This window comes from Stenotrophomonas sp. C-A, assembly GCF_054030835.1.
This window is the reverse complement of the sequence record NZ_CM132916.1, coordinates 3,488,157-3,603,499: the sequence shown is the minus strand read 5'-3', so window position 1 is coordinate 3,603,499 and position 115,343 is coordinate 3,488,157. Positions and strand designations below refer to the sequence as shown.

The following is a 115,343-nucleotide window of genomic DNA, read 5'->3' as shown; positions in this document are numbered from 1 at the left end:
GGCGCGGTGCCGTTCATCAGGTAGGTGTAGGTGTGCGCGTTGATGTCGGAGATATCGGTCGGCGTCATCCGCATCCGGCCCCACATGCCGCGGTCGGACAGCGCGGCCGACCAGCCGTCGCGCTTCACGTCACGCAGGAAGTCGGGCAGCGTGCGCTTGTAGTAGTTGTCGTGCTCGGCAAGCTTCTTCATGCGCCGGAACAGCGCGCCCGGGTCCATGTCGGTCCAGTCGGACAGCATGATCACGTGCTCGCGGTCGTGGTGGTACGGCGCCGGTTCGGCCGGATCGATGATCAGCGCACCGTACAGGCCGGCCTGCTCCTGGAACATCGAGTGGCTGTGGTACCAGTAGGTGCCCGACTGCTTCAGCTGGAAGTGGTAGTGGTAGGTCTCGCCGGGGCCGATGCCGTTGAAGCTCAGGCCCGGCACGCCGTCCATGTTGGCCGGCAGCAGGATGCCGTGCCAGTGGATGGAGGTCGGGTGGCGTCCCAGCGTGTTGCGCACGAACAGGTCCACGGTCTGGCCTTCGCGCCAGCGCAGGATCGGCGCGGGCAGCGAGCCGTTGACGGTGATCGCCGGGCGGGTGCGGCCGGTGAAATTGGCCAGCGATTCGCCGATGGCCAATTCGATGCGGGTGTCGCTGAGCACGGCGGGGGCGCCGGCCAGGCGTGGGGCAGCCGTGGCGGCGGCGAGCGCGCGCTGCGGCACGCCGACAGCGGCGATGCCGGCAACCACGCCACCGGCGGCCAGGCCCTGCACGAACAGGCGGCGCGACGGCATGGGCACAGCGCCCGGACCGGGGGGAATGCGGGTATTCATGGTGGTGACTCCAGACACGTAAAGACGCCGGCAGGTGGCCGGCTACGGTGCGCAGGGCGCACGGTGTGTGTGGAATCAGCCGATGGGAGGGCGGGAGATCGGCGGCAGCGGCGGCGCCGGCCGGCCAGTGGCCGGCATCGGCTGCGGCGCCAGCGACAGTGCCGGGCCCGCCAGATACGGCAACGGCTGCACCACCAGCAGCGGGTGCTGGGCGCAACTGCGCACACAGTCCTTGATCTGGCAGTGGGCGTCGTGCGCGGGGGCCTTGGCCTGCGGGGCCTGGTCGGCCTGCATGGCGGCGTGGTGGTGGCAGTCGGCATCGCCGCCATCAAGGGCGGCTACCGCGTGGGCCATCCGGCCCATTTCCTCGTGACCACTGGCCATGGCCGCGTTCAGCCCGTTGAGCAACAGGCTGAGCATGAGCACGACACGGAGCAGGGTCGAGGCCAGGGACATGGCGTTAATCTAGCTGCAAGTGGGCGCGGATGCACTTCCGGCTGAATGGCCGGTTCAAGGTTGGACCAGCATCAATGTAGAGCCGAGCCTGCGCTCGGCTGCTGTTCGCGCAGAGGCAGCCGAGCGTGGGCTCGGCTCTACAGGGGCCCGCCGCTAGCCTTCTTCGCGAACGATTTCGACCAGGCGTGGGCCGTAGCGGCTCAGCTTGGTGCCGCCGATGCCGCCGACCCGCGCCAGTTCGTCGAGGCTGGTCGGGCGTTGCTCGGCGATGTTGCGCAGGGTGCTGTCGTGGAAGATCACGAAGGCCGGCACGTTCTGTTCGCGGGCCAGTTCGGCACGCAGGCCGCGCAGGGCGTTGAACAGGGCCAGATCCTGCGGCAGTACCGACAACCCGGTGCGCTGTGCGCTGCGCTCGCGTCCGCTGGTGCTGCTGGCCGGGTCGCGGCGCATGCTGATCTGGCGGCGGCCGGTCAGCACGTCGCGGCTGGCATCGGTCAGGCGCAGGCCGCCATGGCCCTCGCTGTCCACTTCCAGCAGGCTGGCGGCGACCAGCTGGCGGAACACGCTGCGCCAGGTGCGTGCATCCAGGTCGCGGCCGATCGCATAGGTGCTCAGCTTGTCGTGGCCCTGCTGCTTCACCTTCTCGTTCTCGCTGCCACGCAGGACGTCGATCAGGTGACCGACGCCGAAGCGCTGGCCGCTGCGGTAGACGCAGCTCAATGCCTTCTGCGCGGGAATGGTGGCATCCCACGAAGCGGGCGGGGTCAGGCAGTTGTCGCAGTTGCCGCAGGGCTGCGGATAGGTCTCGCCGAAACCGGCCAGCAGCACCTGGCGGCGGCACTGCATGGATTCGCAGTAGCCCAGCAGGTGATCGAGCTTGCCCCGCTCCAGCTGCTTGCGTTCTTCGCCGGCCTCGGACTGCTCGATCATCTGCTTGAGCAGCACCACGTCGCCCAGGCCGTAGCACAGCCAGGCTTCGGCGGCTTCGCCATCACGGCCGGCGCGCCCGGTTTCCTGGTAGTAGCCTTCCATCGACTTGGGCAGGTCGGTGTGCGCTACGAAGCGCACGTCCGGCTTGTCGATGCCCATGCCAAAGGCGATGGTTGCGCACATCACGATGCCGTCCTCGCGCAGGAAACGGCGCTGGTTGTTAGCGCGCACTTCCGGCGGCAGGCCGGCATGGTAGGGCAGGGCGTTGAAGCCTTGGCCGCAGAGGAATTCGGCAGTCTCCTCGACCTTGCGCCGTGACATGCAGTAGACGATGCCGGCCTCGCCACGGTGGCCGCGCAGGAAATCGGTCAGCTGCTTGCGGGCATTGTCCTTCTGCACCACGGTGTAGCGGATGTTGGGGCGGTCGAAGGAGCTGACGAAGTGGCGTGCTTCCTGAAGGTCCAGGCGCTCGGCGATCTCGCGCTGGGTCGGCGGGTCGGCGGTGGCGGTCAGCGCGATCCGGGGGATCTGCGGCCAGCGCTCGTGCAGCACGGTCAACTGGCGGTATTCGGGGCGGAAGTCATGGCCCCACTGCGACACGCAGTGTGCTTCGTCGATGGCGAACAGGGCGATGTGGCTGCGTGACAGCAGCGACAGGAAGCGGCCGGTCAGCAGCCGCTCGGGGGCGACATAGAGCATGTCCAGCTCGCCCGCGAGCAGTTCGCGCTCGACGCGGCTGGCGGTCTCGGCGTCAAGGGTCGAGTTCAGGTACTCGGCACGCACGCCGAGCTGGCGCAGGGCTTCGACCTGGTCCTGCATCAGCGCGATCAGCGGCGAGATGACGATGCCACATCCGTCACGCAGCAGGGCCGGCACCTGGTAGCAGAGCGACTTGCCACCGCCGGTGGGCATCAGCACCAGGGCATCGTGACCGGCAGCCACATGCTCCACGATGTCCTGCTGGGGACCACGGAAATAGTCGTAACCAAAGACGCGTTGGAGCAGGTCGTGCGCGGGACGGGAAGCCATCCGGTTAGTTTACCCCGGAGGGAGGGGTAGGGGTTCGGCAGGGCTGCGCCCTGCACCTGCTGCAAGCCAGTGCAACGTCAAAGGCAACAGCCGGCTCTGGGCTGTCTGCTTATTGGGCGGGGCGGTGTGGGCTTGCAGGACACGCCGTAAACCCGTCCATGGGGGCTCGATGGCGCCATCCATGGCGCCAACGGTCCTGCAAGCCCACACCGCCCCACCCCCGACAGTTTCCCGGTGACCGTTGGGCCATCCACGCCATGCGTGGATCAAAATCCATCGAAATCGAATATTTCGAGATCGAAACGAAAAGAGCCGAGCATGGCTCGGCTCTACAAGGGCAGGCAGATCGCGGAAATCTGTCGAAGGCGGGGTGGGTCCGGTTGCGGGGGCGTGAGCCGCATGGATGCGGCGACCGAGCCTACATGGACGTATTTACGGCGTCCCCCGCAACCGGACCCACCCCGCCAACCCACAGGAAACCAGCTTTTACTTCGGCCGTTGCCGTTGCAGTGGCCTCTGCGGGTGCAGGGCGCAGCCCTGCCGAACCACCCCCAACTCTTACTGGAGCAGCGAGCGCAGCATCCAGGCGTACTTCTCGTGCGTCTGCAGCCGCTGGGTCATCAGATCCTCGGTCGGGGCATCGTCACCCTTGGCTGCCACGTCCAGCACTTCACGTGCCGTACGGCAGACCGCTTCGTTGGCGACCACCAACTGGCGTACCATTTCACGCCAGTCCGCACTGTCGGTCAGGCCCGGTTCCTCGGCGATCGAGGTCAGCGCAGCGAATTCCCGGTAGGAGCCCGGGGCATTGAAGCCCAGCGCGCGGATGCGCTCGGCCACGTCGTCCAGTGCCGCCCACTGCTCGGTGTACTGCGTCTCGAACATGGTGTGCAGCGAGTTGAACATCGACCCGGTCACATTCCAGTGGAAGTTGTGCGTCTTCAGGTAGAGCGTGAACGCATCGGCCTGGAAGCGCGACAGACCGTCGGCGATCTTCTTGCGGTCGCCCTGGGTGATCCCGATATCGATGTTCGGCGCCGACGGTGCCGCCGCTGCAAGCTTCTGCTTGCCGGTCTTGGCCTTGGTCGTGCTCTTGGTCTTCGCCATGGGGTTCCTCCTTGTGGAATCGTTGGCCTTCACAATAAACCGGTCGTGATGACTGGTCGCTTTCAAAGTTTTGAACGAACCGATTGATGAACTCTATCGATAAAAATCCATCGCCCCGCCTGCGCCAACAGCGCGCCGCCATCGACGGCGCCATGAGCCGCGACCGGGGCCGTTTGCTGGGGATGCTCTCGCGGTGCCAGGCCAAGCCACAGGATGCGGCACTGGCCGCCACCTTCGAGCAGGCCTTGCAGGCGTCGGTGCAGCGCCGGCAGTTGCGGGCGCAGCAGCAGCCGTCCATTACTCTGGACCCGCAGCTGCCGATTGCGCGTGAAGCCGACGCCATCATCGGGCTGATCCGCGACCACCAGGTGGTGGTGATCGCCGGTGAAACCGGCTCGGGCAAGACCACCCAGCTGCCGAAACTGTGCCTGGCCGCAGGCCGTGGCCAGGCCGGCATGATCGGCTGCACCCAGCCGCGACGGATTGCCGCACGTGCGGTGGCCAGCCGCGTGGCGCAGGAACTGCAGAGCGAACTGGGCCAGCTGGTCGGCTACCAGGTGCGCTTCAACGACAAGGTCAGCGAAGACAGCCGCATCAAGTTCATGACCGACGGCATCCTGCTGGCGGAGATCGCCAGTGACCGCTGGCTGTCGAACTACGACACGATCATCGTCGACGAGGCGCACGAACGCAGCCTCAACATCGACTTCCTGCTGGGCTACCTGAAGCAGCTGCTGCGCAAGCGCCCGGACCTGAAGCTGATCGTGACCTCGGCCACCATCGACACCGAACGCTTCGCCCAGCATTTCGACAATGCGCCGGTGATCAGCGTCGAAGGCCGTACCTACCCGGTGGAAGTGCGCTACCGCGCGCTGGAAGGCGAAGGCGAAGACCAGGGCGAACGCACCGTCAACGACGCCATCGTGTCGGCCATCGACGAGATTACCCGCCTGGATGCGCGCGGCGACGTGCTGATCTTCCTGCCGGGCGAGCGCGAGATCCGCGATGCGCACCAGTCGCTGGAACGGCGCAAGTACCGCAATACCGAGGTGCTGCCGCTGTACGCGCGGCTGTCCAACCAGGACCAGGATCGGGTGTTCAACCCGGGGCCGAACCGGCGCATCGTGCTGGCCACCAACGTGGCGGAAACTTCGCTGACGGTGCCGCGCATCCGCTATGTGGTCGATCCGGGCTTCGCCCGCGTCAAGCGCTACAGCCCGCGCAACAAGCTGGACCGCCTGCACATCGAGCCGATCTCGCAGGCCAGCGCCAACCAGCGCAAGGGCCGCTGCGGTCGTATCGCCGAGGGCATCTGCTACCGCCTGTACGCCGAGGCCGATTTCCAGGCGCGGCCGGAGTTCACCGATCCGGAAATCCGCCGTTCCAGCCTGGCCGGGGTGATCCTGCGCATGCTGCAGTTGGGCCTGGGCCGCATCGAGGAATTCCCGTTCCTGGAAGCACCGGACGAGCGCGCGGTAGCCGATGGCTGGCAGCAACTGACCGAACTGGGCGCTATCGATGCCGAGCGGCGCATGACCACCATCGGCAAGCAGATGGCGCGCCTGCCGGTGGACGTGAAGCTGGCGCGCATGCTGGTCGCCGCGCAGGCCGCCGGCTGCCTGCGCCCGATGCTGGTGATCGCCTCGTTCCTGGGCATCCAGGACCCGCGCGAACGCCCGCCCGAAGCCCGCGGTGCAGCCGACAGCGCGCATGCGCAGTTCGCCGATGGACGTTCCGAGTTCGTCGGTGTGCTGCGCCTCTGGGATGCCTATCGGCAGGCCCATGAAGATCTGACCCAGTCCAAGCTGCGCGACTGGTGCGGCCGTCATTTCCTCGGCTTCCTGCGCATGCGCGAGTGGCGCGAGCTGCACCGCCAGCTGCGCCTGCTGTGCGAGGAACTGGGCTGGAAGGAAGAGGCCAACGAGGCGTCGATGGCGCCGTTGCTGGCCGGCAGCAGCGCGCCGGCGCCAGCGCGTGACGATGCCGCCGCAGTGAAGGCCACCCGTGGCCAGCTGCACCGCGCCGCGCGCCTGGCCCGCGAAGGCAAGACCGAGGCCGCACCGGCGCCGGTGGCCGTGCGCGCGCAGAAGGAGCAGGCGCCGGTTGGCGGCGGTTTCAGCGAACGCGTGCGCGCCGCCGCCTACCAGACCCTGCACCGCGCGCTGGTGGCGGGCCTGCCGACGCAGATCGGCCACCGTACCGAGAAGGGTGATTTCCAGGCACCACGCCAGCGCCGCTTCCTGCCGTTCCCGGGTTCGGCGCTGTCCAAGCGGCCGCCGCCGTGGCTGCTGGTGGCCAACCTGCTGGATACGCAGAAGGTGTGGGGCATGACCCTGGCCGCGATCGAGCCGGACTGGGTGATCGCCGAACTGCCGCACCTGCTGCTGCGCAAGCACTTCGATCCGCACTGGTCGCGCGCGCAGGGACAGGTGCTGGCGTCCGAGCAGATCAGCCTGTTCGGCCTGGTGCTGGCGCCGAAGAAGCCGGTGCACTACGGCCGCATCGCACCGGGCGAGGCACATGACATCTTCGTGCGCCAGGCATTGGTGACCGGCGAGATCAACACCCGCGCCAGCTTCGTGGCCGACAACCAGAAAGTGCTGGAGACCGCTCGCGAGGAAGAAGCCAAGCTGCGCCGCGCCGGCATCGTCGCCGACGAGGACTGGCAGGCGCGCTGGTACCTGGACCGGGTGCCGCCGCAGATCCATTCGGCCGCGGGCCTGGATTCCTGGTGGAAGGGGCTGGCGCCGGAACAGCGCAAGACCCTGCACTGGTCGCTGGCCGACCTGCTGCCCGGCGAAGGCAGCGAGCAGGAGCGCTACCCGAAGTACCTGGCGCTGGGCCAGGCGCGGTTGCCGTTGCACTACCGCTTCGAGCCGGGTGCAGACGATGACGGCGTGACCCTGGATGTGCCGCTGCACCTGCTCAACGCGTTGGACCCGGTGCAGCTGGGCTGGTTGGCGCCGGGCTTCGTCGCCGACAAGGCCTCGGCATTGATCCGCAGCCTGCCCAAGGCGATGCGTCGCAACTACGTGCCGGCACCGGATTTCGGCCGCGCGTTCTACGAGGCGTTCCCGCAGCCCAGCGCCGATGCCATCACCGGCGAACTGGCGCGCTTCCTGTCACGCGCAACCGGCGCCACGGTGACCGCGCTCGATTTCGAGCCCGGTTCGATCGAACCGCACCTGCACATGAACCTGCGGCTGCGCGACGAGCAGGGCAAGGTGCTGGCGACCTCGCGCGATCTGGATGCACTGCGCGCCAAGTTCGGCGGTCGTGCCGGCGATGCGTTCGCTGCACGCGCCGGCCGCGAGATGGCGGCCGATGGCCTGCGTACGTTCCCGGCCACGCCGATTCCGCTGCAGGTGCCCGGTGAAGCGGGCGTGCCGGCCTATCCGGCATTGCTGGACGAGGGCGACAGCGTGGCGCTGCGCATCTTCGCCGACCGCCAGCAGGCGCTGGAGGCCCATCCGCTCGGCGTGCGCCGCCTGCTGGAAATCGCCTTGGCCGAGAAGGTGAAGCAGGCGCGCAAGCAGCTGCCGGTCGGTGCCAAGACCGGCCTGCTGTATGCCGCGATCGAATCGCAGGAGCGCCTGCGCGGCGACCTGGTCGATGCAGCGATGAACGCAGTGCTGGCCGAGGGCCTGGAAGACATCCGCGATGCGGCGACCTTCGAGCAGCGACGCGAGCATGCGGCCAAGGCCCTGTTCGGTGAGGCGATGTCGCGGCTGAAACTGGCCGAAACCATCCTGGCCCTGGTGGCGGAACTGAAGCCGATGCTGGAAGCGCCGTTGATGGGCTGGGCGCGCGGCAACCTGGACGACATGGAAGCGCAGCTGGCCGGCCTGATCCATCCCGGCTTCCTGCGCGACACGCCGGCTGACGCGCTGGCGCAGTACCCGCGCTATCTGAAAGCGATGATCCTGCGAACCGAGCGTGCCAAGCGTGATCCGCCACGTGACCAGGCGCGCATGCTGGAACTGCACCCGTTCCTGGAAGCGCTGGAAGTGGGAGAGCGGCAGGGACTGCGCGAGCGCCCGCAATGGCAGGCGCTGCGCTGGGATCTGGAAGAGCTGCGGGTGTCACTGTTCGCGCAGGAGCTGGGGGCACGCACCGGCATCTCGGCGAAGAAGCTGGCACAGCGGGTGACCGCATTGCGCCAGGCGTGACGTCGTTGCTGTGGAGCCGAGCCCACGCTCGGCTCCACAGCCAGGTCACGGCGTTACTTGGTACGGCGGACCTTCGGCTGGGTGTTCACGCCGTCGACCTTCAGGTACCACACGCCCATCACGCCGGGCTTGATGCTGACGGCGGGGGACTGCTTGCGCACACCGGCCAGGGTGCTTGCATCGGTCTGTTCCCATTCCTGGCCGTTGTCCAGCACGTAGACGCGGCCTTTGCCGAAGCCGCGGAATTCGCCCTGCAGCACACCGACAATCGGCTCGCTGCTGCCGAAATCGAAGAAGCCGCGATTCTTCACGATCACTTCCTGACGGCCTTCCTCGCGCGCCGATTCCCGTACGGCGGCAACCGCCTGGGTGGTGGCCGCTTCGACCTTGCCCTGCAGCCAGCGGTTCAGCGTGGCCAGTTCCTGCGCGCTGAGCTTGTCCAGGCCAGCAGCCTTGAACTCGGCCGGTGACATCTGCTGCTGCAGGTCCCCCTCCACCACGCGCTGGGCCAGCGCAGGCGCCGACAGGGACAGCAACAGTGCGGCACAGGCCAGCAGCCGTAGGCGGAAACGCGGGGCGATCGAGGACATGTCGGGACTCTCCTGGGTTTGCCCGCGAGTGTAGCGGCATGTCTTCATGCCGGGTGATGGTGGCCGCGGTGATTGTCCCTGAACGGCGCCGGCGCTAGTGTAGAGGCCTCTGTCTTGCCTGCTCGATGCTGTGAACCGCGCTTCCGTCCCCGGCCTGGATGCCTTGTTGAACCGTCCCTCGGCAGCCGTGCTGCCTGCTCCGCTGCGCCAGGCCCTGCGCGGGCACTGGGAAGCGCCGGAATGCGACCACCAGATGCGCGCCAGCTGGTCGGTGCTGGGTGACACCCTCGACGCACTGGCGATGCTCTCCGCCGACGAAGGCGCGGTGGTCGCGGCCCTGCTGTTCGACCTGCCGGGCCTGCGCGCCAGCCTGGAGCAACTGCCGCTGGGCAACCACAAGGCCGCGGTGATCGGCCTGCTGGATGGCCAGGACGCCGCCGACCCGGTGTGGGCGCTGCATGCCGGCCGCGAGGCCGGGCGCAACAGCGAAGGCCTGCGCCGCCTGCTGCTGGCGATCATCCGCGACCTGCGCGTGGTGCCCATCCTGCTGGCCCGGCAGCTGGCGCGGATGCGCGCGGCCGACAAGCTGGATGACGAGCAACGTCGCGCCCTGGCACAGCTGACACGCGACATCCACGCGCCATTGGCCAACCGCCTGGGCATCTGGCAGCTGAAGTGGGAGCTGGAGGACCTGGCGTTCCGCCACCTGGAACCGGAGACCTACCGGCGTATTGCGCGGGAGGTGGACGAAACCCGCATCGCCCGCGAGCGTTACGTCGAGAACGTCAAGAAGGTGCTGTCGCGCGAGTTGGTCGCGCAGGGCATCAAGGCCGAGGTCAGCGGCCGCCCAAAGCACATCTACAGCATCTGGCGGAAGATGCAGAAGAAGCGGTTGGCGTTCGACCAGCTGTACGACATCCGCGCGGTGCGCGTCATGGTCGATGACGTCGCCGCCTGCTACGCCGCGCTGGGCGTGGTGCATGCACTGTGGGCACCGGTGCCGAGCGAGTTCGACGATTACATCGCCCGGCCCAAGGCGAACGACTACCGCTCGCTGCACACCGCCGTGGTCGGCCCGGAAGGCCGCACCATCGAAGTGCAGATCCGTACCCACGAAATGCATTCGCAGGCCGAGCTGGGCGTGGCCGCGCACTGGAAGTACAAGGAAGGTGGCAAGGGCGCGGAGAAGTCCTTCGACCGCAAGATCACCTGGATGCGCCAGCTGCTGGAGCAGGCGCAGGACGGGCAGGGCAATGAGCTGGCCGGGGCGCTCGACGCCGAGCTGACCGAAGACCGGGTCTATGCACTGAGCCCGAAGGATGAGGTGCTGGATCTGCCGCAGGGCGCCACGCCGCTCGATTTCGCCTACCAGGTGCACACCATGGTGGGCCACCGCTGCAGGGGCGCCAAGGTCAACGGTCGCATCGTGCCGCTGACCTATCGCCTGCGCAGCGGCGACCGCGTCGAGATCCTGACCGGCAAGGAGGCCGACCCCCGCCGCGACTGGCTGATGCCGGCCAACGGCTTCCTGGCCAGCAACCGCTCGCGCGAAAAGGTACGCAGCTGGTTCCACAAGCTGGACCGCGCGCGCAACGTGCAGGCCGGGCGCGAACTGCTTGAGCGCGAGTTGAAGCGTCTGGGCCTGCAGCACTCGGATCTGGCGGTGGCGGCGAAGAAGTTCCATGCCGACAGCGTTGACGACCTCTACATCCAGGTGGCGCTGGGCGATACCGGCCCGAACCAGGTCAGCCGTACCCTGCTGGAAGCCGAACGTGCAGCGAGCCAGCCGGCGCCCGCGCCGACCCTGCCGCGGCCGACCGCGCGCCGCGAGAACCTGGGCAAGTCCAAGTTCACCGTGCAGGGCGTAGGCAACCTGCTGGTGCAGCTGGCACGCTGCTGCCAGCCGGTGGCTGGCGAGCCGATCGTCGGCTACCTGACCCGTAGCCGTGGTGTCACCGTGCATCGTGCAGACTGTGCCGCGCTGGCCCGGCTGGCAGCCACCAGCCCGCAGCGCATCCTGCCGGTGGAGTGGGGCCAGGCCGGCGGCGGCTACGAAGTGGACGTGGTGGTCACTGCGGTCGACCGCCGCTGGCTGCTGAAGGACATCACCAACCTGATCGCCCAGGAAGACGCCTACGTGCTCGACATCCACAGTGACAACGTGCGCAACAGTGGCCGTGCCCATCTGCGCCTGCGCCTGAAAGTCAGTGACTACGGCCAGCTGTCGACCCTGCTGGGCAAGCTGGACGCGCTGCCCGGCGTGAGCGAGGCGCGTCGCCTCGGCTGAGCTTCACGCTGCCCCGGCTACCCTGCACGCATGGAACGCGAGCCCCCGCATCGCCCGCATGGCGCTGAACATCCTGCGCTGGACCGCGTCCGCCGCGAAGGCCGTTGGTGGTGGCTGCAGGCACGCCACGCGCGCCGGGTGTGGCGCTGGGCGCTGGTCGCGGCGCTGGCGGTGTTCGTGCTGCTGGTGCTGCTGCGCAAGCCATTGGCCGACTGGTTCTGGGATGAGCCGCAGATCGAACAGTTGCTGGCCGAAGGTGACCGCGCGCTTGCCACCGGCCGGTTGAGCGCGGCCGACGGCAGTGGCGCGCGCGAGCGCTACCAGGCCGTGCTGGCGCTGGATGGCGATCGTCCGCAGGCCCGCGAAGGCCTGGCCCGTACCGGCGCCGCGGCCCTGCAGCAGGCCAGCGAAAAACTGCAGGCCAACGACCTCGAGGGCAGCGCGCAGGCGCTGGCACTGGCCCGGGAACTGCAGGTGCCGCAGGGCGAAGCGGACGCCGTGGCTCGCCAGCTGCAGGCCCGGCGCAGTGCAGGCGCCGGCATCGGTGCACTGCTGGCGCAGGCGCGCAACGCCTTTGCAGCGGGCCGGCTGGACGAAGGTGACAGCAGCGCGCTGCCCCTGTTCCAGCGCATCCTGGCATTGCAGCCGGACAATCTGCCGGCGCTGGAAGGTCGCGAGGACGCACTGAGCGATCTGCTGCAGCAGGCCCGTATCCTGGCCGGGCGCGGCGAGCTGGCCGAGGCAGCGACGATACTGCAGCGTGCGCGCCAGTTCGATGCCGGCCACGCCGATCTGCCCGCAAGCCAGGAAGCATTGGCACAGGCTGTCGACCAGCGCCTGCGCCAGGCCCAGCGCGCCTTGCAGCGGCGGCAGCTGGAATCGGCAGCGAAGGGATTCCTCGCCGTGCTGGCAGTGGCGGTTGATGATTCCAGTGCCCAGCGCGGCCGCGAACAGACCTTGCAGGCAGTGCTGGTACGCAGCCAGAAGCAGGCCGACGACTTCCAGTTCGAGGCGGCGCAGGCCGATGCCGCGCTGGCGGAAGCGCTGGGCGCTTCGCCGGCCGCGCAACAGCAGCTCGCGCAACGCCTGCAGCGTGCACAACAGGCGCAGAAGGCGCTGCAGCAGCCGGCGGTCAGCAACACGCAGCGCGAGCGCCACCTGCGCGACCACCTGCGCAGGATCGAGCGCGCCGAACGTGCCGGGCAATGGATCAGCCCCCCCGGCCACAGTGCGTTCGACGCGTTGCGCGAAGCACAGTCACTGGCGCCACGCGATGCACGGGTGAAGGCTGCCGCAGCGCGGCTGCTGCCCGCCAGTCGCCGCTGCTTCGACGACAACCTGCGGCAGAACCGCGTGCAGGCCGCAGGTGCCTGCCTGCAGGCCTGGCAGACCCTGTCGCCGACCGCGGCCGGACTTCCCTCGGCACGCCTGCGCCTGGCCCAGCGCTGGCTGGCGATCGGCAGCGAACGGCTCGGCAACGGCGACCTGGCTTTCGCGGCGCATGCCGCCGGACAGGCCCGTTTGCTGCAGCCGGACCTGGCCGAGCTGCCAGCGTTCGAAGACCGCCTGCGCCGCGCAGGCGGGCGCCCGGATTAGGTAAAGAACACCCGCTGCACGGTTGCCCGGGCAGCGTCCAGCGAGAAGTGCTCTGCGATGTTGGCCAGGCCGGCATCGGACAGCTGCTGCCACAGCTGCGGATCCTGGTACAGGCGGACCACCGCATCGGCGAAGCCCGCCGCATCATCGGCCACCAGCACGTCCTGGCCCGGGCGCAGGTGCATCCCTTCCACGGCGCAGGTGGTACCTACCACCGGCTGGCCATGGGCCATGCTCAGGTTGATCTTGCCTTTCACGCCGGCACCGAAGCGCAGCGGCGCGATGGAAATGCGTGCGCCGTCCATGTAGGGCGTGATGTCCTCGACGAAACCGTGCATCTGCACGCCGGGCTGGCGTGCGGCCAATGCCAGCAGCGAATCGGGTGTGGCGGCACCGATGCAGTGCAGGCGTACATCGGGCAGACGGGCGCGGATGCCGGCGAAGACTTCGCCGATGAACCACTCCATGGCATCCAGGTTCGGCGGATGGCGGAAGCCGCCGACAAACACCAGATCATGGCGCTGTTCGAACGGCCTGCCGGCGCCGGCGACGTCGTGCAGGTTGGAGATCAGTTCCACCTGCACGGACGGGGCGTCGGCCTGCAGCTGCTCGCGCTCGGCGGCACTGACCAGCACGGTGACGTCGCACTGCTCCATCACCGCCAGCTCGCTGGCGCGGGTACGCTCGGCGGCGCGCAGCAGCCCGGCATCACCGGCGACTTCGGCACCACGGCGTTCGCGCAGGTAGTGCAGGTCCACGGTGTCGAACACGGTGCGTGCCTGTGGCGCATAGCGCTCCAGCAGCGGCAGGCACTCGTGGGCGACATGGTGGCGGACCAGCAGCGCCACATGGAAGCGTGCACCGTGCGTTCGCAGCCAGCTGGCGACGCCATCGAGGAACGGTGCATACCAGACTTCCACGCCCATCCGCTGCAGTGCTTCGGTGGCGGCACCGCCATGTTCGCGGCGGGTGGGAACAAACACCACATGAGCGCCGCCCTGCAGCAGCAGGCGGATCAGGTTCACCTGGCGCAGTGACGCGGAATCGCGATCCGGTTGCGGTACTTCCTCGTCCAGGATCAGCACCTGGCGTCGGCCACGCAGCAGCAGCGCCGGTGACGGCACTTCGCCCACCGCCGGATGGCGGGCCAGCTCGGTGGCCCAGCGGGCGGCAAAGATGGCCTGGTTGCGCACCTGGTAGGCCTTCACCCCACTGCCGGTGTCGGTGCCGTTGCTGGTGCCCTCGTCGTGGATCACCCGGCTGGCCGGCTGAACCAGCACGCGCAGGCCCTGTGCACGCACGCGGAAGGCCAGGTCGGTGTCCTCGTAGTAGGCCGGCTTGTAGCGGGTATCGAAGCCGTCCAGCTGCTGCCAGAGGGCACGCGGCAGCATCAGCGCCGCACCGGAGCAGTAGTCGACGTCGCGCAGGCTGGCATAACGCGGGTCGTCCGCCGCCTCGAAACGGCCGTAGCTCCAGCCGCTGCCGTTGGCGAAGATCACCCCCCCTGATTCCTGCAGGCGGCCATCCGGGTACAGCAGCTGGCTGCCGACCAGGCCGGCGCCGGGCGTGCTGGCGAACGTGTCCAGCAGAGCGTCGAGCCAGCCCGGCTGCGGCACCGTATCATTGTTGAGCAGCACCACGTAGCGGCCGCGTGCGCGCGACACGCCATCGTTGCAGGCCTCGATGAAGCCGCCGTTTTGCTCGCGCACTTCGTAGCGCAGTCCGGCTACCTGCGGCATCCACTGCACGGTGGCGTCGCTGCTGCCGTCATCCACTACCAGGATCTCGCACGCGGCCAGCGGCGGATGTGCCGCCAGGGCGCGCAGGCAGGCCAGGGTGTGGCCGGCGTGGTTGTAGACCGGGATGACGATGCTCACTTCCGGCGTCTCGCTGAACGGCACCGTGAAGGGGGCGAAATCCTGTGCCGGCGGCAGGAACAGTGGCGTTCGCGGCGCGGGAACGGCGCGCTGGGTATGCACGCGGATACGCTGCCAGGTCGCCCGCCACCCACGGGTACGCAGGCTGGCCAGGCTCCGGCGGGCCAGGCCCGTGAGGCGGTTGATCAGGTATCGGATCTCGGCCAGGGACATCGCCATCCGGTTGCAACTCCAGCTTAAGCAGGGGAACCCGGGAGAATCCGCCAGCCGCAGCGGCTGGGGTAGACTCGCCAGACCCTACATTCTCGCATTCCCGTGCCCCGACGCTACGATTCCGACGACATCGACGATTTCGACGACGACGACCAGCAGGACAACGGCCCGCTGTGGCGGCGGCGCCTGATCACCTGGAGCATGGCTGCGGTCGCGTTGGGATTGGGTTTCCTCATTCCCTATACGCTGTACCTGAACCAGCAGGTGACCCAGCGTTTCGGCGAACTGCGCTGGCAGATCCCGACGCGTGTCTATGCGCGCCCGCTGGTGCTCACCCCCGGCAAGGCGATGGATGCGTCCACGCTGAAGACCGAGCTGGCCGCCTCCGCCTACCGCGATGACGGCCAGGGCAAGGAGCCGGCCACCTATGCGGTGAACGGCGGGCGCTTCGTCATCTCCAGCCGCGGCTACAACGACGTCGATGGCCGGGTTGCCCCGCGCCGGCTCGAGCTGTCGCTGGCCGATGGTGCGGTCGCCTCGCTGCGTGACGCCGACAACCGCAAGGCGTTGAAGGCCGCACGGTTGGACCCGGCCCGCATCGCCACCCTGTACGGCCAGAAACAGGAAGAACGCCGCCTGATCCGCATGAACGAGGCGCCGGACCTGCTGGTGACCGGCCTGCAGGCGGTGGAGGACAAGGACTTCAACCGCCATCACGGCATCGACCTGTCGGGCATCGCGCGCGCGGTGTGGGTGACCATCCGCTCCGGTGGCCAGAGCCGCCAGGGCGCTTCGACGCTGACCCAGCAGCTGGCCCGCAGCGGCCTGCTCGGCATCGGCAAGGAACAGACGGTTACCCGTAAGTTCAACGAAGTGCTGTACGCGCTGATCATGGAAGCGCGCTACGACAAGCGCACCATCTTCGAGGCCTATCTCAACCAGGTGTACCTGGGCCAGCGTGGCAGCCAGGCGATCCATGGCATGTCGTCCGGCGCCGAGTTCTGGTTCGGCCGCGACCTGCAGTCGCTGGAGACCGAGCAGATCGCGTTGCTGATCGGCCTGGTCAAAGGCCCGTCCTTCTACGACCCGCGGCGCAATCCGGAACGCGCGTTGGATCGCCGCAACTTCGTGCTGGGCAAACTGCACGAGGCCACGCTGATCGATGACGCCGAGTACCAACGTGCGTTGAAGGCCCCGCTGGGCGTGCCCAAGACGCCGGGCCTGGTTGCCGCCAACCGCTTCCCGGCCTATGTCGATCTGGTCCGCCGCCAGCTGGGCCATGACTATCCGGAATCGGCGCTGCAGGGCGCGGGCCTGAGCGTGATGACCGGCATGTCGCCGTCCGCGCAGGCCTATGCCGAAGGCGCGGTGACCCGCACCATCAAGTCGCTGGAAAGCAAGCGCCGCCCCGAACTGCAGGCCGGCATGGTGCTGACCGACGTGCACAACGGTGATGTGCTGGCGGTGATCGGCAGCCGTGAGGTGTCCGAGGTCGGCTTCAATCGGGCGATCGAAGCACAGCGTCCGGTCGGCTCGCTGCTGAAGCCGTTCGTCTACCTGCTGGCGCTTGCGCAGCCGGACCGCTACTCGCTGGCCAGCTGGGTCGATGATTCACCGGTGACCGTGCAGCTCGGCCGCGGCCGCAACTGGAATCCCGGCAACGCGGACAACCGCAGCCACGGTACGGTGCGCCTGATCGACGCGCTGGCGCATTCCTACAACCAGGCCACGGTGCGCGTTGGCATGCAGGTCGGCCCCGAGCGCGTGACCCAGCTGATCCACGTACTGGCCGGCATCAAGGCCGAGGCCAACCCGGCGGTGATCCTCGGCTCGACCGACCAGAGCCCGTACGCGATGGCACAGCTGTACCAGTTCCTCGCGTCCGGTGGCGAGATCCAGCCGCTGCATGCGGTGCGTGGCGTGCTTGATCCGCAGGGCAAGCTGCTCAAGCGTTACGACAAGACCCCGGCACCGGCCCAGGAAGGCGACTCGATTGCCGCCAACCTGATCAGTGTCGGCCTGCAGCAGGTGGTTGCCAGCGGCACCGCGCAGCGGCTCAACGCCGATGGCCTCGGCCGCCTGCAGCCGGCCGGCAAGACCGGTACCACCAACGATGGCCGCGACAGCTGGTACGCCGGTTACACCGGCGATCATCTGGCGGTGATCTGGATCGGCAACGACCAGAACGAGCAGGCCGGCCTGTACGGTGCCACCGGCGCGATGCGGGTCTGGTCGGGTATCTTCCAGCGTCTGCCGAGTGCTCCGCTGCGGGTCAGCAACAAGGGCCTGGACTGGCAGTCGGTGGCGCCCACCGGACTCAACAGCACGGATGAAGGCTGTCCGGGCGCGCGTCGTTTCCCGTTCGTGGTGGGCTATGCACCGGCCTATGCACCGTGCGCGCCGGCGGTGTCGCCGGACGGGCAGGGTGCCGAAGGCGAGGGCGGTGGCTGGCGCAGCTGGTTCGGCCTGGACCGCAAGCCGGAAGCGCCTGCTGAACCTGCCGCGGCGCCCGCCGCCGCCACTCCTCCCCCGAGCCGATGATGCCGATGAACATGCGATCCCTGCTGCAGCCCCTGGCCCTGACGGGCCTCAGCCTGGCCCTGGCCGCCTGCGTGACCAGCGCGCCGCCGGTGGTCAAGCCGGTCGATACCACTACGCCGGCACAGCGCCTGGCTGCGGTGGATGCGGCCGCAGGTCCGGACGACAAGGAGCTGTCGGTGCAGCCGCTGCGTGATTCGCAGGTGGAAGACCTGCGGGTGACCGCGCAGGCGCAACGCCAGGCGAACGACCTGGCCGGTGCCGCCAGCAGCCTGGATCACGCGCTGGAAATCGTCGCCGGCGACCCGGCGGTGCTGCAGGAACGTGCCGAACTGGCGCTGCTGCAGGGGCAGTGGGCGCAGGCGGAGACGTTCGCGCGCAAGGCGGTGGATCTGGGCTCGAAGACGGGGCCGTTGTGCCGGCGGCACTGGGCGACGATCGAGCAGTCGCGCCTGGCGCGGGGCGAGAAGGAAAATGCGGTGTCGGCGCATGCACAGCTGGAAGGCTGCACCGTGCCGGGGATCAAGCGGTACTGAATTTCCAGCCAACGGCGCAGCCCCTCGTGGCTGGCCGCAAAATGCGGGTCATGTGATTGGGCCGGGCGGGGGGGCTGCGCAGGGGACGCTGCAAGTACGTCCATGTAAGCTCGGTCGCCGCATCCATGCGGCTCACGCCCCTGCGCAGCCCACCCGCCCTGCCCCTGACAGTTTCCGTGTGCGTCCAGCCACGGAAAAGAAAAAAACAGATCAAAAGCGGGTCGCGCGCTGCGCGCACTCGCCGTGGGGTCGGAGCCGTTTTCCGCAGGAAAACGGCTCCGACCCCTTCTTGTTTCCGTTCGACCCACCGCTTCTGAATCCAGTCGAGCAAGCGCGACGCCACGAAGCACGTCCATCCGTCACCGGGAAACTGTCGAAGGCGGGTCGGGAGGGGCAGGCAGGACCGTTGGCGCCATGGATGGCGCCATCGAGCCCCCAAGGATGGGTTTACGGCGTGTCCTGCCTGCCCCTCCCGACCCGCCCAGCATGTAGAAACCCAGAGCCATGAACCAAGCTGTTGCCGTTGCTTTTGCTGGTGCCCTGGCTTGAAACGGGTGCCGGGCAGCGCCCGGCCGGGTATCCTTTCCCTCTGATGTCCGACCTTGTCCATGCCAGCCGCGAAGCCCTCAGCGACGGCGGCGCGCTCGCCTCGCACCTGGATGCATTCGTCCCGCGTCCGGCACAGCTGCACCTGACCGAAGCCATCGCCGATGCGCTGCAGCAGCGTGATCTGCTGCTGGCCGAGGCCGGTACCGGCACCGGCAAGACGTTCGCCTACCTGGTGCCGGTGCTGCTGTCCGGGTTGCGCACCATCATCTCCACCGGTACCCGCGCGCTGCAGGACCAGCTCTACCACCGCGATCTGCCACGGGTGCGCCAGGCACTCGGTGTCGGCCTGCGCAGTGCGCTGCTGAAGGGACGTGCGAACTACCTGTGCCGCTATCGCCTGCAGCAGGCGCGGGGCGAGCCGCGTTTTTCCAGCCCCGAACAGGCCGCGCAGTTCCAGCGGATCCTGGCCTGGTCCGGTCGTTCGGAGTTCGGTGACATCGCCGAACTGGAAGGCCTGGCCGATGATTCGCCGCTGCTGCCGATGGTCACGTCCACTGTCGACAACTGCCTGGGTACCGACTGCCCGTTCTGGGATGACTGCTTCGTGGTGCGCGCGCGGCAACGTGCGCAGGCCGCCGATGTGGTGGTGGTCAACCACCACCTGCTGTTGGCCGACCTGGCACTGAAGCAGGACGGCTTCGGCGAGCTGCTGCCGGGGGCGCAGGCCTTTGTCATCGACGAGGCACACCAGCTGCCCGAGATGGCCGCGCAGTTCTTCGGCGAAGGTTTTGGCATGCGTCCGTGGCAGGAACTGGGCCGCGACTGCCTGGCCGAGGCGCGCGGAGTCGGGGGCGCGCAGTCGGCGCTGCAGGAACCGGTCGACCAGTTGCAGCAGGCGCTGCTGGCGCTGCGTTCGGCGATGGAGGGATTGCCGCCGCGTGGCACGCAATGGCGCGCGCTGGCGATGCCACAGGTGCGCGACGGGTTCGATACGGTGATGGCGGGGCTGGTGACCCTGGAGCAGGCGCTGCAGCCGCTGCGCGAAGCCGCGGCGGGCCTGGATGCCTGCCATGCGCGGGCGCGCGAGGCGGTCTCGCGGCTCAGTCGCTGGCTGGGCGATGACGAACCCACCCTCGATTTCGATACCGATCCGGCGGAGACCGCCAGCGCCGCCGATGTGCTCTGGTACGAGCTCACGCCGCGTGGTTTCCGCTGCCAGCGCACGCCAATGGATGTGTCCGGTCCATTGCGCGAGCATCGCGAACGCAGCCGAGCCGCATGGATCTTTACCTCGGCGACACTGACCGTGGGCGGTGGTTTCGATCACATTGCCACCCGCCTGGGCCTGGACGATCCGCATACGCTGGTCCAGCCCAGCCCGTTCAACTGGCCGGAGCAGGCGTTGTGCTATCTGCCCGAGGGCCTGCCTGATCCGGCCGCGCGGGGCTTCGGCACTGCGCTGATCCAGACCCTTCGGCCGGTGCTGCAGGCGTCGCAGGGCAGGGCGTTCCTGTTGTTCGCCTCGCACCGTGCATTGCGCGAGGCCGCCGAGGCACTGCGTGATGGGCCGTGGCCGTTGTTCGTGCAGGGCGAGGCCCCGCGCGCGACGCTGCTGCAACGCTTCCGCGAATCGGGCAATGGCGTGCTGCTGGGCTCGGCCAGTTTCCGCGAGGGCGTGGACGTGGTGGGTGAGGCGCTGAGCGTGGTGATGATCGACAAGCTGCCGTTCGCGGCACCGGACGATCCGGTGTACGAGGCGCGGCTGGAGGCGATCCGCAGCCAGGGCGGCAATCCGTTCCGCGATGAGCAGCTGCCACAGGCGGTGATTGCGCTGAAACAGGGCGTCGGCCGCCTGATCCGCAGCGAGAGCGACCGTGGCGTGCTGGTGTTGTGCGACCCGCGCCTGCTCAACCGCGGCTACGGCCGGGTCTTCCTCGATTCGCTGCCGCCGTTCCGCCGTACCCGCAACCTGACCGATGTGCAGGCCTTCTTTACGCCACAATGGGCGCCCGTGGCCGATGATGCGGCTGCCCCGACCGCTTTTGTGACCGGCCCCGAGCCGGCGCCCGGTGCCACGTTCCCCCTGTTCTGACCCGATCCGATGAAACTGCTCGCCTTTGAAACCGCCACCGAAGCCTGTTCCGTTGCCCTGCATGTCGATGGGCAGGTGCTGGAACGCTTCGAGATCGCCCCGCGCCGGCATGCCGAACTGAGCCTGCCGTGGGCCGAGGCGCTGCTGGCCGAGGCCGGCATCAGCCGTCGCCAGCTGGACGGCATCGCGCTCAGCCGCGGCCCCGGTGCGTTCACCGGCGTACGCCTGGCGATCGCGATTGCCCAGGGCATCGCACTGGCGCTGGACCGGCCGTTGTTGCCGGTCTCGACGCTGCAGGTGCTGGCGCTGCGGGCGCCGGCAGAAGAAACGCAGATCCTGTCGGCGATCGATGCACGGATGGGCGAACTGTATGTCGCCCGCTTCGAGCGTGTGGACGGCCTGCCGGTGGCGCGTGATGCCGAACGCGTGTGCGCACCTGCTGCGGTGGCGCTGCCGGAAGGGATGTCGGCCTACGGTGTCGGCACCGGTTTCGGTGCAGCTGAAGGGGCACTGGTGACCCAACTGGGCACCGGCCTACGCGGCTTTGATGCCACGGCGCTGCCGCGGGCGTCGGACGTATTGGCACTGGCAGTGCCGGCGTTCGCGCGTGGCGAGGCGATCGCACCGGAGAAGGTCGAGCCGGCGTACCTGCGCGACAACGTGGCACTGACCCTGGTCGAGCAGCAGGCCGCGCGCGAGGCGAAGGCGAAGGCCAACGGCTGAGCCCCTCGTGGCGGCTCGCTGATCGCGGATTCGTGGGGTTGGCCGGGCGGGTGGGCTGCGCAGGGGGCGCTGCAAGTACGTCCATGTAAGCTCGGTCGCCGCATCCATGCGGCTCACGCCCCTGCGCAGCCCACCCGCCCGGCCACGGACAGTTTCCGTGTGCGTCCGCCACGGAAAATCAAAAAAGAGAATCAAAGTCAAAAGCGGGTCGCTTCGCTCGCATCCACGCGTTGCGTGGATGTGTGTCGACCAAGGTCGACACCTACCGATGATGCGCCGCGATCTGTCGGAGGTGGGGCGGTGTGGGCTTGCAGGACCGTTGGCGCCATGGGCCCGAGGCATGCCTCGGGCGGGTTGGGCAGGACGCCCAGCGCCCCGGTCTTGCCGTATGCGCAGGATGGCGCATACGAGCAAGGCGCTATCGAGCCCCCAGGGACGGGTTTACGGCGTGTCCTGCAAGCCCATACCGCCCCGCCAGGTTCAGCATCCCCGCCGCCGCTTCTGCTGTTGCTTCGGCTGTGGCCGTTGCCTCTGCGGGTCCCGGGCCGCAGGCCCGGGCAACAAAACCCTACCGGTCGTCGTGCAGGGTGCCGCCAGGCAGGAACACCCACGTGCGGGTGACCTGCAGGATGTCGATTTCGTCTTCGGTCTTCGGCAACGGAGGGAACGGCTGGGCCAGCTTCACCACCCGCAGTGCCGCCTCATCCAGCAACGGCGTCCCGCTCGAACGCAGGATCCGGCTGCTCTCCACGCTGCCATCGCGGCGCACGCCCACGCTGATCACCACCTGGCCACCGAGACGGCGCTGCCGCGCCTCATCCGGGTAATTCAGGTTGCCTACGCGCTCGGCGCGATCGACCCACGCGCGCAGGTAATTGGCATAGGCATATTCGCGCGTGCTGGCCGATACGAACTTGCGGTTCGGGCGCTTGGCGTACTGCGCCGAGCGCAGATGCACTTCGGCAGCCAACCGCGCCATCTCCACATCGCGCTGCTCGCGCGCGCTCAGCGGTGCGTCCGGTTCGGGCTGATCCGGCGTGGGGCGGGACTGTGCCTGCGCCACCACCTCTTCGCCATTGCGGCTGCTGACCACCCGTGCCTGCGGCGGCGGAACCGGCGCGGCCGATTGCTGCTGCTGCGGCACCGGGCTCAGCCCGGACTGGGCCTGTGGGACGATGCCGGCCTGGTTGTCGCGTGGACGCTGTGCGCGGTCGTGCTCGCCACCGCCTTCTTGGTTGGCCGCGGCCAGGAAATCAGCCTGCTTCGGCGTCAGCGCGGTACGGGTCTGGCTGAAGATCACTTCCAGCGTCGGCACCAGCGGTGCATCGCCCTTCACGGCAAAGCCCACGCCCAGGATCAGCAGGGCGTGGACCAGCACAGACAGCGCGATGGTCGCCCCCAGCCGTTGCGCTTCGCGCGGCGGCGGGGGCAGGACGGCAGGTGCGGCAGGCATCAGCGCAGGCCGGCCTCGAGTGCGTCGAACAGGGTGCCAGCGATGTTCAGGCCGTACTGGGCGTCCAGTTCGCGCACGCAGGTCGGGCTGGTCACGTTGACCTCGGTCAGGTAGTCGCCGATCACGTCCAGTCCGACGAAGCGCATGCCACGACGCTTCATCTCCGGGCCGACCTGGGCGGCGATCCAGCGGTCGCGCTCGCTCAGCGGGCGGCCTTCGCCGCGGCCGCCGGCGGCGAGGTTGCCGCGGAATTCGTCCCCCTGCGGGATGCGCGCCAGGCAGTAGTCGACCGGTTCGCCATCGACCAGCAGGATGCGCTTGTCGCCGGCGGTGATGTCGGGAATGAACTTCTGCGCCAGTGCCATCCTGTGGCCGCCGTCGGTCAGCGTTTCCAGAATCACGTTCAGGTTCGGGTCGCCCTGGCCGCTGCGGAAGATCGAGCGGCCGCCCATGCCATCCAGCGGCTTCAGGACGGCTTGGCCGTGCTCCAGCGCAAAGGCCTTCAGCGCCTTGGCGTCGCGGCTGACCAGGGTCGGCGGGCAGCATTGCGGGAACAGCAGGGCGGCCAGCTTCTCGTTGTAGTCGCGCAGGCCCTGCGGGTTGTTGACCACGCAGGCGCCGGCCGCTGCGGCCACGTCCAGCACCTGGGTGTCATAGATGTATTCGGCGTCGACCGGCGGGTCCTTGCGCATCAGCACGATCTGGCCGGGGCCGAATTCGGTGCGGCTGAATGCGCCCAGCTCATACCAGCCGGCCGGGTCGTCGCGCACCTGCAGCGGGGCGGTCTGGGCCACCGCTACGCCACCCTCCAGAGCCAGGCCGCCCGGGCGCACATAGTGCAGGGCATGGCCGCGGCGCTGGGCTTCCAGCAGCATGGCGAAGGTGGTGTCCTTGGCGATCTTGATGTGGGCGATGGGATCCATCACCACGATGACGTTCAACGGCATGGGCGCACCTGTCAGGCAAGGCGTTGATGGTAGCGGCAACGCCGCCCGCGCGCCTCCCCGCCGTACTGCAACGCAGCGTCCGCCCGGCGCCCGCGCACGCATTGCGAAACCCGTCACGTTCAGGAGGGTGCCATGCCCCGCGCCATGGGGCGGCCTTGAAGCGGGCGCGGAAAGTGCGATATAGATACGCTTTCGTAGCGGCCCCCGCCAGAGATCGGGCCGTGCGCTTGGGGATAGGCAATGACTGAAAACACGACTGCGGGCGGGGAACTCGCAGGACTCCGGGTGATGGTCATCGATGATTCGAAGACCATCCGCAGGACTGCGGAAACGCTGCTCAAGCGCGAAGGCTGCGAGGTGGTCACCGCCACCGACGGCTTCGAAGCGCTTGCGAAGATCGCAGACCAGCAACCGCAGATCATCTTCGTCGACATCATGATGCCGCGCCTGGATGGGTACCAGACCTGTGCGCTGATCAAGGGCAACCAGCTGTTCAAGGCGACCCCGGTCATCATGCTCTCGTCCAAGGATGGCCTGTTCGACAAGGCGCGGGGACGCATCGTCGGCTCGGAGCAGTACCTGACGAAGCCTTTCACGCGTGAAGAACTGCTGGGTGCCATCCGCACATACGTCAACGCCTGACCAGGGGGGAAAGGCACAATGGCTCGTATCGTTCTGATCGAGGATTCACCGACCGACCGTGCGGTGTTCACCCAGTGGCTGCGCCGTGCCGGCCACGAGGTGCTGGAAGCGGACAACGCCGAGGATGGACTGCAGCTGGTCCGCGACCAGGTGCCGCAGCTGGTGCTGATGGACGTGGTCCTGCCCGGCATGAGCGGCTTCCAGGCCACCCGCGCGATGGCCCGTGATGCAGCGATCAAGCACATCCCGGTGATCATCGTCAGCACCAAGGCGATGGAAACCGACAAGGCATGGGGCCTGCGCCAGGGCGCGGCCGATTACATCGTCAAGCCGCCGCGCGAGGATGAACTGATCGCGCGGATCAACGAACTGGTGGCCTGATGCGCTCGCCCTTCGACATTCTCGAAGCCTACGAACGGCGCAGCCTGGCCCACGCGGTGCAGCTGCCCGAGCGGCAGTTCGCCCAGGACCTCTGGCGTGGCGTGGGTTACCGCGTCGGCCAGCGCCGGCTGGTGTCCGATTTCCGCGAAGTGGTGGAAATCGTGCCGATGCCGCCGGTGACCCCGGTGCCGTGCGCACAGCCGTGGCTGCTGGGCGTGGGCAACCTGCGCGGCAACCTGTTCCCGGTGGTCGACCTGAAGTACTTCCTGGAAGGCACGCGTACCGTGCAGCAGGAAGGCCAGCGCGTGCTGATCATGCGCCAGGCCGGCGGCGACGTCGCGCTGACCATCGATGAACTGTTCGGCCAGCGCAGTTTCGAACTGGACCAGCAGATCGAAGCCGGCACGCTGGCCGAAGGGCGTTACGGCCACTTCGTCGATCGCGCCTTCCACGCCGACGGCCACGACTGGGGCGTGTTCTCGCTCTCGCTGCTGTCGCGTACCCCTGAATTCCGGCAAGCCGCGGCCTGAGGCCGGGCAACGCCCCCTGCATTGAAGATCGAGGTTGAACGATGAGTACTGCTTCGGACGCCACCAAGACCGGCAAGCTGCGGCTGGGCGGCAGCAACCTCTGGCTGTTCCTGCTGCTGGCATCGATGATCCTGTTCGGCGTCAACACCGGCGTCGCCACCTGGCAGGGCAGTCGCCTGGCCGATGCCGGTTCCAAGGCGGCCGACCTGCAGGTGCTGTCACAGCAGCTGGCCAACCAGGGCCGTGACGCGGTGGGCGGCAACGCGCAGGCGTTCACCGCCTTCAAGGCCACCCGCAACGCGATCGAACAGAACGTGTCGACCCTGCAGGGGCGCTACGGCAAGGAACCGGGCGTGTCCGGTGCGATCGCCACCCTGGGCGAAACCTGGGCGCCGCTGGGCAAGCAGGCCGGGCAGCTGGTCGCCAGTGAACCGGCGGTGCTGGCCCTGGCCGGCAACGCCAACAACTTCACCGGCGCCGTGCCGGGGCTGCAGGCCCAGCTGAACGAGCTGGTGCGTGCGATGTCCGCTTCCGGCGCCCCGTCGTCGCAGGTGTACAGCGCCCTGCAGCAGGTGGTGGTGGCCGGCTCCATGGCCCGCCGCGTGACGGAAATGCGTGCCGGTGGCAGCGCCGCTGCCACCTCGGGCGACGCACTGGCCCGTGACATCACCGTGTTCTCGCAGGTGCTCGACGGCCTGCGCAACGGCAACGAGGAACTGGGCATCACCGCCGTGCGCGGTGCCGCCGCCGTGGCCGCGCTGGAGCAGTCGCAGCAGAAGTGGGAAGCGATGAAGCAGGACGCCGACGCGATCCTGGCCAGCTCGCGCCAGCTGTTCGCGGCGCAGTCGGCGGCCACCGCACTGGGCCAGGGTTCGGCGCACATGCTGGACGACAGCCGCAAGCTGTTCGAGGCGTTCTCCTCGTTCGGTTCGGTGTCCGATACCCGCCTGTTCCCGAATTTCTGGATCGGCGTGGTCTCCGGTGCGCTGTCGCTGATTGCAATCATCGGTTTCGTCTCCACCAACGTGCGCAGCCGCTCGCGCGAGCAGGAACTGCGCTACCAGACCCAGGTGGAGTTCAACAGCCGCAACCAGCAGGCGATCATGCGGCTGCTGGACGAAATTTCCTCGCTGGGTGAGGGCGACCTGACAGTGAAGGCCTCGGTGACCGAGGACATGACCGGCGCCATCGCCGACGCGATCAACTACGCCGTCGACGAGCTGCGCCACCTGGTGACCACCATCAACGACACCTCGGCCAAGGTCGCGCTGTCCACCCAGGAAACCCAGGCCACCGCTATGCAGCTGGCAGAGGCGGCGGGCCACCAAGCCAACCAGATCACCTCGGCCTCGGACCGCATCGGCGAAATCGCGGCGAGCATCGAGCAGGTGTCGCGCAACTCGGCTGAGTCGGCCGACGTGGCACAGCGCTCGGTGGTGATCGCCGCCGAGGGTGCCGGCGTGGTGCGCGAGACCATCCAGGGCATGGACCAGATCCGCGACCAGATCCAGGAAACCTCCAAGCGCATCAAGCGCCTGGGCGAGTCGTCGCAGGAAATCGGCTCGATCGTGGAACTGATCAACGACATTTCCGAGCAGACCAACATCCTGGCGTTGAACGCTGCGGTGCAGGCAGCGTCGGCCGGTGAAGCGGGCCGCGGCTTCGCGGTCGTGGCCGACGAAGTGCAGCGCCTGGCAGAACGTACCTCCGGCGCGACCCGACGCATCGAGAACCTGGTGCAGGCCATTCAGGCCGATACCAACGAAGCGGTCACCTCGATGGAACAGACCACCGCCGAAGTGGTGTCCGGTGCACGCCTGGCCGAGGACGCCGGCACCGCGCTGACCGAAATCGAACGCGTGTCCAATGCACTGAACACCCTCATCAAGAACATCTCCATCGCCGCCCAGCAGCAGTCCGCCGCGGCCTCGGACATCACCCGCACCATGGGCGTGATCCGGCAGATCACCGGCCAGACTTCGCAGGGTGCCGGGCAGACCGCCGAATCGATCGGCCACCTCGCGCAGCTGGCGGCCGACCTGCGTCGTTCGGTCGCCGACTTCAAGCTGCCGGCGTGACGCAGGCAGGGCGGCGAGCAAGGAACCAGTCGATGAAGCATTTCCATTTCCCACGCCAGAACTCGCGCGGCTTCCGCGCGGCGGCGAACGGAGCGCGTCCATGAGCAGTCTGCGCGATGCGATGAGCCACGCAGCGCTGGGTTGGGTCAAGCCTGAGCTGGACGAGACCCTGCGCCAGGTACGCAACGAGGTCGAGTACTACGCGGAAGACCCGGCCGATGCCAGCCGCATGCGCATCTGCGCCGGCTACCTGCACCAGGTGCAGGGCACCCTGCGCATGGTCGAACTGTATGCCCCGGCGATGGTGGCCGAGGAGCTTGAACAGCTGGCCAATGCCATCGGCGCTGGGGGTGTGGCCGATCGGGATGAAGCCTGCGCGACCCTGATGCGTGGCAGCGTGCTGCTGCCTGACTACCTGGAGCGCCTGCAGAACGGGCATCGCGATATCCCGATCGTGCTGATGCCGCTGCTCAACGAGATCCGTGCCGCACGTGGCGAAGAAGGCGTGCATGACAGCGTACTGCTGGCATTCGCACCGGACAGCGTCACCGCCACCGAGGCCGAGCTGGACCATGCCCGCGGCAGTCTGAGCGGGCGCAACCGCGAGCTGCTCGATACCGTGGGCAGTGCAGTGAAGGAAGAACTGCTGCGCATCAAGGATGCGCTGGACCTGCACCTGCGTACCGGCGGTGCGCCGGAGCAGCTGCAGACCCAGGCCAACGAGCTCGGTGCGGTGGCCGATACGCTGGGCATGATGGGCCTGGGCGTTGCCCGTGGCGTGGTCGTGCAGCAGCGTGATGCACTGCGTGGCGTGGTCGAAGGGCGCCAGCAGATCGACGAGAACCTGTTGCTGGATATCGCCGGGGCACTGCTGTACGTGGATGCCTCGCTGGATGACCAGGTTGCTCATCTGGGCGCCGGCGGCAGTGGCGCGGACGATCCGAGCGCGGTGGAGAACCGGCGCACGGTAGAAGTGCTGGCGCATGAGGCCATCGCCAACTTCGCCGCCGCGCGTGAGCACTTCGTCGCGTTCATTGAAACCAGCTGGAACCATGCCGAGCTGCAGGACGTGCCGCGCCTGCTGGGCGATGTCTCCGGCGCGCTGCGCATGCTGGATCTGGGCACGGCTGCCGATTACCTGCGCGGTGTGCAGCAGTACATCGAAGCCGAGCTGATCGGTCGCCAGCGCGTGCCCAGTGGCCGTCAGCTGGACACCCTGGCCGATGCCATGGCCAGCCTGGAGTACTACCTCGAAGCACTGCGCGACCGCCGCCCGGGCCGCGAGGACATTCTCGACATCACCCGCAGCAGCCTTGAAGCGCTGCGCTATTGGCCGTTGCCGGACCGCAATGCGGTGGAACCGGTTGCCGCCGCGCCGATTCCGTTTGCATCGCTGCTGATCGAACGCGAGCCGGTCGCGCTGCAGGCCGAGCCGTTGCAGCCGGAGCGCATCGAGATTCCGGTGCAGCCGGCCGCGCCTGCCGCCGGCACTGTGCCGGTGCCGCTGCCGGACTTTACCTTTGATCCGCCACCGGCCACGCCTGCACCGGAGGTGGTGGACAACAGCTTGATGTTCGGTGCGCTGGGGAGCGCTGCATCCGCACCGCTGTCGTTGCAGGACGACGCAGATGCGCCCTTGGTCTTCGCCGCCTCCAGCGCGCCTGCACCCGACGTGCCGCAATGGGATCTCGCACCGTTCCATTCCGACTCCGATCCGGCCGCGAGTGCCGAAGACGAGCGCAGTCCGACCTTCGCCAGCTTCGACCCGGTCAGTTTCGAACGGGCCGAAACCGGAGTGGGATCGGCGCCGCAGTGGACACTGTCGGAGGCAACGCCGCCGGCAGTGGCCGATGTGGCCGTGATGGCTGTCGAGGACGACGTCGAAGCGTCGGTGCCCTTCGACACCGCTGACTTTGCCGCGCCGGTGTTCGACCCGGTCGCTGCCGAGCACGATGCGGTTGCCGCCGGTGAGGACGTGGTATTCCGCTTCGACGCCGATGCGCTGGACAATGCCGACGACGTGCTGTCGCTGCACGCGATGGAGACGCTGTCGCTGGACGACGACGCCGGATTGCATCCGTCGCTGGAGATCGTCGATGCCGCCACGCCCCTGCGGGTAGACGAAAGCCCTGTGGTTGCCGGAGTGGACGCCGTTCCGGCGGATGTGCCGGAGGACGTGCCCGCGCCGATGGCCGAGGTGCTGGCGCCGGCCTCCGATGCACCGGCACCGGCGGTGTCGGTGATTGATATCGACACCATCGCACCCATCGATTTCAGCGAAGCCGACGCGCAGTTCTTTGCCGAGCTGAGCGCCGCGGCGGCCGACTTCAATCCGCAGGCCATGGCGGCTCCGCCCGCTGCGGACATCCCGGTCGTGGCTGGGACCGAGGCCGGCTTCGAGGCGGGCTTCGACGACGATGCCGAGAACATCGACGAGGACATCCGCGAGGTGTTCCTGGAAGAGTTCGACGACGAGCTGGCCAACCTTGGCACGCTGCTGCCGACATGGCGTGTGCAGCTGGACAACATGGACCGGCTGCGGCCGATCCGGCGCATCTTCCACACCCTCAAGGGCAGTGGCCGACTGGTCGGTGCACGCACCCTGGGTGAGTTCGCCTGGAAGATCGAAGGCATGCTCAACCGCGTGCTTGATGGCAGCCGCCCGGCCACTCCGGCCGTGCTGGCGATGGTCGATAGCGCACATGCCGCGCTGCCGCAGCTGAACGCCGCGCTGCGCCATGGCCAGCGCATCAGCGTGGACCTGCAGGCGATGCAGGCCATCGCCGATCGTGTCGGCGCCGGTGAGGAAACCTATTACGTGCCGCTGCCGGTAGCGGCCGCGCCTGTGGCACCGGTGGCCGAAGGCGAGGACGAGATCAGCCGCATCCTGGCGGCCGAAGCCATCGCGTCGGTGCAGGACGAAGCCGAGCCGGTGCCCGAGGCCGTGGGCACGCCAGCCAACATCGACAGCGTGCTGCGCGAGATCCTCGAAGCCGAAGTGGAAGTCCACCAGGCCACCCTGCAGGACTGGCTGCGCTCGGCGCAGCAGGCACCGCAGCCGGTCAGCGACGCGCTGCTGCGCGCAGTGCACACCATGAACGGCGCCTTCGCGATGACCGAAGTACCGGAAATCACGGCGGTCACCGGCGGTGCCGAGTCCTACATCAAGCGCGCGCTGGCCGCCGACGTGGTGCCTGGCGACGAAGGCGTTGCCGCACTGGATGCGACTGCGCAGGCGATCACCGCGACCATGGAGGCGCTGCAGGCCGAACAGCCGCGCATTGTTCCGCAGGGCGCGTTGGTGCAGCGGCTGCAGGCATTGGCCGGCGAGCTGCCGGAAGCACGCTGGCCGCTGTTCGCGCTGGAAGACGAGGATGAGGAGGGCGTCGAGCTGGCGGCTGATGTCGAGCAGGCATCCGAAGCCGAAGCGCCGCTGTCTGGGCTGGACGCGCTGGACGAAACCGGCATGCCGTCCGCTTTCGATGCGGCGCCCGATCTCATTGCCGAGCCGCAGCTGCTTGCCGAAGATGCGCTGGAACCGGTTCCAGCTGCAGCCGAGCCGCAGCCGCTGGATGTCGCGGCCGACAGCGGCCTGGACGTGGGCGAGCTGACCGCCAGCGACGATCTTTCGCGTTACTTCGACGCCGGCTGGGCGTCGGTGCCAGGCGAAGATGAACCTGCCGTGGCGGACATCGGCACGATTGAATCGATCCAGCCGGTCGAGAGTGCGCCTGTTGTCGAAGTGGCCGACGTAGATGCCGTGCCCACGATCGCGACGGTCGAAGACGCTGATCTGACCATGGCCGACGATCTGTCGCCGTACCTCGACGCCAGTGCGCTGCCGGTGGATGACCGTGACGCGGAAGAGCTGCCGGTGTCTGCGGATGTTGACGCGATCGACCTGAATACGTCGCTGTCATTTGATTCGGGCCGTGGCGATGACCGCGTCATTGACGACGCTGCTGCACTGCCACTCGACAGCGAGCTGTCGAGCCTGCAGGATGAAATGGCTGTGCCGGGTTTTGCAGAACCGGTCATGCTGGCAGCCGCGCTCGAGGCCGGCCTGCACGTGATCGAGGAAGAGCAGACCCTGGACGACGACGGGCAATGGCCCGTGATCGGCCTCCAGGCCAGCGAACTCGCGCCGGGCGAGGCAGATGCCTTTGCCGAGGATGCGGACGTCGGCGGGGAGGCGGCGGTCGGTGAAGGAGAGAGCGCCGATCAGCCGTCCCCGGCGACGGTGATTGAGGAGATCACCGCGGAGGCCCCGCAGGGCAGCGCTGCTGCGGTGCGCTTCTTCGAGATGGAAGAGGCGCCGGGCCAGGGCATGGTTGAAGCCGATGCCGACGCCGATGCCGAGATTGCAGAGGCCGACGTCACGCCCCGTGCGCCGCACCTCGAGCAGGCGCCTGATGCGGCCGATGCCGAAGACGGCGCCGACGCACTTGACTTCAGCGTGTACGACCGCGAGCTGGTCGATATCTTTGTCGATGAAGGCAAGGACCTGCTCGACCACTGTGATGGCCTGATCAGCGAACTGCGCGATGCACCGCAGGATCGCGAGGTGCTGGCCGGCCTGCAGCGTGACCTGCACACCCTCAAGGGGGGCGCGCGCATGGCCGGCATCAACGCCATCGGCGATCTCGGCCACAGCATCGAATCGCTGCTGGAAGCCGTCGCCGCCGGTCGCACCGAGATCGAGCGCCGTGATGTGCAGCTGCTGGAGCGTGGCTTCGATCGCCTGCACCAGCTGCTCACCCGCACCGGTGATCATCGCGTGGTGGAACCGGCGCAGGACCTGGTCGACGCGTTCGAAGTGCGTACCACCACCGATATCGCTGCGGCAGCGGCGGCCAACGTGGCGAGCGTCGCAGAAACCGACTCGGCACCGATCGCCAGCCCGGCTCCGGCACTGCTCGATGCGCCGTTGTCGGCACCGCTGCCGGCAGAAGGCGTGGTCGATGAAGATCCGCTGGCGCGTCCGCAGCAGGAGCAGGTGCGCGTGCGCGCCGACCTGCTCGACCGCCTGGTCAACCATGCCGGTGAAGTGGCGATCTACCGCTCGCGGCTTGAACAGCAGCTGGGTGCCTTCCGTGGTGCCATGGGCGAACTGGAGCGCACCAATGCGCGACTGCGCGACCAGTTGCGCCGACTCGACCTGGAAACCGAGGCGCAGATCGTCGCCCGCTACCAGCGCGAACAGGACCAAGCCGACCAGAAATTCGATCCGCTGGAACTGGACCGCTTCTCCACCCTGCAGCAGCTCAGCCGTGCGCTGAACGAGTCGGCGGCCGACCTGGGGGGCCTGCAGGGCGTGCTTGACGATCTGTCGCGCCAGTACGATTCGCTGCTGCAGCAGCAATCGCGCGTCAGCTCCGAGCTGCAGGATGGCCTGATGCGCGCGCGCATGGTGCCGTTCGACGGCCTGGTGCCGCGCCTGCGCCGCGTGGTCCGCCAGTCCGGCATGGATACCGGCAAGCAGGTTCACCTGACCCTGGAAGGTACCCACGGCGAACTGGACCGCAACGTCCTCGACCGCATGGTCGCGCCGCTGGAACACATGCTGCGCAACTCCGTGGCCCATGGCCTGGAAGCGCCGGAACAGCGCCGCGCCGCCGGCAAACCGGAGGAGGGCGAGATCGCCATCCGCCTGCACCGCGAAGGCTCGGAAATCGTGCTGGAAGTGGCCGACGACGGCGCTGGCCTGGACCGCGAAGCGATCCGCCGCCGCGCCATCGACCGCGGCCTGCTGGCCGCCGATGCGCAGCCGAACGAGCAGGAGCTGGACAACCTGATCTTCGCCTCCGGCTTCACCACCGCCGACCGGGTCAGCCAGCTGGCCGGTCGCGGCGTGGGCATGGACGTGGTGCGCAACGAAGTGCGCCAGCTCGGTGGCTCGGTCGACATCCAGTCGGTGCGTGGCCAGGGCGTGCGCTTCACCTTGCGCCTGCCGCAGACGCTGGCCGTCACCCAGGCGGTGTTCGTGCAGATCGGCGAAACCACCTTCGCCGTGCCGGTGGCCTCGGTCAGTGGTATCGGCCGCCTGTCGCGCGAGCGCTTCGAAGCCGCCGACAGCAGCTACCGCTACAGCGGCGAAGACTATCCGCTGTACGACCTTGGCAGCCTGGTCGGGCAGGCCCCGGCGCGTGCCGATGGCCAGGACCAGGTGCCGCTGCTGCTGGTCCGCGCCGGCGACCTGCGTGCTGCCGTGGCGATCGACCAGGTGCTGGGCAACCGCGAAATCGTGGTCAAGCCGGTCGGCCTGCAGATCGCATCGGTGCCGGGCATCTACGGCGCGACCATCACCGGCGATGGCCGCGTGGTGGTGATCCTGGACGTGGCGCCGCTGGTGCGCCGCTTCCTCGCCAACCCGACGCTGCCGGTGCTGGCCAACGCACCGCGCCAGGAGCGCCAGGTGCCGCTGGTGATGGTGGTGGACGACTCGCTGACCATGCGCAAGGTCACCGGCCGCATTCTCGAACGCCACAATTTCGAGGTCAGCGTTGCCCGCGACGGCGTGGAGGCGCTGGAGCGCCTGGAAGAGCGCGTGCCCGACCTGATGCTGCTGGATATCGAGATGCCGCGCATGGATGGTTACGAGCTCGCCACCGCGATGCGTGCCGACCCGCGCTACAGGGACGTGCCGATCGTGATGATCACTTCGCGCAGTGGTGACAAGCACCGCCAGCGCGCCTTCGAGATCGGTGTCCAGCGCTACCTGGGCAAGCCGTACCAGGAACTGGACCTGATGCGTAACGTGTACGACCTGCTGGGGATCGCCCGTGTCCGTGAGTGAAACCCAAACGGCTCCGGCCGTTGCCCTGCTGGCCCGTCCCGGCGCGGCGCGTGAGCGCCTGCGCGAGGCGTTGTCGCACGCCGATGTGCAGCTGGTGCTGGAAGATGATCCCAATACGCTGGACGTGCGGATCCTGCAGGAGGCGCGCCCGCAGTTCGTGGTGATCGCGCTGGAAGCCGCCATCGAAGATGCATTGGAGCGCCTGGAAGCGGTGCTGTCCGCACCGGGCCTGACCCTGGTCTTCGACGAGGCCGAGCTGGCCGCACGTCGTGATGGTTGGGAGGCTCAGCGCTGGGGCCGTCATCTGGCCGCCAAGCTGCATGGCCACCAGCAGGTGTTGCCGCCCGGGGCCGAAGAAGAACCCGGCCTGCAGCTGGAGCCGGGCCACCCGGCACCGCCGCCGGCGCCACAGGAAGAAGCGCTGCAGCCGCACCTGGACCAGGCATTGAGCTGGGCCGACGAGGTCCCCGCTGACAGCCTGTACTCTCCGCCCGCGCAGCTGCACGAACCGATCGCGCTGGAACAGGCACTGGCGGCGTTGCAGCCGGTCGTGCCTGAGCCGCTGGAGACCTCCGCACTGCCGTCGCTGGCAGAGACCGCACACGCAGCACCGCCCCTGCCGCCGGTCTCCTTCGACCACACCGCCTGGTCGCTGGTCGAGGATGGGGCCGATGCCCCGGCCGCCGCTCCGCACCACGCTGCAGTGGAGGCACCGCTGCCTTCCTTCGATACCGGTCATCTGAGCCTGGTCGATCTGGATGCCGCAGCGCCCGTGGGCGCACGCGCCGGATCGCTGCTGGTGCTGGCCGGCATCGGTGGCCCGGACGCGTTGCGTCGCCTGCTCGGCGCGCTGCCGTCTTCGCTGAGCGTGCCGGTCCTGGTGCACATGCGCCTGGATGGCGGGCGCTACGGCAACCTGGTCAAGCAGATGGCACGCGTGTCGCCGTTGCCGGTGCAGCTGGCCGAAGCCGGCCAGCGTGCAACACCCGGTGAAGTGCACGTGCTGGCCGATGACATTGGCGTGCAGGCAGCCAGTGACGGTCTGCATTTCGTCAGCGACGCGCAGGGTATTTCGATTGCCGCGCTGCCTGCTGACCACACTGCGCTGGTCCTGCTCAGCGGTGCCGATCTTGCGCATGTTGGTCCGGCGTTGGATCTGGCCGCCGCCGGCGCCTGGGTGGCCGGGCAGGTCGGCGAGGGCTGCTATGACCCTGCCGCAGCCACGGCGGTGGTCGCCGCTGGCATGGTGGCGGGTGAGCCACAGGAACTGGCGCAGGCCATCGCCTCGCGCTGGGGCTCGGAAGACGATAACGGAGAGGCACCATGAGCTATGCCAGCAATGACGAAATCCGCGGCGTCCTGATCCAGGCCGGCAACGAGCGCGTTCTGCTGCCCAATGCCACCGTGGCCGAAATGATGTCGCGCGTGCCGGTGCAGCCGGTCTCCGATGCGCCACGCTGGCTGGTTGGCGAAATCGGCTGGCACGGCTGGCAGGTGCCGCTGGTGTCGTTCGCACGCCTTTCGGGGCTGGGCGAAGAGGCGGTGGCCGGCCACAACAAAGTGGTGGTGCTGAAGGCCCTGAGCGGCAACGCACAGCGCCCCTACTATGCGCTGCTGACGCAGAATTTCCCGCAGCTGATCTCGGTGCCGCGCGACGGCCTGCTGGCCGACGCCTCAGAAGAAACCCTGCCGCAGATCGTGCACATGCGCGTGCTGCTGGGTGAGCAGAGCGCGCTGTTGCCGAACCTGGACGCACTGGAAGCCGCCCTGGATTCACTGGCGGCCTGATCCACCAAACGGTAGTGCCGGCTGCCGACCGGCACCGAGCCGAGCATGGCTCGGCTCTACAAGGAAACTGCAATCTGGCGCGGGCCCTGTAGAGCCGAGCCTACGCTCGGCTGCTGCCCTGGACGCGCTCGTCGCGGTAGTGCCGGCCGCTGGCCGGCAACCTCATGATCCCGTGGATGCCGGCCAGCGGCCGGCACTACAACGAATCAGCCTTATCCCAGATCGCCCAACCGCGCCTGCAGTGCCGCGATCGCGGCCAGCCCGGCGGTCTCGGTACGCAGGATGCGCGGGCCCAGCTGCAGGCCCTGGAAGCCTGCAGCCGTCAGCTGATCCCGGTCACGCGGCGACCACCCCCCTTCCGGACCGATTGCAATCACGATTCCCGCTGCAGGTGCAGCGTCCAGCGTCGACAGGCGATGGGCACCGAGCGGGTCCAGCGTCAACCGCAGCGTATCCACCGGTAGTGCTGCCGTCGCCTGCGCCAGCGACAGCGGCGAACCCACCTGCGGAATGCGCGCGCGCCCGGACTGGCCGCAGGCCGAGGTCACCACGTTGTTCCAGTGCGCCACGCGCTTCTCCGCCCGAGCTGCATCAAGCTTCACCTCAGTGCGCTCGGCGTTGACCGGAATGATCGCCGCCACGCCCAGTTCGGTGGCCTTCTGCAGGATCAGGTCCATCTTCTCGCCGCGCGCGATGCCCTGCAACAGGGTGATTGCCAGCGGCGATTCATTGTTGATGGCCTGCACGGCGTCGATGCGTACCTGCACCTCGCGTTTGCCGGCCACGGTCAGCGTCGCGCTGTAGTCGTTGCCATCGCCGTTGAACAGCACGCAGGTATCGCCTTCGCGCAGGCGCATCACACGCACCAGGTGGTTGGCGGCCTCTTCCGGCAGGGTCACGGTCTGGCCGCTGTGCAGCGCCAGGTCGATGGGGCAGCGGGTCACGCGCATGCAATCGCCTCGTCAATCGCCGCCAGCGTGGTATGTGCCAGCAGCTCCAGTTGTTCGTCGTCCACGCAGTAGGGTGGCATCCAGTACAGCACGTCTCCCAGCGGGCGCAGCACCACGCCGCGCTTCAAGGCGGCCTTGTAGGCGTGCAGGCCCAGCCGCATGGCCGGGTCGAACGGCGTGCGCCTGTTACCGTCGCGCGACAGCTCGAAGGCCACCACCATGCCGGCCTGGCGCACGTCGGCCACGTGCGGATGGTCGTTGAACGGTGCCGCCAGCGTACCCATCACGGAAGCGATGCTGCGGTTGCGGGCGATCACATCGTCGTCGCGGAAGATGTCCAGCGTCGCCAGCGCGGCCGCGCAGGCCAGCGGGTTGCCGGTGTAGCTGTGCGAGTGCAGGAACGCGCGCTCGCGCGAGTCGTCAAGGAAGGCGTCGTACAGCGCCTGCGTGGCCAGCACCGCGGCCAGCGGCAGGAAGCCGCCGGTCAGGCCCTTGGACAGGCACATCAGGTCCGGCATCACCCCGGCCTGTTCGCAGGCGAACAGGGTGCCGGTGCGGCCGAAGCCGGTGGCGATCTCGTCGGCGATCATGAACGCGCCATGCGCATCACACAGTTCGCGCACGCGCTGCAGGTACACCGGATCGTGCATGCGCATGCCGCCGGCACACTGCAGGCGCGGTTCCAGGATCACCGCGCAGATCTCGCCCGGATGCTGGTCGAACAGGGTGGCCAGGCCATCGGCGGCCTGGCGTGCGCGATCTGCTGCACTCTGGCCGGGCTCGGCCAGGTAAGCGTCGGGCGAGGGCGCGAACAGCCCCTCGGCCAGCAGCGGCGCGTAGACACGGCGATACAGCGGGATGTCACCCAGCGCCAGCGCGCCCAGGGTTTCGCCGTGGTAGCCGTTCTCCAGTGCGATGAAACGCGTGCGCCGCGATTCCCCACGGTTCTGGAAATACTGGAAGGCCATCTTCAGGGCCACTTCCACGCCGGCCGAGCCGTTGTCGGCGTAGAACACCTTGGCCAGCGGTTCGCGGCCAGGCTGGCGCGGGGCCAGGGCCAGCAGGCGTTCGGCCAGGGTAATGGCCGGCTCATGGCCGAAGCCGGCCAGCATCACCTGTTCCAGCTGCGTGGCCTGCGCCGCGATGGCGCCGCCGATGCGCGGCTCGGCATGGCCGAACAGGTTGGTCCACCAGCTGCTGACCGCATCCAGATAGCGATTGCCATCGTGGTCGATCAGCCAGGCACCTTCGCCACGGGCGATCGGCACCAGCGGCAGGGTGTGCGGATGCTCGCGCATCTGCGTGCAGGGGTGCCACAGCACCTGCAGGTCGCGCTGCCGCCAATGGTGGGCCAGCGGGGAGGGGGTTGGGTCTGCTAGCATTTCGGGCTCATGAACATGTTGCTGCCTGCACATTCTATCGGCCCCGGCGCAGGCGCCGGCCGCCGCGGAGATTCCGCATGAACGATGACCGTGCCGGCCGTCGCTTGCCGATCATCCATCGGATCACCGATGAGGAGAACGGTCCCTTCCAGCGCCAGCACCTGGACCTGGAGTTCTCCAACGGCGAACGCCGCCGCTTCGAGCGCCTGGTCAGCCGTGGCCATGGTGCGGTGGTGGTGGTGCCGATGCTCGACGACGAGACCGTGCTGCTGGTACGTGAATACGCCGCAGGCATGCACCGCTACGAACTGGGCCTGGTCAAGGGCCGGATCGATGCCGGCGAGACTCCCGAGCAGGCTGCGGACCGCGAACTGAAGGAAGAGGCCGGTTACGGTGCGCGCCGGGTCGACGTGCTGCGCGCAATGACCCTTGCCCCGACCTATATGAGCCACCAGTCGTGGCTGGTGGTGGCGCGCGACCTGTACCCGGAAAAGCTGGCCGGCGACGAGCCGGAAGAACTGGAAGTTGTCCCGTGGAAGCTGGCCGAGCTGGACCAGCTGATGCTGCGTGAGGACTTCTCCGAGGGACGCTCGCTGGCGGCGCTGTTCATCGCCCGCCAGTGGCTGCAGGGATTGCGATGATCAAACTGACCACGGACCTGCGCGAGACCGCCATCGCCATCGCCCAGGAAGCCGGACAGGCCATCATGCAGGTCTATGCCGATGGCTTCGACGTGCAGATCAAGGACGACAACAGCCCGGTCACCGGTGCCGACCTGGCGGCCAACCAGGTCATTGAACAGGGCCTGCAGCAGCTGACCCCGGACCTGCCGATCCTGTCCGAGGAATCGGCGCAGGTGGGCTGGGAGCAGCGCCGCCACTGGGGGGCCTACTGGCTGGTCGACCCGCTCGACGGCACCCGCGAGTTCGTCAAGCGCAACGGCGAGTTCAGCGTCAACATCGCGTTGATCTACCAGGGCGCACCGGCTTTCGGCGTGGTGCTGGCCCCGGTCACCGGCATCGTCTGGCATGCCATGCGCGGCGAGCTGGCCTATCGCCGGCAGGGCCTGCACGACACCGTGCTGCGCACCCGTACGCCGGCCACCGCACCGTTGCGGGTTGCCGCCAGCCGTTCGCACCGCTCACCGGAAACCGAGGCGCTGCTGGCGAGGATGGGCCGCATCGAGACCATCGCGCAGGGCTCGTCGCTGAAATTCTGCCGGATCGCCGAAGGTGGCCTGGATGTCTATCCGCGGCTGGGTCCGACCTCCGAATGGGATACCGCCGCCGGCCAGTGCGTTCTGCACGCCGCCGGTGGTGCGGTACTGTCGGCCGCGACCGGCAAGCCGTTCCGTTACAACCGCCGCGAAACCCTGTTGAACGGCGATTTCATTGCCCTTGGTGATACCAGCCTGCCGTGGCGCGACTGGTTGTCCGATTGACCCTGGAGGCCGCATGAGCGCGCATGACACCCCCACCGCCGGTAGTGCAGCCAGCAACGAACTGGAGCGCCTGCTGGCGATCATGGCGCGCCTGCGCGACCCGCAGGGCGGCTGCCCGTGGGACCTGGAACAGAACTTCGCGACCATCGCGCCGTACACCATCGAGGAAGCCTACGAGGTGGCCGATGCGATCGACCGCGGCGACCTCGACGACCTGTGCGACGAGCTGGGCGACCTGTTGCTGCAGGTGGTGTTCCATGCGCGCATGGCCGAAGAGCAGGGCAGCTTCGCCTTCGCAGACGTGGCCCGCGCGATCAGCGACAAGATGCAGCGCCGCCACCCCCACGTGTTCGCCGAGGTCAGCGTCGATGATGCCGACGGGGTGATGCGCAACTGGGAGGCGATCAAGCGCGCCGAGCGCGCCGCCAAGGGCGAGCAGGACACCTCCGCGCTGGCCGGCATCTCGCGCGGCCTGCCGGAATGGCAGCGGGCAGTGAAGCTGCAGTCGCGCGCGGCCAAGGTCGGCTTCGACTGGCCGGGCCCGTTGCCGGTGCTGGACAAGGCTGCCGAGGAACTGCAGGAGCTGCGCGAGGAGTTCGAGCGCGGCGATATCGCCGGCAACAAGGCGCGCCTGCAGGAAGAACTGGGCGACCTGCTGTTCGTCTGCGCCAACCTGGCGCGCCACGCCGATATCGATCTGGGTGCGGCGCTGCGCGGGGCCAACCACAAGTTCGAACGTCGCTTCCGTGCGATGGAAGCGCAGGCCGATGCGCAGGGTGGGGCGCTGGCTGCGATGGACCTGGAGGCGCAGGAAGCGCTCTGGCAGCACGCCAAGGCGGCGGAGAAGGCGTGAAGACACTCGGCCTGTTCCTGCTGACGGCGCTTGCCGAGATCGTCGGCTGCTACCTGCCGTGGTTGTGGCTGCGCAAGGGCGGCAGCATCTGGCTGCTGCTGCCGGCGGCCGCCAGCCTGGCCCTGTTCGCCTGGCTGTTGACCCTGCATCCGACCGCCAGTGGTCGGGTCTATGCCGCCTACGGTGGCGTCTACATCGGCACCGCGCTGTTCTGGCTGTGGCTGGTCGATGGCATCCGTCCCAGCCGCTGGGACCTGTTCGGCGCCGCGCTGTGCCTGGCCGGCATGGCGGTGATCATGTTCGGGCCGCGCACCTCATCGGTGTAGGTCCGGGCAAGGCGGTTCTGTAGAGCCGAGCCCACGCTCGGCTGCTCTTCTTTCCGACCGCGCTGGCACGCGCAAGCCGAGCATGGTTCGGTGCTGCAAGGCAGCGCAGCGCCCCCCGAAAGGCGCATGATGGGCCTGACCACGGCCCCCGGAGCATGCGCATGTCCCGCTTCGCCAGCTTCCGCGAGTTCTATCCGTTCTATCTCAGCGAGCACCGCCACCCGGTATCGCGCCGGCTGCACTTCATCGGCAGCTGCGGCGTACTGCTGCTGGTCGCGGCAGCGATCCTGCGTGGGCAACCGATGCTGCTGCTGGCCGCCCTGTTCTGCGGTTACAGCTGCGCCTGGGTCGGCCATTTCTTTTTCGAGAAGAACCGCCCGGCCACCTTCCAGCACCCGCTGTACTCGTTCATGGGCGACTGGGTGATGTTCGCCGACATCCTGCGCGGGCGCGTGCCCTGGTAGCGCCGCTGTGAATGCGGCCTTCACGCGCTATGCTGGGGCCTGGACGTCATCGATAAGGAAAGCAAGATGTTCCCGACCATGTTCTTTACCGTGGTACTGGCCTTCGTGGCCGTGGTGATCCTGTTCAAGGCGGTACGGATGGTGCCCCAGGGCTACGAGTGGACCGTCGAGCGCTTCGGGCGCTACACGCACACCATGACCCCCGGCCTGCATTTCCTGATCCCGATCGTGTACGGGGTGGGGCGCAAGGTGAACATGATGGAGCAGGTGCTGGATGTGCCCAGCCAGGAAGTGATCACCAAGGACAACGCCGCCGTGCGCGTGGACGGTGTGGTGTTCTTCCAGGTCCTGGATGCCGCCAAGGCCGCCTATGAGGTGGCCAACCTGGAAGTGGCGATGATCGCCCTGGTGCAGACCAACATCCGTACCGTGATCGGTTCGATGGACCTGGACGAATCGCTCAGCCAGCGCGAGGTGATCAATGCCCAGCTGCTGAGCGTGGTCGACCATGCCACCAATCCCTGGGGCGTGAAGGTCAACCGCATCGAGATCCGCGACATCCAGCCGCCGCGCGATCTGCTGGACGCGATGGCGCGGCAGATGAAGGCCGAGCGCGAAAAGCGCGCGCAGATCCTCGAGGCAGAGGGTTCACGCCAGTCGGAGATCCTGCGCGCCGATGGCGAAAAGCAGGCGACCGTGCTGGAGGCCGAAGGCCGTCGCGAAGCTGCATTCCGCGATGCCGAGGCGCGCGAGCGCCTGGCCGAGGCCGAAGCGATGGCGACCAAGGTGGTGTCGGCGGCGATTGCCGAGGGTGACGTGCAGGCGATCAACTACTTTGTTGCGCAGAAGTACGTGGAAGCGTTCAAGGAACTGGCCAGTTCGCCGAACCAGAAGCTGGTGCTGATGCCGATGGAGGCCAGTGGCGTGATCGGTTCGATCGCGGGCGTGGCCGAACTGGCGAAGCAGGCGCTGGCCAGCCAGGACAACAAGGCCGTCGGCAAGCGGCCGCCGCCGCTCGGAGGCTGACATGCGTTGGGAAGTCGTCGGTTGGGGCGCGTTGGCGCTGCTGCTGTTCGCGGCCGAAGCGCTGGCGCCGGGTGCGTTCATGCTGTGGATCGGCATTGGCGCGGCGGCGGTGTTCGTACTGGTCGCGGTGTTCAGCGACATTCCGCTGCTGTGGCAGGTGATCGCTTTCGTCCTGCTGAGTGTGGTCTCGATCCAGTGCTACCGGCGCTGGGGGCGGCCGCGGGCACGGCCCAGCGATGCGCCGTTGCTCAACCGCCGCGCCGAGCAGCTGGTCGGCCGGGAGGTGGTACTGCAGCAGGGCATCGTCGGTGGCCAGGGACGGGTCAGCATTGACGATGCGTCCTGGCAGGTGAGCGGTCCGGAGCTGCCTGCGGGTACGTGGGTGCGGGTGCGCAGCGTGCAGGGCACGGTGCTGGTGGTCGAGGACGCAGGCCGCCCCCTGTAGAGCCGAGCCCACGCTCGGCTCCCACACGAAGAGCAGCCGGGCATGGGCTCGGCTCTACAGCGCCGGCGCTGCGCTGCGGCACGCCTGCGGGCGACCGATCTGGGATAATGGGGATTCTTGTTTCCTCTGCTGCCGGACCCGGTCATGACCCAGAAGACGCTGCTCAACGATACCCACCGCGCCCTTGGCGCCAAGATGGTCGATTTCGGGGGTTGGGACATGCCCATCCACTACGGCTCGCAGCTGGACGAGCACCACCTGGTGCGTCGCGAGTCCGGTGTGTTCGACGTCAGCCACATGACGGTGGTCGACCTGCGCGGTGACCAGGTCAAGCCGTTCCTGCGCCGCCTGCTGGCCAACTCGGTCGACAAGCTGAAGGTGACCGGCAAGGCGCTGTACTCGTGCATGCTGAACCCGCGCGGCGGCGTCATCGACGACCTGATCGTCTACTACCTGGGCGACGATTTCTTCCGCATGGTGGTCAATGCCTCCACCCGCGAGAAGGACCTGGCCTGGCTGCGCGAGCAGGCTGCGCCGTTCGGCGTCACCGTCGAGCAGCGCCCGGACCTGGCCATCCTGGCCGTGCAGGGACCGCAGGCGCGCGACATCGTGATCGGCCTGGCGCGTGATGCGGACCGTCAGGCGCTGACCAAGCTGGGCCGTTTCGCCGCCCTGCAGGTGCAGTCCGATGACGGCGTCGAACTGTTCGTCGCCCGTACCGGTTACACCGGCGAAGACGGTTTCGAGATCCTGCTGCCGCAGGACGCCGTGGTCGCGTTCTGGAACCGCCTGCTGGCGGCGGGCGTGAAGCCGGCCGGCCTCGGCGCACGCGACACGCTGCGCCTGGAAGCCGGCATGAACCTGTACGGCCAGGACATGGACGAAGAGATCAGCCCGTACGAAGCGGCGCTGGCCTGGACCGTGTCGCTGGACGAAGGCCGCGACTTCATCGGCCGCGACGTGCTGGAAGCGCAGAAGGCCGCCGGCACCGCACGCCAGATGATCGGCCTGGTGATGGACGAGAAGGGCGTGCTGCGCCACGGCCAGGCGGTGACCACCGCGGGCGGCCAGGGCGAGATCCTGTCCGGCACCTTCTCGCCGACCCTGGCCAAGGGCATCGCCTTCGCCCGCGTACCGGCCGGTGAACTCGGCGAGGTCACCGTCGACATCCGCGGCCGGCAGGTACCGGTACGCGTGGTCAAGTTCCCGTTCGTGCGCGAAGGCCAGGCCCAGCCCGGCGTGCTCGCCGACGCCTGATCCGAAACTGCCGATCGTCACTGACAGCAGTGGCGGCCGGTTGGTTACACTAGCCCCGTTTTTTCCACCCCTGCATATCTCTGGAGCAGTCCCATGAGCGAGATCCCCGGCGACCTCAAGTTCCTCAAGTCCCATGAGTGGGCCCGTGTCGAAGGCAATGGCCGTGTCACCGTCGGTATTTCCGACCACGCCCAGGGCCTGCTGGGTGACCTGGTCTACGTCGAACTGCCGGAAGTCGGCGCCGACGCAAAGGCTGGCGAGCAGATCGCCGTTGTCGAGTCGGTGAAGGCCGCCTCGGACGTCTACAGCCCGATCAGCGGCAAGGTCGTCGAGGTCAACTCGGCGCTGTCCGACAAGCCGGAAACCATCAATGAAGATGCCTACGGCGAGGGCTGGATGTTCGTGGTCGAACTGACCAACGCCGAAGAGCTCAACGAACTGCTGGATCCGGACGCGTATGCCGAAGCCCTGGAAAACGACGACCACTGAGTCGTCACTTCCGGGTTCTGGAACGGCCACCTTCGGGTGGCCGTTTTTGTTTTGGCGAGTGCGTTGGACTCATGACGGCGGGTTCGCTCTGCACCCTCGGCGTGGCATCAGCCGACAGACGAACGGCGCTGATCGGCGTGCGCAGTTTTGCGCAAATCCGCGTTTCCACCCCGCGCCGAAGCGATCAGATGTGAAAACTTTTCGCCCCCCGTTGCGGCCCCGTTGTGCTGGCGTTGGCGACGGTGCCGGTGACCATCGGCGATGCGCTCGCGCTGTTGCGCCTCACCTGCGCCTATCTGCGCGGAGTGCTTATTTCAAGTGTTTTTTGATCAACGTCTGCATCGACATCGATGCAGACAACGCGCGTGCGCGCCGCTTCCACCGTCGTTGCAGGCCGTGCGGAGCGGTGGTGCAGGCGGCGTCCGGGATGGCGCGGATGTGAAAATTTTTCGCGGGGGTTGTTGACAGTAAAAAAAACCGTGATTAGGTTTCGCCTCAGCAGACCTTGCCTGCCCAACCGAGTGCGCAGAATCAATCGTCCGATGCGAAGCAGCCCCTTCAAGACCACCGCGACCCTGATGACGGTGGACATGGCCCCGCTTCCCCCGGAGAAATGCAAGGCAACTCCCATTCCGATGTCCGCTCCGCCGATCGAGGCGGGCATTGCCGCATCCGTAACGGCGCGCCTGACGCGCCGGCGGTCCCCGCACGCAGCATCCGCGGGTTTGATCCAACTGGGCGTTTCAACTCCCTATCACTGACGAGGAGCCATCCCATGGCAACCAAGAAAGCTGCGAAGAAGAAGCCCGCCGCCAAGAAAGCGGTGAAGAAGGTCGCGAAGAAGGCTGCTGCCAAGAAGGCAGTGAAGAAGGTCGCGAAGAAGGCGACCGCCAAGAAGGCAGTGAAGAAGGCTGCGAAGAAGGTCGCCAAGAAGACCACTGCGAAGAAGGCAGTGAAGAAGGCGGCGAAGAAGGTAGCCAAGAAGTCCACTGCCAAGAAGGCCGTCAAGAAGACCGCGAAGAAGGCGGTCAAGAAGGTAGCCAAGAAGGCCACCAAGAAGACTGCCAAGAAGGCAACGGCCCGCAAGCCGGCCAAGAAGGTCGCGAAGAAGGCGACTGCCAAGAAGGCCGTCAAGAAGACCGCCAAGAAGGCAGTAAAGAAGACCGCGAAGAAGGCCACCAAGAAGGCTGCCCCGAAGAAGGCAGCGAAGAAGGTTGCCAAGCGCAAGCCGGCCGCCCGCAAGAAGAAGGCCGCTCCGGTCGCTCTGCCGGCAACCCCGGCGCCGCTGATCTAAGTACTTCCCGATAGCCGCATCCTGAAACCCCCTTCCCTGGCTGCCCAGCGGGGAGGGGGTTTTTTTATGGAGCGGTTTGTAGCGTCAGGCCATGCCCGACGGCTTTTCTGACGGTCGACGCTAGCGGTGCGGCGCCGGTGGAAAGCGCTCCACCAGGAAGTCCAGGAAGCTGCGCAGGCGGGTCGAGTGGTAGCGATCGTGGGCGTAGACCACGTGCATCGGCCGACCGGTCTGGCCATGTTCCGGGAACAGCTGCACCAGGCGTCCGGCGTCGACGTCGGCAGCCAGCAGCAGTGCCGACTGCAGCACGATGCCCAGCCCATGCAGCGCCGCCGTGCGCAGTGCTTCGCCGTTGTTGATCTGCAGCCGGCCGTCGGGCACACGCTCAAGCCCGCCAGCATCGACCTGCAGCCACTGCGCCAGTGCGCTGGGTTCGAAGGACAGGCATTGGTGCCGGGCAAGCGCCTGCAGGTCGGAGGGCGTACCGTGCCGGGCGAGGTATCCGGGCGATGCGCACATCATCAAGCGATACGGTGCCAGCGCACGCGCCACCAGCATGCTGCTGTCGGCCAGCGTGCCGATGCGCAGCGCTGCTTCGAAACCCTCCTCGGCGAGGTCGACCACGCGGTCGGTCAGCGTGGCTTCGACCCGGACCTCCGGATGGCGCGCCATGTACTCGGCCAGTGCCGGTACCAGCGCATGCGTGCCGAAGATCACCGGCGCACTGATGCGCAGCGTACCCGCCGGTGCCAGTTGCTGGTGCTGCGCCTGCGCGTCGGTTTCTTCCACCAGGCGCAGGATCTCCCGGCAGCGGATGTAGTAGTCCTCGCCGAAGGGCGTCATATGCTGGCGCCGGGTGGTACGGCTCAACAACTGCATGCCCAACCGTGCTTCCAATGCACGCAGGTGCTTACCGGCCATCGTCGCGGAGATATCCATCGCCGCCGCCGCTGCACTGAGACTGCCCTTGTCCACGATCAGCACGTAGACCTGCATGCTCTCCAGCAGGTTCATCTGACACTCCGGGTGTTGAATGCTGAAACCTGCGCGGAGTTTATCAATCAGGGGTGATCAAACAGCATGTCGTGCAAGGGCTGGATTGGCCGGCCACGTGGACAGGAGAACACCATGGACTTGAATCTTGCAGGCCGTACCGCATTGGTGACGGGCGCGGCCAGCGGCATCGGTGCCGCCGTCGCCAGGCAGCTGGCTGCCCAGGGCGTGCGCGTCGCCATCACGTCGCGGCAGCGCGACCCCCTGCAGGCGCTGGCAGCGCGGATCGAAACCGAAGGCGGCGCGGCACCGGTCATCGTGGTCGGCGATGTCACCGTCGCCGGCGACGTCCGGTCCATCGCGGAGGCATCCCGGGAGGCATTGCAGCACGTGGACATCCTGGTCAATGCCGCAGGGGGCTCCCGGCCGACCACGGTTGATGCCGATGACGAGGTCTGGGAGGAAGCGATCGCCCTGAACTTCTCCGCCGCACGACGGCTGACCCAGGCACTGCTGCCAGCGATGCGGGCGCAGGGATGGGGGCGGGTGATCAATTTCAGCGGTTCGATGGAGCCACGTTCGGTGAATGCCGCCACCGCAGCGAAGGCGGCGCTTCATCTGTGGAGCAAGGGGTTGTCGTCGGAGGTGGCCGGGCAGGGCATTACGGTGAATGCGATTGCACCGGGGCGCATCAACAGCCCGCAGATCCTGGACCGCCTGCATCCCACCGAGGAAAGCCGGCGCGCGTTCATTGCACGCAACATTCCGATCGGGCGCTTCGGTGAGCCGGACGAAGTGGCGCCGCTGGTGGCCTTCCTGGCTTCGCCGCTGGCCGGCTACATCACCGGCGCGGTGATTCCGGTGGATGGCGGCATGCACTACTTCGCGCACTAGCGCTCCGGAACTGCTCTTCGCATTTGTAGCGTCGAGCCGTGCTCGACTGCTTTGCCCGAACAGTCGAGCACGGCTCGACGCTACAAGAGCCAACAAAAAGGGCGACCCGCAGGCCGCCCCTTCCACTCACGGTCGAGCCCGCCAACTCAGCGCGGCGAGGCCACCGCGCGGTTGCTCGAGGCACCCTTGCCCTTGCGCTTGTCCTGCTGCGCCGGGCTTGCGCCCTCGGCCATCAGGTTGTCGCTGCCGAAGTCGGTGTCCACATCCAGCCAGCGCTGCGTCGGCAGGCCGAGCGCGGAATCGAGCACGGTCGGCAGCAGGCCGCTGGGCAGGCCGCTTTCGCCGTTCCACATGATGGCGATGCCGAGATCGCGCTCCGGCACCAGCGCGACCAGGCCGCGATATCCCTGCACGGCACCGGCATGGAACACCACGTCGTGGCCGGCGTAGTCGAAGGTGCGCCAGCCCAGTGCGTAGCCGGCCGAATGCAGGCGCTCGCGGCGCCAGCCCGAACGCATTTCGCCCGGGGTGTTGATCAGGCTCGAATGCAGGGTGGCCAGCAGCGGTGCCGGCAGCACGTCCGGGCGGTGGCCGGTGTGGGCCAGCAGCCATTGCGCCATGTCGCTGGCGCTGGCGTTGACGCCGGCGGCCGGGGCGACGCGGTAGTAGGTCGGCTTCGGAGTCAGCGACACCCAGCCATTGCGGCTGCGCACGTGCGGACGCGCCCAGCGCGAGCTGGCCTGGATGCCGGCCAGGCCAAGGCTGGCATCGTTCATGCCCAGCGGCTTGAAGATGCGGCGCTCGACCGACTGCTCGTAGAAGCTGCCGGAGGCCGCGTAGACGACGTCGCCGATCAGGCTGAAGGCCACGTTCTGGTAGGCGTAGCAGTCGCCCGGCAGGCACTTCAGGCTGGTGTTGGCCAGTTTCTGGGTCAGCGAGTAGTACTCGGCGTTGCCTTCGATGTCGCGGTCGTAGGCGTTGTAGGGCAGGCCGACGCGATGGCTGAGCACGTCGGCCACGGTCAGGCGATCGGTCGCTTCCGGCGAGTTCAGGCGGAAGCCCGGCACATAGTCGGTGACCTTGCTGTCCCAGCGCAGCGTGCCGTCGTTGACCAGCAGGCCGGCCATGGTGCCGGCGAAGGCCTTGGACAGCGAGGCCAGGCGGAACACGGTGTGGGCGTCGACCGGCAGCGGGTTGTTGACGTCGGTGACGCCATAGCCACGCGCGCTGAGCACACGGCCACCCTGCACGATCGCCACCGCCATGCCGGGCACGCGCTCGCCATAGGTGAGCTGCTGCGCCATCGACTCGATGTTGGCCACGTTGAAGCCGGCCGCCGGCAGCTGCACCTGCGGCACCAGGCCGGTGCGGTAGGCCGCCGGTTGGGTGTGGGCGACGGCGGAGGCCGCAGCGGACTCGATGTTGGCCGGCATCGGCGGCAATGGCGGCGGGGTCTGCGCGGTGGTGGACAAGGCAACGGGCATCAACATGCCCAGCAAACCGGTGGCCGCCGAACGGATCGGACGACGCAGGCTGTTCTTTTTCATCGTGGAGACCCGTGCGCGACTGCTGATGGCGATTCTAGCGCCGCTTTTCCCTTGTGCACAAACAAAGCGAAGATGAATGCGCATCTCGTTGAAAAAGTTGGAATTTTGACGCCCCGAAAGCATGTATCGGAACGTGTCGTACGGGTGGGGCCGTGACACTGCGTTGCAGGTTTCTGCGTGGCTGCTGCTGGCGATGTTGCAGTGCATTGGCTAACGTACGCGCTTCACCGCCCCCGGAGCCTGCCATGCCGCTGTCCAACCGCCGTCTTCTGGCGAGGGACGCCGCGTGAGCGCGGTGAAGGGCAAGGGGCCGCTGCGCGGGCTGACGGTGGCACTGCGTGAGTCGCCGGCGCTGTGGTGGTCGTTCCTGTACTTCTTCTGCCTGCTCAGTGGCTACTACGTGCTGCGCCCGGTGCGTGAGGCGATGGCTGCCTCGGCTGACCTGGATACCGTGTTCCCGCCGATGCTGATCGCCTGGTTTGCCAGCCATGGCATCGCGCTGAAGGACTTCGTCCTGCAGTTCCTGTTCTCCTGCGTGTTCGTGATCATGCTGGTACTGCAGCCGGTGTACGGCTGGCTGGTCAGCCGCTTCCCGCGGCGGGTGTTCCTGCCGGCGGTGTATGGGTTCTTCATCGTCACTCTGCTGGTTTTCTATGCGTTGTTCGATAGCAACGTGCCGGGGCGCGGCATGGCCTTCTTCTTCTGGATCAGCGTTTTCAACCTGTTCGCGGTGGCGGTGTTCTGGAGCTTCATGGCCGACGTCTTTTCAAACGCGCAGGCGCGTGCCTTCTACGGATACATCGGCGCGGCCGGCACCATCGGTGCCTTCCTCGGGCCGTTCATCACCAGTGTGCTGGTGCAGCGGGTGGGTATTGCCAACCTGATGCTGGTATCCACCGGATTCCTGATGGTCTGCCTGTTCTGCATCTGGCGCTTGCGGCACTGGGCGGTGCTGCGCGAGCGTGAGCAGCGGCTGGTGTCGGGAGAAAAACCGATGGGCGGTAGTGTGCTCGACGGCCTCAAGCTGATCGTTCGCGAACCCCTGCTGCGTTGGCTGGCGATCATGGTGCTGTTCGGTGTGGGCATTGGCACCCTTCTGTACAACCAGCAGGCCACTATCGTGCGTGCCTCATTCAATGATGCAGGCGCCGCCACCGCGTTCTTCTCGCGCATCGACCTGGCAGTGAACGCACTGGCGCTGCTGATGCAGCTGGGCCTGACCCGCTGGCTGCTGTCGCGCCACGGCATCGCGCCGGCCCTGTTGATCCCTGGCTTTGCGATCCTGATCGGCTTCTCGGTGCTTGCCGCTTCACCCATGCCGTTGATGGTGGCCGTGGTGCAGGTGATGACCCGCGCCAGCGAGTTCGCATTGGCCAAGCCGGCACGTGAAACCATCTATACCCGCGTGGACCGGCAGTGGCGTTACAAGGCCGGCGCGGCCATCGATACGGTGGTGTACCGCGGCGCGGACCTGAGCTTTGCGTGGGTGCACAAGGGCTTGTCGCTGTTTGGTTCACATGTGGTGTTCATCGGTGGCGTGGTGGTTGCCGCGTGCATGACCGCCGCCGCGTTTCGTGTACTGCGCGAAGAAAAAAAGCTGCCGCGCGACCGCTGATCCCGTCCAGTCATTTCGAGGAGAGAAACCATGTCGCTGATCGCGCTGCTGCTGACCGTGCTGGTCGCGGTGCTGCACCTGTACTTCCTGGTGCTGGAGATGTTCCTGTGGACCCGTCCGCTGGGCTTGAAGACGTTCCGCAACACGCCGGAGAAGGCGGAGACCACGCGCGTGCTGGCGGCCAACCAGGGCCTGTACAACGGCTTCCTGGCGGCGGGCATCGTGTTGGGGCTGGTGATCAATCAGCCGGTGCTGGTGACGTTCTCGCTGGCCTGCGTGGTGGTGGCCGGGTGCTATGGCGCCTACAGCGTGAGCCGCCGCATTTTCATGATCCAGGCGGTGCCTGCGATCCTGGCGTTGGTGTTTCGCGCGGTAGCGTAGTTTCCAGCCAACGGCGCAGCCCCTCGTGGGTTGCTCGCGTAGAGCTTGTCATGGGGTTGGCCGGGCGGGTTGGGTTCGCGGGGGACGCCGCAAGTACGTCCCTGTAGGCTTGGCCGCGGCATCCATGCCGCGGACACCCCCGCGAACCCAACCCGCCCGGCCTCAGACAGGTTCCGTGCGCGGCCAGCCCACGGAGAAGAAAAAAGAAGATCAAGAGCAACAGCGGGTCGCTGCGCTCGTGGGCTCTGCGCGCATGAAAAAAGGCGGCCATTGGGCCGCTTTTGCTTCTGCTCTTCTTTTTTCTCTTGCGTGGTGGACGCCGCAGAGATCTGTCAGAGGCCGGAGGGGTGGGGCCGGGCGGGGTATCCGCGCCATGGATGGCGCGGCTAAGCCTACAGGGACGTACTTGCGGCGTCCCCGCCCGGCCCCATCCCTCCGGCCCAACCGATAAACCGCTTTCGCCGCCCACCCACGAGGGGCTGCGCCGTTCGCCGGGACACTACTTTGCCGGCGACATCCACATGTCGATGATCGCGCTGAACACCTCGGTGCCCGCGCGGTCGCGCACGCTGACCGTCACCGGCAGCGCATAGCCCTCGGCCGCGACCACAATCGGCTGTGCCGGCAGCGCCACCGCCTGCAGCGTGCCACGCGCCTTGGCCAGGTACTGCACCTGCATCCCCTTCGGGATCCAGCGCATGCCCTTCGGCAGCGACGCGTCCACCATCAGCCCGGCGGTCAGCTCCGCCAGGTTGCACATCGCGATCGCATGCACCGTGCCGATGTGGTTGCGCACCTTGCGGCGATCGGCCAGCGTGCCTTCGCAGCGGCCGTGTTCCAGGCGGGTGATGCGCGGTGCGATGCTGGCGAAGTAGGGCGCCTTGAAGCAGACCGCGCGCGAGAACAGCCAGGTGCCGGCGGGCCAGCGCTGCAGGCGGTGGTAGAGCGAAAGCAGGGGCGTGGACATGAGCGGTTTCCGGTCGGCGGATAGAACGACGGCGGGCCGAGGCCCGCCGTCGAAGGCAACGCGTGTCGCGGGCAATCAGGCCGCCTGCGAATGCGGATCCTTGTGCTGGCGGTCGTAGTAGCTGGCCGCGCGCAGCTCGTGGGTGTCGAAATCGTCCACGGTGATGGTGTCCAGGGTCAGCGTGCGCAGCTCTTCCAGCAGGCTGCGCTCGTCCTGGGTGATCACGCCCTCGGCCACGGCTTCGTCCAGCTGGGCCTTGAAGTCCAGCGCTTCGATGCCCTTGCTCTTCAGCGCCTTGAGGAACTTGCGCTCCACCGGCTCGGCCATGATCGCCTTGCTCAGGTAGCTGTTGATGCGGCCACCCGGGTTGTTCTCGCACGGGGTCAGGAACACGCCGCTGGCCAGACGATCACGCGCTTCGTTCGGCGCCATCAGCAGGGCGGCGACGCGGCGGCTCAGACGGTCGCCCGGAGCCTCGGCACGACGGCCCAGCGGGAAGATCAGCGCCCACATCAGCCAGCCGATCGGACGGATCGGGAAGTTGCGCAGCGCGGCCGACAGCGATTCCTCGATCTTGTGCACGCTGTCATGGAAGGCCCAGGCCAGCAGCGGCTGGTCGGCCTGCGGTGCGCCTTCGTCGTGGTAGCGCTTGAGCATGGCGCTGGTCATGTAGACGTGGCTCAGCACATCGCCCAGGCGGCCTGACAGCGATTCCTTGAACTTCAGCTTGCCGCCGAGGGTCATCATCGAGATGTCGGCCATCAGCGCCAGGTTGGCCGAGTAACGGTCCAGCTTGCGGAAGTAGCGGCGGGTATAGGCGTCGCCCGGGGCGGCGCCGAAGCGCGCGCCGGTCAGGCCGAACCAGAACGAACGCACGGCATTGGAGATACCGAAGCGGATGTGGCCGAACAGGCTGCGGTCGAACTCCTGCAGGCCGGCACGGGTGTCCGGATCCTGCGCGGCCTTCATTTCCTTCAGCACCCACGGGTGGCAGAGGATCGCACCCTGGCCGAAGATCAGCAGGCTGCGGGTCATGATGTTGGCGCCTTCCACGGTGATCGCGATCGGCGCGGCCTGCCAGCTGCGGCCGGCGAAGTTGCGCGGCCCCAGGATGATGCCCTTGCCGCCGATCACGTCCATCATGTCCGAGATCACCTCGCGGCTCATGTTGGTGCAGTGGTACTTGGCGATCGCCGACGGCACCGATGGCACGTCACCACGGTCGACCGCGGCGGCGGTGGCCTGCGACAGCGCGCTGATCTTGTAAGCCTTGCCGCCGATGCGGGCCAGCGCTTCTTCCACGCCCTCGAAGCGGCCGACCGACAGGCCGAACTGCTTGCGGATGCGTGCGTAGGCGCCGGTGACGGCGGCACCGGCCTTGGCACCGCCACTGGCGGTGGACGGCAGCGTGATCGAGCGGCCCACGGCCAGGCACTCGTTGAGCATGTTCCAGCCCTTGCCGGCCATGGCTGCGCCACCGATCAGCTGGGTCAACGGAATGAACACGTCCTTGCCGCGGATCGGACCGTTCTGGAAGGTCGAGTTCAGCGGGAAGTGGCGACGGCCGATTTCAACACCAGCGGTGTCGCGTGGCAGCAGGCCCAGGGTGATGCCGATGTCGCGGGTATCGCCGATCAGGCCATCCGGGTCGTACATGCGGAAGGCCAGGCCGATCAGCGATGCGACCGGCGCCAGGGTGATGTAGCGCTTGTCGAAGGTCAGCTTGACGCCGAGCACCTGCTCGCCGTTCCACTCGCCCTTGCAGACGATGCCGTAGTCCGGAATGGAGGTGGCGTCGGAACCGGCGAACGGACCGGTCAGGCCGAAGCAGGGCACCTCGCGACCATCGGCCAGGCGCGGCAGGTACTGGTCCTTCTGTTCCTGGGTGCCGTAATGCACCAGCAGTTCACCCGGGCCCAGCGAGTTCGGCACGCCGACGGTGGAGCTGACCACCGAAGACACCGAGGCCAGCTTCTGGATCACCTTGTGGTGGGCCAGTGCGGAGAAGCCCAGGCCGCCGTATTCCTTCGGGATGATCATGCCGAAGAACTTGTTCTTCTTGATGAAGGCCCACAGCTCCGGCGGCAGGTCGGCATGGACGTGGGTGATTTCCCAGTCGTTGACCATGGTGCACAGCTCTTCCACCGGGCCATCGAGGAAGGCCTGTTCTTCGGCGGTCAGCTGCGGCTTGGGATAGTTGAGCAGGATGTTCCAGTCCGGATCACCGGTGAACAGTTCGCCCTCGAAGCCGACCGAGCCGGTTTCCAGCGCAATGCGCTCGGTCTGCGACAGCGGCGGCAGCACCTTGCGGAACACCTTCATCATCGGGCCGGTCAGCAGCGGCTTGCGGATGAACGGCAGCAGCAGCGGCACGGCGATGACGGCAAGCACGGCGGCCGCGACGATCGTGGCGGTCTGGTTGACGTAGGGAATGAACCAGCAGGCGGCCAGCAGGGCCACGCTGATCAGCGTCCAGGTAACCAGCCGCATGCGGTGGTAGGCGACGAACGCGCCTGCCAGCAGCAGGGCGAGGAAGGGAAGAACGATGCTCATGAGCGTGCTCCGGTGACGTGCTCGTTTGTGGCGGACGAAGCCGCAGCGTCTGCTGCGGGCAACACGTCCAGATAGTCCAACACAGTAGCGGTAAAGGCGTCGTTGTCATCGCCGGCGACCATGTGCGTGGCCTGCGGCAGCTGTACATGGCGCGCGTGCGGCGCCAACGCCAGGAATTCGGCCACGGTCTGCGGCGTGACCAGGTCGCTGCGGCCGCCGCTGACCAGCAGCAGCGGGCACTTCACCTGCCGTGCGGCCTCGGCCAGTGCATCCTGGTGCTGCTCGCTGTCGCGGGCCAGTTCGGCCACCAGGCGCGGATCCCAGTGCCAGCGCCAGCGGCCATGGCCGTCCTCGCGCAGCAGCGCACGCAGCGACTGCTCGGATTTGCGCGGGCGGTGCGGCATGTAGGCCGAGATCACGTCGGCGGCCTGGGTGAGCGAGGCGAAGCCGTCGGGATGGGCGGTCATGAAGGCCAGGATGCGTTCAACACCGGCGGTATCCCAACGCGGCGTGATGTCGACCAGCACCATCGCCGAGAACAGGCCCGGCCAGCGCGATTCGGCCAGCAGGCCGAACAGGCCGCCCATCGAGGCTGCGACCAGCACCGGCGGGCGCGGCTGCTCGCCGGCCAGCACGATCAGGTCATCGGCGAACTGTTCGCCGTGGTAGGGCAGGTCGGCGGCATTCCAGTCCGAATCGCCGTGGCCGCGTGCGTCATAAGCCAGGGTCTGCAGGCCGGCTGCAGACAGGGCACGCGCGGTGGCATTCCAGGCATGACGGGTCTGGCCGAAGCCGTGCGCGAACAGCACCCGGCCACGGCGACCGTGGTCGCTGGCAGTGGCGGCGAGGCGGGCGCCATGGGCCGCCTCCAGGCGCAGGTCATGGAACGCAGCGGGAGTAGGGGACGTAACCATACTTGCTAGTATGGATCGCCTGTGAGGGAAGTCAATACTGCATCGTATGGTGCAGTGCGACAGGCCTGCAGGAGAGGCCTTTGACGGTTTCGACCGCAACGGCGTACTGCAACGAACCCCGGCGTATGGTTAAATCAGCCCATGAATCAACCTGACGCTTCCGCCGGCGAACCGCGCGCCGGCCGCAACAGCCGCCTGAGTGCCGAAGACTGGGCCCAGGCGGCCCTCGACCTGATTGCTGAACAAGGCGTAGGCGCCGTTGCGGTGGAACCGCTGGCGCGGCGACTCGGCGTGACCAAGGGCAGTTTCTATTGGCATTTCCCCTCGCGTGACGCCTTGTTGCAGGCCGCGCTGGAACGCTGGGAACTGTTCGAACAGGAACAGGTGTTCGGCAGCCTGGAAGACGTACCGGATCCGCGCGTGCGCCTGCGCCAGCTGTTCCAGATGGTGGCGCATGAAGTGCAGCCGCACATCATCTACAGCGAGCTGCTGAAGGCATTGGACCATCCGATGGTGCGGCCGGTGATCGACCGCGTGTCGCAGCGCCGCCTCGACTATCTGATCGCCTCGTTCCGCCAGGCAGGGCTCAGCTCGACCGATGCACGCCATCGCGCACGCCTGGCCTACGCCGCCTATGTCGGCTTCCTGCAGCTGTCCCTGCAGCTGCAGCAGCCCAAGCAGGCGCGCGAGGATTTCGAAGCCTATGTCGAGCATCTCATCGAGACGCTGATTCCGAACGGTTGAGCGTCGTTGCTGCGTTGAGTACAGAAAGGCCGCGGCAATGCTGCGGCCTTTTCCGTTGGTGCTGCCGCAACCTGGAACGCACAAAAAAACAACGGCCCCTTGCGGGGCCGTTGCTGCATCAGCTGATCAGCGGATCGATCAGAACTTCTGCTTGTACTGCATGTACATGTAGCGGCCCGGCAGGTCGTACTGCGGGTCGAACATGTTGTACGAGGTGTAGTACGAAACCGGCGGACTCTTGTCCCACGCGTTGTTCAGGCCGACCATGATGGTGCCCTTCCACGGCGTGTTGTAGCGGAACTGGATGTCGTGGTAGGTGGTGGCACCAATGTGGTTTGTGCCCTTCGCGCCATCGGAGCAGTATGCGAAGGTTTCCGGTTCCTCGTCTGGATCAAACGGGCACGGTTCGGTCATGCCGGACTTGTAACGAATGCCGTAGTTGACCCCGAAGTCCCCATAGGACCAGTCGACATACAGATTGGAACGGATGCGCCAGTACGGATCCTGGTCGAGATAGCGTCCCTGGCGGCCCTCGATCGGAGCATCCTGAGTCGACTTGGTATCCCACTTGGACAGGTAGGTGCCATCCAGGCTGATGGTGAACTGGCCGATCGAAGTTTCCGGCAACTTGTACAGGATGCCCAGATCCCAACCTTCCACCTTGTACGACGCCAGGTTCTGCAGCGGCATGTTGACGTTGGTAATGGTGTAACGCTGGTTGGTGCTGCCGTAGTTCGGGTCACGCGTGATCAGGCCGCAGTTGGCTGCCTGCTCCTGTGCGGTGCCGCCATAGCAACGATCCATGATGTCCTGGATGGCCGGACGGGTGATGGCGTCCTCGATCTTGATCTGCCACCAGTCCAGGGTCACGTTCAGACCCTGCACGAAGCTCGGGCTCCACACCAGGCCCAGCGTCTTGCTGGTCGAGGTTTCCGGCTTCAGGTTCGGGTTGGCCTGCCAGGTGAACGGCTCAGGAGTCTGCTTCGCACCACTACCAGCGCCCGGCTGAACGAAGCCGATCGGCACGCCTTCTGCCGCACATTGTGCAGCGACAGCGCCGGTACGGCGACCAGACGTTGAGGAACACGGATCGATGTAGGTCTCGAACGAGTCAGCGTCGCCGCGATACAGGTTGTTGATGCTCGGGGCGCGGAAGCCTTCCGAATAGTTACCACGCACCATCAGGTCGTCGATCGGCTTCCAGCGGAAACCGAACTTGTTGTTGGTGGTGTTGCCGAAGTTGCTGTACTTCGAGTAGCGGGTCGCCGCGCTGAAGTCGAGCAGCTTGGCGCCCGGCAGGTCGGCCAGCACCGGGATCGACAGTTCCAGGAAGAACTCGTCCAGGTCATAGCCACCCTTGGTGGGCGCCGCTCCGTTGCCGGTGCTCAGGCCAGAAGCAATGAAGGCGTCCGGATCGAACTGACCGGATTCCTTACGGTACTCGTAACCAGCTGCGAAGCCCAAAGCACCAGCCGGCAGCTGCACGATCTCGCCGGAGATGTTGGCGTAGTAGCCCTTCGATACCAGACTGGCAGAGTCATGCGCGGTGAACGAGGTGTAATCCAGTGCCTCCTGCGAGATCGAGCCCATCCCACCCAGCGGGTTGATCGGGGCGCAGCCCGCAATGATTGCACCAGCGGAGTTGAGGCAGACGGTCTTGCCATCGCGGATCGCCGAGGGACCATATGCCTCGGCCAGACGCTGCTTGTTGAACAGGCCGTAGGTCAGATCGTTCTGGTCGGTCTTGTCGTAGCGGTAGCCGACGTCCCAGTCGAAGTTGCGATCGGCGAATTCGAAGAAGCCCTCGAAACCACCGTAGAAGTGCCAGTTCTTGACGTTCTGGTTGAACGAACGTCCACCGGTTTCGTTGAAGCGGCGCGCGACGCCAGTCAGGTCAACGCCATACGGATTGTACATGCTGCCAGCGCTGAGGCGCTGACCGGTAACCGGCATGGCAGCCAGCAGCTGTTCGGACTTGCGTTCGTTGTACATCGCCTCGGTGCGGAAGGTGATGTTGTCAGTAACGTTGTAAGAACCCACCGCGAACAGCGAGGTGCGTTCGTTGGGGGTCAGCAGGTAGTTGTCCGGCGCGGTGTTGTAGCCATGAACATTGGGATCGAACGGCGTTTCCACGCCGTTGAGGATGACGTATCGCTCGTCATTGCGCAGATACGAACCCGGAATGCCGGTGCTGCTCTGACCGCTGAAGAACGGCGGGCCACCGGCGGAGATCTTGCGATCGCCGGCCATCACGGCCTTTTCGTTGACGTAGGACACGCCCAGCACCAGCGACGCGCGATCCGTGGTGGTGCCGAGGGTGAAGTCGGCGGCTTCGCGTTCGCCGTCACCAGCGCTGTACTGGCCCTTGTAGAAGTTGGCTTCCGCGCCATCGAAGCTCTGCTTGGTGATGATGTTCACCACGCCGGCGATCGCGTCCGAACCATAGATGGTCGATGCACCGTCCTTCAGGATGTCGATGCGCTCGATCATCGCGGTCGGGATGGTGTTCAGGTCGACGCTGCCATCCAGGCCGGTGGTCCAGCGGCGGCCGTTGACCAGCACCAGGGTGCGCTCGGAGCCGAGGTTACGCAGGCTGACGCCGGCCGAACCGTCACCGCCGTTGTTGTAGGTACGGTTCAGGGCGGCACCGTTGGCGGCAACGCGCTGCAGGATGTCGGCGACCGAGGTCACGCCCTGCTTTTCGATATCGGCGCGGGTCAGGCTCAGGACCGGCTGCGAGGTTTCGATGTCGGTGCTCTTGATGCGCGAACCGGTGACCGAGATGCGGTCAAGGTTGGTCGCTTCCTGAGCCTGGGCGGTGGCAGTGGACGCCACACCGGCAACGAGCGCGACCAGAACGGCATCGCGCAGCTTGTTGGACTGGAAATTCATTGGCTCTCTCTCTCCAAGAAATCTTGGCTGGGTTAATGCCCGGCGGGGGAGCGAAAAGCGCTCCCAAATCGCGAGGGCTGAGCCGATAGTAGCGGGCGTTCGCCAAGAATTAAAGCTGCGTTAATCAAGTCTGTGTTTTTGGTAAAGATGAAAATTAATGAGCAAAATCAACGAGTTGAATTGCATCTGCGATCACAATGTCTCGTTTGTTAGCGCAAAGTGATGAAAAAAGTTTCCATTGATGTGTATCGCAGTATGTCGACATGAATTGCGCGGTATCCAATTCGTCGAAAAGCGCTTGACGTGTATCACGATCGCGCATATGCAACGGGCGCCTTTCGGCGCCCGGGAGGAGTCACTGCAGGAAGACCCGCGTGGTGGGGTCAGAGATCCTGTTCGTAACGCACGTACGGCACGGTGCCGTCGTCGTTGCTTTCATTGCGTGGGGAGAACGGATTCTTGCCGCGGCTGATCACGTTCTCGGCGCCAACGGTAAGCTGGCCGGACCACGGGGTACGCCAGGTCAGGCCGATGCCCAGGCCTTCCCACTTGCCGGGCTTGCCCGGTACGTCGATCACGCGGCCGATGATGCTGCCGGTGAAGTTGCCGTAGCCGGCGCCGATGCTCAGGCTCTTGCTGTCCCAGCGGTCGACGATGGACGGCGCGGCGTCGGCCAGCGGTACCAGGCGGGCCTTGGCGTAGGTACCGGCAATCGAGACAAAACCCTCGCGGCCGATGTTCTTCTGCGCGAATACGGTCAGGTCGTTCTGCTCGGCGCGCAGCGAGGGTGTCTTGTTCGGGCCGGACAGCCACGCCGGCAGCGTTTCACGGCCGGTGCCCGCGGTGATGCCGAGGCGGCTGTTGCCGCGGTTCAGCGCGGCGGTGCCGGTGAAGCGGCGGCTGTTGAGGTCGTCGTCGTCACCCAGGCTGGCCAGCATGCAATGACTGGCCAGGCCGCTCATGCTGGTCCCGCTGCTGCTGTTGCAGAGCAGGCCCAGTGAATCGCCGGAGGACAGGCCGAAGGCCGCATCCAGCGAGTTGCGGCCGAAGTGCCAGCGGGCGCCGGCGGCCTGTTCACCCGTGGGCTCCAGGTACAGCAGGGCCTCGACCTTGCCGCTGCCCTTGTTCCACACCGGCAGCACGGTCCGGGTGTCCTTGCTCTGCGCGTGCACGCCCGTGATCGCGCCAAGGGCGATCAGCAGGGCCAGCGGTAGACGCAGGAAGGTACGCATCGGACCAGTTCAGACAGGGACGGACAACGGAAGTTCCCGCAGAGACGGGAACTTGATCCTAGGGTGTTTATGAATTCTTAACAAGCCTTGATCCCCCCAGATGCAAGACAAGCCGTTTACTGAAGCCGTTCAGGCGCCGGTACAGTCCCCTCGGCACCGTGGAACAGTATGCCGAACTCCGTCAAAGGAAAGTGATACTCCCGCCCGCAGAATTCGCAACGGACCTCGACCGCGCCGGTGTCCACGGCCGCGGCACGGGCCTCGTCCTCGCCCAGCGACTGCAGCATCGATGCGACCCGCTCGCGGGAACAGGAGCAGGCGAAGGACAGCGGCTTGTCGCCCATCAATTCCGGCTTCTCTTCGTGGAACAGGCGGTGCAGCAGCTGCTCGGCCTGGGTCGCCAGCAGCTCGGCCTTGCCCAGGGTCTCGAACAGGGCGCTGGCACGCGCCCAGCCGTCCTCGTCACCCTCGTCGCCCGGCAGCTTCTGCAGCAGCAGGCCGGCGGCGCCATTGCGGTCGGCGGCCAGCAGCAGGCGGGTCGGCAGCTGCTCGGACTGGCGGAAGTAATCCTCGAAGGCCTCGTCCAGCTCCGGTGCGGTCAGCGCGACCAGGCTCTGGTAGCGCTGCGGCTCGCGCGGGTCCAGGCCCGGGTTCTCGATGGTGATCGCGAGCAGGGCGTCATCACCCAGGCGGGACAGGTCGCGCGGCGCATCGGCGCCCTCGCTGAGCTGGGCGATGCCGCGCAGGGTACCGGCGGCGGTGCACTCGGCGAACAGGGTGCGCAGGGCGGTGCTGCTGCGCAGCTGGATCGAGAGGCGGCCATCGATCTTGGTGTGGCCGGTGAACAGCGCCGAGGCCACGCAGGCCTCGCCGAGCAGTTCGGCGGCGGTATCCGGGTACTCGGCGTGGGACAGGATCTCCTGCCAGGTGGCCTGCAGGCGCACGTGGACGCCACGGACGCCAGCGTCGGGAAGCAGGAAGCGGATCAGGGAATCGGGGTTGGCGGTCATCGGCTCACATCGCGCGTAAACGAGGACGGTTGCCGGATAATGCGCCGACAACCAGATAGAAGAAGGATGCACCAGTAATGGGGGCAGGGGGAGAGCAGCACAAGGTGGAGGCTATCGCGGAAGTCCCGCGCCGCAGGCGCTGGCGCTGGAAACGGCTGCTCTGGCTGCCGCTGCTGCTGGCCGCTTTCAGCTGCCTGCAGGTACTGGTGCTGCGGTTCATCGACCCGCCGGTATCCACGGTCATGCTGTGGCGCTATGGCGAGGCCTTGGGCGAGGCCGACTGGTCCTATCGCCTGCACTACCAGTGGCGCGACCTGGACCAGATGGCAGCGAGCCTGCCGATCTCGCTGGTGGCCGCAGAGGACCAGCGCTTTCCCGACCACAACGGCTTCGACCTGCAGGCCATCGAGAAGGCCCGCGACCACAACGCCAAGGGCGGGCGCCTGCGGGGGGCCAGCACGATCAGCCAGCAGGTCGCCAAGAACCTGTTCCTCTGGCAGGGCCGCAGCTGGGTGCGCAAGGGCCTGGAAGTCTGGTACACGGTGCTGATCGAAGCACTGTGGCCGAAGGAACGCATCCTGGAGATGTACGCCAACATCGCCGAGTTCGGCGATGGCGTATATGGCGCGCAGGCAGCGGCACAGACGTTCTGGGGCAAGGACGCGGCCCGGTTGAGTCCGGCCGAGAGTGCGCGGTTGGCGGCGGTGTTGCCGGCACCGCGACGCTACAACGCGGCCAAGCCAGGGCCGTACGTGCAGCGGCGCGCGGCATGGATCCAGCGCCAGGCACGACAGCTGGGCGGCGCGTCCTATCTGTCGGAGGACTGAGGCGGGCGCGCTGCGATCGGCAGGCGGCGGGTCGTGTGCGCGCCGGCAACGTACAATCCGGGCATGAACCGCGAACGGCTCACTTTTGTCATCGCTGCCTACAACGAGGCCCTGGCACTGCCGCTGCTGCATCCACGGCTGTGCGCGGTGCTCGATGGTATGCCCGACATCGATGGCCACATCCTGTATGTGGACGATGGCAGCCACGACGGGACCTGGCAGGTGATCGCAGGATTGGCGCAGGGCGACGCGCGCGTATCGGCGTTGAAGCTGTCGCGCAATTTCGGCAAGGAGGCTGCGCTGACTGCCGGCCTGGATCTGGTGCGCGAAGGCGCGGCGATGATCCTGGATGCCGATGGCCAGGACCCGCCGGAACTGGTGCCGCAGTTCGTTGCGCGCTGGCGCGAAGGCCATGACAACATCTATGGCACGCGCATGGCCCGCGATGGCGAGGCCTGGATCAAGCGCGCCACGGCGGCGGCGTTCTACCGGGTGATCGGTCGCCTGTCACGCACGCCGATCCCTGCCGATACCGGTGACTTCCGCCTGCTGTCGCCGCGCGCGCTGAGCGCGCTGCGCGAGATGCGTGAACGCCACCGCTTCATGAAGGGTCTTTTCAGCTGGGTCGGATTCAAGCGGATTGCCGTGCCCTACCACCGTCACGCGCGCGTGGCCGGCTCCAGCAAGTTCAGCCTTTGGCGGCTGTGGAACTTCGCGCTGGAAGGAATCACCGGCTTCTCGACCGTTCCCCTGCGGGCGGCGACCTACATGGGCCTGGCAACGGCGGCGGTTGCTTTCGTATTCGGTGTGTGGGTGATCGCCAAGGCGGCCCTGTACGGTGACCGGGTGGCGGGTTGGCCGACGATGATGGCGGTGATCCTGTTCCTGGGCGGGGTGCAGTTGATCGCCCTGGGCCTGATCGGTGAGTACCTGGGACGGCTGTACGAGGAATCCAAGCAGCGCCCGTTGTACCTGGTTGACGCGTGGCTAGCATCGTCCGTGGCAGACTCGGCCCTGCAACCCACCCTCGGAGGGCAGGCAGATGACCACGGTACGGCAACTGTTGGACGGCAAGTCTCCTGAAGTACATGCGGTCGCGCCGGATGCGGCGGTGATCGATGCGATCCGGTTGATGGCGGAAAAGGGCATTGGCGCGGTGCTGGTGATGGACGGGCCGCGGCTGGTCGGGATCCTGTCGGAGCGCGATTACGCGCGCAAGATCGTGCTGCGTGATCGTTCGTCGCGGGATACGGCGGTGGCCGAGATCATGACGGCGAAGGTGGTGACGGTCTCCCCGGGCGAACAGGTAGAGCACTGCCTGCAGCTGGTGACCGATTACCGCATCCGCCACCTGCCGGTGGTGGAGGGGGCGCAGGTGCTGGGGGTGATTTCCATCGGCGACCTGGTGAAATCGGTGATCGATGCGCAGCGGCGCGAGCTGGATCAGCTGCAGCAGTACATCGTCGCCGGGTGAGGGTGTCGCTGGCGGGCCTGCGGCCCGCCGGCCCGCTTTTCGAAGCCAGAGCCGCAGCCAAAGCCAAAGCCAAAGCCAAAGCCAAAGCAGCGCCGTCCTGATACGTTGGGAGGCGGAGGGTGCGGCTGGGCAGGACACGCCGCAAGTACGTCCCTGTAGGCTCGATGGCGCCTTGCTCGTGTGCGCTGTCCTGCGCACACGGCAAGACCAGGGTTGGGCGTCCTGCCCAACCCGCCCGAGGCATGCCTCGGGCCCATGGCGCCAACGGTCCTGCCCAGCCGCACCCTCCGCCTCTGGACACATTTCTGCGAGCGCGGTGTTTACATGCGCGGTGCCTCGCCTTGGGTAGCTGCCAGCCTTGGTTGGCAACGGCTTTTGACTCTGCTTTTTTCTTTTGACTTTGAATTTCCGCTCTCGTTCCGCGCGCGCAGGAAACTGTCCGGAGCCGGAGCAAGGCGGCAGGCAGGACCGTGAGGCGCATGGATGCGCCGACCGAGCCTACAGGGACGTATTTACGGCGTGTCCTGCCTGTCGCCTTGCTCCGGCTCTACGCGCGGGAAAAGAGGCGCCGCGAACAACGCTGTAAACCTACTTCGCATACTGCCCCCCGCAGTCGGCATCCTTGCCCGGCCCCAGTTCGATCGTCGCCAGCAACGCCGCCGGCGGCGCGATGCTGCCCAGCGCCAGGGCCACGGCGCCACGAATACCCAGCGCCTTGAAGTCCGGGCGGAACGACGGGTCCTTGAACGTGCCACTGATATGCAGCGGAGAGCGCAGAACCAGGATGCTCTTGTCCTTCGGGCGCGGTTTCAGCAGCAGGTCCAGGGTCTCGTCGCGCAGGCTGACCGTGCCTTCGCCGATGAGGATCGTGTCGGTGGTATCCACCGCCAGTGCCTGGCTGGTCATCAGGCCGTCGCGCACGCCGAAGTCGGCGAAGGCGCAGCGCAGGGGGATCTGCTTGTCGCCGGTCACCAGGAATTTCAGCGATTCGGTGATGTCCAGCCCCGCCAGTTCCATCACCAGGTTGCCGACATGGCCACGGCCCATCGCCAGGCCGACCTTGCCACTGCTGCTGCCGAGCATTGCGGCGATCGAGTTGCCGCGGCCGCTCAGGTCCACTTCGCCGCCGATGCCGCCCTTGGCCTGTTCAGCCAGTTTCGCGTCCGGGAACAATTGACCCAGCTGCACGCCGCGCACGCTGGCCTTCAGCGCGGTGCTGATCTGCGGGCGACGCGCGTCCATGCGGATCGTGCTGCGGATGTCGCCACCGGCGACGCCGAAGTTCAGCGGGTCCAGTCGCAGCACGCCGTCATCCAGCAGCAGGTGCGCGTCCATGTCGTCCAGCGGCAATGACGGCGCGTTGATGCGGTGGGCCTTCCATCGCACGTCGGCATCCATCGCGCGCAGCTTGCCCAGGTTGTAGGGCGTGTCGGGCAGCACGCGTGCACGGGCAGCAACCCGTGCGGCCTCGGCCTTCTGTTCTGCGTTGGCGGTTTCGCCGCCGCCGGTTCTTGGCGGGGCACCGACGAAGCCGGCCAGGTCATCGAAGTCCAGGCGCTTGGATTCCAGCGTCGCGGTCAGTCGTGGACGGTCGCGTCCCACCTCGAACTGCAGGTTGCCACCCAGGTCGCTGTCGCCGACCTTGCCGGTGAAGCCGTCGTAACGCCAGACGTTGTGGTCGCGCTTCAGGCGGCCGTCCAGCGCATAGGGCGGTGAGGGCGGGATGGCGATGCCGAGCAGCGGGTAGAGATCGGCCAGATCCTGGCCACTGAGCGCGAACTGCAGGTCGAACACGCGCAGCTGGAAGGGGTTGGTGAGCGTGCCGCGGGCCACTGCGTGGGTGGCACCGGCGCGGCCGTCGAGGTGGATGCGGAACGGGTGGTCGCTGTCGGTCAGTTCCAGCGGTGATTCGGTACCGCCCTGCAGGGTGAACGGATTGCCCTGCCAGTGGCCCTTGCCCTGCACCAGCAGCGGCGGCGAGGCATCGGCCTGTTTCGGTTGGCCGCTGCGCACGCCCACGCGGATGTCGGTGCGGCCCAGTGCGTCGAGGAACTGCAGCCGGCCGTCGTCGATGCGCAGGCGCTTGAGTTGCGGGCTTGTCCCGCCTCTGCTGTCACCCAGGAAATCCCAGTTGCCCGGCTCGCCCTTGCGCGGGGCGGTTTCCAGCAGCACGTCCGGTCGGGTCAGGCGCACTTCCGGCAGCTGCACGCTGCCGCGCAGCAGGGGCCACACCCGCACGTCGATCTCGACGCGGTCGGCGGTGGCCATGTTCGGCTGCTTCGCCCAGCCGGCATTGGCGAAGGTGATGGCATCGGCACGGATGGTGCTGGTGCGGCCGAGTTCGACATCCAAGTGGCCGATGTGCAGTGCACGACCGGTGCGTGCCTGCACCGCGCGCTCGACCGGACCCTTGAACCAGTTCCAGTCCCACAGCGCGATCACCACCAGGATCACTGCCAGCAGGAAGACCAGAACCGTGAGCGAGCGCCGGCCGCGCGGGCCAGGTCTGCGGAGGCGCCAGCGGGGCGTGCGCGGTGCGGCAGGGGAGGCGGCAGCATTCACGCTGCCATGGTTGCCCCTTCATCGTGGACGGGGCGCGAAGCGTCCATGTGCGCGGTGTGCACAACCCGCGCCGTTACAGCACCTGCATGGTGACCGCGACGAAGTGGCAGACGCTGCCGCCGATCACGAACAGGTGCCAGATCGCGTGCGAATAGGGGATCGATTCGCGGTGATAGAAATAGGTGCCCAGCGTGTATGACAGGCCGCCGGCGAACAGCCAGGTGAGGGTGCCGCCGTCGATCGAGGCCCACATCGGCTTGATCGCCACGACCACCAGCCAGCCCATGGCGATGTAGATCACCGTTGAAAGCACCTTGAAGCGGCCGGTGTAGAACAGCTTGAACACCACACCACCCAGCGCCAGTGCCCAGATCGCGGTGAACAGGCCCCAGCCCCACGGGCCGCGCAGGCCGATCAGGGTGAACGGGGTATAGGTACCCGCGATCAGTACATAGATCGCGCAGTGGTCGAACACCTTCAACCGGCCCTTGGCGACCGGATGCTGGATGGCGTGATACAGCGTGGAGGCGGTGTACAGCAGCAACAGCGCGATACCGAACACGATCGCGCTGGCCAGCTGCCAGCCGTCGCCGTAGATCGCGGCCAGGGTAATCAACACCGCGCTGGCTGCCAGGGCGAATACCGCGCCCAGGCCATGGGTCAGGGCGCTGGCGATTTCTTCACGGATCGAAGCAATGGACGTCGTCGACATGGGCATGGGCATCGTTCACGGGGAGGGGGACCCGCGTCCCCCTATCATCGCCGCGATGGCCGCCGTGTGCACGCCCGTCACCGTATGGTGGGTGAATCCCTGCGTTGCGCTGACGAGCCCGTGCTCGGTAGATCCACGCCATGCGTGGATGAACGCCCGGCACTGCAGGAGTCAGAGCCCTTTCCTGCGGAAAGGGATCCGCCCCCGTGGCATCAGCCCACCGAAACCGTATGCGCCGCTTCGCGGGTGGCCGAGAAGCGCACATCCGGCGAACGTTCCTGCGCCAGCTGCAGGTTGACCCGGGTCGGTGCCAGATAGACCAGATGGCCGGCCGCATCCAGTGCCAGGTTCAGTGCGTTCTTCTCGCGGAACTCTTCCAGCTTCTTGTCGTTGCTGCAGTGGACCCAACGCGCAGTGGTCACGCTGACCGGCTCGAAGGTGGCTTCCACGCCGTACTCGTCCTTCAGACGGTACGCGGCCACGTCGAACTGCAGCACACCGACCGCACCCAGGATCAGGTCGTTGCTGGTCAGCGGGCGGAAGAACTGGGTCGCACCTTCCTCGGACAGCTGGGCCAGGCCCTTCTGCAGCTGCTTGAGCTTGAGCGGATCACGCAGGCGTGCGCGACGGAACAGCTCCGGGGCGAAGTTCGGAATACCGGTGAAGGTGACCGCTTCGCCTTCGGTGAAGGTATCGCCGATGGAAATGGTGCCGTGGTTGTGGATGCCTATCACATCGCCCGGCCACGCTTCGGCGGCGATTTCACGGTCGCTGGCCATGAAGGTCAGGGCGTTGGCCAGCTTCATTTCCTTGCCGGTGCGCACGTGGAAGGTCTTCATGCCGGCGCTGAAACGGCCCGAGCAGACGCGCATGAACGCCACGCGGTCACGGTGCTGCGGGTCCATGTTGGCCTGGATCTTGAACACGAAGCCGGTGAGCTTGTTCTCTTCCGGGGCGATCTCGCGGCCGGTGGTGGAACGCGCCTGCGGCGAGGGGGCATGCTCGACGAAGAAGTCCAGCAGCGGCTGCACACCGAAGTTGTTCACGCCCGAGCCGAAGAACACCGGGGTCTGCTTGCCAGCGCGGTAGGCCTCCAGGTCGAACGGATGGCTGGCGCCCTGCACCAGTTCCAGTTCGTCGCGCAGGTCGGCCAGCATCTGTGCACCGATCTTCTCGGCCAGGCCGGGGGCATCGATGGACGGGAAGATGGTCGAGTCCTGGCGGGTGAAGTTGCGGCCTGGTTCGTACAGGTGCACTTCGCCAGTGAGCAGGTGCACCACGCCCTTCAGGCGCTGGCCCATGCCGATCGGCCAGGTCACCGGCGCGCACTGGATGCCCAGCACGGTTTCAACTTCATCCAGCAGCTCGATCGGGTCCTTGCCCTCGCGGTCGAGCTTGTTGATGAAGGTCATGATCGGGGTGTCGCGCAGGCGGCAGACTTCCATCAGCTTGATGGTGCGCTCTTCCACGCCCTTGGCCACGTCGATCACCATCAGCGCCGAGTCCACCGCGGTCAGCACGCGGTAGGTGTCCTCGCCGAAGTCGGCGTGGCCGGGGGTGTCGAGCAGGTTGACGATCTTGCCTTCATACGGGAACTGCATCACCGAGGAGGTGACGGAGATGCCGCGCTCCTTTTCCAGCGCCATCCAGTCGGAGGTGGCGTGGCGGGCAGCCTTGCGGCCCTTGACCGAACCGGCCATCTGGATCGCGCCTCCGAACAGCAGCAGCTTTTCGGTCAGCGTGGTCTTGCCGGCGTCAGGGTGGGAAATGATGGCGAAGGTGCGGCGACGCGACGCTTCGTTGGCGACTTCGGACATGGCAGTGGCGCCCGCCCGGGGCGCTTTTCAAAGAGATAAGCGCCCGATTATACCGGCCGGGGCCGGTCAGCGCCCGATGCCGCCGTCGGCCTCGCCGTGGCGGGCGAACTGCAGCTGGCCCTGCTCGGCGAAGATGCGTGCCGGCACCGAGCGCAGGCCCATGCCGCGGTTGACCTGCACCACGAAGTGCAGGTGCGGCGCGCTGCTGTAGCCGCTGTTGCCGGACAGGCCGATCGGCTGCCCGGCCCCCACCGCCTGGCCGCGACGCACGCGCATGCCGCCGGCCTGCAGGTGGCCGTACAGGGCCATGCTGCCGTCGCTGTGCAGCACGCGGATGAAGTTGGCGCGGCCACCATCGCGTTCGCGGTCCTGGCCGTTGCCACGGAAGCCATCCTGGATCTGCATCACCGTGCCCTCGCGTGCGGCCAGCACCAACGTGCCTTCAGGCAGAGCGAAGTCGACCGCATCGCGGTTTTCCTCGTCGTCGTGGCTGAACCGGCCCTGCGGCGCCTGGTCCACGCGTGGACGGGCCGCATCGAACGGCAGGCGATAGGCCACATCCTCGGCCTGTGCGGCCGGATTGCCCGGTACCGACTGCAGGCGCAGGTCCAGCGTGCGGCCGTCGAGCGGGGCAGGCAGGTGGCCGACCACCAGGCTGCTGTCGCCCTGGATCAGCGATTGGACCGGCAGCCCTTCGACCGGGTGTCCGGGTGCAGCGCGCAACTCGATCTGCAGCGGTCCGGCCAGGGTGTTGTCGATGCGGGCCTGCCATTGCGTGCCGACCGGTTGCAGGCGCAGCTGGGCCATCGGTGCGGCAGCCTCGGCATCGCCTGCGCGGGCGGCAGAAGCGGGAGGAGGCACCAGTCCCCAGCCCTGGCGCCAGTCGCCCGCGCTGGCCGTCGCACTCGCCAGCAGGGGCAGCAGCAGGCAGGTCAGGGGCAGGCGGGGCATCGGCGGTTCCAGCGGCAGGGACCGCCGGGACTGTACCGGATCCTGAACGGGACAACCGCTACGCCCCTCGCATACCCGGGACGAAAATATTCATCGCTTTATCCGCATGAAGGGATTGACAGTGCCCGAAAGGGCTGGCATCGTGGCCTCACCATCGAGACCGGCAGAGGGACAGGCCCTTTGAAGCCGGGGCAGCCCGCAGGCGCGCAAGCGTCCGCGTAGGTGCCAAATCCTGCGGGGACCGTGGCGTCCACCGAAAGATGGTTCGAACCATGCACCACACGTGCATCTCGAACGCGGGCCCCGCGAAGGCTCGATGGCCGATTCCCCAACCGGATCCCGCCATGAGCTTCGCCGCCAGTACCGCCGTTCGCCCCGAACCCTTTGTCCCCGTCAGCGTGCCGGTCGAAGACCGTGTGCATGCCGAGCGCGGTGAGTTCGCCGCGGTGCTGTCGATGCGTCATGCCGGCCCCAGCCCGGTGCGCCTGCGCTACGAGTGGGTCGGCCCGGCCAACGCGCCGGTGGTGGTACTGGCCGGCGGCATCTCCGCGCATCGCCATGTGGCCTCCAACGCACAGTTCAGCGAGAAGGGCTGGGCCGAAGAGCTGGTCGGCAGTGGTCGCACGCTGGATCCGCAGCAACTGCGCGTGCTGGCGTTCGACTTCATCGGCGCCGACGGTGCGCTGGACGTGCCGATCGATACCGCCGACCAGGCCGATGCGCTGGCCCTGCTGCTGGACCATCTCGGTATCCGCACGCTGAAGGCCTTCATCGGCTATTCGTATGGCGCGCTGGTCGGCCAGCAGTTCGCGATCCGTCATCGTGCCCGCGTGCGCCAGCTGGTGCTGGCCAGCGGTGCGCATCGTCCGCACCCGTATGCCGCCGCCTGGCGCGCGTTGCAGCGCCGCGCCGTGGCGCTGGGCCAGCTGCAGTGCGGCGAAGATCATGGCCTGGCGCTGGCCCGGCAGTTCGCCATGCTCAGCTACCGCACCCCGGAAGAGTTCGGCGAGCGCTTCGACGCCGCGCCGGAAGTCATCAATGGCCGCGTGCGCGTAGCTGCCGAAGACTATCTCGACGCTGCCGGCGCGCAGTACGTCGCGCGCACGCCGGTGACCGCCTACCTGCGCCTGTCCGAATCGATCGACCTGCACCGCGTGGACCCTGCCGCGATCCTGCCGCCTTCCGTGGTGGTCGCGGTGGAGGGTGACCGCCTGGTGCCGCTGGCCGACCTGGTCGGCCTGGTCGAAGGGCTGGGCCCGCGCGGCAGCCTGCGCGTGCTGCGCTCGCCCTATGGCCACGACGCCTTCCTCAAAGAAACCGATCGCATCGACGCGATCCTCGCCACCGCCTTCCGCACTTCTGGAGAGTCCGCATGAGCCTGCACGCCAACGAGCCGTCCTGTAGTCGCACCACCGCCGCCGTCCGTGCCGGCATCGATCGCGATACCGCCCATGGCGCTGTCACCCCGCCGATCGTGCTGTCGTCGAACTTCAGCTTTGAAGGCTTCGGCAACAAGCGCCAGTACGACTACACGCGCAGTGGCAACCCCACCCGCGACCTGCTGGGTGAGGCGTTGGCCGAACTGGAAGGCGGCGTTGGTGGTGTGGTCACCGCCACCGGCATGGGCGCGATCAATCTGGTGCTGAACGCACTGCTGCAGCCCGGCGATACCCTGGTGGTGCCGCATGATGCGTACGGCGGCAGCTGGCGCCTGTTCAACGCGCTGGCAAAGAAGGGCCACTTCGAACTGGTCACCGCCGACCTCACCGATCCGCGCGCGCTGGCGCAGGCGCTGGCCACCCAGCCGAAGCTGGTGCTGGTGGAAACCCCGTCCAACCCGCTGCTGCGCATCACCGACCTGCGCTTCGTCATCGAAGCCGCGCACAAGGCCGGTGCGCTGGTGGTGGTCGACAACACCTTCCTGTCGCCGGCGCTGCAGCAACCGCTGGCCTTCGGCGCCGATCTGGTGCTGCATTCCACCACCAAGTACATCAATGGCCACAGCGACGTGGTCGGTGGTGCGGTAGTCGCGCGCGATCCGGCACTGCACGAGCAGCTGGTGTGGTGGGGCAACGCGCTGGGCCTGACCGGTTCGCCGTTCGATGCCTTCCTGACCCTGCGCGGCCTGCGCACGCTGGATGCGCGCCTGCGCGTGCATCAGGAGAACACCACGTCGATCGTTGCATTGCTGGACCAGCATCCGGCGGTCGGTACGGTCTACTACCCGGGCCTGGCCGATCACCCCGGGCATGCCATCGCCGCACGCCAGCAAAGTGGCTTTGGCGCAATGTTGTCGTTCGAACTGGCCGACTGCGAAGGCGATGATCCGCATGCCGCAGTGCGTGCCTTCGTCGATGGCCTGCGCTGTTTCACCCTGGCCGAATCGCTGGGCGGCGTCGAAAGCCTGATCGCGCATCCGGCCACCATGACCCATGCGGCGATGACCGCCGAAGCACGTGCCGCCGCGGGCATCAGCGAAGGGCTGTTGCGCCTGTCGGTCGGCATCGAGGCCGAGCGTGACCTGCTGGCCGATCTCGGTGCCGCGCTGCAGCGCGCCGAAGCCGTGATCGATGCAGCCGCGCGCCGCAAACAGGTGGTGGATGCATGAGCGCGCTCGCTGCTGACATTCCTGCGCTGGGCGTGGGACGCCTGGCGCTGCTCGGCACTGGCACGGTCGGCTCGGCCTTCGTGCAGCGTTATCAGGTATTGCGGGCGCGTGGGCTGGAACTGCCCAGCGTGCAGTGGCTGGCCAATTCACGCACTGCGCTGGAGATCGATCGTGACCTGGTGTTGCCGCTGGAGCTGGCACGGCGTGCACCGCGCGATGGCCAGAGTTCGCCGCCGTGGGCCAGCGCCGAAGGACTGGAACGTGGCGACGTGGTGGTCGATGCCACCGCCAGCGAAGACGTGGCCGCGCGCCACGTGCAGTGGCTGGCGCGCGGCGTGCACGTGGTGACCGCCAACAAGCTGGGCCGTGGTGCGCAGCTCGCACGCGCGCAGGCGATTGCCGAAAGCTGCGCAGACAGTGGTGCGCGCTATGGCGACAGCGCCACCGTCGGTGCCGGCCTGCCGCTGTTGAGCAGCCTGCGCGCGCTGGTGGCCGGTGGCGATCACATCCATGCCATCGAGGGTGTGCTGTCCGGTTCGCTGGCGTGGCTGTTCCATCGTTACGACGGCCAGTCGCCGTTCTCGGCGGCGGTGCGCGAAGCGTTGGCGGCCGGCTACACCGAGCCCGATCCGCGCCTGGACCTGTCCGGCGAAGACGTGCGGCGCAAGCTGCTGATCCTGGCCCGCAGCAGCGGGCTGGCGCTGGATGCTTCGCAGGTGCAGGTGGATTCACTGGTGCCTGAAACGCTGGCAGCGTTGCCGCTGGAGGGTGCACTGGGGGCACTGGAGCAGCTGGATGCGCCGTTGCAGGCGCGTTGGCGGCAGGCGCGCGACAACGGCCACGTGCTGCGTTTCGTTGGCCGTGTCGATGGCGCGGGTGCGCAGGTGGGCCTGCGCGAGTTGCCGGCCGATCACCCGTTGGCGCAGGGCGCGGGCACCGACAACCGCGTAGCCATCCACAGTGACCGTTATCAGCGCCAGCCGTTGTTGATCCAGGGCCCGGGCGCTGGCGCGGAAGTCACCGCTGCCGCGCTGCTGGATGATGTGTTGCGGATCGTGGGTTGATCGCACCGCTTCTGTAGAGCCGAGCCCACGCTCGGCTGCTCCTGACAGAATCCCCATCCTGCCGGATGAGCCGAGCGTGGGCTCGGCTCTACAGGGGCACGCCTGCCGGTCAGCGAGACTTCAACGCCTTCAACAATGCGCTGTTGAACTGCTTCGGGTCCTGCACCTGCGGCGAATGCCCCAGTTCGGCGAACTCGACCAGGTTCGAGCCGGAAATCGCTGAGGCCGCGGCCTTGCCGAGCACCGGGTAATTGCCCAGCGTCGCCTTTACTGCAGGCGGTGCCAGGTCACGGCCGATCGCGGTGCGGTCCTTCTGGCCGATGAACAACGTGGTCGGCACCTGCAGGTTTTTCAGTTCGTAAACCACCGGCTGGTTGAACACCATGTCCGAGGCCAATGCCTGGCTCCATGCAACGGCCTGCTTGCCCGGGCCTTCGTACATGCCCGACTGCATCCGCGCCCACGGTTCGTAGGCCGGCTTCCATTTGCCGTCGTAGTACACCTCCAGCTGATAGCGGCGGATGCTGTCATAGCTGATGTTCATTTCGCCGGCGTACCACGCGTCCACGCTGCGCCACGGCACGCCCAACGCCTTCCAGTCTTCCAGTCCGATCGGGTTGACCAGCGACAGGCTGCGCAGGTCCTGCGGGAACATCAGTGCGTAGCGCACCGCCAGCATGCCCCCCATCGAATGACCGACCATGTGCACTGGCACATCGCCCAGTTGCAGCTGTTGCAGCAGGGCATGGGTGTTGGCGGCCAGCTGCGAGAACGAATACTGGTAACGTTCGGGCTTGCTGGATTTGCAGAAGCCGACCTGGTCCGGGGCGATCACCCGGTAGCCGGCGGCAACCAGTGGCTTGATCGATTCCTTCCAGGTGGCCGCGCAGAAGTTCTTGCCGTGCAGCAGCACCACCACACCGATGGGCGCCTTCTTCGGCGCGATGTCCAGGTAGGCCATTTCCAGCGGCTGCCGCTGCGATTCCAGTGCGAAGGTCTTCACCGGATAGCCGTAGTCGAAGCCTTCCAGGCGTGGCCCATAGGTCGGCGCAGCCAGGGCGGACAGCGGCAGGCAGGCAAGCAGGGCGGCAGCGATCACGCGCATGGGGCAGTCCGGGGCAAGAGAGCCCCGAGCCTAACCGGAACGCGGTGACGGTGTCGTCCGGGATAGAGCCGAGCCCCTGCTCGGCTAGCCCATCAGCCGAGCAGGGGCTCGGCGCTACAACTCAGCACTCGATGACGTTCACCGCCAGCCCACCGCGGCTGGTTTCCTTGTACTTGTCCTGCATGTCACGGCCGGTATCGCGCATTGTCTTGATGACCTTGTCCAGCGACACCTTGTGCTTGCCGTCGCCGCGCATCGCCATGCGCGAGGCATTGATTGCCTTCACCGCACCCATCGCGTTGCGCTCGATGCACGGAATCTGCACCAGGCCGCCGATCGGGTCGCAGGTCAGGCCGAGGTTGTGCTCCATGCCGATTTCCGCGGCATTCTCGATCTGGCTCGGGTTGCCACCCAGCGCCGCGACCAGGCCACCGGCCGCCATCGAGCAGGCCACGCCAACTTCGCCCTGGCAACCCACTTCGGCGCCGGAAATCGAGGCGTTTTCCTTGTAGAGGATGCCGATCGCTGCCGAGGTCAACAGGAAATCGAATACGCGCTGCTCGTTGGCGCCGGGGCAGAAGCGGTCGAAGTAATGCAGCACCGCCGGCAGCACGCCGGCCGCACCGTTGGTCGGCGCGGTCACCACACGGCCACCGGCGGCGTTCTCTTCGTTCACCGCCAGCGCGTACAGGTTGACCCAGTCCAGCGTGGTCAGCGGGTCGCGCATTGCCGCTTCCGGCTTCGACGACAGCTCGCGGTACAGCGCCGGTGCACGACGGCCCACCTTCAGGCCACCCGGCAGCACGCCTTCCTCGCGGATGCCGCGCGCCACGCACGACTGCATCGCACTCCAGATCTCGCGCAGCTGCGCGCGGATCTCGTCTTCGCTGCGCCAGCACTTCTCGTTCTCGAACATCAGCTGGGCAATGCTCAGGCCGCTGCGCGCGGTCTGCGCCAGCAGCTCGTCGCCGCTCTTGAACGGGTAGGGCAGCGGGGTTTCGTCGGGCACGATGCGGTCATCGGCCGCGTCGTCCTGGTTGACCACGAAGCCACCACCGACGGAGTAGTAATCGCGGGTGGCGATCACTTCGTCCTCGGCGTTGTACGCGGTGAAGCGCATGCCGTTGGTGTGGTACGGCAGCTTCTGGCGCTTGTTCATGCCCAGGTCGCGCTTTTCGTCGAAGGCGATCTCGTGCTGGCCCATCAGCTGGATGCGCTTGCTGCTGCGGATGCGCTCCAGCGTGGCCGGGATGATGTCCGGGTCGATCAGGTTGGGCCGCTGACCTTCCAGGCCGAGCAGGATCGCCTTGTCGGTGCCATGGCCGCGGCCGGTCAGCGCCAGCGAGCCGTAGACATCGGCACGGATGCGCGCGACCTCGTGCAGGCGGCCCGGATCGAGCAGCCAGCGATGGATGAATCGCTCGGCGGCCTTCATCGGCCCGACGGTGTGCGAGGAGCTCGGGCCAATGCCGATCTTGAAAACGTCGAACGTGCTGACAGCCATGGTTGCCGTACTGCGGGTACCGGAAGAGACCGCTATTCTAGCGGTTCATGCCGCACTTCCATGGCTGCGGCGCAGCATTTCGGCAGAGGGAGCAAAACCGGTGTTGACCCTGTTCCAGCGTGACGACTGCCACCTGTGCGACATGGCCCTGGCCGAGCTGGCCAAGGCCAGGGCGCCGGAGTTCGAATCGGTGTTCCTGGATGACCAGCCGGCGCTGGAATCGCGCTATGGCGCGCGGGTGCCGGTGCTGCGCGACGAGCGCGGTGACCGTGAGCTGGACTGGCCGTTCGACGCGGCCACGGTTCAGGCCTGGCTGGCTGAAAGCTCACTGTAGAGCCGAGCCATGCTCGGCTGACGCGCGCAGCGCGACCTGGACGGCAGCCGAGCATGGCTCGGCTCTACAGGATGCGGCCGGAGCCGTGCCCCGGCCCATTGCTCATTTCGCGTCGAACTTCACGATCGTGCTGATCGCGGTTTCGTCCGGGATGGTCTTGGTGTCGGCCCAGTCACCGCTGCCGACGCCGAAGTCCAGGCGCTTGACGGTGGCCTTGCCGGTCAGCACCGGCTGGGTGCCCGGCTTCCAGGTGAAGGTCAGCGTGACCGGCTTGCTGACCCCGCGCAGTTCCAGGGTGCCATCGGCGGCGAACTGGTCATTGCCGACGGCACGGAAGCCCTTGGCGGTGTAACGCGCGGTGGCGAACTTGCCGACGTTGAAGAAGTCGGCGGTCTGCAGGGTCGAATCGCGGTCGCTGTTGCCGCTCTTGGCGCCGGCCAGCGGGATCACCACGTCCAGCGAACCGGCGGCCGGGTTGGCCGGGTCGAAGCTGAGCTTGGTGGCAAAGCCCGGGAAGCTGCCGGTGAACACTTCGCCGTCGTACTTGGTCGCGAACACCAGGATCGAGCCGGCGCCGGGGGCCTGCGCGTAGTCGGCAGCGAGTGCCGGAGCGGTGGCCAGCATGCCTGCCAGGGCGGCGGCCACGGCGGCCGGAGTGGTCAGTTTCAGGTTCATCGGTCAGTCCTTCTGAGGGGAGGTGAGCCAGCCACGCGGCAACATGCGGGACAAGGTTGCATCGCGCTGGAACAGGTGGTGGTAGAAGGCAGCGCCGGCATGGGCCAGCACCACCGCGATCAACAGCCAGAAGCCGTATTCGTGGATGGCATGGGACACCGCAACGACCTGCGGGTCTGGGCCGCTCAGTTTGGGCACGTCAACCAGGCCGAACCAGCGGAACGGGCGCAGGCCGCTGGCCGAGTCGTACAGCCAGCCCGACAGCGGGATGGCAAACATCAGCACATACAGCAGCACATGGGTGGCACTGGCGATGCGTTCCTGCCAGCTGGGCACGCCCGGCACCGGCTTGGGGGCACCGGCATACAGGCGCCAGCCGAGGCGGAACAGCACCAGCGCCAGCACGGTGATGCCGATCGACTTGTGCGCGGTATAGACCCAGAAATACTTGGGGGTCTTGGGCAGTTCGCCCATGGTCAGGCCGACCACGCCCAGGGCGAGGATCAGCAATGCGATCAACCAATGCAGGATCTGGCTGACACTCCCCCAGGCGGCGGGGGTGTTCTTGGCGGTCATGAAGGGTCCTCTAGGGGGCCGTCTTGGGGTCGGAGTGTGGAACGGGAGCGGGAGTTCCCGGGGCGTCGCTGCGGTCGAGGGTGGCTTCAGCCTCGATTCTCAGCTGTACTGCATCACCGATGACGCCCGGCCAGGCGGTGATGCCGAACGCGCGCCGGCTCAGCGTGGTGCTGGCGGAAAAACCGGCGGTGCGTCGGAACGGGGGCAGGGGATAGCGCTTGATGGCGTTGAGGGTCACGTCCAGCGTGATCTCCTGGCTGACCCCGCGCAGGGTCAGGGTGCCGATCACGTGGGCCCGCCTGGCATCGATCGGTTCGATCCGGCTGGAGACGAAATGTGCCTTCGGGAAACGCTCGCCATCCAGAAGGCTGCGGGCCAGCGTGGCCTGGTTCCACTTGGCATCACCCAGGTCCAGTCGCGACACGGGGACCTCGACATCCAGTGTGGCCTCGCGCCAGTTGTCGGGATCGAACTGAAGGCGGCCCTCACTGCCGGAGACCGTGCCCATCGCCTGCGAGTAACCCGCGTGGTCAATGGTGAACAGCACACGCGTATGCACCGGATCGAGGCGATAGGTATCTGCATCCGCCCAGGCGGGGGCGGTGGCGAGCAGCATCGGCAGCAGGGCCAGGCAGGGACGCATCGATGGCGGGCTCCGGAAAGGGGGACGTTGCGATCATACGCACAGCCCCCTGCCAACGTTGCGTGCATGGCTGCAACAGTTCGTGGTGGGTCCACCGGTGGAAACAGGCTGTTGCAGCCATGAAGCCGGCCCTGTGTGACAATCGGGACAGGACAGGGGGTTCAGGATGACGAGCGGTTGGCGCCGGTGGTGCCGAGGCATCGCGGGAATGGGGCTGCTGCTGATGGCGTTCGCCACGGCGGCCACGGCCCTGGACATGGCGGAAACACCGCGCCTGCGCCGTTTCGGTGCCGCCGAAGGCATGCCCTCGCGCATGGTGCTGGCGTTGGCCGAAGACCGCCAGGGCCATATCTGGGCTGCCACCGATGGTGGCCTGGTGCGCTATGACGGCGGCAGCCTGCGGGTCTGGGAACATGATCCGGAGCAGCCGGGATCGCTGCCGGGCAACGAGATCGAGACCCTGCTGGTCGATCCCCTGGACCGCGTCTGGGTCGGCATCAATGGCAAGGGCGTGGCCCGGCTGGATGCTGACCGCGAGCACTTCAAGACCTTCGATGCGGTCAACGGCCCCTGCATGAGCCAGTTCTGGACGTTGGCCTACGCCGAGGATGCACTGTGGATCGGCACCAGTGGGCATGGCGTCTGCCGTTTCGGTGAAGACGGCAGCCTGCGCTTCTTCGAGCATGATCCGGCCCGTCCTGGCGGGTTGCCCAGCAATACCATCTACAGCAGCCTGGTCGATGCGCAGGGGCGCCTGTGGATCGGCACCGAGGCGGGCATTGCGCGCTGGAACGGGACTGGATTCGAGGCTGTCGCGCCGCGCGAACTGGGGGCGCTGAGTGTGTTGCGCCTGAGCCGCGACCCCGATGGCTCGATCTGGGCCGGCAGCCAGAACGACGGCCTCTACCGTATCGACGCGCAGGACCGGGTCAGCCGTCCGCGCTGGACCGACAGTGCACGCCTGCGTTCGGCACTGGTGCTGGCCGATCGCCAAGGCGGTTACTGGGCGGGCACCTCCGATGGCCTGTTGCGCGGAGATGCCAGCATGCTGCGGCGGCTGGACGGCGACCGTGGCAGTGGTTTCCTCACTGCCCAGAGTGGTGTGCTTGATCTGATGCAGGACCATGAGGGCGGATTGTGGGTGGCGCTGCTGACCCAGGGCCTGGCCTACCTGCCGCCGGACTGGCGCCGGTTTTCGATCTGGAACCAGCTTGACGGCAAGCCGCTGGACAGCCAGTACCTGTTGAGTGCAGCCAGTGATGGCCGGAATTACTACGTCGGCTCAGCGCATGGCGTGTACCAGCTGGACGCGCAGGGAGTGCTGAAGTTGTTGGCCAGCGATCGCGAGATCGGCAGCGGGGCGGTGTGGTCGGTGCTGCCGCGGCCGGACGGGCGCCTGTGGCTGGGGCGTGCCGGCCGCATCAGCGTGTACGACCCGGCCACCCGCGCGCTGCACGATTGGCATATCGATGGAGGGGCCGACCTGCGCCAGCGCATCGATCTGATGCGGCAGGCCCCCGATGGCACGGTCTGGCTGTCGGTAATGAACCTGGGCCTGCAGCAGCGCAGCGCCGATGGCCGCGTGCTGCGTAGTTTCCCGCTGGAGGATCTCCGCAAGACGGCCGATTCACCGGTTGAGCAGATCCGCTTTGATGCCCAGGGCAAGGCCTGGGTGATGGGCGACATGGGGATCTGGCGTGAACAGGCCGGGCGTTTCGAAGCGGTGCCGGGCGTTTCGCGTGGGCTGATCTACGATCTGGTGTGGGTGGATCCGCAGCAGCTGTGGCTGGCCCGCCAGGGCGCGCTCGAGCGCTACCAGTGGGATGGCATGAGCCTGCGCCTGATCCAGCGCATCGATGGCAGTGCTGGCGTGCCGTCGGTGAGCATGGGAGGACTGGCGTTGGCCGAAGATGGCCGCCTGTGGGCGACCACGCCACGTGGCCTGCTGCGGTGGGACCCGAAGGCGCGCCGCCTGCAGCAGTTCAACGAACGCGATGGCCTGCCCGACGCCGAGTTCACCAGCCGGCCGCCGGCGGTGAATGCCGATGGTCGTGTGCTCGCGGTGGCCCAGACCGGCCTGGTGGTGTTCGATGTGAATGCTGCCGATGCCGTGTTGCCGCCGTCGTCGCTGGTGATCGCCGAGGTCCGCGTGCGGCGCGATGATGCCCGTGGCTGGCAACCGCTGCCGACCACCGGCACGCTGTTGCTGGGGCCGGACGATCGTGATCTGCAGATCGATGCGCGACTGCTTTCCTATGCCAATCCGGAGGGCAATCGTTACCGCTTCCGGGTGCAGGGCTACGACCAGAACTGGGTGGAGCAGGGCGGTGACGGCCAGCGCACGCTGTCGCGGCTGCCGACCGGCAGCTACGTCATTGAAGTCCAGGCGGCCACGGCCAGTGGCGCGTGGACGCCTTCGCAGCAGTTGCAGGTGAAGGTGCTGCCACCCTGGTGGCGCAGCGGCATGGCGATCTTCGGCTACCTGCTGATCGGCTCGCTGCTGCTGCTTATCCTGGTGTGGTCGATCCGTGCGCGCCTGCGCCGCCGCCAGCAATGGCAGTTGACCGTGCACAAGCAGCAGCTGGCAGAGCAGGCCTCACAGGCCAAGAGCCGGTTCCTGGCCACGCTGGGCCATGAGGTGCGCACGCCGATGACCGGTGTGCTCGGCATGAGCGAACTGCTGCTGGCCACCCCGCTGGATGCGGTGCAGCGCAGCTATGCAGGCTCGATCCAGCAGGCTGGCAGCCACCTGCTGCGGCTGGTCAATGACGCGCTGGATCTGGCCCGCATCGAGGCCGGCCGACTGGAGCTGGACCTGCGCCCGTTCGATCTGGCCGGCCTGCTTGACCAGGTGCAGGCGTTGATGCAGCCGATGGCGAAGCAGCGCAACCTGGAGTTCCAGCGTGGAAGCGATCCGCCGGGGCCGGTCAGCGTCAGCGGCGACGAGATGCGCGTGCGGCAGATCCTGCTGAATCTTCTGGGCAATGCAATCAAGTTCACCGAGCGTGGGCACGTCGGCCTGGCCGTGCGACTGGAGGAGAACGGCGGCGGCCTCTGCTTCGAAGTGCATGACACCGGCCCGGGCATCAACGCCGAGCAGCAGGACCGCCTGTTCCATCGCTTTGAACAGGCGGACGGCCCGCGCACTGCGTCGCGCTATGGCGGCAGCGGGCTGGGCCTGGCGATCTGCCAGGAGCTGGCTGTGGCCATGAACGGACGCATCGAAGTAGACAGCCAGCTGGGCAAGGGCGCGCGTTTCCGGGTGTGGCTGCCGCTGCCCTGGATCCGGCAGGCCGCCAATGCGCCGGGCGAATCGCCGGTGCTGCCGATGCTGCCGCCACTGCGCATCCTGCTGGTGGAGGACGACGCGACCGTGGCGGAGGTCATCGCCGGCCTGCTGCGTGGCCGTGGGCACGACGTGGTGCACGTGCTGCATGGCCTGGGCGCGCTTTCGGAGATCGCCACCGATGGCTTTGACGTGGGCCTGCTCGATCTTGATCTGCCGGCGCTGGACGGCACCGCCATCGCCCGCCAGCTGCGCACCATGGGCTATGAACTACCCCTGGTGGCGGTCACCGCACGTTCCGATGCCTACGCTGAGACCCAGGTCCTGGCGGCCGGGTTCGATGGCTTCCTGCGCAAGCCGGTGACCGGTGACATGCTGGTGACTGCCATTGCCCAGGCGCGCGCAAAACGACAGACCGCCCTTTGAATGCGCCAGCGCCGGGCGTGAACGGCGCGACTTTCGGTTTACCATGCCGACGCCCGTAGTGCGGGAATCATCAGAAGCAGCGTGAGGAGGCAATCGGTGGTGTATCTGCGGGCGGCGATGCTGCTGCTGGTCCTCCTGTGCTGCCTGTCGCCCGCTGCGGCGCAGCCGGTGCCACCGAGCCCGCGCCAGGTGACGGTGTTCGACGGCTTGCCGTCCAATACCGTGAACCGCATGGCCGAGGATCGTTACGGTTACCTCTGGATCGCCACCAACGACGGCCTGGCCCGCTACGACGGGCGCAACTACCGGATCTGGCGTTCGGAAGACGGCCTGCGCGACAACCGCATCTGGACGGTGCTGGTCGATGCCCGCAACCAGCTCTGGATCGGCACCGAGAACGCCGGTCTTGTACGGATGTCGGCCGATCGCCGCCAGCTGCATTTCTACGACCGCAGCAGCCAGCCGTTGATGGGCACCAACACGGTCTGGAGCCTGGCCACCACGCCGGATGGTTCGGTCTGGTTCGGCACCCACGAAGGTGGTCTGTACCGCCTGGACAACCAGGACCGGCTGCAGCGCTTCCTGCCCGAAGCGAACAACCCACGTAGCCTGCCGGCCGCATCGGTGCCGTACCTGGCAACCCTGGCCGATGGCAGCCTGTGGATCGGCACCAAGCATGGCGTCGCGCGCTGGACCGGCACGGACTTTGAACGGGTCGGTGCCGGCATCGTTCCCAGCCAGCTGATCAATGGCCTGACGGCCGAGCCCGATGGCAGCCTCTGGATCAGCACGATGGCCGGTGCCGTCGTGCGTCGCCCCGACGGTCGTTTTGAGGCGCCGTCCTGGAAGCTGCCCGAAGGCGAACAGGTGTTGGGCATGATGCTGCGCGACGAGCAGGGCGGGCACTGGCTGGACACCCGCACCGGCCTTGGCCGGGCGGTCGATGGCCAGTACCAGGCCGTGCCTCTGTACAGCGCCGTGGCGCGTGGTCCGGTGCGCCCGAACTGGACCGGCGCCTACGAGGATCGCGAGGGGGGTATCTGGTTGGCCAGCACCAACGCCGGCCTCTGGCACCTGCTGCCGCGTTGGTGGCAGTTCTCGGTGCTGTCGCGGCTGGAGGACGACCCCCGCTCGCTGCGCAACGCTTTCGTGCTGGGTACCAGCCCGTCCAGCAACGGCGGCATCTGGACGGTCGGCAGCCACGGCGCGCTGGACCGCTTCGATCCGAAGACCGGCAGCATCGAACAGCACCGCACCTGGGTCAACGGCATGCACTGGCTGACCTCGGTGCGCGAGGATCGCCGCGGCCAGGTCTGGATCGGTTCCAACGACGCGCTGCTGCGCTATGACCCGAAGCGGCGTGATCTGCGCCGCTGGGGCCGGGATGCCGGCGCCGACGCGACCATGGAAGGGGTCATCGAATCGATGATGACCTGTGATGGTGACAGCCTCTGGCTGATGCTGTCGGCGGGTCTTCAGCAGCGCGATCTGGATGGGCGCCTGCGGCGCCAGCTGGACAATGGCCAGCGCGGATTGCAGCAGGGCCAGCTCAATCTCGACGTGGAATGCGGGCCGCAGGACCATATCTGGTTGGCCAGCAGCCGTGGCCTGCTGCAGTGGCTGCCGGAAAGCGAGCGTTTCCAGCCGGTGCCGGGTGCACCGGCGACCGCGATCCATGCACTGCACGTGGGAAGCGATGGCCAGGTCTGGCTGTCCGAGGATGGTCGCCTGTCGCGCTACCGCTGGAGCCAGGGCCGGCTGGAGCGGCAGGCCGTGATCGGTGCCGAGCAGGGCTACCCGGCGATCTCCGCCTCGGGACTGGTGGTCGATGCCCAGGGGGTAGCGTGGGCAACCAGTGCGCGTGGCCTGGTGCGCATCGGTGCCGATGGCCAGAGCGTGCGCCTGTATGGCGTGCACGATGGCCTGCCGAGCCAGGAATTCCGTGAGCACACGCTGGTGATGTCGGGAGACGGCCATCTGGTGGCGGGTACGCCGGCCGGTGTGGTGGTGTTCGACCCGGAGCAGGTGCGGCCCTCGATGCGGCGTGCGCCGCTGGTGATCGAGCGGGTGGAGGTGCGCCGCAACGAGCAGGTGCTGGACCTCACCCACGACACGCCGTTGCAGATCGCCGATGGCGACCGCGATCTGCGCATCGTCGCGCGCCTGCTGTCGTTCGCCGATTCGGCGTCCAATACCTATCGTTACCGGTTGGCTGGCTACGACCCGGACTGGGTGGAAGTGGGACCAGCCGGTGAGCGCCTGTTCTCGCGGCTGGCGCCGGGCAGCTATCGGCTGGAAGTGCAGGCGCGGTCGGCCGACCATGTCTGGTCACGGGTGCAGAGCCTGGAGTTCCGCGTGCAGCCACCGTGGTGGCGCAGCTTGTCCGGCCTGCTGGTGCTGGCCTCGTTCGCGCTGCTGCTGACCAGCTGGTTCGCCTGGCTGTACCGTCGTCGCCTGCAGCGTCGCCACGCCTATCAGCTGGCGCTGCACAAGCAGGAGCTGGCCGAACAGGCGTCGGCGGCCAAGACCCGCTTCCTGGCCAACCTTGGCCATGAGATCCGCACGCCGATGACCGGTGTGCTGGGCATGAGCGAGCTGCTGCTGTCCTCGCCTCTGGATCCGCAGCAGCGCGGCTATACGCAATCGATCCGCCATGCCGGCGAGCACCTGCTGCACCTGGTCAACGATGCGCTGGACCTTGCGCGGATCGAATCGGGTCGTCTGGAATTGCAGCACAAGCCGTTCGCACTGAGCAGCCTGCTGCAGGACCTGACCGCGCTGATGGGGCCGTTGGCGGCGCAGAAGGGCCTGCGTTTCACCCTCGACAACCAGCTGCCCCCCGGCCTGCAGGCCACCGGCGATGCAATGCGGGTCCGGCAGATTCTGCTGAATCTGCTCTCGAATGCGGTCAAGTTCACCAGCCGCGGCACCATCACCCTGCACGCGCGCGGCGACGCCGAGCTGCGATCGCTGCATTTCGAAGTGCGCGACACCGGCCCCGGCATCAGCCAGGAACAACAGCAACGCCTGTTCCGCCGCTTCGAGCAGGCCGATGGTGCACGTACCGCGGCGCAGTACGGTGGCAGTGGCCTGGGCCTGGCGATCTGCCGCGAACTGGCGCACGCGATGCAGGGGCGGATCCAGGTGGAGAGCCAACTCGGTCGCGGCACCTGCTTCGGCGTGACGTTGCCGTTGCCGATGGTGGTCGATGCCAATGCCGAAGCAGATGGCGAAACGCACCGCGAGGACGCGGCCAACATGCCGCCATTGCGGGTACTGCTGGTGGAGGACGATGCGACCGTGGCCGACGTGGTGCGCGGGTTGCTGAGTGCGCGCGGGCACGAGGTCGTGCATGCAGGGCATGCGCTGGCGGCGCTGCGCGAGATCAGCGCCGGTGATTTCGACGTCGGCCTGCTGGATCTTGACCTGCCGGGCCTGAGTGGCTTCGAGCTGGCCCAGCACCTGCGCAACCAGGGCTATATGCTGCCGCTGCTTGCCGTGACCGCGCGGACCGATCCGGACCTGCAGCAGCAGGTGGAAGCGGCCGGCATCGGCGGTTTCCTGCGCAAGCCGGTGACCGGTGAGCTGCTGGTGGAAGCGATCGCCCGGGTGATGGGCAGGTAGGGGTTCGGCAGGGCCTGCGGCCCTGCACCCGCTACACGCAACGGCAACAGCTGAAGCAACAGCCGAAGCAAAAGCTGGCTTCCTGTGGGATGGCGGGGTGGATCCGGTTGTGGGAGACGCCGTAAACCCATCCATGGGGGCTTGGCCGCGGCATCCATGCCGCGGACACTCCCGCAACCGGACCCACCCCGCCTTCGACAGAATCCTGCGATCTGCAGTAGATCCACGCCATGCGTGGATGCGTTTCGATTTCAATTCGAAATATTCGATCTCGATGGAGATTCATCCATGCATGGCGTGGCTCTACAGGCCACCGGGAAACTGTCGAAGGCGGGGTGCCGTGGGTTTGCGGGGTGTGAGCCGCATGGATGCGGCGACCAAGCCCCCATGGACGGGTTCACGGCGGCCCCGCAAACCCACGGTACCCCGCCATCCCACGGAATTCTGCTTTGGCTGTTGCTTCAGCTGTTGCCGTTGCGTGTAGCGGGTGCAGGGCCGCAGGCCCTGCCGAACCCCCTTATTCCGCTACGTGCTCGACCTGCCGTGGCTCCGGCTTGGTATCGGGCAGCTGCCAGAAGATCATCGTCGAAGTCAGCGTGATCGCGCCCACGCACAGGAACGTCGCATGCAGCGCCGCGGTCGCGCTGTTGCTGTCCAGGTGGTTGCCGAACGCGGCCAGCAGGCTGCCCGCAGCGGCGGCACCGAAACCAGCGGCGAGCATCATCACCATCGACAGCAGGCTGTTGCCGGAACTGGCGAATTCGCGGTCCAGGTCGCGCAGGGTCACGGTGTTCATCACGGTGAACTGCAGTGAATTGACCGCACCGAAGAACGCCAGCTGCAGCAGGCGCCAGGCCAGGTGCTGGCCCGGTGTCATCAGGATGAAGCTGGCCATCGCCAGGCCGACCAGCACGGTGTTGACCATCAGCACGCGGCGGTAGCCGTAGCGCTCAACCAGCTTTACCGCCAGCTTCTTCGACACCATGCCGGCCGCTGCCACCGGCACCATCATCAGGCCGGCGTTCATCGGGCCCAGGCCCAGGCCGACCTGCAGCAGCAGCGGGATCAGCATCGGCATGGCGCTGCTGCCGATGCGCGAGAACAGGTTACCGAGGATACCGATGCGATAGCTGGGCACGCGGAACAGGGCCAGCGAGAACAAGGGGGCGGTGGAGTTGGCGGCGTGCAGCCAGTAGCCCACCAGCGCAGCCAGGCCGGCCACGGTCATCAGCATCACCAGCGCATGTGGCGTGCCGAGTCCAGAGATGCCGTCCAGCGCCAGTGACAGCACCACCATCGCGAAGGCCAGCATGATGTAGCCGCGCAGGTCGAAGCGGGTGCGATGGCTGGCGTAGTGGTCCGGCATGATCTTCATCGCAGCGATGAAACCGATCACGCCGATCGGCAGGTTGATCAGGAAAACCCAGTGCCACGAGGCGATCTCGACCAGCCAGCCGCCCAGCGTCGGACCGATCAACGGGCCGACCAGGGCGGGGATGGCGATGAAGCTCATCGCGCGCAGGAAATCCTCGCGCGGCACCGAACGCATCACCGCCAGGCGACCGACCGGCAGCAGCATCGCGCCACCGATGCCCTGCAGCACGCGCGCACCGACCAGCTGGTGCAGGTGCTGGGCCAGCGCGCAGGCCAGCGAGCCGAGGGTGAACAGGATGATCGCCACCAGGAAGGTGCGGCGGGTGCCGTAGCGGTCAGCGATCCAGCCGGAGGCGGGAATGAAGGTAGCCACCGCCAGCGCATAGCTGAACACCACCGACTGCATCTGCAGCGGGCTTTCGCCCAGGCTGGCGGCCATCGCCGGCAACGCCGTGTTGACGATGGTCGAGTCCAGCATCTGCATGAAGATCGCCAACGAAACCAACCACAGCAGGGGGCGCTGGCGGTTGTAGGTCGATGGCGAGGTGGACATGGGGCGCGGCCGGTGCAGCGTGGGGGAGACCATGATCGCGCACTGCGGGTCACGGCGCGATCAACATCGCGCCGCAACCGTATGCCGAATGCTCAGCGCTGGCTGTGCGCGTGTACCGCGTCCACCAGCACCTGCACGTGCGCCGGGTCCATGTCCGGCGACATGCCGTGGCCAAGATTGAACACATGGCCCTCGCGCGAACCACCGTTGCCCGCGGCATAGGTGTCGAGCACGCGTGCGGCAGCGGCGGCGATCGCATCCGGCGAGGCGTACAGCGTGGTCGGGTCGAGGTTGCCCTGCAGGGCAACGCGGCCACCGGTGCGGCGCATGGCCTCGTCCAGGTCCAGCGTCCAGTCCAGGCCCAGCGCATCGGCGCCGGTCTGCGACAGCGTTTCCAGATGCAGGCCGGTGCCCTTGCCGAACAGGATCAGCGGCGTGCGCTCGCTGCCTTCGCCACGCTCCAGGCCCTCGGCAATGCGCTGCAGGTAACGCAGCGAGAACTCGCGGTACATCGACGGCGACAGCACGCCACCCCAGGTGTCGAACACCTGCAGCGCCTGCGCACCAGCCGCACGCTGCGCGCCGAGGTAGGCGATCACCGCTTCAGTGGTGACCTCCAGCAGGCGGTGCAGGGCCTGGGGGTGGTTCAGCGCCATCGCCTTGATGCGCGCAAAGTCCTTGCTGCCGCCGCCTTCCACCATGTAGCAGGCCAGCGTCCACGGGCTGCCGGAGAAGCCGATCAACGGCACCTGGCCATCCAGTTCGCGGCGGATCAGGCGCACGGCGTCCATCACATAGCCCAGGTCCTGCTCCATGTCCGGCACCGCCAGCCTGGCGATGGCCGCTTCATCACGCACCGGGTGGCGGAACTTCGGGCCTTCGCCTTCGACGAAGTACAGCTCCAGACCCATCGCATCGGGGATGGTGAGGATGTCCGAGAACAGGATGGCCGCGTCCAGCGGGAAGCGGCGCAGCGGCTGCAGGGTGACTTCGCAGGCGATCTCCGGATTCTTGGCCATGGCCAGGAAGCTGCCGGCCTTGGCCCGGGTCGCGCGGTACTCCGGCAGGTAGCGGCCGGCCTGGCGCATCAGCCAGACGGGGGTGCAGTCCACCGGTTCGCGGCGCAGGGCGCGCAGCAGGCGATCATTGCGGAGAGGGCTGGTCACGATGGGCATTCCTTGGACGAAAGTTGGCAGCGGCGTCAGTCGCCGTGCGAAAGGATCTGGAAGCCGCGATGCAGTTCGGCATCGCGGGCCTTCTCGAAAGCATGGCGGGCTTCGTCGGCCTGCAGGAACAGCTCGCGCCGCAGCTGCGAGCGGGCACCGACGCGGCCGCTTTCGCGCAGCAGTTCCCAGCCGCCGAACAGTTCCGGCTGCAGGCTCAGGCGCAGGAAGCGCGGTGCCTGCGCACCGGCGTCGGGATGTTGCAGGTAGACGTGCATGGCGCCGATTGTATCGCCCCGGGGCGGCACGGACCTGTAGAGCCGAGCCCACGCTCGGCTGCGCTTCATGCCGCAGCACAATCCGTCAGCGCTGGGCCATGCCCAGCGAACGCGGAAAGGTCAGCCCGCGCCCAGCACCTTCAGCACCGCCTCCTCATCCACGTCCGGCACCACCTCGGCACGGCCCATGCCGCGCCACAGCACCAGGCGCAGGCGGCCGGCCACGTTCTTCTTGTCCAGCCGCATGCGGCCGAGCAGGGCCTGTGGGTCCAGCCCGGCCGGAATCGCCACCGGCAGGCCAAGGCGTTCCAGAAGCGACTGCAGGCGCGCGCGGTCGGCATCCTCGGCCAGGCCCAGGTGGGTGGACAGCTTCGCCGCCAGCACCATGCCCACCGCCACGGCCTCGCCGTGGTTCAGCGCATCGCGGCCCGGGGCCGAGTAGCCCTGTTCGGTCTCGATGGCATGGCCGAAGGTGTGGCCCAGGTTGAGCAGGGCACGCTCGCCCTTCTCGAACGGATCGCGCTCGACGATGGCGGCCTTGTGCCGGCAGCTGCGCGCGATGGCTTCGGAAAGCACGTTGTCTTCACCGGCGATCAGCGCATCGGCATGCTGCTGCAGCCATTCGAAGAACACGGCATCGCCCAGCGCGCCGTACTTCACCACTTCGGCCAGGCCGGCACGCAGTTCGCGCGGCGGCAGGGTAGCCAGCACGCGGGTATCGGCAATGACCGCACGCGGCGGATGGAAGGCGCCGACCAGGTTCTTGCCGGCCGGAATGTCGACCGCGGTCTTGCCGCCCACCGACGAATCGACCATCGCCAACAGGGTGGTCGGCAGCTGCACGCAGTCCACGCCGCGCATCCAGCAGGCGGCTGCAAAACCGGCGAGATCACCGACCACGCCACCGCCGAGGGCGAACACACAGGCGTCGCGGGTGGCGCCGAGCGCGGCCAGTGCTTCGATCGCACGGCCGAACTCGGCCAGGGTCTTGGAGGCTTCGCCCGCGGCCAGCACATGCTCGCCGACGATCAGGTCGGGGCGTGCAGCCAACAGCGTCTGCTTCACGGCGTCCAGATAGCGTGGGGCCACTTCGCTGTCGCTGAGCAGCAGCACGTGGCGGCCGCGCACGTGCGACGCCAGCGCAGCGCCGTCGGCCTGGGCACCGGCGCCGATGGTGATGGAGTAAGGGCGGTCGCCGCCAACGGCGACCTGCAGCAGGGCGGGGGAAGTCATGCGGTCAGGTCCTGGCGCTGCCATTGCGTGGCCAGCTTGACCACCAGGTGGGCGGTCGCGTCGGCAGCGGTATACGGGTCGGTATCAAGAGTGAGGTCGGCCAGTTCGCGGTACAGCGGGTCGCGGTGTGCGGCCAGATCGTGCAGCACCTGCTCGCGGTCCGGGCGCTGCAGCAGCGGCCGGCCCTTGTCGCGGGCCAGGCGTTCAAGCTGCGCGGCCACGCTGACCCGCAGGTAGACCACGAAGCCACGCTCGGCGATCAGTGCACGGTTTTCGGGATCCAGCACCGCGCCGCCACCGGTGGAGACCAGCTGGCCGCGGCCTCCCAGCACGCGGGCCAGAGCCTCGCGTTCATGGCTGCGGAAGCCGGCTTCGCCGGAGTGCTCGAAGATGGTCGGGATGCTGGCGCCGGCGGCATCGACGATGGCCTGGTCGACATCGACGAAGTCCAGCGTGAAGCGCTCGGCGAGGCGGCGGCCGATGCAGGTTTTGCCGGCGCCCATCGGGCCGATCAGGATCAGGTTCGGAGCAGGATTCATGCCCTCTGATGCTAACACCTCCGTGCCCTGGCCTTTACGTTCTTCACGTCAGGGTAGGCGTTCCTGCGGGGTCTCCCGCGCCAGCCGGAGTACAGGCCATGACGGTCGCCAAGGTCATCGAAATTACCGCCTCCTCACCAAAAAGCGTGGAGGACGCCGTGCGCAGCGGGCTGAAGAAGGTCTCCGGGACGGTCAAGGGCATCCAGGGCGCCTGGGTGAACGAGACCAAGGTGGTCACCAATGGCAGTGGCGAGATCACCGAATGGCGGGTCAACCTGCGGGTGACCTTCCTGGTGGAATAGGCGCGCTCAGCGCACTTCCTGCACCTGTCGCTGGCCGTCCAGCACCACCACGTGGTCGGCCAGGGCGGGCAGGGCACGCAGCGCCTGGCGGCTGACCCGCTCGTAGTACTGCACGAAGCGCTCCAGTTGTGGCCGGCTCATGCCGTGCCGGCCCGGCTGCGCGGCCTGCAGGTTCTGCTCCTGCTGCCAGCGCCAGCGTGGTACCACTGAAAAATCCGGCGGCTGCAGGAACCACAGGCCGTCGCAGCGCTGCCAGAGCGCGGGGTAGTCGCGGGCCAGCGCCTGGTTGCACCAGCGACGCCAGCGGCCGTCGGCGTCGGCTTCGCGTTCCAGCGCGTTCAGTGGGCTGTCCAGTGCGTCGTCGTTCTGAGCGGGCGTGCCCAGGAACCAGCCTTCGAACACCAGCAGGTCGAGGGGCTGCTCGATACGTGGCCATTGCGCTTCGGGTAGTCGTTCGTCGGCCAGCTTGTCGAAGCGGGGCAATGCGAAGGGCTGGCGCGCGGCCACGGCGTCCAATACCGCATGGGCCAGCGGCAGGTCGTGAGTGCCCGGCGGGCCGCGGGTGATCAGCAGCGGGTGCACCTGGCGGGCCAGTCGCTGGCGCTGCACGCGGGTCAGGTAGACATCATCGATCGACAGCGTCGCCGCGTTCAGGCCGCGTGCCTGTGCACGTGCCACCACCTGCGCGGCCAGCGTCGATTTGCCGCTCCCCTGCAGGCCGCTGATCGCCAATACTGGAACTGCTGCGCCGCTGCCCAGTGCATCGTCCAGCACCTGTTCGGCCAATGTTTCGGGGAATCCTTTCACCTGGGGCATATACGCAGCAGCGGCCATGCAGCCACAATAGCCCAATCCGTGTGAGAAGAACGCAATCATGAGCGACCTGTACGCCGAAGCCCTGTCCACGTTTGCCGGCCTGTTCGAAGAGGCCAAACAGAGCCGCGAGGTCGAGCCGAACGCGATGACCGTGGCCACTGCCGATACGCACGGCCGTCCCTCGGCACGTACCGTGCTGCTGAAGGCGTTCGATGAGCGTGGCTTCGTCTTCTACACCCACCTGGACAGCCACAAGGGCCAGGAACTTCATGCCAACCCGCAGGCCGCGCTGCTGTTCCTGTGGCGCAGCCTGCGCGAAGCCGGCATCCAGGTGCGCATTGAAGGCCGTGTGGAGCAGGTTGCCGATGCCGAGGCCGACGCCTATTTCGCCAGCCGCCCACGCATGAGCCAGATCGGCGCCTGGGCCTCGCAGCAGTCGAAGACGCTGGCAACGCGTGAAGAGTTCGATGCGCGCGTTGCCGGGATCGAAGCCCGCTTCGAGGGCAAGGACGTGCCGCGTCCTGAAGGCTGGAGCGGCCTGCGCGTGGTGCCCGACCGCATCGAATTCTGGTACGGCGCGCAGTTCCGCCTGCACGAACGCTGGTGCTATGAAGCCGGTGCCGAAGGGCGCTGGAGCAAGCGCCTGCTGTACCCGTAAGTCGGGGCGGTGCCGGGGCTGCTGTAGAGCCGAGATCCTATGTTCGCGGTCAAGCCTGCTGGAAGCAGGCTTGACCCATTTTCAGCATGGCTGGGTCAAAGTCCCGGCCGCTCTTGAAGACGCCCCAGGCGATCTTGGCTAGTTTTCTCGCCAGAATGTTGAAAGTGGCAGTACTGCTGTGGCCGCGCTCGCGGATGGCGTTGTAGAGAGGCTTGCCACCCTTTGAGCGGGTCAGGCCCATGGCTGCCATGTAGAGGATCTGACGCAAACCGGCGCTGCCGCGTTTGGACAGGCGACGCCGACCGATCCGTGCGCCGGATTCGTTGGGTCGCGGATCCAGGCCGGTGCAGGCAATCCAGGCGTCCGAGCTGGCCAAGGGCCAGCGCGTGATGTGATGGGTAATGAACGCCGCCACCGTCGGTCCGATCCCCGGAATGGTCATGATTCGTCGATACAGATCGTGCTGTTCACCACTGCGGCACAACCGTTGGATCTCTTGATCCAGCAGGGCGATGGCCTCTTTCAGGCTACTGAAAACCCCTCCGAAGAGTGCGGATTCTGATGCTCCCGACCCCAGCGAGAGATTGAGCTTCGTCTTGCTCCTGACCAAGCTGTCACGTTGCTGGAGCAGTACATGCAGCCGCTCCTGCGCAGGCGAACGGGCGACATGCTCGTGCAGATTGTCGGCCTCCTTGGCGATGTAGCGCGCGATAACCTGTGCGTCGCCAGAGTCGGTCTTGCCGCGGCAAGCCACCCCCTTGGCGTAATGCTTGATGTCGCGCGGATTGAGCACAAAGACCGCGTGGCCGGCCTTCTGGGCAGATTGAGCCACAAGCTCGTGGTAGCGATTGGTCGCCTCCACCCCAATGCGAGTCCTGGTCGGCAGGCCGGACAGCCACTTACCGATGGCCGACGCTGAATTGGGGATTCGAGTGCTGCCCTTGGTGCCATGGCGCGCCACCACAAGGCTCTTTGAGTCGGCATCGATGCCGACGGCCAAACGATCTGACATCTGCGTAACTCCCAGCTATTGTTGAGGGGCTGGGGTGGTACCGCACCACGTTGGCTTGCCTACATCGGCGGTCCTCAAAGGCCGCTAGATCCTTTATCGACGTTAAGGTGCGGGATGGGGATCGCTCGGCTCGTCTGTCGGCTGCTACCCGCAGATATCATGTTGACGGTCCCTCCACCCTGGCTCCTACATACCGCGTAGGAGCCGGGAGGAACATACAAGCCCATGCTCGGCTGCTGTCCGTGCAGAAGCAGCCGAGCATGGGCTCGGCTCTACAGACCCTCCGCGCGCAGCCAGCGCCACAGTGTGGTGCGTGATACGCCCAGCGCCTGTGCCATGCCCTCGCGGTCATTGCGATGTTCCTGCAGCAATGCTTCCAGCTGCGCACGCGGCGGGCGTTTGCCGTTGGTCTCCAGAGACAGGGCCGTGGCGCCTTCGCTCCTCAGCTCCGGCGCCAGCTGCAGCAGCCGTGCCGCATCAATCAGGCCTTCTCCAGGCTGCCAGTGGATGCGCAGGCGATCCACCAGATTGCGTAGTTCGCGCACGTTGCCGGGCCACTCGGCGGTGGTCAACATTGCCATCGCAGCTTCGTCCAGTGGCGCGTCGATGCCGCGCAGCTGGCGGAAGAAGTGCTGTGCCAGCAGCGGAATGTCTCCGCGCCGGGCACGCAGCGAGGGCAGGGCGATGCGCAGCGCCGCCAGCCGGTAATACAGGTCGCGACGGAAGCTGCCTGCTGCTGCGCGCTGCTCCAGCGATTGCAGCGTGGCGGCTACCACGCGCAGGTCGACCGGGGTCGGTTCGGTTGCGCCCACGCGCAGCACTTCGCGCTCTTCCAGCACGCGCAGCAGGCGGGTCTGCAGCGGCAGCGGCAGTTCGCCGATCTCATCCAGGAACAAGGTGCCGCCATCTGCGGCCTCGACCAGGCCGACGCGGCCGCCGCGCCGCGCGCCGGTGAAGGCGCCATCGCTGTAGCCGAACAGCTCCGCCTCCAGCAGCGATTCGCTGATGGCGCCACAGTTCAGCGCGACGAAGCGCCCACGACGACCGCTGGCGGCGTGCAGCTGGCGTGCCACCAGTTCCTTGCCGGTGCCGGTTTCGCCACTGACCAGCACGGTGCTGTCGTGCGGTGCATAAAGCGCGATCTGTGCGCGTACCTGTGCCATCGCATCGCTGTCGCCGAGCAGTTCATGCGCGTCGGCCCGTACTGCCGGGCGCCGGCGTGGGGTGGATCGGTTGCCACTGGAGCGGGCCAGCGTCTGGGTCAGTTCCAGCGCATGCTCGAACGCCTGCCGCACCGAGTCGGCCGAGTACAGCAGCACGCCGGGCAGGCCGGCCTGTTCGGCGTGATCGATGGCCATGCCGGTGCCGACGATCACTTCGATGCCATTGGCGCGCAGGTCAGCGATGCAGTCGCGGGCGTCCTCGCGGGTGACGAAACGGCGATGCTCGATATCCAGGCCGAAACTCTGCTGGAAGTTGCTGAACACCGGTACGTCGCTGGCGTGGGTGACCAGGCCGATGCGGCTGGCGATCCGTCGTGCCCGGGCCAGCGCTTCCATCAGGTCGAAGCCGTTGGCCTGGATCGGCACCAGCGGCAGCTCCAGCCGGCCGCGCAGCCAGGCCGCGTTGGAGCCGCCTGCGATGACCACGTCGCAGTGCTCGCGGCGCAGGCGCTGGCCGATCACGTCCACGGCTTCCTCGAAACCGAGGTTGATCTGTTCGATGCGCGCGCGGCGGTCGAACTCCGGAATGACGTCGCCGAGCAGACCGGTCAGCCGCGAAACGCTGACGGTCCAGATCACCGGGCGACCGGGGTCGGCGTCGGCGTGGCGCAGGGGCGAGCGGGGCAGATACATGGCGGCGTGCGTGGGACGTGGTGTTTCATGATACATCTGTTTCAATGTTTCATTTGTTTCACCGCTGCATGGCAGTCATGCCCGTGAAATCAACGGCTTGCAGCTTGGCATGGTGCTTGCGCTTTCTTTTCCGTACTTCAACCTGGATTGCCGCATGACCGCTTCCACTCCTTTCTCTGCCGGTGCCCGCTTCCGTGAGGCGCTGGCTGCCGAATCGCCGTTGCAGGTGATCGGCGCGATCAACGCCAACCACGCCTTGCTGGCCAAGCGCGCCGGCTTCCGCGCCATCTATCTGTCCGGTGGCGGTGTGGCCGCGGGCTCGCTGGGCCTGCCGGACCTGGGTATCAACAGCCTGGAAGATGTGCTGGTGGACGTGCGCCGCATCACCGATGTCTGCGACCTGCCGCTGATGGTCGACATCGATACCGGCTTCGGCCCGAGTGCGTTCAACATCGCGCGCACCGTGAAGTCGCTGATCAAGGCCGGCGCGGCCGCCTGCCACATCGAAGACCAGGTCGGCGCCAAGCGCTGCGGTCACCGCCCGGGCAAGGAGATCGTCTCGCAGGGTGAAATGGTCGACCGCGTGAAGGCGGCTGCCGATGCCAAGACCGATCCGGAGTTCTTCCTGATCGCGCGCACCGACGCCATCCAGGTGGACGGCGTGGACAAGGCCATCGAGCGCGCCATCGCCTGCGTCGAGGCCGGTGCCGATGGCATCTTTGCCGAGGCCGCCTACGACCTGGAGACCTACCGCCGCTTCGTCGACGCGGTGAAGGTGCCGGTGCTGGCCAACATCACCGAGTTCGGCGCCACCCCGCTGTTCAGTCGCGATGAACTGGCGTCGGCCGGAGTTGCCATCCAGCTGTTCCCGCTGTCGGCTTTCCGCGCCGCCAACAAGGCCGCCGAGAACGTCTACCAGGCGGTGCGCCGCGATGGTCATCAGCGCAATGTGGTGGAGACCATGCAGACCCGCGAAGAACTCTACGACCGCATCGGCTACCACGCGTTCGAGCAGCAGCTCGATGCACTGTTCGCCGCCAAGAAATAAGCAGTACCCTGCACCATCAGTTTTCGGAGGGAAAACATGAACGATACGACCGCAACCCCGACCTTCAAGCCGAAGAAGTCCGTCGCCCTGTCCGGCACCGCTGCCGGCAACACCGCGCTGTGCAGCGTGGGCCGTAGCGGCAATGACCTGCACTACCGTGGCTACGACATCCTGGACCTGGCCAACACCAGCGAGTTCGAGGAAATTGCCTACCTGCTTGTGCACGGCAAGCTGCCGACCCGCGCCGAGCTGGTTTCGTACAAGGCCAAGCTGAAGTCGCTGCGTGGCATCCCGGCGGCGGTGAAGGCGGCGCTGGAAGAGTTGCCGCCGTCGGCACACCCGATGGACGTGATGCGCACCGGCGTGTCCGTGCTCGGCTGCGTGGCGCCGGAGAAGGACGATCACAACCATCCGGGCGCACGTGACATCGCCGACAAGCTGATGGCCTGCCTCGGTTCGATGCTGCTGTACTGGTACCACTGGAGCCACAACGGCCGCGCCATCGACGTGGAAACCGACGATGACTCGATCGGTGGCCACTTCCTGCACCTGCTGCACGGCGAGAAGCCGCAGGAATCGTGGGTGAAGGCGATGCACACCTCGCTGATCCTGTACGCGGAACACGAGTTCAATGCCTCGACCTTCACCTGCCGTGTCATCGCCGGCACCGGCAGCGACATGTACAGCGCGATCTGCGGTGGCATCGGCGCGCTGCGCGGTCCGAAGCACGGCGGTGCCAACGAAGTGGCGTTCGAGGTACAGAAGCGCTACGACACCCCCGATGAGGCCGAGGAAGACATCAAGGCCCGCGTCGAGCGCAAGGAAGTGGTGATCGGTTTCGGCCACCCGGTCTACACCGTCTCCGATCCGCGCAACAAGGTGATCAAGGACGTGGCCCGCGAGCTGTCCGAAGAGCAGTCCAGCATGAAGATGTACGACATCGCCGAGCGCCTGGAATCGGTGATGTGGGACATCAAGAAGATGTTCCCGAACCTGGACTGGTTCAGCGCCGTGAGCTACCACATGATGGGCGTGCCGACCGCGATGTTCACTCCCCTGTTCGTGATCGCCCGCACCGCCGGCTGGAGCGCGCACATCGTCGAGCAGCGCATCGACGGCAAGATCATCCGCCCGAGCGCCAACTACATCGGTCCGGAAGACCGCGACTTCGTCGCCATCGACAAGCGCGTCTGATCCACCTGCTGTACCCATCCGGCCGGCCGCGTGCCGGCCGGATGCTTTCGCCGCCGCACCGCCGGCACCCGGCCCGCCTCAAGCACTCCGCCAGCCCATGAATACCGATTACCGCAAGAACCTCCCCGGCAGCGCGCTGGATTATTTCGACGCGCGTGCCGCTGTCGATGCGATCCAGCCCGGCGCCTACGCCACCCTGCCGTACACCTCGCGCGTGCTGGCCGAGAACCTGGTGCGCCGCTGCGATCCGGCCACGCTCGGCGATTCGCTGAAGCAGCTGATCGAGCGCCGTCGCGACCTGGATTTCCCGTGGTTCCCGGCGCGCGTGGTGTGCCACGACATCCTCGGCCAGACCGCGCTGGTCGACCTGGCGGGGTTGCGTGATGCGATCGCCGACAAGGGGGGTGACCCGGCCAAGGTCAACCCGGTGGTGCCGGTGCAGCTGATCGTCGATCACTCGCTGGCAGTGGAATGTGGTGGTTTCGATCCGCAGGCGTTCGAGAAGAACCGCGCCATTGAAGACCGCCGCAATGAAGACCGTTTCCACTTCATCGACTGGACCAAGCTGGCCTTCGAGAACGTGGACGTGATTCCGCCAGGTAACGGCATCATGCACCAGATCAATCTGGAGAAGATGTCGCCGGTGGTCTACGTGCAGGACGGCGTGGCCTTCCCGGATACCTGCGTGGGCACCGACAGCCACACCCCTCACGTGGATGCATTGGGCGTGATCGCCATCGGCGTTGGCGGCCTGGAGGCGGAGAACGTGATGCTGGGCCGCGCGTCTTGGATGCGCCTGCCCGACACCGTCGGTGTCGAACTGAGTGGCCGCCCGCAGCCGGGCATCACCGCTACCGACGTGGTACTGGCCCTCACCGAGTTCCTGCGCAAGGAACGCGTGGTCGGCGCGTGGCTTGAATTCTTCGGCGAGGGTGCCGCGGCACTGACCATCGGTGACCGCGCCACCATCTCCAACATGTGCCCCGAATACGGTGCCACCGCCGCGATGTTCTACATCGACGGGCAAACCATCGACTACCTGCGCCTGACCGGCCGCGAGGAATCGCAGGTAGCGCTGGTGGAAAACTACGCGCGTACCACCGGCCTGTGGGCCGATGACCTGGCCACCGCGCAGTACGAGCGCGTGCTGCGCTTTGACCTGTCCAGCGTGGTGCGCAACATGGCTGGCCCGTCCAACCCGCACAAGCGCGTGGCCACTGCCGAACTGGCCGAGCGCGGCATCGCCGACGAAGCCAAGCTGGAAGCCGGCAAGGCCGAGCAGGCGCAGGGCCTGATGCCCGATGGCGCGGTGATCATCGCCGCCATCACCAGCTGCACCAACACCTCCAACCCGCGCAACGTGATTGCCGCTGCACTGCTGGCGCGCAACGCCAACGCGCGTGGCCTGCAGCGCAAGCCGTGGGTGAAGTCGTCGCTGGCGCCGGGTTCCAAGGCCGTGCAGTTGTATCTGGAAGAATCCGGTCTGCTGCCCGACCTGGAACAGCTCGGCTTCGGCATCGTCGCCTTCGCCTGCACTACCTGCAATGGCATGAGCGGTGCGCTGGACCCGAAGATCCAGCAGGAAATCATCGACCGTGACCTGTACGCAACGGCTGTGCTGTCGGGTAACCGCAACTTCGATGGCCGCATCCACCCGTACGCCAAGCAGGCCTTCCTGGCCTCGCCGCCGCTGGTGATCGCCTACGCCATCGCCGGCACCGTCCGCTTCGATATCGAGAAGGACGTGCTGGGCGTGGATGCCGAGGGCAACGAAGTGCGCTTGAAGGACATCTGGCCAAGCGATGCCGAGATCGACGCGGTGGTGAAGGCCTCGGTGAAGCCCGAGCAGTTCCGCAAGGTCTACAACCCGATGTTCAACGTGCGCGTGGAGAACGGCGCTGCGGTCAGCCCGCTGTACGACTGGCGCCCGCAGAGCACCTACATCCGCCGCCCGCCGTACTGGGAGGGTGCACTGGCCGGTGAGCGTACGCTGGCTGGCATGCGCGCGCTCGCCGTGCTGCCGGACAACATCACCACCGACCACCTGTCGCCGTCCAACGCGATCATGGCTTCGAGTGCCGCTGGCGAATACCTGGCGAAGATGGGTCTGCCGGAAGAAGACTTCAATTCCTACGCGACGCATCGCGGCGACCACCTGACCGCGCAGCGCGCAACGTTCGCCAACCCGAAGCTGTTCAACGAGATGGTGCGCAACGACGATGGCAGCGTGAAGCAGGGCTCGCTGGCGCGCGTGGAGCCGGAAGGCAAGGTCATGCGCATGTGGGAAGCGATCGAGACCTACATGGACCGCAAGCAGCCGCTGATCATCATCGCCGGCGCCGACTACGGCCAGGGCAGCTCGCGTGACTGGGCCGCCAAGGGCGTGCGCCTGGCGGGCGTGGAAGCGATCGTGGCCGAGGGCTTCGAACGCATCCACCGTACCAACCTGATTGGCATGGGCGTGCTGCCGCTGGAGTTCAAGCCGGGCACCACCCGCCTGACCCTGGGCATCGACGGCACGGAGACCTTTGACGTGATCGGCGAGCGTACCCCGCGTGCCGAACTGACCCTGGTCATCCACCGCCGCGACGGCCAGGACGTGATCGTGCCGGTCACCTGCCGCCTGGACAGCGACGAGGAAGTAGCCATCTACGAGGCCGGCGGCGTGCTGCAGCGCTTCGCACAGGACTTCCTGGAAGGCGCCAAGGTAGCGTGACGCAACCGACGGCCCGGCAACGGGCCGTCTTTCATTGCAAGGGATCTTTCATGGCATTTCTCCCCCAACTCCGCATTCCCGCCACCTACATGCGCGGTGGCACCAGCAAGGGCGTGTTCTTCCGCCTGCAGGACCTGCCCGAAGCCGCGCAGGTGCCGGGTCCCGCGCGCGATGCGCTGCTGATGCGCGTGATCGGCTCGCCCGATCCGTATGGCAAGCAGACCGACGGCATGGGCGGCGCCACCTCCAGCACAAGCAAGTGCGTGATCATCTCCACCGCCTCGGTGCCGGACCACGACGTGGACTATCTGTACGGCCAGGTCTCGATCGACACCGCCTTCGTTGATTGGAGCGGCAACTGCGGCAACCTCAGCACCGCGGTCGGCCCGTTCGCGATTGCCAATGGCCTGATCGATCCCGCCCGCGTGCCGCGCGATGGCCTGTGCACCGTGCGCATCTGGCAGGCCAACATCGGCAAGACCATCATCGCCCACGTGCCGATGCGCGACGGCGAAGTGCAGGAGATCGGCGATTTCGAACTGGACGGCGTGACCTTCCCGGCGGCCGAGATCCAGCTCGAATTCATCGATCCGTCCGATGATGGCGACGCGGGTGCGATGTTCCCGACTGGCAATCTGGTAGACACCCTGGAGGTGCCGGGCGTGGGCAGCTTCGAGGTGACCATGATCACCGCCGGCATCCCGACGATCTTCCTCAACGCCGCCGACCTGGGCTACACCGGTACCGAGCTGCAGCCGGCGATCAACGAGGACAAGGGAGCGCTGGAGCGCTTCGAGAAGATCCGCGCCTACGGCGCCTTGCGCATGGGTCTGATCAGGAACCTGGAAGACGCGGCGACCCGCCAGCACACGCCGAAGGTGGCCTTCGTGGCACCGGCGCAGGACTACGTGTCGTCCAGCGGCAAGGCGATCCCGGCGTCGGCCATCGACCTGCACGTGCGTGCGTTGTCGATGGGCAAGCTGCACCACGCGATGATGGGTACCGCGGCGGTGGCGATCGGTACCGCCGCGGCAATCCCGGGCACGCTCGTCAATCGCGCCGCCGGTGGCGGCGAACGTGAGGCGGTGACCTTCGGCCATCCCTCGGGCACGTTGCGCGTGGGTGCGCAGGCTGGTCTCGTTGACGGCCAGTGGACAGTGACCAAGGCCATCATGAGCCGCAGCGCCCGTGTGCTGATGGAAGGCAAGATACGGGTGCCGGCCGAATGATGTGCTGGTAAACGCCAACCAGGGTTGGCGACTACCGGGCCGCAGAGACCGATTGCTTTGGTAGATGCCAACCTTGGTTGGCATGGTGCACGGGCAACCGTGCACCGCAACGAGGAGATCGACGATGTCCGACAACCACACCCCATCCAACGAGCGTGCAGCGTGGGATGCGCTGCTGGTGGATATCGTCGATTACGTGCGTGACGCCCGCATCGACTCACCGCTGGCGTTCCAGACCGCGCATCACTGCCTGCTTGATACGCTGGGCTGCGGCCTGGAAGCGCTATCCTTCCCGGCCTGCAGCAAACTGCTCGGTCCGCTGGTTCCGGGCATCAGCGTGGTCAACGGCGCGCGCGTACCGGGCACGCACTACGTGCTGGACCCGGTGCAGGCCGCCTTCAACATCGGCGCAATGGTGCGCTGGCTCGATTTCAACGACACCTGGCTGGCCGCCGAATGGGGCCATCCATCGGACAACCTGGGCGGCATCCTTGCCGTCCTTGATTGGCTGGGGCGCAACGCGCAGGCCCTGCGTCGTCCGCCGCCGACCGTGCACGACGTGCTGCTGGCGATGATCAAGGCGCACGAGATCCAGGGCGTGCTGGCCCTGCAGAATTCCTTCAACCGCGTCGGGCTGGACCATGTGGTGCTGGTCAAGGTGGCCACCACCGCCGTGGTCGCGCAGCTGCTCGGCCTGGACCGCGAACGCATGCTCAATGCAGTGTCGCTGGCCTGGGTTGATGGCCAGGCGCTGCGTACCTACCGGCACGCGCCTAATACCGGCTCGCGCAAGAGCTGGGCCGCTGGCGATGCGACCAGTCGTGGCGTGCGTCTGGCGCTGATGGCAGCCAGCGGCGAGATGGGCTACCCCAGCGTATTGAGTGCACCGACCTGGGGTTTCGAGGCCGTATCCATGCACGGTCAGGCACTGACGCTGGGGCGACCGCTGGGCAGCTATGTGATGGAGAACGTGCTGTTCAAGATCAGCTACCCGGCCGAGTTCCACGGCCAGACCGCAGTGGAGGCGGCGGTCACGCTGCACCAGCAGCTGCGCGCGATGGGACGGCGGGCCGAGGACATCGCGCACATCGCCATCCGCACCCAGGAAGCCTGCATCCGCATCATCGACAAGCAGGGGCCGTTGCATAACCCGGCCGACCGCGATCACTGCGTGCAGTACATGGTCGCCATCGCGTTGCTGCACGGGCGGCTGGTGGCCGAGGATTACGAGGACGACGTTGCCGCCGATCCGCGCATTGATGCGCTGCGCGCGAAGATGGCCTGCCATGAAGACCCGCAGCTCAGCGCGGATTATCTGGATCCGGACAAGCGCAGCATCGCCAACGGCCTGAGCGTGCGCTTTACCGACGGCAGCGAATTGCCGGAGGTACTGGTGGAATACCCGCTCGGCCACGCCCGACGCCGCGAGGAAGGCATTCCGCTGCTGATGGACAAGTTCCGCCGGCACCTGGCCCATCGCTTCCCGACCGCCCAGCAGCAGCGCATCTGGGCCGCTTCGCTGGACCCGGTGGCGCTGGCGGCGATGCCGGTGACCGACTACGTGGACCTGTACCTGCCGGGGTGAGGGCGCTCTGGTAGATGCCAACCTTGGTTGGCATGGGGGGGCGCCAACCAAGGTTGTCGGCTACCGGGTCCCGGGCGGGACCGGGTTTCCGACCGCCGGGGCGTCAACACCTTGACGCGGCCTGCCTATAATGACCACCTCGATCAAGGAGTGACGACATGAGCGGTCCGGCACGGCGGAAGCGGTGGGGATGGGCGGCGGCTGTACTGGCAGGAGGCCTGTTGCTGGGCCTGGCCGGCTGCCGCAACGACAGCGGGCAGCTGCCCAAGGCCAGCGGTGAAGCCATCACCACCAAGGCCGAGCAGGTGAAGGAGTTCACCCTGCTGCGTGCCTACCCGGACCAGAAGAATGACGGCTTGTCGCTGGCGCTGGAGTTCTCGCGCCCGCTGGTCGGCACCCAGGATTTCGACAAACTGGTGCGCTTCGAGGAAAAGGTCGGCACCGACGACAGCAGCTGGACGCTGTCCGATGACGGCCTGACCCTGCGCTACCCGTTCGTCGAGGCCGGCAAGGAGTTCAGCCTGGTGGTCTCGCCGGACCTGCTGGCCGCCGATGGCAGCCGGCTGGGCAAGGAACTGAAGCAGAAGGTGTTCAGCGGCGAGCTGAAGCCGGTGGTCGGCTTCGCCTCGCAGGGCAGCGTGCTGCCGGCCAAGGACAGCCGTGGCCTGCCGGTGGTGTCGGTGAACGTGCCGGAGGTCGATGTCGAGTTCCTGCGCGTGCGCGAGAAGGACCTGCCGACCTTCTTCAGCCAGTACCAGCGCGGAGGCCGCCGTGGCAGCTGGGAGCTGAGCAGCGACTACGAGCGCAGCCCGATCAACAAGCTGGCCGAGCCGGTCTACGTCAACCGCTTCATCCTGGGCGGCAAGCAGAACGAGCGGGTGCTGACCTACCTGCCGACCCAGGACATCAAGGAACTGCAGGAGCCGGGCCTGTACTTCGCCCTGCTCAAGCGCACCGGTGACTACGAGGGCGAGTTCGATACCGCGTTCTTCTCGGTCAGCGACATCGGTCTGCATACCCGCGCCTACAAGGACAAGCTGTTCGTGCACACCGCCGGCCTCAAGGACGGCGCACCGCTGAAGGGCATCGACCTGCGGGTTCTCGATGCCAAGGGCGAGGTGGTGCTGAAAGGCAGCACCGACGGCAATGGCAATGCGCTGCTGAACTACACCCTGGATGCAACCCACGTGCTGGTCGCCAGCACCGGCAAGGACACCAGCTTCCTGCCGTTCAACCAACCGGCGCTGGACCTGAGCGAATTCGCCGTGGCCGGCCGTGACAACGCTTGGTTCGATGTCTATGCCTGGTCCGGACGCGACCTGTATCGCCCGGGCGAGACCGTGCGCCTGTCCGCGCTGCTGCGTGACAACGATGGCAAGCCGGTCAAGGCGCAACCGGTGTTCCTGCGCCTGAAGCAGCCCGACGGCAAGACCTTCCGCGAGACCCGCCTGCAGCCGGGTGACCAGGGCTACATCAATTTCGAGCAGGTGATCCCCGCCGAGGCGCCGACCGGGCGCTGGCAGGTCGAGTTCCGCACCGACCCGGCCAGCAAGGAAGCGATCCAGGGCATGACCCTGCGCATCGAGGAGTTCCTGCCCGAGCGCATGAAGCTGGACCTGGACAGCGCGCAGAAGACGCTGAAGCCGGGTGAGGACCTGCGCCTGCAGGCCAATGGTGCCTACCTGTATGGTGCGCCGGCCGATGGCAACCGCTTCACCGCGCGCATGGCAGTGGCGGCCGAGCAGCAGCCGGTGGAGGGCCTGCCGGGCTACTTCTTCGGTGACCCGACCCTGCAGCTGCCGCGCGAAGCCAAGGACGTGATCGACACCACGCTGCCGGCCAATGGCCAGCTGCGCGAGGACGTGGCGTTGCCGGAGGAGGCGGCCAAGGCCAAGGCACCGATTGCCGTGGTGCTGTCCGGCAGCCTGTACGAGACCGGCGGCCGCACCGTCACCCGTACCCTGAAGCGGGTGATGTGGCCGGCCAATGCGCTGGTGGGCGTGCGCCCGCTGTTCAACCCCGAAGACGGCGCCGATGCCAACGGCAATGCGCGCTTCGAGCTGATGCGCGTGGACGCGGCGGGCAAGCCACAGCCGGCCAAGGGTCTGAAGATCACCCTGGTGCGCGAGCTGCGCGATTACCACTGGACCTTCAACGACAACCGCTGGGACTACGACTTCACCCGCCGTTTCGAGAACAAGGAAACGCGCACCGTCGATGCCGGCAGCAGCGCGGTCGCCTTTGATTTCCCGGTAGAGTGGGGCGAGTACCGGGTGGACGTGTTCGATCCGACCACCGGCCTGACCAGCCGTTATCCCTTCCGTGCGGGCTGGAGCTGGGGTGATGACAACCGTGGCCTGGACGCGCGCCCTGACAAGATCAAGCTGGGCCTGGACAAGACCGGCTACAAGGCAGGCGACACGCTCGAGGTGACGGTGACCCCGCCGCACGCCGGCAAGGGCATCCTGATGGTCGAGACCGACCGCATGCTGTACGTGCAGGACATCGACGCCAAGCCGGGGTCGACCTTCAAGATTCCGGTCACCGCCGACTGGGAACGCCACGACGTCTACATCACCGCGCTGGTGTTCCGTGGCGGCAGTGCGCCGAGCAAGATCACCCCGGCCCGCGCCGTGGGTGTGGTGCACGTGCCGATGGACCGCAAGGGTCGCACCGTGGCCGTCGGCCTGGTCGCGCCCAAGCAGATGCGCCCGGAGCAGGACCTGCCGGTGACGGTCAGCGCGCCGCAGCTGGCCGGCAAGACGGCGCATGTCACCGTCTCGGCGGTGGACGTGGGCATCCTCAACATCACCCGCTTCCCGGTGCCCGACGCCGGCGCGCACTTCTTCGCCCAGCGTCGCCTCGGCATCGATGCCTACGACATCTACAGCCGGGTGATCGAGAGCTTCGACGGCAGCAGCGGCAAGCTGAAGTTCGGTGGCGACATGGCGCTGCAGGCGTTGCCGCAGGCCAAGCGCCCGACCGCGCGCGTGCAGACCGTGGACCTGTTCTCCGGCCCGGTGCAGCTGGATGCCAAGGGCAATGCCCGCATCCGCCTGAAGGTGCCGGACTTCAACGGCACCCTGCGCGTGTCGGCGCTGGTCTACAGCGATGACCAGTACGGCAAGCGTGACGTGGAAACCATTGTGCGCGCCCCGATCCTCGCCGAAGCCAGCATGCCGCGCGTGCTGGCCCCGGGCGACCGCAGCACCGTGACCCTGGACGTGCAGAACTTCACCGGCAAGCCGGGTGCGTTCAACGTGCGGGTGGAAACCGAGGGCCCGCTGGCACTGGCCGAAGGCACACGCAGCGTGCAGTTGAATGCCGATGCCAAAACCACGCTGAGCTTCCCGTTGTCCGCACGCGAGGGCCACAGCGTGGCCAAGGTGCGGGTGCGCGTGGATGGCAACGGCTTCAAGGCCGATCGCCGCTACGACCTGCCGGTGCGTGCGGCGTGGCCGCAGGTGCTGCGTTCGCAGGTGCGCACGCTGGATCCGCTGGCCGCGGTCAGCCTCGACAACAGCCTGACCGAGGGCCTGATGTCCGAGTCGGTGAATGCCCGCCTGCTGGTCAGCCCGCTGCCGCCGATCCCGTTCGCCAGCGCACTGCAGGGCGCGCTGAACTACCCGTACGGCTGCGCCGAGCAGACCACCAGCAAGGGCTACGCTGCGCTGATCCTGGACCAGGCGACGTCGTCGATGCTCGGTGCTGACGGGCTGGATGCCAAGTCGCGCCGCGAGCGCATGGAAGGCGCGTTCGGTCGCCTGGCGTCGATGCAGGTGGCCAATGGCAACTTCTCGATGTGGGGTGACGACGGCTACGTGAACCCGTGGCTGACCCCGTACATCACCGAGTTCCTGCTCGATGCCAAGGACGCCGGTTTTGCGGTGCCCGACAACGTGCTGCAGAAGGCGCTCAACCGCCTGAGCGAGGATCTGCTGTCCGGCGGCAACCAGTTCTACGGCCAGGACGACCGCGAGAAGCTGAAGTTCGCCAACCAGGCGTATTCGGGCTACGTGCTGGCACGGGTCAACCGTGCGCCGCTGGGTACCCTGCGCACGCTGTACGACAACGAGCGCAGCAAGGCGGTCGGTGGCCTGTCGCTGGTCCATCTGGGTGTGGCGCTGTCGCTGCAGGGCGATGCCAAGCGCGGCCAGGCGGCACTGGCTGCGGCCTTCGCCAAGTCCAGCAGCGAACGTCCGTCGTACTTCGGCGACTACGGCAGCGCGATCCGCGATGACGCGCTGATGATCGCGCTGACGCACGAGAACAAGCTGGCCAAGCCAGCCTGGGATGCGCGTGCGGTCGATCTCGGCCGTGGCCTGGATGCGCGCCGAAATGCCGGCTGGATGTGGCTGAGCACGCAGGAACAGGTAGCGATTGCCCGCCTCGGCAAGGCGCTGGCTGCCAATCAGAAGGCGCTGGTGGCCGGTGAGCTGGTGATCGGTGGCAGCACCGAAGCCATCGGCGAGCGCAAACTGTTCGGCCGCAACTTCAGCGCCAGCGAACTGGCCAGCGGCGTGCGCTTCACCCCGCAGGGCCAGCCGCCGATGTTCGCCAGCATCGACGTGGCCGGCATCCCGCGCAGCGCACCGGCGCCGGACAACAGCGTGCTGGGCGTCGAGCGCAGCTACTACGGTACCGATGGCAAGCCGTGGACGCCGCGCCCGCTGAAGGAAGGCGAAGCGCTGATCGTGCGCGTCACCGTCACTGCCGACACCACCATGCCCGATGCACTGCTGACCGACCTGTTGCCGGCCGGCCTGGAGATCGAGAACTTCAACCTGGGCGACGCCAAGCAGTGGGCCGACGTGGTGGTCGATGGCATCACCATCAGCGATCGTGGTGAAGCCGCCGATACCAAGCACGAGGAGTTCCGCGACGACCGTTACGTGGCTGCGCTGAAGCTCTCGCGTGGCAGCAAGGCCAACGTGTTCTACCTGGTGCGCGCGGTGACCCCGGGAACCTACTCGGTGCCGCCGCCGCTGGTGGAGGACATGTACCGGCCGCAGCTGCGTGGCGTCGGCCGTAGCAACCCGACCACGATCACGGTGGTACAGCCGTGACCGCGCGGACGGGCCGCGACGGCGCGGCCCGTCCTGATGGCAATTCGCAATGAAAGACGCAATGAAGACCCGGCTGGCGGCCCTGCGCCGCCGGCTGCGGCCGCTGTGGCCGTGGTTGCGCTGGGGCACGGCCGCCACGCTGGCGCTGCTGCTGGTGCTGGATTTCGCCTTTCCGCCGCCGCTACCGAAGCAGCGCGATACCAGCACCCTGGTGGTGGCTGCCAACGGTACGCCGCTGCGTGCGTTCGCCGATGCCGAGGGCGTGTGGCGCTATCCGGCTTCGATCGACAGCGTGTCGCCGCTGTACCTGCAGGCGTTGCTGACCTACGAAGACCGCTGGTTCTGGCGTCATCCGGGCATCAATCCGCTGGCGATCCTGCGGGCAGGCGGCCAGCTGCTGCGCGGCGGCCGCATCGTGTCCGGTGGCTCGACCCTGACCATGCAGGTTGCGCGCATCCTCGACCCGCATACGCGCACGCCGTGGGGCAAGCTCAAGCAGATGCTGCGCGCGGTGCAGCTGGAAGTGCACCTGAGCAAGCGGCAGATCCTGGCCCTGTACCTGGAGCGCGCGCCGTACGGCGGCACCATTGAAGGCGTGGAAGCGGCCAGCTGGGCCTACCTGGGCAAGCCGGCGGCGCAGCTGTCGCATGCCGAGGCCGCGCTGCTGGCGGTGCTGCCACAGGCGCCGAGCCGGCTGCGCCCGGACCGTCATCCGGAAGCGGCGCAGAAAGCGCGCGACAAGGTGCTGTCACGCATGGCCGAACTGGGCGCGTGGACACCGGAAGAGGTGGACGACGCGCGCATCGAGAACGTGGTGGCACGCTCGCTGCGGCCGCCGCTGCACGCCGCGTTGCTGGCGCAGCGACTGCATTCGGCGCACCCCGGCCAGGCACGCATCCAGAGCAGCATCGACATCGGACTGCAGCGGACGCTTGAAGAGCGCGTGGCCAGTTACTTCTCCACACTGCCCGAGCGTACCTCGGCGGCGCTGCTGGTGGTCGACAACCAGACCCTGCAGGCGCGTGCCTATGTCGGCACGCTGGCCTTCGGCGACCGCCAGCGGCTTGGCCACGTGGACATGGTGCAGGCCTGGCGTTCGCCGGGGTCCACGCTCAAGCCGTTCCTGTATGCAATGGCGCTGGACGATGGCCTGATCCATTCGGAAAGCCTGCTGGTCGATGCGCCGCAGAGTTTCGGCAGCTACCGCCCCGGCAACTTCGACATGGCCTTCAACGGACCGATCGGCGCTTCCAGTGCGTTGCGCCTGTCGCTCAACGTGCCCTCGGTGGACCTGCTGCAGCGGGTGGGCGCGGCGCGCTTTGCTGCGCGGCTTTCGCACGCCGGCATCCAGTTGCGCTTCCCGCCGGGCAGCACGCCCAACCTGTCACTGATCCTGGGCGGCACCGGCGCGCGGTTGGAAGACCTGGTCGGCGCGTTCGCCGCACTCAACCGCAACGGCATCGCCGGTCGCGTGCGTTACACCGACGATGAGCCAATGATCGAGCGGCGCCTCGCTTCGCCCGGCGCAAGCTGGATCGTCCGCGAGATGCTGGAATCGAATCCGCGGCCGGGCTATGGCGTTGGTACGTTCGATGTCGGTGGCCGCCCGCGTGTGGCGTGGAAGACCGGCACCAGTTACGGGTACCGCGATGCGTGGGCCATCGGCAGTACCCGCCACTACACCGTGGGTGTGTGGGTAGGCCGGCCGGATGGCACGCCACTGCCGGGCCAGTACGGCGCGGTCACCGCATTGCCACTGATGTTTGAAGTGGTGGACAGCCTGCCGCGCCAGCGCGGCGATTCGGCGGCCGCGCCGATGCCGGCCAGTGTCAGCCAGGAGGATGTCTGCTGGCCCACCGGCGAACGTGCCGAAGGGCTGCCAGCGGCACTGTGCCAGCGGCGAATGTCAGCGTACCTGCTGGATGGCGCAGCACCACCGACCTTCCCCGAGCGCGAGGCGCGGCGCTGGCAGCCGGGGCGGCAGCGTTACCTGGCCGATGCGCGGACCGGTCTGCGTGTCTCCGCTGATTGCCGTTTGCCGCATGAGGAAGTCGCGCGTGAGATCGCGCGCTGGCCGGCGCTGTTGTCGCCGTGGCTGCCCAAGGCCACGCGCGAGGCCTCGCAGCTGCCGGCGCTGTCGCCGGACTGCCGCGATGGTGGCCGGGAGGCCAGTGTCGCGCTGCACATCGATGGCCTCAATGATGGCGCAGCACTGGCGCGTGCACCCAACGCCGAACATGGCGTACGCCTGCAGCTGCGCGCGCTGGGCAGCGAGCAGGCGGTGGACTGGTTGCTGGATGGACGCTGGATCGCGCAGACCCACGGCGCGCAGTTGATGCAGCGCGAGTTCGCCGATCCGGGCGCGCATACCCTGACCGCGCTGGCGGCCGACGGCGCGTGGACGCAGGTACGGTTCAACGTCCTGCGGTAGGTGCCGACCTTGGTCGCCGCTTTCCGTATGTTTGCGACGCTGTTGTAGAGCCGAGCCCATGCTCGGCTGCTCTTGCGACGTGCGTGGAGTAGTCAGCCGAGCATGGGCTCGGCTCTACAACGCCGCAGATGGCAGCGAGCGTATGGCGTAACTGCTATTCCCCGATCCACCCATCCAACAGGTCGGCGAATTCGTCGGCGTGTTCCTCTTCCTGCGCCAGGATCTCTTCGAGGATGCGCTTGGTGGTGGTATCGCGGTCGCCGATGAAGTTGATCATCTCGCGATAGCTGTCGATGGCAATGCGTTCGGCCACCAGGTTCTCGCGGACCATGTCGCGCAGGTCGCTGCCTTCCTTGTACTCGGCATGCGAACGCGCGGTCAGCGTATCCGGGTTGAGGTCGGGCTCGCCGCCAAGTTGGACGATGCGCTCGGCCAGCTTGCCGGCATGCGCCTGTTCCTGCTGTGCATGCTCGAGGAATTCGGCCTTGACCGCGTCGGCCAGCATGCCCTTGGCCATGAAATAGTGCCGGTAGTAGCGCAGCACGCACACGTACTCGGTGGCCAGTGCATCGTTGAGCAGCTTGATCACCACCTTGCGGTCGGCGCTGTAGCTGTCGGTGATCGCCCCGTCTTCGATGTTGCGCCGGGCGCGCTCGCGCAGGGTCTTGCGGTCACTGATGCCGGGCACCTTTGCGGCGGGCTTTGCGGCTTTGGCTGGCTTGCTGGACATGGCTGGCCGTTTCCTCTTGCGGTGGGGAATCAGGTGGGCAGGTGCTCCAGCACGTAATCGGCCGAAGACACCTCGAACTGGCCCGGCTGCTCGATCCAGGCCGCACGAACCACGCCATCGACCACGTAAAGGGCGAAGCGGCGCGAACGGATGCCCATGCCCGAGGCGCTGGCATCGAGCTCCAGGCCGAGCGCGCGGGTCAGTTCGGCGTTGCCGTCGGACAGCATCAGCAGGCCGTCGGGCACGCTCTGGTCGGCGGCCCAGGCCTTCATCACGAACGGGTCGTTGACGGCCATGCAGTAGACGTCGATGCCGCGCTGGCGGAATGCCTGGAATTTTTCGACGTAGCCGGGCAGGTGGCGCGCCGAGCAGGTCGGGGTGAACGCGCCGGGCACGGCGAACAGCACCACCTTGCGCGCATCGAACAGCGAATGCGTATCAAGTGTTTCGATGCCCTCGCGGATGCGCTTGAGGGTCACTTCCGGAATGCGGTCGCCGACATGGATGGTCATGGGGAACTCCTTGCTGGGGCAGGCTAGTGGGCCGGATGGGACAGGGGCGTCAAGACATTGGAAAACCTGCGTGCAGGCCCCATCTTCGGGCTTTGCGGCAGGGGCTTCCAGCCACAGCGTGGCGCACGGGGATGGCAGCCGCATTGCGCAGGATCAGTCGGCCTCACCGGGGCCGCACGAGGGGCGGCGTAGCATCGCCGGCGCGTAGAATGAACCCGGGGCGGCGCCACCGGCGCGGCCGAAGCGAATCGAGGTAGCTGGATGGAATTCAAGGATTACTACGCCACCCTGGGGGTGGAACCGAGCGCGGGCGAGGCGGAGATCAAGACCGCCTACCGCCGGCTGGCACGCAAGTACCACCCGGACGTCAGCAAGGAGGCCGGGGCCGAAGACAAGTTCAAGGCGGTCAACGAGGCCTACGAGGCGCTGCGCGACCCGGAGAAGCGGGCGGCCTACGACCAGCTGCGCGCGCAGGGCTACCGCCCGGGCGAGGAATTCAACGTACCGCCGAACTACGGCGGTGCCGGTGGCTTCAACTTCGAGGAAGTGTTTGGCGGCGGTGGCCCCAATGGCGGCTTCAGCGACTTCTTCGAAAGCCTGTTCGCGCGCCAGCGTGGCGGTGGCGGCGCTGGTCCGGGGCCTGGCTTCAGCAGCCAGAGCCATGCGCCCAACCGCGATACCCGCGCCAAGCTGTCGGTACCGCTGGAGGCGGCCTACAACGGTGACAGCCTGCGCATCACCGTCAACGGCAAGCAGCTGGACGTGCGCGTGCCCAAGGGCATCCGTCCGGGCCAGGTGATCCGGCTGGCGGGGCAGGGCAACCATGGCGGCAACCTGCTGCTGGAGGTGGAGTACGCCGCGCACCCGCAGTTCGAGGTCGATGGCCGCAACATCCTCTATACGCTGCCGGTGACGCCGTGGCAGGCGGCGTTGGGGACCAGCATCAGCGTGCCGACCTTGGGCGGTGCGGTGGAGCTGAAGATTCCGGCCGATTCCGATGCCGGCCGCAAGCTGCGCCTGCGCGGTCGTGGCCTTCCCGGCAACCCGGACGGCGACCAGATCGTCGAAATCGAGATCGTGGCCCCGGCCGCGACCGACGAGGCGCAGAAGAAGGCCTACCGGAACCTGGCCAAGGCGTTCGGCGAGACGATCTGAGATGGATTCTGGTGGGTGCGGACCTGGGTCCGCACGCCTTTTGGCCGTTCAAGGCGTGCCAACCAAGGTTGGCACCTACCAAACAAGAGCGTGCCGACCAAGGTCGGCACCCACCTGCGCGGGCTCAGCCCTGCCCGGCGAACACCCGCTCCAGCACCTCGGACAGCTCATCTTCCGAGAATGGCTTGGTGATGTAGGCCTTGGCGCCCTGGCGCATGCCCCACATGCGGTCGGTGTCCTGGTCCTTGGTGGTCACCAGGATCACCGGAATGTGCCGGGTCGCCTCGTCGCGGGCGAGGGTGCGGGTGGCCTGGAAGCCATTGAGGTTGGGCATAACCACGTCCATCAGGACCAGGTCGGGCAGCTCGGCCTTGGCGGTTTCGACCCCGGCGGCGCCATCGGTGGCGGTCAGGATCTGGTGCCCGAGCTTCTCGACGATGCGCTGTATCCCCAACAGCTGCGACGGTGAGTCGTCGACGATCAGAATGCGTGCCATGTTGTTCCCCATGTAATGCCCGCAGTGTAGTGCGGGCACATTACCGGCGGGAGGGGCGCGTCTGCCGTCCGTCGCCTGCCTGCGACGTTCAGTCGATCCGCACCACCGTTCGCCCCAGCGAGCCGCCGGCCAGCATCCGCTGGAATACGGCGGGCAGGCCATCGAGGCCGACTTCGGCAGTGCAGATGCGTTCCAGGTGCTGCGGCTTCCATTCGTTGCCCAGCCGCGCCCAGACTTCCTCGCGCAGTCCGCGTGGGGCATTGGCCGAGGACACGCCCAGCAGCGAGACACCGCGCAGGATGAACGGCATCACGGTCATGTCCAGCGTCGGGCTGGCGGCCAGGCCGGCACTGACCACGCTGCCGTAGGGCACGGTCTGCGCCAGCAGGCTGGCCAGCATGTCGCCTCCGGCATTGTCGAGGCCACCGCCGAAGCGCGCCGACTGAAGCGGACCGGTATCGGAGAGTGCCTCGCGCGGCAGCACCTCGGCGGCGCCGATGGCGTGCAGGAATTCGGTCTGGTCCGGCTTGCCGCTGACCGCGTGCACGGTATAGCCGGCACGGCTGAAGATCGACAGCGCCAGCGCGCCGACGCCGCCACTGGCGCCGGTGACCGCCAGCGGGCCAAGGTCCGGGGTCTGCCGGTTGTCCTGCATGCGCAGCAGGGCCAGCGCCGCAGTGAAGCCGGCGGTGCCCAGCACCATCGCCTCGCGCGGGGTCAGCCCGGCCGGCTGGGCGATCACCGCGCGCGATTCCAGCCGCACGTACTGGCTGTACCCGCCGTCACGGGTCTCGCTCAGCCCGCAGCCGGTGGCCAGTACTGCGTCGCCTTCACGCCAGTCCGGGTCGGTACTGGCGACCACGGTACCGGCCACGTCGATGCCGCCCACGAGCGGGAAGCAGCGCAGGATTTTCCCCTTGCCGGTACCGGCCAAGGCATCCTTGTAGTTGACCGAGGACCAGTGGGCGCGGATCAGCACCTGGCCGGGGTTGAGGTCGTCGATCCGGAGCTGGGCAAGGCCGCTGCGGTAGCCGGCGTCGTCGTTTTCGATGCGGAAGGCGGTGAACGGGGTGGTGGGGGCCATCGGCGTTGCCTGACTTCGAGGAAAACGCCACCTTACCCCGTTGCCCCCCTTTCGATCCTGCCGATCCGCCCCATCTTGTATGATCGGTGATGGTTTCACGGCTGGCGGTGCGGGAAGGGCCCGCGCCGCAGCCCAAATCTTGATGGAGCGTGCATGGCCTGGAATACACCCGGCGGCAACAAGGGCGGACAAGGCCCCGAGGACAATCGACGCGGGCCCTTCGGGTCGCGCGGCGGTGGCAATGGTGGTGGCTGGGGCGGACTGCCCGGGCCGCTGAAGGACCTGTTCGACGGTGGCATCGTGCGTTGGGTGGTGGCAGCCGTGGTGTTGC

General features: G+C 67.2%; 88 protein-coding genes and 1 riboswitch (2 of these 89 cut by a window edge). Of the genes, 48 read left to right on the top strand and 40 right to left on the bottom strand.

Annotated elements, in window-relative coordinates; all coding sequences use genetic code 11:
- From ACW5IY_RS16845 to ACW5IY_RS16830, 4 genes are all read right to left on the bottom strand, one after another.
- Positions 1-818 carry the 5' end (the start) of a copper resistance system multicopper oxidase gene (locus ACW5IY_RS16845; RefSeq protein ID WP_049435663.1) on the bottom strand. The gene continues 991 nt to the left of window position 1, outside the view, so the window shows 818 of its 1,809 coding nt (coding positions 1-818); its start codon is at positions 816-818; its stop codon lies beyond the left edge, outside the window.
- A 75-nt stretch (positions 819-893) separates the two neighbouring features.
- Entirely contained in the window at positions 894-1,274 is a 381-nt protein-coding gene (locus ACW5IY_RS16840; RefSeq protein WP_049435662.1) for a CopL family metal-binding regulatory protein, read from the bottom strand.
- 153 nt (positions 1,275-1,427) lie between these two features.
- Complete coding sequence (recQ, locus tag ACW5IY_RS16835; protein WP_049435661.1) at positions 1,428-3,233, bottom strand: DNA helicase RecQ; 1,806 nt, start codon at positions 3,231-3,233, stop codon at positions 1,428-1,430.
- A 558-nt stretch (positions 3,234-3,791) separates the two neighbouring features.
- Positions 3,792-4,340 (bottom strand): Dps family protein, encoded by a 549-nt coding sequence (locus ACW5IY_RS16830; protein WP_006439098.1) that lies wholly within the window; start codon positions 4,338-4,340, stop codon positions 3,792-3,794.
- A gap of 86 nt (positions 4,341-4,426) precedes the next feature.
- Here ACW5IY_RS16830 and hrpA point away from each other — a divergent pair, with 86 nt between their 5' ends.
- Positions 4,427-8,509 carry an ATP-dependent RNA helicase HrpA gene (hrpA, locus tag ACW5IY_RS16825; RefSeq protein ID WP_049435380.1) on the top strand — a complete coding sequence of 1,361 codons (4,083 nt, stop codon included), beginning with the start codon at positions 4,427-4,429 and terminating at the stop codon, positions 8,507-8,509.
- Between the two features lie 53 nt (positions 8,510-8,562).
- On the opposite strand, the gene ACW5IY_RS16820 is transcribed toward hrpA, so the two are convergent.
- A complete protein-coding gene (locus tag ACW5IY_RS16820; protein WP_010481716.1) occupies positions 8,563-9,099 on the bottom strand; it encodes a hypothetical protein in 537 nt (178 codons plus the stop codon).
- A gap of 130 nt (positions 9,100-9,229) precedes the next feature.
- Here ACW5IY_RS16820 and ACW5IY_RS16815 point away from each other — a divergent pair, with 130 nt between their 5' ends.
- Both ACW5IY_RS16815 and ACW5IY_RS16810 read left to right on the top strand, forming a co-directional pair.
- Positions 9,230-11,386, top strand: a complete 2,157-nt coding sequence (locus ACW5IY_RS16815) for a RelA/SpoT family protein (RefSeq protein ID WP_019336379.1) — start codon at positions 9,230-9,232, stop codon at positions 11,384-11,386.
- Between the two features lie 30 nt (positions 11,387-11,416).
- Positions 11,417-12,982: a hypothetical protein gene (locus ACW5IY_RS16810; RefSeq protein ID WP_049435377.1), complete on the top strand. Its 1,566-nt coding sequence runs from the start codon at positions 11,417-11,419 to the stop codon at positions 12,980-12,982.
- Here ACW5IY_RS16810 and ACW5IY_RS16805 read toward each other — a convergent pair.
- On the bottom strand, positions 12,979-15,078 hold the full coding sequence (locus tag ACW5IY_RS16805) for a glycosyltransferase (protein ID WP_049435375.1): 2,100 nt from the start codon (positions 15,076-15,078) through the stop codon (positions 12,979-12,981). The two genes, ACW5IY_RS16810 and ACW5IY_RS16805, sit on opposite strands and share 4 nt — an antisense overlap.
- 96 nt (positions 15,079-15,174) lie before the next feature.
- On the opposite strand from ACW5IY_RS16805, the gene mrcB reads away from it, so the two are divergent.
- The 4 genes from mrcB to tsaB all read left to right on the top strand — a co-directional run bounded on the left by mrcB (position 15,175) and on the right by tsaB (position 21,510).
- The gene (gene mrcB, locus ACW5IY_RS16800; RefSeq protein WP_049435374.1) at positions 15,175-17,613 is read left to right on the top strand and encodes a penicillin-binding protein 1B; all 2,439 of its coding nucleotides are present in this window, start codon (positions 15,175-15,177) and stop codon (positions 17,611-17,613) included.
- Complete coding sequence (locus ACW5IY_RS16795) at positions 17,610-18,146, top strand: hypothetical protein (RefSeq protein WP_049430084.1); 537 nt, start codon at positions 17,610-17,612, stop codon at positions 18,144-18,146. Before mrcB ends, ACW5IY_RS16795 begins: the two co-directional genes overlap by 4 nt.
- Before the next feature lie 592 nt (positions 18,147-18,738).
- Complete coding sequence (locus ACW5IY_RS16790; protein ID WP_049433680.1) at positions 18,739-20,787, top strand: ATP-dependent DNA helicase; 2,049 nt, start codon at positions 18,739-18,741, stop codon at positions 20,785-20,787.
- A 9-nt stretch (positions 20,788-20,796) separates the two neighbouring features.
- Complete coding sequence (tsaB, locus tag ACW5IY_RS16785) at positions 20,797-21,510, top strand: tRNA (adenosine(37)-N6)-threonylcarbamoyltransferase complex dimerization subunit type 1 TsaB (RefSeq protein ID WP_049433679.1); 714 nt, start codon at positions 20,797-20,799, stop codon at positions 21,508-21,510.
- Between the two features lie 568 nt (positions 21,511-22,078).
- Here the strand turns inward: tsaB and ACW5IY_RS16780 are convergent.
- Complete coding sequence (locus ACW5IY_RS16780; RefSeq protein WP_049436813.1) at positions 22,079-22,963, bottom strand: energy transducer TonB family protein; 885 nt, start codon at positions 22,961-22,963, stop codon at positions 22,079-22,081.
- Positions 22,963-23,910, bottom strand: coding sequence for a glutathione synthase (gene gshB, locus ACW5IY_RS16775; protein ID WP_012511876.1), 948 nt, complete (start codon positions 23,908-23,910; stop codon positions 22,963-22,965). Before gshB ends, ACW5IY_RS16780 begins: the two co-directional genes overlap by 1 nt.
- Before the next feature lie 240 nt (positions 23,911-24,150).
- Between gshB and pilG the strand changes: the two genes are divergently transcribed.
- The 7 genes from pilG to ACW5IY_RS16740 all read left to right on the top strand — a co-directional run bounded on the left by pilG (position 24,151) and on the right by ACW5IY_RS16740 (position 36,125).
- Positions 24,151-24,552 carry a twitching motility response regulator PilG gene (gene pilG, locus ACW5IY_RS16770; RefSeq protein WP_005418455.1) on the top strand — a complete coding sequence of 134 codons (402 nt, stop codon included), beginning with the start codon at positions 24,151-24,153 and terminating at the stop codon, positions 24,550-24,552.
- An 18-nt stretch (positions 24,553-24,570) separates the two neighbouring features.
- Positions 24,571-24,933 carry a response regulator gene (locus ACW5IY_RS16765; RefSeq protein WP_005410717.1) on the top strand — a complete coding sequence of 121 codons (363 nt, stop codon included), beginning with the start codon at positions 24,571-24,573 and terminating at the stop codon, positions 24,931-24,933.
- A complete protein-coding gene (locus ACW5IY_RS16760) occupies positions 24,933-25,463 on the top strand; it encodes a chemotaxis protein CheW (RefSeq protein WP_010482705.1) in 531 nt (176 codons plus the stop codon). Before ACW5IY_RS16765 ends, ACW5IY_RS16760 begins: the two co-directional genes overlap by 1 nt.
- Before the next feature lie 41 nt (positions 25,464-25,504).
- Positions 25,505-27,541 carry a methyl-accepting chemotaxis protein gene (locus ACW5IY_RS16755; protein ID WP_010482706.1) on the top strand — a complete coding sequence of 679 codons (2,037 nt, stop codon included), beginning with the start codon at positions 25,505-25,507 and terminating at the stop codon, positions 27,539-27,541.
- A gap of 100 nt (positions 27,542-27,641) precedes the next feature.
- On the top strand, positions 27,642-34,337 hold the full coding sequence (locus ACW5IY_RS16750; RefSeq protein ID WP_049436814.1) for an Hpt domain-containing protein: 6,696 nt from the start codon (positions 27,642-27,644) through the stop codon (positions 34,335-34,337).
- On the top strand, positions 34,324-35,664 hold the full coding sequence (locus ACW5IY_RS16745) for a chemotaxis protein CheB (protein WP_049436815.1): 1,341 nt from the start codon (positions 34,324-34,326) through the stop codon (positions 35,662-35,664). Before ACW5IY_RS16750 ends, ACW5IY_RS16745 begins: the two co-directional genes overlap by 14 nt.
- A complete protein-coding gene (locus tag ACW5IY_RS16740; protein WP_010482710.1) occupies positions 35,661-36,125 on the top strand; it encodes a chemotaxis protein CheW in 465 nt (154 codons plus the stop codon). The genes ACW5IY_RS16745 and ACW5IY_RS16740 overlap by 4 nt, the downstream gene beginning before the upstream one ends.
- 212 nt (positions 36,126-36,337) lie before the next feature.
- On the opposite strand, the gene ACW5IY_RS16735 is transcribed toward ACW5IY_RS16740, so the two are convergent.
- Positions 36,338-37,075: a 16S rRNA (uracil(1498)-N(3))-methyltransferase gene (locus ACW5IY_RS16735; RefSeq protein ID WP_049436816.1), complete on the bottom strand. Its 738-nt coding sequence runs from the start codon at positions 37,073-37,075 to the stop codon at positions 36,338-36,340.
- Entirely contained in the window at positions 37,066-38,457 is a 1,392-nt protein-coding gene (gene bioA, locus ACW5IY_RS16730; RefSeq protein WP_049436817.1) for an adenosylmethionine--8-amino-7-oxononanoate transaminase, read from the bottom strand. The genes ACW5IY_RS16735 and bioA overlap by 10 nt, the downstream gene beginning before the upstream one ends.
- A gap of 77 nt (positions 38,458-38,534) precedes the next feature.
- Between bioA and nudE the strand changes: the two genes are divergently transcribed.
- The 9 genes from nudE to gcvH all read left to right on the top strand — a co-directional run bounded on the left by nudE (position 38,535) and on the right by gcvH (position 44,758).
- Positions 38,535-39,098, top strand: a complete 564-nt coding sequence (gene nudE / locus ACW5IY_RS16725) for an ADP compounds hydrolase NudE (RefSeq protein ID WP_010482713.1) — start codon at positions 38,535-38,537, stop codon at positions 39,096-39,098.
- Complete coding sequence (gene cysQ / locus ACW5IY_RS16720; RefSeq protein WP_049436818.1) at positions 39,095-39,898, top strand: 3'(2'),5'-bisphosphate nucleotidase CysQ; 804 nt, start codon at positions 39,095-39,097, stop codon at positions 39,896-39,898. Before nudE ends, cysQ begins: the two co-directional genes overlap by 4 nt.
- A 13-nt stretch (positions 39,899-39,911) precedes the next feature.
- A complete protein-coding gene (gene mazG, locus ACW5IY_RS16715; RefSeq protein ID WP_049436819.1) occupies positions 39,912-40,751 on the top strand; it encodes a nucleoside triphosphate pyrophosphohydrolase in 840 nt (279 codons plus the stop codon).
- Positions 40,748-41,077 carry a YnfA family protein gene (locus ACW5IY_RS16710; protein WP_010482716.1) on the top strand — a complete coding sequence of 110 codons (330 nt, stop codon included), beginning with the start codon at positions 40,748-40,750 and terminating at the stop codon, positions 41,075-41,077. Before mazG ends, ACW5IY_RS16710 begins: the two co-directional genes overlap by 4 nt.
- A 161-nt stretch (positions 41,078-41,238) precedes the next feature.
- Positions 41,239-41,541, top strand: a complete 303-nt coding sequence (locus ACW5IY_RS16705) for a DUF962 domain-containing protein (protein WP_029550878.1) — start codon at positions 41,239-41,241, stop codon at positions 41,539-41,541.
- Positions 41,542-41,607: 66 nt separating this feature from the next.
- Positions 41,608-42,567 carry an SPFH domain-containing protein gene (locus tag ACW5IY_RS16700; RefSeq protein ID WP_049436820.1) on the top strand — a complete coding sequence of 320 codons (960 nt, stop codon included), beginning with the start codon at positions 41,608-41,610 and terminating at the stop codon, positions 42,565-42,567.
- Position 42,568: 1 nt separating this feature from the next.
- Entirely contained in the window at positions 42,569-43,012 is a 444-nt protein-coding gene (locus tag ACW5IY_RS16695) for an NfeD family protein (protein WP_010482721.1), read from the top strand.
- Between the two features lie 144 nt (positions 43,013-43,156).
- Positions 43,157-44,269 carry a glycine cleavage system aminomethyltransferase GcvT gene (gene gcvT / locus ACW5IY_RS16690; RefSeq protein ID WP_049436821.1) on the top strand — a complete coding sequence of 371 codons (1,113 nt, stop codon included), beginning with the start codon at positions 43,157-43,159 and terminating at the stop codon, positions 44,267-44,269.
- A gap of 93 nt (positions 44,270-44,362) precedes the next feature.
- Positions 44,363-44,758 carry a glycine cleavage system protein GcvH gene (gene gcvH, locus ACW5IY_RS16685; RefSeq protein ID WP_010482723.1) on the top strand — a complete coding sequence of 132 codons (396 nt, stop codon included), beginning with the start codon at positions 44,363-44,365 and terminating at the stop codon, positions 44,756-44,758.
- 292 nt (positions 44,759-45,050) lie between these two features.
- Here gcvH and ACW5IY_RS16680 read toward each other — a convergent pair whose 3' ends face one another.
- The gene (locus ACW5IY_RS16680; protein ID WP_152906238.1) at positions 45,051-45,422 is read right to left on the bottom strand and encodes a hypothetical protein; all 372 of its coding nucleotides are present in this window, start codon (positions 45,420-45,422) and stop codon (positions 45,051-45,053) included.
- A 111-nt stretch (positions 45,423-45,533) separates the two neighbouring features.
- On the opposite strand from ACW5IY_RS16680, the gene ACW5IY_RS16675 reads away from it, so the two are divergent.
- Positions 45,534-46,052, top strand: a complete 519-nt coding sequence (locus tag ACW5IY_RS16675) for a hypothetical protein (protein WP_032130057.1) — start codon at positions 45,534-45,536, stop codon at positions 46,050-46,052.
- 120 nt (positions 46,053-46,172) lie between these two features.
- On the opposite strand, the gene ACW5IY_RS16670 is transcribed toward ACW5IY_RS16675, so the two are convergent.
- Entirely contained in the window at positions 46,173-47,066 is an 894-nt protein-coding gene (locus ACW5IY_RS16670; RefSeq protein ID WP_049436822.1) for a LysR family transcriptional regulator, read from the bottom strand.
- 114 nt (positions 47,067-47,180) lie between these two features.
- Between ACW5IY_RS16670 and ACW5IY_RS16665 the strand changes: the two genes are divergently transcribed.
- Positions 47,181-47,939, top strand: coding sequence for an SDR family NAD(P)-dependent oxidoreductase (locus tag ACW5IY_RS16665; protein WP_049436823.1), 759 nt, complete (start codon positions 47,181-47,183; stop codon positions 47,937-47,939).
- 146 nt (positions 47,940-48,085) lie between these two features.
- Here the strand turns inward: ACW5IY_RS16665 and ACW5IY_RS16660 are convergent, their stop codons facing one another.
- Complete coding sequence (locus ACW5IY_RS16660) at positions 48,086-49,486, bottom strand: serine hydrolase domain-containing protein (RefSeq protein WP_049436824.1); 1,401 nt, start codon at positions 49,484-49,486, stop codon at positions 48,086-48,088.
- A gap of 286 nt (positions 49,487-49,772) precedes the next feature.
- Between ACW5IY_RS16660 and ACW5IY_RS16655 the strand changes: the two genes are divergently transcribed.
- Both ACW5IY_RS16655 and ACW5IY_RS16650 read left to right on the top strand, forming a co-directional pair.
- The gene (locus ACW5IY_RS16655) at positions 49,773-51,101 is read left to right on the top strand and encodes an MFS transporter (protein ID WP_049436825.1); all 1,329 of its coding nucleotides are present in this window, start codon (positions 49,773-49,775) and stop codon (positions 51,099-51,101) included.
- 30 nt (positions 51,102-51,131) lie between these two features.
- Positions 51,132-51,482 carry a DUF1304 domain-containing protein gene (locus tag ACW5IY_RS16650; RefSeq protein ID WP_049436826.1) on the top strand — a complete coding sequence of 117 codons (351 nt, stop codon included), beginning with the start codon at positions 51,132-51,134 and terminating at the stop codon, positions 51,480-51,482.
- 499 nt (positions 51,483-51,981) lie between these two features.
- Here ACW5IY_RS16650 and ACW5IY_RS16645 read toward each other — a convergent pair whose 3' ends face one another.
- The 3 genes from ACW5IY_RS16645 to ACW5IY_RS16635 all read right to left on the bottom strand — a co-directional run bounded on the left by ACW5IY_RS16645 (position 51,982) and on the right by ACW5IY_RS16635 (position 55,916).
- A complete protein-coding gene (locus tag ACW5IY_RS16645; protein ID WP_049433708.1) occupies positions 51,982-52,449 on the bottom strand; it encodes a hotdog fold domain-containing protein in 468 nt (155 codons plus the stop codon).
- Positions 52,450-52,524: 75 nt separating this feature from the next.
- Positions 52,525-55,002 carry an acyl-CoA dehydrogenase gene (locus tag ACW5IY_RS16640; protein ID WP_043399155.1) on the bottom strand — a complete coding sequence of 826 codons (2,478 nt, stop codon included), beginning with the start codon at positions 55,000-55,002 and terminating at the stop codon, positions 52,525-52,527.
- Positions 54,999-55,916, bottom strand: coding sequence for an alpha/beta fold hydrolase (locus ACW5IY_RS16635; protein WP_043399152.1), 918 nt, complete (start codon positions 55,914-55,916; stop codon positions 54,999-55,001). The genes ACW5IY_RS16640 and ACW5IY_RS16635 overlap by 4 nt, the downstream gene beginning before the upstream one ends.
- Before the next feature lie 141 nt (positions 55,917-56,057).
- Here ACW5IY_RS16635 and ACW5IY_RS16630 point away from each other — a divergent pair, with 141 nt between their 5' ends.
- Positions 56,058-56,660 carry a TetR/AcrR family transcriptional regulator gene (locus ACW5IY_RS16630; RefSeq protein ID WP_006464233.1) on the top strand — a complete coding sequence of 201 codons (603 nt, stop codon included), beginning with the start codon at positions 56,058-56,060 and terminating at the stop codon, positions 56,658-56,660.
- Positions 56,661-56,798: 138 nt separating this feature from the next.
- Here ACW5IY_RS16630 and ACW5IY_RS16625 read toward each other — a convergent pair whose 3' ends face one another.
- From ACW5IY_RS16625 to hslO, 3 genes are all read right to left on the bottom strand, one after another.
- The gene (locus ACW5IY_RS16625) at positions 56,799-59,552 is read right to left on the bottom strand and encodes a TonB-dependent receptor (protein WP_049433707.1); all 2,754 of its coding nucleotides are present in this window, start codon (positions 59,550-59,552) and stop codon (positions 56,799-56,801) included.
- Between the two features lie 383 nt (positions 59,553-59,935).
- Positions 59,936-60,784: an XOO1806 family protein gene (locus tag ACW5IY_RS16620; RefSeq protein ID WP_010482736.1), complete on the bottom strand. Its 849-nt coding sequence runs from the start codon at positions 60,782-60,784 to the stop codon at positions 59,936-59,938.
- A gap of 116 nt (positions 60,785-60,900) precedes the next feature.
- Positions 60,901-61,794 carry an Hsp33 family molecular chaperone HslO gene (hslO, locus tag ACW5IY_RS16615; protein WP_049433706.1) on the bottom strand — a complete coding sequence of 298 codons (894 nt, stop codon included), beginning with the start codon at positions 61,792-61,794 and terminating at the stop codon, positions 60,901-60,903.
- Positions 61,795-61,871: 77 nt separating this feature from the next.
- Between hslO and mtgA the strand changes: the two genes are divergently transcribed.
- From mtgA to ACW5IY_RS16600, 3 genes are all read left to right on the top strand, one after another.
- The gene (mtgA, locus tag ACW5IY_RS16610) at positions 61,872-62,621 is read left to right on the top strand and encodes a monofunctional biosynthetic peptidoglycan transglycosylase (RefSeq protein WP_043399149.1); all 750 of its coding nucleotides are present in this window, start codon (positions 61,872-61,874) and stop codon (positions 62,619-62,621) included.
- Positions 62,622-62,684: 63 nt separating this feature from the next.
- Positions 62,685-63,704 carry a glycosyltransferase family 2 protein gene (locus ACW5IY_RS16605; protein WP_019336410.1) on the top strand — a complete coding sequence of 340 codons (1,020 nt, stop codon included), beginning with the start codon at positions 62,685-62,687 and terminating at the stop codon, positions 63,702-63,704.
- Positions 63,664-64,095: a CBS domain-containing protein gene (locus tag ACW5IY_RS16600; protein WP_019336409.1), complete on the top strand. Its 432-nt coding sequence runs from the start codon at positions 63,664-63,666 to the stop codon at positions 64,093-64,095. Before ACW5IY_RS16605 ends, ACW5IY_RS16600 begins: the two co-directional genes overlap by 41 nt.
- Before the next feature lie 588 nt (positions 64,096-64,683).
- On the opposite strand, the gene ACW5IY_RS16595 is transcribed toward ACW5IY_RS16600, so the two are convergent.
- From ACW5IY_RS16595 to ACW5IY_RS16580, 4 genes are all read right to left on the bottom strand, one after another.
- Positions 64,684-66,657, bottom strand: a complete 1,974-nt coding sequence (locus tag ACW5IY_RS16595) for an AsmA family protein (RefSeq protein ID WP_049435234.1) — start codon at positions 66,655-66,657, stop codon at positions 64,684-64,686.
- A gap of 73 nt (positions 66,658-66,730) precedes the next feature.
- Entirely contained in the window at positions 66,731-67,369 is a 639-nt protein-coding gene (gene trhA, locus ACW5IY_RS16590; RefSeq protein ID WP_005410682.1) for a PAQR family membrane homeostasis protein TrhA, read from the bottom strand.
- 212 nt (positions 67,370-67,581) lie between these two features.
- On the bottom strand, positions 67,582-69,186 hold the full coding sequence (locus ACW5IY_RS16585; RefSeq protein ID WP_049435235.1) for a peptide chain release factor 3: 1,605 nt from the start codon (positions 69,184-69,186) through the stop codon (positions 67,582-67,584).
- A gap of 66 nt (positions 69,187-69,252) precedes the next feature.
- Complete coding sequence (locus tag ACW5IY_RS16580) at positions 69,253-70,137, bottom strand: M23 family metallopeptidase (RefSeq protein WP_049435236.1); 885 nt, start codon at positions 70,135-70,137, stop codon at positions 69,253-69,255.
- A gap of 148 nt (positions 70,138-70,285) precedes the next feature.
- Positions 70,286-70,404: riboswitch (SAM riboswitch) on the top strand.
- A 77-nt stretch (positions 70,405-70,481) separates the two neighbouring features.
- Between ACW5IY_RS16580 and metX the strand changes: the two genes are divergently transcribed.
- The 3 genes from metX to ACW5IY_RS16565 are packed head-to-tail and all read left to right on the top strand — an operon-like array spanning position 70,482 to position 73,809.
- A complete protein-coding gene (gene metX / locus ACW5IY_RS16575) occupies positions 70,482-71,513 on the top strand; it encodes a homoserine O-succinyltransferase MetX (RefSeq protein ID WP_049435237.1) in 1,032 nt (343 codons plus the stop codon).
- Positions 71,510-72,745: an O-succinylhomoserine (thiol)-lyase gene (locus ACW5IY_RS16570; RefSeq protein ID WP_049435238.1), complete on the top strand. Its 1,236-nt coding sequence runs from the start codon at positions 71,510-71,512 to the stop codon at positions 72,743-72,745. Before metX ends, ACW5IY_RS16570 begins: the two co-directional genes overlap by 4 nt.
- Complete coding sequence (locus ACW5IY_RS16565) at positions 72,742-73,809, top strand: homoserine dehydrogenase family protein (protein ID WP_049435239.1); 1,068 nt, start codon at positions 72,742-72,744, stop codon at positions 73,807-73,809. The genes ACW5IY_RS16570 and ACW5IY_RS16565 overlap by 4 nt, the downstream gene beginning before the upstream one ends.
- Positions 73,810-73,918: 109 nt before the next feature.
- On the opposite strand, the gene ACW5IY_RS16560 is transcribed toward ACW5IY_RS16565, so the two are convergent.
- Together ACW5IY_RS16560 and ACW5IY_RS16555 are read right to left on the bottom strand one after the other, a co-directional pair.
- Positions 73,919-74,914 (bottom strand): alpha/beta fold hydrolase, encoded by a 996-nt coding sequence (locus tag ACW5IY_RS16560; RefSeq protein WP_049435240.1) that lies wholly within the window; start codon positions 74,912-74,914, stop codon positions 73,919-73,921.
- A gap of 121 nt (positions 74,915-75,035) precedes the next feature.
- Entirely contained in the window at positions 75,036-76,418 is a 1,383-nt protein-coding gene (locus ACW5IY_RS16555; protein ID WP_010482751.1) for an L-serine ammonia-lyase, read from the bottom strand.
- Positions 76,419-76,518: 100 nt separating this feature from the next.
- Here ACW5IY_RS16555 and ACW5IY_RS16550 point away from each other — a divergent pair, with 100 nt between their 5' ends.
- The gene (locus tag ACW5IY_RS16550; protein WP_010482753.1) at positions 76,519-76,752 is read left to right on the top strand and encodes a glutaredoxin family protein; all 234 of its coding nucleotides are present in this window, start codon (positions 76,519-76,521) and stop codon (positions 76,750-76,752) included.
- Positions 76,753-76,854: 102 nt separating this feature from the next.
- Here the strand turns inward: ACW5IY_RS16550 and ACW5IY_RS16545 are convergent, their stop codons facing one another.
- Genes ACW5IY_RS16545 through ACW5IY_RS16535 form a run of 3 tightly spaced genes read right to left on the bottom strand, consistent with a single transcriptional unit; the run spans position 76,855 to position 78,646 of the window.
- On the bottom strand, positions 76,855-77,427 hold the full coding sequence (locus ACW5IY_RS16545; RefSeq protein WP_010482754.1) for a YceI family protein: 573 nt from the start codon (positions 77,425-77,427) through the stop codon (positions 76,855-76,857).
- Positions 77,428-77,430: 3 nt separating this feature from the next.
- Positions 77,431-78,003, bottom strand: a complete 573-nt coding sequence (locus tag ACW5IY_RS16540) for a cytochrome b (protein ID WP_010482755.1) — start codon at positions 78,001-78,003, stop codon at positions 77,431-77,433.
- A gap of 10 nt (positions 78,004-78,013) precedes the next feature.
- A complete protein-coding gene (locus ACW5IY_RS16535; protein WP_049435241.1) occupies positions 78,014-78,646 on the bottom strand; it encodes a YceI family protein in 633 nt (210 codons plus the stop codon).
- A gap of 166 nt (positions 78,647-78,812) precedes the next feature.
- Between ACW5IY_RS16535 and ACW5IY_RS16530 the strand changes: the two genes are divergently transcribed.
- Positions 78,813-82,358, top strand: a complete 3,546-nt coding sequence (locus ACW5IY_RS16530; RefSeq protein WP_049435242.1) for a hybrid sensor histidine kinase/response regulator — start codon at positions 78,813-78,815, stop codon at positions 82,356-82,358.
- A gap of 96 nt (positions 82,359-82,454) precedes the next feature.
- Positions 82,455-85,982 (top strand): hybrid sensor histidine kinase/response regulator, encoded by a 3,528-nt coding sequence (locus tag ACW5IY_RS16525; RefSeq protein ID WP_049435243.1) that lies wholly within the window; start codon positions 82,455-82,457, stop codon positions 85,980-85,982.
- 517 nt (positions 85,983-86,499) lie between these two features.
- Here the strand turns inward: ACW5IY_RS16525 and mdtD are convergent.
- From mdtD to ACW5IY_RS16500, 5 genes are all read right to left on the bottom strand, one after another.
- Positions 86,500-87,909, bottom strand: a complete 1,410-nt coding sequence (gene mdtD, locus ACW5IY_RS16520) for a multidrug transporter subunit MdtD (RefSeq protein WP_010482759.1) — start codon at positions 87,907-87,909, stop codon at positions 86,500-86,502.
- A 92-nt stretch (positions 87,910-88,001) separates the two neighbouring features.
- Positions 88,002-89,084 (bottom strand): uroporphyrinogen decarboxylase, encoded by a 1,083-nt coding sequence (gene hemE, locus ACW5IY_RS16515; RefSeq protein ID WP_049435244.1) that lies wholly within the window; start codon positions 89,082-89,084, stop codon positions 88,002-88,004.
- A gap of 26 nt (positions 89,085-89,110) precedes the next feature.
- Positions 89,111-89,350 (bottom strand): WGR domain-containing protein, encoded by a 240-nt coding sequence (locus ACW5IY_RS16510; RefSeq protein ID WP_049435245.1) that lies wholly within the window; start codon positions 89,348-89,350, stop codon positions 89,111-89,113.
- A 120-nt stretch (positions 89,351-89,470) separates the two neighbouring features.
- On the bottom strand, positions 89,471-90,583 hold the full coding sequence (aroB, locus tag ACW5IY_RS16505) for a 3-dehydroquinate synthase (protein WP_049435247.1): 1,113 nt from the start codon (positions 90,581-90,583) through the stop codon (positions 89,471-89,473).
- Complete coding sequence (locus ACW5IY_RS16500) at positions 90,580-91,122, bottom strand: shikimate kinase (RefSeq protein WP_049435248.1); 543 nt, start codon at positions 91,120-91,122, stop codon at positions 90,580-90,582. Before ACW5IY_RS16500 ends, aroB begins: the two co-directional genes overlap by 4 nt.
- A gap of 98 nt (positions 91,123-91,220) precedes the next feature.
- Here ACW5IY_RS16500 and ACW5IY_RS16495 point away from each other — a divergent pair, with 98 nt between their 5' ends.
- The gene (locus ACW5IY_RS16495; protein WP_049435250.1) at positions 91,221-91,424 is read left to right on the top strand and encodes a dodecin family protein; all 204 of its coding nucleotides are present in this window, start codon (positions 91,221-91,223) and stop codon (positions 91,422-91,424) included.
- A 6-nt stretch (positions 91,425-91,430) separates the two neighbouring features.
- Here ACW5IY_RS16495 and ACW5IY_RS16490 read toward each other — a convergent pair whose 3' ends face one another.
- Positions 91,431-92,258 carry a kinase gene (locus tag ACW5IY_RS16490; RefSeq protein WP_049435251.1) on the bottom strand — a complete coding sequence of 276 codons (828 nt, stop codon included), beginning with the start codon at positions 92,256-92,258 and terminating at the stop codon, positions 91,431-91,433.
- 40 nt (positions 92,259-92,298) lie between these two features.
- Between ACW5IY_RS16490 and pdxH the strand changes: the two genes are divergently transcribed.
- On the top strand, positions 92,299-92,898 hold the full coding sequence (gene pdxH / locus ACW5IY_RS16485) for a pyridoxamine 5'-phosphate oxidase (RefSeq protein WP_049435253.1): 600 nt from the start codon (positions 92,299-92,301) through the stop codon (positions 92,896-92,898).
- Positions 92,899-92,947: 49 nt separating this feature from the next.
- On the opposite strand, the gene ACW5IY_RS16480 is transcribed toward pdxH, so the two are convergent.
- Positions 92,948-93,910 (bottom strand): IS110 family transposase, encoded by a 963-nt coding sequence (locus ACW5IY_RS16480; protein WP_049435254.1) that lies wholly within the window; start codon positions 93,908-93,910, stop codon positions 92,948-92,950.
- 272 nt (positions 93,911-94,182) lie between these two features.
- On the bottom strand, positions 94,183-95,766 hold the full coding sequence (gene prpR, locus ACW5IY_RS16475) for a propionate catabolism operon regulatory protein PrpR (protein ID WP_049435255.1): 1,584 nt from the start codon (positions 95,764-95,766) through the stop codon (positions 94,183-94,185).
- 154 nt (positions 95,767-95,920) lie between these two features.
- On the opposite strand from prpR, the gene prpB reads away from it, so the two are divergent.
- From prpB to pbpC, 7 genes are all read left to right on the top strand, one after another.
- A complete protein-coding gene (prpB, locus tag ACW5IY_RS16470; protein ID WP_049435301.1) occupies positions 95,921-96,814 on the top strand; it encodes a methylisocitrate lyase in 894 nt (297 codons plus the stop codon).
- Between the two features lie 36 nt (positions 96,815-96,850).
- On the top strand, positions 96,851-98,008 hold the full coding sequence (gene prpC, locus ACW5IY_RS16465) for a bifunctional 2-methylcitrate synthase/citrate synthase (RefSeq protein ID WP_010482770.1): 1,158 nt from the start codon (positions 96,851-96,853) through the stop codon (positions 98,006-98,008).
- 97 nt (positions 98,009-98,105) lie between these two features.
- On the top strand, positions 98,106-100,724 hold the full coding sequence (gene acnD, locus ACW5IY_RS16460; protein ID WP_049435257.1) for a Fe/S-dependent 2-methylisocitrate dehydratase AcnD: 2,619 nt from the start codon (positions 98,106-98,108) through the stop codon (positions 100,722-100,724).
- Positions 100,725-100,774: 50 nt separating this feature from the next.
- On the top strand, positions 100,775-101,953 hold the full coding sequence (gene prpF, locus ACW5IY_RS16455; protein WP_049435258.1) for a 2-methylaconitate cis-trans isomerase PrpF: 1,179 nt from the start codon (positions 100,775-100,777) through the stop codon (positions 101,951-101,953).
- Positions 101,954-102,077: 124 nt separating this feature from the next.
- The gene (locus tag ACW5IY_RS16450; RefSeq protein ID WP_049435259.1) at positions 102,078-103,538 is read left to right on the top strand and encodes a bifunctional 2-methylcitrate dehydratase/aconitate hydratase; all 1,461 of its coding nucleotides are present in this window, start codon (positions 102,078-102,080) and stop codon (positions 103,536-103,538) included.
- A gap of 158 nt (positions 103,539-103,696) precedes the next feature.
- Positions 103,697-108,604: an alpha-2-macroglobulin family protein gene (locus ACW5IY_RS16445; RefSeq protein ID WP_049435260.1), complete on the top strand. Its 4,908-nt coding sequence runs from the start codon at positions 103,697-103,699 to the stop codon at positions 108,602-108,604.
- A gap of 49 nt (positions 108,605-108,653) precedes the next feature.
- The gene (pbpC, locus tag ACW5IY_RS16440) at positions 108,654-111,035 is read left to right on the top strand and encodes a penicillin-binding protein 1C (RefSeq protein ID WP_049435262.1); all 2,382 of its coding nucleotides are present in this window, start codon (positions 108,654-108,656) and stop codon (positions 111,033-111,035) included.
- Positions 111,036-111,189: 154 nt separating this feature from the next.
- Here the strand turns inward: pbpC and ACW5IY_RS16435 are convergent, their stop codons facing one another.
- A complete protein-coding gene (locus ACW5IY_RS16435) occupies positions 111,190-111,765 on the bottom strand; it encodes a ferritin-like domain-containing protein (protein ID WP_049435264.1) in 576 nt (191 codons plus the stop codon).
- A gap of 29 nt (positions 111,766-111,794) precedes the next feature.
- Positions 111,795-112,277: a peroxiredoxin family protein gene (locus ACW5IY_RS16430; protein ID WP_049435265.1), complete on the bottom strand. Its 483-nt coding sequence runs from the start codon at positions 112,275-112,277 to the stop codon at positions 111,795-111,797.
- 261 nt (positions 112,278-112,538) lie between these two features.
- Here ACW5IY_RS16430 and ACW5IY_RS16425 point away from each other — a divergent pair, with 261 nt between their 5' ends.
- Positions 112,539-113,432, top strand: coding sequence for a DnaJ C-terminal domain-containing protein (locus tag ACW5IY_RS16425; protein ID WP_049435267.1), 894 nt, complete (start codon positions 112,539-112,541; stop codon positions 113,430-113,432).
- A gap of 124 nt (positions 113,433-113,556) precedes the next feature.
- Here ACW5IY_RS16425 and pilH read toward each other — a convergent pair whose 3' ends face one another.
- Entirely contained in the window at positions 113,557-113,928 is a 372-nt protein-coding gene (pilH, locus tag ACW5IY_RS16420; RefSeq protein ID WP_005410644.1) for a twitching motility response regulator PilH, read from the bottom strand.
- Positions 113,929-114,016: 88 nt separating this feature from the next.
- Positions 114,017-115,012 carry a YhdH/YhfP family quinone oxidoreductase gene (locus ACW5IY_RS16415; protein ID WP_049435268.1) on the bottom strand — a complete coding sequence of 332 codons (996 nt, stop codon included), beginning with the start codon at positions 115,010-115,012 and terminating at the stop codon, positions 114,017-114,019.
- Between the two features lie 153 nt (positions 115,013-115,165).
- On the opposite strand from ACW5IY_RS16415, the gene hflK reads away from it, so the two are divergent.
- A protein-coding gene (gene hflK / locus ACW5IY_RS16410) for an FtsH protease activity modulator HflK (protein ID WP_049435269.1) crosses the window boundary here: on the top strand, positions 115,166-115,343 show its beginning. The gene runs 956 nt beyond the window's last position; 178 of the gene's 1,134 nt are visible here — the first part of the coding sequence; its start codon is at positions 115,166-115,168; its stop codon lies beyond the right edge, outside the window.

Coding starts and splice junctions, on each gene's coding strand:
- prpF (WP_049435258.1), top strand. CDS start 100,775: ATGGCATTTCTCCCCCAACTCCGCATTCCCGCCACCTACATGCGCGGT.
- ACW5IY_RS16680 (WP_152906238.1), bottom strand. CDS start 45,422: ATGCCCGCCTCGATCGGCGGAGCGGACATCGGAATGGGAGTTGCCTTG.
- ACW5IY_RS16450 (WP_049435259.1), top strand. CDS start 102,078: ATGTCCGACAACCACACCCCATCCAACGAGCGTGCAGCGTGGGATGCG.
- ACW5IY_RS16840 (WP_049435662.1), bottom strand. CDS start 1,274: ATGTCCCTGGCCTCGACCCTGCTCCGTGTCGTGCTCATGCTCAGCCTG.
- ACW5IY_RS16765 (WP_005410717.1), top strand. CDS start 24,571: ATGGCTCGTATCGTTCTGATCGAGGATTCACCGACCGACCGTGCGGTG.
- ACW5IY_RS16795 (WP_049430084.1), top strand. CDS start 17,610: ATGATGCCGATGAACATGCGATCCCTGCTGCAGCCCCTGGCCCTGACG.
- ACW5IY_RS16445 (WP_049435260.1), top strand. CDS start 103,697: ATGAGCGGTCCGGCACGGCGGAAGCGGTGGGGATGGGCGGCGGCTGTA.
- ACW5IY_RS16660 (WP_049436824.1), bottom strand. CDS start 49,486: ATGAAAAAGAACAGCCTGCGTCGTCCGATCCGTTCGGCGGCCACCGGT.
- pilG (WP_005418455.1), top strand. CDS start 24,151: ATGACTGAAAACACGACTGCGGGCGGGGAACTCGCAGGACTCCGGGTG.
- mazG (WP_049436819.1), top strand. CDS start 39,912: ATGAGCGCGCATGACACCCCCACCGCCGGTAGTGCAGCCAGCAACGAA.
- hrpA (WP_049435380.1), top strand. CDS start 4,427: ATGAACTCTATCGATAAAAATCCATCGCCCCGCCTGCGCCAACAGCGC.
- pdxH (WP_049435253.1), top strand. CDS start 92,299: ATGAGCGACCTGTACGCCGAAGCCCTGTCCACGTTTGCCGGCCTGTTC.
- ACW5IY_RS16755 (WP_010482706.1), top strand. CDS start 25,505: ATGAGTACTGCTTCGGACGCCACCAAGACCGGCAAGCTGCGGCTGGGC.
- cysQ (WP_049436818.1), top strand. CDS start 39,095: ATGATCAAACTGACCACGGACCTGCGCGAGACCGCCATCGCCATCGCC.
- ACW5IY_RS16560 (WP_049435240.1), bottom strand. CDS start 74,914: ATGCGCGTGATCGCTGCCGCCCTGCTTGCCTGCCTGCCGCTGTCCGCC.
- ACW5IY_RS16585 (WP_049435235.1), bottom strand. CDS start 69,186: ATGTCCGAAGTCGCCAACGAAGCGTCGCGTCGCCGCACCTTCGCCATC.
- pilH (WP_005410644.1), bottom strand. CDS start 113,928: ATGGCACGCATTCTGATCGTCGACGACTCACCGTCGCAGCTGTTGGGG.
- tsaB (WP_049433679.1), top strand. CDS start 20,797: ATGAAACTGCTCGCCTTTGAAACCGCCACCGAAGCCTGTTCCGTTGCC.
- ACW5IY_RS16760 (WP_010482705.1), top strand. CDS start 24,933: ATGCGCTCGCCCTTCGACATTCTCGAAGCCTACGAACGGCGCAGCCTG.
- ACW5IY_RS16535 (WP_049435241.1), bottom strand. CDS start 78,646: ATGCGTCCCTGCCTGGCCCTGCTGCCGATGCTGCTCGCCACCGCCCCC.
- ACW5IY_RS16570 (WP_049435238.1), top strand. CDS start 71,510: ATGAGCCTGCACGCCAACGAGCCGTCCTGTAGTCGCACCACCGCCGCC.
- ACW5IY_RS16630 (WP_006464233.1), top strand. CDS start 56,058: ATGAATCAACCTGACGCTTCCGCCGGCGAACCGCGCGCCGGCCGCAAC.
- gcvT (WP_049436821.1), top strand. CDS start 43,157: ATGACCCAGAAGACGCTGCTCAACGATACCCACCGCGCCCTTGGCGCC.
- ACW5IY_RS16545 (WP_010482754.1), bottom strand. CDS start 77,427: ATGAACCTGAAACTGACCACTCCGGCCGCCGTGGCCGCCGCCCTGGCA.
- recQ (WP_049435661.1), bottom strand. CDS start 3,233: ATGGCTTCCCGTCCCGCGCACGACCTGCTCCAACGCGTCTTTGGTTAC.
- ACW5IY_RS16580 (WP_049435236.1), bottom strand. CDS start 70,137: ATGCCCCGCCTGCCCCTGACCTGCCTGCTGCTGCCCCTGCTGGCGAGT.
- prpC (WP_010482770.1), top strand. CDS start 96,851: ATGAACGATACGACCGCAACCCCGACCTTCAAGCCGAAGAAGTCCGTC.
- ACW5IY_RS16530 (WP_049435242.1), top strand. CDS start 78,813: ATGACGAGCGGTTGGCGCCGGTGGTGCCGAGGCATCGCGGGAATGGGG.
- ACW5IY_RS16705 (WP_029550878.1), top strand. CDS start 41,239: ATGTCCCGCTTCGCCAGCTTCCGCGAGTTCTATCCGTTCTATCTCAGC.
- ACW5IY_RS16510 (WP_049435245.1), bottom strand. CDS start 89,350: ATGCACGTCTACCTGCAACATCCCGACGCCGGTGCGCAGGCACCGCGC.
- ACW5IY_RS16415 (WP_049435268.1), bottom strand. CDS start 115,012: ATGGCCCCCACCACCCCGTTCACCGCCTTCCGCATCGAAAACGACGAC.
- ACW5IY_RS16750 (WP_049436814.1), top strand. CDS start 27,642: ATGAGCAGTCTGCGCGATGCGATGAGCCACGCAGCGCTGGGTTGGGTC.
- ACW5IY_RS16740 (WP_010482710.1), top strand. CDS start 35,661: ATGAGCTATGCCAGCAATGACGAAATCCGCGGCGTCCTGATCCAGGCC.
- mtgA (WP_043399149.1), top strand. CDS start 61,872: ATGGGGGCAGGGGGAGAGCAGCACAAGGTGGAGGCTATCGCGGAAGTC.
- prpR (WP_049435255.1), bottom strand. CDS start 95,766: ATGTATCTGCCCCGCTCGCCCCTGCGCCACGCCGACGCCGACCCCGGT.
- aroB (WP_049435247.1), bottom strand. CDS start 90,583: ATGACTTCCCCCGCCCTGCTGCAGGTCGCCGTTGGCGGCGACCGCCCT.
- hemE (WP_049435244.1), bottom strand. CDS start 89,084: ATGCCCATCGTGACCAGCCCTCTCCGCAATGATCGCCTGCTGCGCGCC.
- ACW5IY_RS16490 (WP_049435251.1), bottom strand. CDS start 92,258: ATGGCCGCTGCTGCGTATATGCCCCAGGTGAAAGGATTCCCCGAAACA.
- ACW5IY_RS16670 (WP_049436822.1), bottom strand. CDS start 47,066: ATGAACCTGCTGGAGAGCATGCAGGTCTACGTGCTGATCGTGGACAAG.
- ACW5IY_RS16830 (WP_006439098.1), bottom strand. CDS start 4,340: ATGGCGAAGACCAAGAGCACGACCAAGGCCAAGACCGGCAAGCAGAAG.
- ACW5IY_RS16810 (WP_049435377.1), top strand. CDS start 11,417: ATGGAACGCGAGCCCCCGCATCGCCCGCATGGCGCTGAACATCCTGCG.
- gcvH (WP_010482723.1), top strand. CDS start 44,363: ATGAGCGAGATCCCCGGCGACCTCAAGTTCCTCAAGTCCCATGAGTGG.
- ACW5IY_RS16780 (WP_049436813.1), bottom strand. CDS start 22,963: ATGCCTGCCGCACCTGCCGTCCTGCCCCCGCCGCCGCGCGAAGCGCAA.
- ACW5IY_RS16565 (WP_049435239.1), top strand. CDS start 72,742: ATGAGCGCGCTCGCTGCTGACATTCCTGCGCTGGGCGTGGGACGCCTG.
- pbpC (WP_049435262.1), top strand. CDS start 108,654: ATGAAAGACGCAATGAAGACCCGGCTGGCGGCCCTGCGCCGCCGGCTG.
- mdtD (WP_010482759.1), bottom strand. CDS start 87,909: ATGTCCACCTCGCCATCGACCTACAACCGCCAGCGCCCCCTGCTGTGG.
- ACW5IY_RS16620 (WP_010482736.1), bottom strand. CDS start 60,784: ATGCGTACCTTCCTGCGTCTACCGCTGGCCCTGCTGATCGCCCTTGGC.
- ACW5IY_RS16700 (WP_049436820.1), top strand. CDS start 41,608: ATGTTCCCGACCATGTTCTTTACCGTGGTACTGGCCTTCGTGGCCGTG.
- trhA (WP_005410682.1), bottom strand. CDS start 67,369: ATGTCGACGACGTCCATTGCTTCGATCCGTGAAGAAATCGCCAGCGCC.
- ACW5IY_RS16500 (WP_049435248.1), bottom strand. CDS start 91,122: ATGAATCCTGCTCCGAACCTGATCCTGATCGGCCCGATGGGCGCCGGC.
- ACW5IY_RS16790 (WP_049433680.1), top strand. CDS start 18,739: ATGTCCGACCTTGTCCATGCCAGCCGCGAAGCCCTCAGCGACGGCGGC.
- ACW5IY_RS16555 (WP_010482751.1), bottom strand. CDS start 76,418: ATGGCTGTCAGCACGTTCGACGTTTTCAAGATCGGCATTGGCCCGAGC.
- bioA (WP_049436817.1), bottom strand. CDS start 38,457: ATGCTAGCAGACCCAACCCCCTCCCCGCTGGCCCACCATTGGCGGCAG.
- ACW5IY_RS16605 (WP_019336410.1), top strand. CDS start 62,685: ATGAACCGCGAACGGCTCACTTTTGTCATCGCTGCCTACAACGAGGCC.
- ACW5IY_RS16600 (WP_019336409.1), top strand. CDS start 63,664: ATGACCACGGTACGGCAACTGTTGGACGGCAAGTCTCCTGAAGTACAT.
- ACW5IY_RS16480 (WP_049435254.1), bottom strand. CDS start 93,910: ATGTCAGATCGTTTGGCCGTCGGCATCGATGCCGACTCAAAGAGCCTT.
- acnD (WP_049435257.1), top strand. CDS start 98,106: ATGAATACCGATTACCGCAAGAACCTCCCCGGCAGCGCGCTGGATTAT.
- metX (WP_049435237.1), top strand. CDS start 70,482: ATGAGCTTCGCCGCCAGTACCGCCGTTCGCCCCGAACCCTTTGTCCCC.
- ACW5IY_RS16640 (WP_043399155.1), bottom strand. CDS start 55,002: ATGAGCATCGTTCTTCCCTTCCTCGCCCTGCTGCTGGCAGGCGCGTTC.
- ACW5IY_RS16645 (WP_049433708.1), bottom strand. CDS start 52,449: ATGTCCACGCCCCTGCTTTCGCTCTACCACCGCCTGCAGCGCTGGCCC.
- ACW5IY_RS16635 (WP_043399152.1), bottom strand. CDS start 55,916: ATGGTTACGTCCCCTACTCCCGCTGCGTTCCATGACCTGCGCCTGGAG.
- gshB (WP_012511876.1), bottom strand. CDS start 23,910: ATGCCGTTGAACGTCATCGTGGTGATGGATCCCATCGCCCACATCAAG.
- ACW5IY_RS16650 (WP_049436826.1), top strand. CDS start 51,132: ATGTCGCTGATCGCGCTGCTGCTGACCGTGCTGGTCGCGGTGCTGCAC.
- prpB (WP_049435301.1), top strand. CDS start 95,921: ATGACCGCTTCCACTCCTTTCTCTGCCGGTGCCCGCTTCCGTGAGGCG.
- ACW5IY_RS16695 (WP_010482721.1), top strand. CDS start 42,569: ATGCGTTGGGAAGTCGTCGGTTGGGGCGCGTTGGCGCTGCTGCTGTTC.
- ACW5IY_RS16495 (WP_049435250.1), top strand. CDS start 91,221: ATGACGGTCGCCAAGGTCATCGAAATTACCGCCTCCTCACCAAAAAGC.
- ACW5IY_RS16665 (WP_049436823.1), top strand. CDS start 47,181: ATGGACTTGAATCTTGCAGGCCGTACCGCATTGGTGACGGGCGCGGCC.
- ACW5IY_RS16625 (WP_049433707.1), bottom strand. CDS start 59,552: ATGAATTTCCAGTCCAACAAGCTGCGCGATGCCGTTCTGGTCGCGCTC.
- ACW5IY_RS16805 (WP_049435375.1), bottom strand. CDS start 15,078: ATGGCGATGTCCCTGGCCGAGATCCGATACCTGATCAACCGCCTCACG.
- nudE (WP_010482713.1), top strand. CDS start 38,535: ATGAACGATGACCGTGCCGGCCGTCGCTTGCCGATCATCCATCGGATC.
- ACW5IY_RS16425 (WP_049435267.1), top strand. CDS start 112,539: ATGGAATTCAAGGATTACTACGCCACCCTGGGGGTGGAACCGAGCGCG.
- hslO (WP_049433706.1), bottom strand. CDS start 61,794: ATGACCGCCAACCCCGATTCCCTGATCCGCTTCCTGCTTCCCGACGCT.
- ACW5IY_RS16430 (WP_049435265.1), bottom strand. CDS start 112,277: ATGACCATCCATGTCGGCGACCGCATTCCGGAAGTGACCCTCAAGCGC.
- ACW5IY_RS16435 (WP_049435264.1), bottom strand. CDS start 111,765: ATGTCCAGCAAGCCAGCCAAAGCCGCAAAGCCCGCCGCAAAGGTGCCC.
- ACW5IY_RS16540 (WP_010482755.1), bottom strand. CDS start 78,003: ATGACCGCCAAGAACACCCCCGCCGCCTGGGGGAGTGTCAGCCAGATC.
- ACW5IY_RS16735 (WP_049436816.1), bottom strand. CDS start 37,075: ATGCGCGTGACCCGCTGCCCCATCGACCTGGCGCTGCACAGCGGCCAG.
- ACW5IY_RS16675 (WP_032130057.1), top strand. CDS start 45,534: ATGGCAACCAAGAAAGCTGCGAAGAAGAAGCCCGCCGCCAAGAAAGCG.
- ACW5IY_RS16820 (WP_010481716.1), bottom strand. CDS start 9,099: ATGTCCTCGATCGCCCCGCGTTTCCGCCTACGGCTGCTGGCCTGTGCC.